This is a genomic window from Paramesorhizobium deserti (assembly GCF_001558695.1).
Classification (GTDB): domain Bacteria; phylum Pseudomonadota; class Alphaproteobacteria; order Rhizobiales; family Rhizobiaceae; genus Paramesorhizobium; species Paramesorhizobium deserti.
On sequence record NZ_LNTU01000003.1, the window covers coordinates 1 to 84291 of the forward strand.

82 protein-coding genes and 1 pseudogene are annotated in these 84291 nt (G+C 61.9%); 49 read left to right on the forward strand and 34 right to left on the reverse strand.

All coding sequences use genetic code 11. The annotated features are described in order from the left end of the window. The 3 genes from ATN84_RS07780 to ATN84_RS07790 all read left to right on the forward strand — a co-directional run. The coding region (locus tag ATN84_RS07780) for a porin (protein ID WP_068881073.1) at positions 1-787 on the forward strand (787 nt) is incomplete at its 5' end. A 319-nt stretch (positions 788-1106) separates the two neighbouring features. Next, positions 1107-1796, forward strand: a complete 690-nt coding sequence (locus ATN84_RS07785) for a BON domain-containing protein (protein WP_068881074.1) — start codon at positions 1107-1109, stop codon at positions 1794-1796. A 302-nt stretch (positions 1797-2098) separates the two neighbouring features. After that, on the forward strand, positions 2099-3385 hold the full coding sequence (locus ATN84_RS07790; protein ID WP_068881075.1) for a hypothetical protein: 1287 nt from the start codon (positions 2099-2101) through the stop codon (positions 3383-3385). Between the two features lie 370 nt (positions 3386-3755). Here the strand turns inward: ATN84_RS07790 and ATN84_RS07795 are convergent, their stop codons facing one another. Next, on the reverse strand, positions 3756-5804 hold the full coding sequence (locus ATN84_RS07795) for a lytic transglycosylase domain-containing protein (protein ID WP_068881076.1): 2049 nt from the start codon (positions 5802-5804) through the stop codon (positions 3756-3758). Between the two features lie 336 nt (positions 5805-6140). Here ATN84_RS07795 and dapA point away from each other — a divergent pair, with 336 nt between their 5' ends. Further along, entirely contained in the window at positions 6141-7022 is an 882-nt protein-coding gene (dapA, locus tag ATN84_RS07800) for a 4-hydroxy-tetrahydrodipicolinate synthase (RefSeq protein ID WP_068881077.1), read from the forward strand. Between the two features lie 110 nt (positions 7023-7132). Continuing rightward, positions 7133-7609, forward strand: a complete 477-nt coding sequence (gene smpB, locus ATN84_RS07805; protein WP_068881078.1) for an SsrA-binding protein SmpB — start codon at positions 7133-7135, stop codon at positions 7607-7609. A 93-nt stretch (positions 7610-7702) separates the two neighbouring features. Here the strand turns inward: smpB and ATN84_RS07810 are convergent, their stop codons facing one another. Both ATN84_RS07810 and ATN84_RS07815 read right to left on the reverse strand, forming a co-directional pair. After that, complete coding sequence (locus tag ATN84_RS07810) at positions 7703-8359, reverse strand: uracil-DNA glycosylase (protein ID WP_068881079.1); 657 nt, start codon at positions 8357-8359, stop codon at positions 7703-7705. A 30-nt stretch (positions 8360-8389) separates the two neighbouring features. Further along, on the reverse strand, positions 8390-8968 hold the full coding sequence (locus ATN84_RS07815) for a LabA-like NYN domain-containing protein (RefSeq protein ID WP_068881080.1): 579 nt from the start codon (positions 8966-8968) through the stop codon (positions 8390-8392). A gap of 349 nt (positions 8969-9317) precedes the next feature. On the opposite strand from ATN84_RS07815, the gene rpoZ reads away from it, so the two are divergent. The 3 genes from rpoZ to pyrE all read left to right on the forward strand — a co-directional run bounded on the left by rpoZ (position 9318) and on the right by pyrE (position 13182). After that, positions 9318-9722, forward strand: a complete 405-nt coding sequence (gene rpoZ / locus ATN84_RS07820; protein ID WP_068881081.1) for a DNA-directed RNA polymerase subunit omega — start codon at positions 9318-9320, stop codon at positions 9720-9722. A gap of 309 nt (positions 9723-10031) precedes the next feature. Further along, complete coding sequence (locus tag ATN84_RS07825) at positions 10032-12278, forward strand: RelA/SpoT family protein (RefSeq protein WP_068881174.1); 2247 nt, start codon at positions 10032-10034, stop codon at positions 12276-12278. A 325-nt stretch (positions 12279-12603) separates the two neighbouring features. After that, on the forward strand, positions 12604-13182 hold the full coding sequence (pyrE, locus tag ATN84_RS07830) for an orotate phosphoribosyltransferase (protein WP_068881082.1): 579 nt from the start codon (positions 12604-12606) through the stop codon (positions 13180-13182). 116 nt (positions 13183-13298) lie between these two features. Here the strand turns inward: pyrE and ATN84_RS07835 are convergent, their stop codons facing one another. Next, on the reverse strand, positions 13299-14507 hold the full coding sequence (locus ATN84_RS07835) for an MFS transporter (protein WP_425287382.1): 1209 nt from the start codon (positions 14505-14507) through the stop codon (positions 13299-13301). 158 nt (positions 14508-14665) lie between these two features. Here ATN84_RS07835 and ATN84_RS07840 point away from each other — a divergent pair, with 158 nt between their 5' ends. The 7 genes from ATN84_RS07840 (at position 14666) to recO (ending at position 20164) form a co-directional block, all read left to right on the forward strand. After that, positions 14666-15493 (forward strand): AraC family transcriptional regulator, encoded by an 828-nt coding sequence (locus tag ATN84_RS07840; RefSeq protein ID WP_068881083.1) that lies wholly within the window; start codon positions 14666-14668, stop codon positions 15491-15493. Between the two features lie 114 nt (positions 15494-15607). Next, a complete protein-coding gene (gene bspA / locus ATN84_RS07845; protein WP_068881084.1) occupies positions 15608-16180 on the forward strand; it encodes a type IV secretion system effector BspA in 573 nt (190 codons plus the stop codon). Continuing rightward, a complete protein-coding gene (gene acpS / locus ATN84_RS07850; protein ID WP_068881085.1) occupies positions 16177-16575 on the forward strand; it encodes a holo-ACP synthase in 399 nt (132 codons plus the stop codon). The genes bspA and acpS overlap by 4 nt, the downstream gene beginning before the upstream one ends. A 143-nt stretch (positions 16576-16718) precedes the next feature. Continuing rightward, positions 16719-17498: a signal peptidase I gene (gene lepB, locus ATN84_RS07855; RefSeq protein ID WP_068881086.1), complete on the forward strand. Its 780-nt coding sequence runs from the start codon at positions 16719-16721 to the stop codon at positions 17496-17498. A gap of 45 nt (positions 17499-17543) precedes the next feature. After that, complete coding sequence (gene rnc, locus ATN84_RS07860) at positions 17544-18257, forward strand: ribonuclease III (protein WP_068881087.1); 714 nt, start codon at positions 17544-17546, stop codon at positions 18255-18257. Continuing rightward, on the forward strand, positions 18254-19189 hold the full coding sequence (gene era, locus ATN84_RS07865; RefSeq protein ID WP_068881088.1) for a GTPase Era: 936 nt from the start codon (positions 18254-18256) through the stop codon (positions 19187-19189). Before rnc ends, era begins: the two co-directional genes overlap by 4 nt. 246 nt (positions 19190-19435) lie before the next feature. Continuing rightward, positions 19436-20164 (forward strand): DNA repair protein RecO, encoded by a 729-nt coding sequence (recO, locus tag ATN84_RS07870; RefSeq protein ID WP_068881089.1) that lies wholly within the window; start codon positions 19436-19438, stop codon positions 20162-20164. A gap of 200 nt (positions 20165-20364) precedes the next feature. On the opposite strand, the gene ATN84_RS07875 is transcribed toward recO, so the two are convergent. After that, on the reverse strand, positions 20365-21597 hold the full coding sequence (locus tag ATN84_RS07875; protein WP_068881090.1) for an MFS transporter: 1233 nt from the start codon (positions 21595-21597) through the stop codon (positions 20365-20367). Between the two features lie 360 nt (positions 21598-21957). On the opposite strand from ATN84_RS07875, the gene nadA reads away from it, so the two are divergent. The 5 genes from nadA (at position 21958) to panB (ending at position 27856) form a co-directional block, all read left to right on the forward strand. Next, entirely contained in the window at positions 21958-23034 is a 1077-nt protein-coding gene (nadA, locus tag ATN84_RS07880; RefSeq protein WP_068881091.1) for a quinolinate synthase NadA, read from the forward strand. Positions 23035-23369: 335 nt separating this feature from the next. Beyond that, positions 23370-24914 carry an L-aspartate oxidase gene (locus tag ATN84_RS07885; RefSeq protein WP_068881092.1) on the forward strand — a complete coding sequence of 515 codons (1545 nt, stop codon included), beginning with the start codon at positions 23370-23372 and terminating at the stop codon, positions 24912-24914. Continuing rightward, on the forward strand, positions 24914-25780 hold the full coding sequence (gene nadC, locus ATN84_RS07890; protein ID WP_068881093.1) for a carboxylating nicotinate-nucleotide diphosphorylase: 867 nt from the start codon (positions 24914-24916) through the stop codon (positions 25778-25780). Before ATN84_RS07885 ends, nadC begins: the two co-directional genes overlap by 1 nt. 344 nt (positions 25781-26124) lie before the next feature. Beyond that, positions 26125-26973: a pantoate--beta-alanine ligase gene (gene panC / locus ATN84_RS07895; protein ID WP_068881094.1), complete on the forward strand. Its 849-nt coding sequence runs from the start codon at positions 26125-26127 to the stop codon at positions 26971-26973. Between the two features lie 64 nt (positions 26974-27037). Continuing rightward, on the forward strand, positions 27038-27856 hold the full coding sequence (gene panB, locus ATN84_RS07900; RefSeq protein WP_068881095.1) for a 3-methyl-2-oxobutanoate hydroxymethyltransferase: 819 nt from the start codon (positions 27038-27040) through the stop codon (positions 27854-27856). A 16-nt stretch (positions 27857-27872) separates the two neighbouring features. Here panB and ATN84_RS07905 read toward each other — a convergent pair whose 3' ends face one another. The 4 genes from ATN84_RS07905 to ATN84_RS07920 form a co-directional block, all read right to left on the reverse strand. Beyond that, positions 27873-28331 (reverse strand): GNAT family N-acetyltransferase, encoded by a 459-nt coding sequence (locus ATN84_RS07905; RefSeq protein WP_068881096.1) that lies wholly within the window; start codon positions 28329-28331, stop codon positions 27873-27875. 119 nt (positions 28332-28450) lie between these two features. Then, positions 28451-31660, reverse strand: a complete 3210-nt coding sequence (locus ATN84_RS07910; RefSeq protein WP_082766165.1) for an efflux RND transporter permease subunit — start codon at positions 31658-31660, stop codon at positions 28451-28453. Positions 31661-31776: 116 nt separating this feature from the next. Then, positions 31777-32991: an efflux RND transporter periplasmic adaptor subunit gene (locus ATN84_RS07915; RefSeq protein ID WP_068881097.1), complete on the reverse strand. Its 1215-nt coding sequence runs from the start codon at positions 32989-32991 to the stop codon at positions 31777-31779. Positions 32992-33043: 52 nt separating this feature from the next. Continuing rightward, on the reverse strand, positions 33044-33853 hold the full coding sequence (locus ATN84_RS07920) for an alpha/beta hydrolase fold domain-containing protein (protein ID WP_068881098.1): 810 nt from the start codon (positions 33851-33853) through the stop codon (positions 33044-33046). A gap of 236 nt (positions 33854-34089) precedes the next feature. Here ATN84_RS07920 and ATN84_RS07925 point away from each other — a divergent pair, with 236 nt between their 5' ends. The 4 genes from ATN84_RS07925 to ATN84_RS07940 all read left to right on the forward strand — a co-directional run bounded on the left by ATN84_RS07925 (position 34090) and on the right by ATN84_RS07940 (position 37739). Beyond that, positions 34090-35013 (forward strand): LysR family transcriptional regulator, encoded by a 924-nt coding sequence (locus tag ATN84_RS07925; protein ID WP_068881099.1) that lies wholly within the window; start codon positions 34090-34092, stop codon positions 35011-35013. A 148-nt stretch (positions 35014-35161) separates the two neighbouring features. After that, positions 35162-35797: a LysE family translocator gene (locus ATN84_RS07930; RefSeq protein WP_068881100.1), complete on the forward strand. Its 636-nt coding sequence runs from the start codon at positions 35162-35164 to the stop codon at positions 35795-35797. A 101-nt stretch (positions 35798-35898) separates the two neighbouring features. Further along, positions 35899-36360 (forward strand): hypothetical protein, encoded by a 462-nt coding sequence (locus ATN84_RS07935; RefSeq protein ID WP_068881101.1) that lies wholly within the window; start codon positions 35899-35901, stop codon positions 36358-36360. After that, complete coding sequence (locus ATN84_RS07940; RefSeq protein ID WP_068881102.1) at positions 36360-37739, forward strand: FAD-containing oxidoreductase; 1380 nt, start codon at positions 36360-36362, stop codon at positions 37737-37739. The genes ATN84_RS07935 and ATN84_RS07940 overlap by 1 nt, the downstream gene beginning before the upstream one ends. A 288-nt stretch (positions 37740-38027) precedes the next feature. On the opposite strand, the gene ATN84_RS07945 is transcribed toward ATN84_RS07940, so the two are convergent. The 4 genes from ATN84_RS07945 to ygfZ form a co-directional block, all read right to left on the reverse strand. After that, positions 38028-39065, reverse strand: a complete 1038-nt coding sequence (locus ATN84_RS07945; protein ID WP_068881103.1) for an NUDIX hydrolase — start codon at positions 39063-39065, stop codon at positions 38028-38030. 335 nt (positions 39066-39400) lie between these two features. Continuing rightward, a complete protein-coding gene (locus ATN84_RS07950) occupies positions 39401-39916 on the reverse strand; it encodes a tyrosine phosphatase family protein (RefSeq protein ID WP_068881104.1) in 516 nt (171 codons plus the stop codon). Between the two features lie 8 nt (positions 39917-39924). After that, entirely contained in the window at positions 39925-40548 is a 624-nt protein-coding gene (locus tag ATN84_RS07955) for a YfbR-like 5'-deoxynucleotidase (RefSeq protein ID WP_068881105.1), read from the reverse strand. Then, positions 40548-41402, reverse strand: a complete 855-nt coding sequence (gene ygfZ, locus ATN84_RS07960; protein WP_068881106.1) for a CAF17-like 4Fe-4S cluster assembly/insertion protein YgfZ — start codon at positions 41400-41402, stop codon at positions 40548-40550. The genes ATN84_RS07955 and ygfZ overlap by 1 nt, the downstream gene beginning before the upstream one ends. A gap of 74 nt (positions 41403-41476) precedes the next feature. Between ygfZ and ATN84_RS07965 the strand changes: the two genes are divergently transcribed. The 3 genes from ATN84_RS07965 to ATN84_RS07975 all read left to right on the forward strand — a co-directional run bounded on the left by ATN84_RS07965 (position 41477) and on the right by ATN84_RS07975 (position 43947). Then, positions 41477-42811: a dihydroorotase gene (locus ATN84_RS07965; RefSeq protein ID WP_068881107.1), complete on the forward strand. Its 1335-nt coding sequence runs from the start codon at positions 41477-41479 to the stop codon at positions 42809-42811. Between the two features lie 28 nt (positions 42812-42839). Continuing rightward, the gene (locus tag ATN84_RS07970) at positions 42840-43127 is read left to right on the forward strand and encodes a YciI family protein (protein WP_068881108.1); all 288 of its coding nucleotides are present in this window, start codon (positions 42840-42842) and stop codon (positions 43125-43127) included. Positions 43128-43242: 115 nt separating this feature from the next. Further along, on the forward strand, positions 43243-43947 hold the full coding sequence (locus ATN84_RS07975) for an HAD family hydrolase (RefSeq protein ID WP_153020153.1): 705 nt from the start codon (positions 43243-43245) through the stop codon (positions 43945-43947). Between the two features lie 70 nt (positions 43948-44017). On the opposite strand, the gene ATN84_RS07980 is transcribed toward ATN84_RS07975, so the two are convergent. The 4 genes from ATN84_RS07980 to ATN84_RS07995 form a co-directional block, all read right to left on the reverse strand. Beyond that, positions 44018-44791 carry a hypothetical protein gene (locus tag ATN84_RS07980; RefSeq protein WP_082766166.1) on the reverse strand — a complete coding sequence of 258 codons (774 nt, stop codon included), beginning with the start codon at positions 44789-44791 and terminating at the stop codon, positions 44018-44020. 165 nt (positions 44792-44956) lie between these two features. Beyond that, on the reverse strand, positions 44957-45214 hold the full coding sequence (locus ATN84_RS07985; RefSeq protein WP_068881110.1) for a hypothetical protein: 258 nt from the start codon (positions 45212-45214) through the stop codon (positions 44957-44959). 168 nt (positions 45215-45382) lie between these two features. Next, positions 45383-45733, reverse strand: a complete 351-nt coding sequence (locus ATN84_RS07990; protein WP_280139605.1) for a TIGR02301 family protein — start codon at positions 45731-45733, stop codon at positions 45383-45385. A gap of 261 nt (positions 45734-45994) precedes the next feature. Next, positions 45995-46447 carry an NUDIX hydrolase gene (locus tag ATN84_RS07995; RefSeq protein WP_425287384.1) on the reverse strand — a complete coding sequence of 151 codons (453 nt, stop codon included), beginning with the start codon at positions 46445-46447 and terminating at the stop codon, positions 45995-45997. A gap of 76 nt (positions 46448-46523) precedes the next feature. On the opposite strand from ATN84_RS07995, the gene ATN84_RS08000 reads away from it, so the two are divergent. Both ATN84_RS08000 and ATN84_RS08005 read left to right on the forward strand, forming a co-directional pair. Next, positions 46524-47303 carry an SOS response-associated peptidase gene (locus tag ATN84_RS08000; RefSeq protein WP_068881112.1) on the forward strand — a complete coding sequence of 260 codons (780 nt, stop codon included), beginning with the start codon at positions 46524-46526 and terminating at the stop codon, positions 47301-47303. 257 nt (positions 47304-47560) lie between these two features. Then, positions 47561-48172 (forward strand): LysE/ArgO family amino acid transporter, encoded by a 612-nt coding sequence (locus ATN84_RS08005; protein WP_068881113.1) that lies wholly within the window; start codon positions 47561-47563, stop codon positions 48170-48172. Positions 48173-48212: 40 nt separating this feature from the next. Here ATN84_RS08005 and ATN84_RS08010 read toward each other — a convergent pair whose 3' ends face one another. After that, entirely contained in the window at positions 48213-48380 is a 168-nt protein-coding gene (locus ATN84_RS08010) for a hydrolase (protein ID WP_068881114.1), read from the reverse strand. Positions 48381-48862: 482 nt separating this feature from the next. On the opposite strand from ATN84_RS08010, the gene cysS reads away from it, so the two are divergent. The 5 genes from cysS (at position 48863) to rarD (ending at position 54099) form a co-directional block, all read left to right on the forward strand. Continuing rightward, the gene (cysS, locus tag ATN84_RS08015) at positions 48863-50554 is read left to right on the forward strand and encodes a cysteine--tRNA ligase (protein WP_068881115.1); all 1692 of its coding nucleotides are present in this window, start codon (positions 48863-48865) and stop codon (positions 50552-50554) included. 23 nt (positions 50555-50577) lie between these two features. Continuing rightward, on the forward strand, positions 50578-50889 hold the full coding sequence (locus ATN84_RS28085) for a DUF559 domain-containing protein (RefSeq protein WP_082766170.1): 312 nt from the start codon (positions 50578-50580) through the stop codon (positions 50887-50889). After that, a complete protein-coding gene (locus tag ATN84_RS08025; RefSeq protein WP_068881117.1) occupies positions 50886-51368 on the forward strand; it encodes a GFA family protein in 483 nt (160 codons plus the stop codon). The genes ATN84_RS28085 and ATN84_RS08025 overlap by 4 nt, the downstream gene beginning before the upstream one ends. A gap of 58 nt (positions 51369-51426) precedes the next feature. Further along, complete coding sequence (gene cimA / locus ATN84_RS08030; RefSeq protein WP_068881118.1) at positions 51427-53040, forward strand: citramalate synthase; 1614 nt, start codon at positions 51427-51429, stop codon at positions 53038-53040. 123 nt (positions 53041-53163) lie between these two features. Continuing rightward, on the forward strand, positions 53164-54099 hold the full coding sequence (gene rarD / locus ATN84_RS08035; protein WP_068881119.1) for an EamA family transporter RarD: 936 nt from the start codon (positions 53164-53166) through the stop codon (positions 54097-54099). A 35-nt stretch (positions 54100-54134) separates the two neighbouring features. Here the strand turns inward: rarD and ATN84_RS08040 are convergent, their stop codons facing one another. Both ATN84_RS08040 and ATN84_RS08045 read right to left on the reverse strand, forming a co-directional pair. Further along, on the reverse strand, positions 54135-55127 hold the full coding sequence (locus tag ATN84_RS08040) for a CorA family divalent cation transporter (RefSeq protein ID WP_068881120.1): 993 nt from the start codon (positions 55125-55127) through the stop codon (positions 54135-54137). 70 nt (positions 55128-55197) lie between these two features. Beyond that, positions 55198-55803, reverse strand: coding sequence for an LOG family protein (locus ATN84_RS08045; protein ID WP_068881122.1), 606 nt, complete (start codon positions 55801-55803; stop codon positions 55198-55200). Positions 55804-56013: 210 nt separating this feature from the next. Between ATN84_RS08045 and ATN84_RS08050 the strand changes: the two genes are divergently transcribed. The 3 genes from ATN84_RS08050 (at position 56014) to ATN84_RS08060 (ending at position 59715) form a co-directional block, all read left to right on the forward strand. Continuing rightward, the gene (locus ATN84_RS08050; RefSeq protein WP_068881130.1) at positions 56014-57342 is read left to right on the forward strand and encodes an Ig-like domain-containing protein; all 1329 of its coding nucleotides are present in this window, start codon (positions 56014-56016) and stop codon (positions 57340-57342) included. Between the two features lie 66 nt (positions 57343-57408). Continuing rightward, positions 57409-57771, forward strand: coding sequence for an ArsR/SmtB family transcription factor (locus ATN84_RS08055; protein ID WP_068881132.1), 363 nt, complete (start codon positions 57409-57411; stop codon positions 57769-57771). A 48-nt stretch (positions 57772-57819) separates the two neighbouring features. Beyond that, positions 57820-59715, forward strand: a complete 1896-nt coding sequence (locus tag ATN84_RS08060; RefSeq protein WP_068881134.1) for an ABCB family ABC transporter ATP-binding protein/permease — start codon at positions 57820-57822, stop codon at positions 59713-59715. 165 nt (positions 59716-59880) lie between these two features. Here ATN84_RS08060 and ATN84_RS26740 read toward each other — a convergent pair whose 3' ends face one another. Beyond that, a complete protein-coding gene (locus tag ATN84_RS26740; protein WP_280139604.1) occupies positions 59881-60048 on the reverse strand; it encodes an AbrB/MazE/SpoVT family DNA-binding domain-containing protein in 168 nt (55 codons plus the stop codon). Positions 60049-60168: 120 nt separating this feature from the next. Between ATN84_RS26740 and ATN84_RS08065 the strand changes: the two genes are divergently transcribed. Both ATN84_RS08065 and pssA read left to right on the forward strand, forming a co-directional pair. Then, positions 60169-60867, forward strand: a complete 699-nt coding sequence (locus tag ATN84_RS08065; protein ID WP_068881135.1) for a phosphatidylserine decarboxylase — start codon at positions 60169-60171, stop codon at positions 60865-60867. Positions 60868-60871: 4 nt separating this feature from the next. After that, positions 60872-61714, forward strand: coding sequence for a CDP-diacylglycerol--serine O-phosphatidyltransferase (pssA, locus tag ATN84_RS08070; protein WP_068881137.1), 843 nt, complete (start codon positions 60872-60874; stop codon positions 61712-61714). A gap of 6 nt (positions 61715-61720) precedes the next feature. On the opposite strand, the gene ATN84_RS08075 is transcribed toward pssA, so the two are convergent. From ATN84_RS08075 to ATN84_RS08105, 7 genes are all read right to left on the reverse strand, one after another. Next, positions 61721-62287: an AAA family ATPase gene (locus tag ATN84_RS08075; protein ID WP_068881139.1), complete on the reverse strand. Its 567-nt coding sequence runs from the start codon at positions 62285-62287 to the stop codon at positions 61721-61723. Positions 62288-62483: 196 nt separating this feature from the next. After that, the gene (locus tag ATN84_RS08080) at positions 62484-63224 is read right to left on the reverse strand and encodes an SDR family NAD(P)-dependent oxidoreductase (protein ID WP_068881141.1); all 741 of its coding nucleotides are present in this window, start codon (positions 63222-63224) and stop codon (positions 62484-62486) included. A 42-nt stretch (positions 63225-63266) separates the two neighbouring features. Further along, positions 63267-64760, reverse strand: a complete 1494-nt coding sequence (gene purF, locus ATN84_RS08085) for an amidophosphoribosyltransferase (protein WP_068881143.1) — start codon at positions 64758-64760, stop codon at positions 63267-63269. A 242-nt stretch (positions 64761-65002) separates the two neighbouring features. Next, a complete protein-coding gene (locus ATN84_RS08090) occupies positions 65003-65596 on the reverse strand; it encodes a CvpA family protein (RefSeq protein ID WP_068881145.1) in 594 nt (197 codons plus the stop codon). Positions 65597-65840: 244 nt separating this feature from the next. After that, on the reverse strand, positions 65841-67232 hold the full coding sequence (gene radA, locus ATN84_RS08095) for a DNA repair protein RadA (RefSeq protein ID WP_068881146.1): 1392 nt from the start codon (positions 67230-67232) through the stop codon (positions 65841-65843). Between the two features lie 220 nt (positions 67233-67452). Continuing rightward, on the reverse strand, positions 67453-68616 hold the full coding sequence (alr, locus tag ATN84_RS08100) for an alanine racemase (RefSeq protein ID WP_244491024.1): 1164 nt from the start codon (positions 68614-68616) through the stop codon (positions 67453-67455). A 14-nt stretch (positions 68617-68630) separates the two neighbouring features. Further along, on the reverse strand, positions 68631-70145 hold the full coding sequence (locus ATN84_RS08105) for a replicative DNA helicase (protein WP_068881148.1): 1515 nt from the start codon (positions 70143-70145) through the stop codon (positions 68631-68633). Positions 70146-70458: 313 nt separating this feature from the next. Here ATN84_RS08105 and ATN84_RS08110 point away from each other — a divergent pair, with 313 nt between their 5' ends. Then, positions 70459-70989 carry a GNAT family N-acetyltransferase gene (locus tag ATN84_RS08110; protein WP_068881150.1) on the forward strand — a complete coding sequence of 177 codons (531 nt, stop codon included), beginning with the start codon at positions 70459-70461 and terminating at the stop codon, positions 70987-70989. Between the two features lie 67 nt (positions 70990-71056). On the opposite strand, the gene ATN84_RS08115 is transcribed toward ATN84_RS08110, so the two are convergent. The 5 genes from ATN84_RS08115 to rpsF all read right to left on the reverse strand — a co-directional run bounded on the left by ATN84_RS08115 (position 71057) and on the right by rpsF (position 75036). Then, positions 71057-72340, reverse strand: a complete 1284-nt coding sequence (locus tag ATN84_RS08115) for a cyclopropane fatty acid synthase (protein WP_068881153.1) — start codon at positions 72338-72340, stop codon at positions 71057-71059. Between the two features lie 243 nt (positions 72341-72583). Further along, the gene (rplI, locus tag ATN84_RS08120) at positions 72584-73156 is read right to left on the reverse strand and encodes a 50S ribosomal protein L9 (protein ID WP_068881155.1); all 573 of its coding nucleotides are present in this window, start codon (positions 73154-73156) and stop codon (positions 72584-72586) included. Positions 73157-73180: 24 nt separating this feature from the next. Beyond that, the gene (locus tag ATN84_RS08125; RefSeq protein ID WP_068881157.1) at positions 73181-74137 is read right to left on the reverse strand and encodes a DUF2232 domain-containing protein; all 957 of its coding nucleotides are present in this window, start codon (positions 74135-74137) and stop codon (positions 73181-73183) included. Positions 74138-74317: 180 nt separating this feature from the next. Beyond that, the gene (rpsR, locus tag ATN84_RS08130; protein WP_002963610.1) at positions 74318-74566 is read right to left on the reverse strand and encodes a 30S ribosomal protein S18; all 249 of its coding nucleotides are present in this window, start codon (positions 74564-74566) and stop codon (positions 74318-74320) included. After that, positions 74566-75036: a 30S ribosomal protein S6 gene (rpsF, locus tag ATN84_RS08135; protein WP_068881159.1), complete on the reverse strand. Its 471-nt coding sequence runs from the start codon at positions 75034-75036 to the stop codon at positions 74566-74568. Before rpsF ends, rpsR begins: the two co-directional genes overlap by 1 nt. Positions 75037-75602: 566 nt before the next feature. On the opposite strand from rpsF, the pseudogene ATN84_RS08140 reads away from it, so the two are divergent. After that, positions 75603-75856, forward strand: a pseudogene (locus ATN84_RS08140) (DUF2442 domain-containing protein). A 93-nt stretch (positions 75857-75949) separates the two neighbouring features. Here the strand turns inward: ATN84_RS08140 and ATN84_RS08145 are convergent. Then, positions 75950-76294 carry a hypothetical protein gene (locus ATN84_RS08145; protein ID WP_068881161.1) on the reverse strand — a complete coding sequence of 115 codons (345 nt, stop codon included), beginning with the start codon at positions 76292-76294 and terminating at the stop codon, positions 75950-75952. A gap of 326 nt (positions 76295-76620) precedes the next feature. Between ATN84_RS08145 and fabD the strand changes: the two genes are divergently transcribed. The 8 genes from fabD to ATN84_RS26750 all read left to right on the forward strand — a co-directional run. Continuing rightward, entirely contained in the window at positions 76621-77565 is a 945-nt protein-coding gene (fabD, locus tag ATN84_RS08150; RefSeq protein WP_068881163.1) for an ACP S-malonyltransferase, read from the forward strand. Positions 77566-77632: 67 nt separating this feature from the next. Further along, positions 77633-78370, forward strand: coding sequence for a 3-oxoacyl-[acyl-carrier-protein] reductase (gene fabG, locus ATN84_RS08155; protein WP_068881164.1), 738 nt, complete (start codon positions 77633-77635; stop codon positions 78368-78370). Between the two features lie 320 nt (positions 78371-78690). Beyond that, positions 78691-78927, forward strand: coding sequence for an acyl carrier protein (locus tag ATN84_RS08160; protein WP_068881166.1), 237 nt, complete (start codon positions 78691-78693; stop codon positions 78925-78927). A gap of 159 nt (positions 78928-79086) precedes the next feature. Continuing rightward, the gene (fabF, locus tag ATN84_RS08165; protein WP_068881168.1) at positions 79087-80349 is read left to right on the forward strand and encodes a beta-ketoacyl-ACP synthase II; all 1263 of its coding nucleotides are present in this window, start codon (positions 79087-79089) and stop codon (positions 80347-80349) included. 95 nt (positions 80350-80444) lie between these two features. Then, positions 80445-81686: an endolytic transglycosylase MltG gene (gene mltG / locus ATN84_RS08170; protein WP_425287383.1), complete on the forward strand. Its 1242-nt coding sequence runs from the start codon at positions 80445-80447 to the stop codon at positions 81684-81686. Positions 81687-81959: 273 nt separating this feature from the next. Continuing rightward, the gene (locus tag ATN84_RS08175; RefSeq protein ID WP_068881170.1) at positions 81960-82871 is read left to right on the forward strand and encodes a YicC/YloC family endoribonuclease; all 912 of its coding nucleotides are present in this window, start codon (positions 81960-81962) and stop codon (positions 82869-82871) included. 6 nt (positions 82872-82877) lie between these two features. After that, positions 82878-83540, forward strand: coding sequence for a guanylate kinase (gmk, locus tag ATN84_RS08180; RefSeq protein ID WP_068881172.1), 663 nt, complete (start codon positions 82878-82880; stop codon positions 83538-83540). Positions 83541-83995: 455 nt separating this feature from the next. Next, positions 83996-84291: hypothetical protein (locus ATN84_RS26750; protein WP_153020152.1), on the forward strand; the 296-nt coding region annotated here is incomplete at its 3' end.

Below are 84291 nucleotides of genomic sequence, written 5' to 3' on the forward strand. Positions count from 1 at the left end.
GGAAACCGAGCTCGGCACGCTGCGCACCTACACCGAGACCCGCTTCCAGTGGGACACGAACGATGTTGACGGTGCTTACGCCGAAAACGACGACGTGACGTTGAACTTCGCCTATATCGAACTGGGCGGCCTGCGCATCGGTAAGGACGAATCTGCGTTCCGTACCTTCCTCGGCTACGCCGGCAACGTCATCAACGACGACGTGATCGAGCCTCTGAACTACGACACCACGCTCATCAGCTACACCTTCACCGGCGGCAACGGCATCTCGGCCATCCTGTCGGCCGAACAGGGCGAAGGTGACTACACGATCAACGACTACATTCCGCACATGGTCGGTGGTCTGAAGTGGGCCCAGGGCTGGGGTTCGATCGGCGCGGTCGTCGGTTACGACAGCGTTATTGAAGAGTACGCGATCAAGGGTCGCGTCGACCTCAACGTCTCCGACGCCTTCTCCGTCTTCGTGATGGGCGCCTGGCAGTCCGATGGCGAAGCCATCAACTTCCGCGAAAACTTCTACGCTTCGTGGGGTGGCGACTGGGCCGCTTGGGTCGGCGCGAGCTACAAGCTGACCGACAAGGCGACCTTCAACGCCCAGGTCTCCTATGACGACTTCGACCAGCTGGCCGTTGCCGCCAACGTTGCTTACGAAATCGTCCCCGGCTTCACCATCACGCCGGAAGTCCTCTACTACAAGGATCTGGTCGACGATGTCAGCCCTGCTGGCGTTATCACGCAGTCCGACGACGCATGGGGCGGCATGATCCGCTTCCAGCGCTCGTTCTAATCCGATCCGGATTGGTTGAATGGAACCCGGCAGCTTTGGCTGCCGGGTTTTTCTTTTTTGAAACGTCTACACATCTATAGAATAAAGAGTGTCGAGCGGCTTCCGCGTCACGGCTCATTGCCTGATCCTCTAAACTTGATCTCAAGGCTTTTTTCAGCAACAGTTCGGCTCTCCTGCTTCGGTAACCCTGTTATTCCGGAACCATGCGGCGGGAGGCGTTCCCGTACAATGCGTATAACCGCGTGCTGACACCGTGGATTCGCAAGCAGGTTGCCTGCCTGTTTATGAATCCACGATCCGAGAACAGGAGAGGGCGGCTTTGAAAAACTGGTTCTGGCCCGGCGTCACGACAACGGCCTTGCTGACGGTGCTTGCCGTCTGGTTCGGTTCGGGAGCGGTGGAGAGGGACCTCGCATCCCGAGCCTCCACGGCGCTTGCCGGCGCTTATCCTTGGGCGTCCGTCGATCTCGATGGGCGCGATCTGACATTGAAGGGCGTGGCGCCGGATGAGCGCTCGCAGGCGGAGGCGGCCAAAATCGCCACGGCGGTGCCCGGCGTGCGCAGCGTCGACAATCAGGCCGTGCTTCCGCCCGTCGCCGCCCCCTTCGTGTTCCGCGCCGTCAAGACCGATGACGGCGTCACCCTTTCCGGCAATGTTCCTCCCGGCTCCGCTCGTGGCGATATCCTCGGCGTTGCCGAACGCGCCATGCCCGGCATCCGCATCATCGACGACATGACGATTGCGCGCGGTGCGGCTCCGGGCTTTCCGGCGCTCGCCGGCTTCGCCGTTTCGCAACTGGCCGATCTCTCCCTCGGCGAGGTGTCGATCAGCGATCTCGACTATACGGTCAACGGCAGGGCGGCCGGCGCCGACGCCTATGAAGTGCTGGTCACCGCCGTTGCGGGTGTCCTGCCCGGTGAGGGAAAGCTGGTTTCCGCCCGCATCGCGCCGCCGGTTCCCGCACCCGGCGCCGAAGATGTAGAACCCGGTGAAGAAACGCCGGAATAAGTCTTGCCTCCTGTCCTTGTCCGATTGACTTGGACAGAAAAAGGCGTTCGAATTCATCCAGTATTCTTTGGCTGCCTGGAGAATCGCGAGGACCTCCGATGATGTATCTGATCAGTACATTCTGGTTCGTTTTGCTTATTGCTTTTGGCGTTGGGCTTTACGTTGGATTGACCACATTGGGAAGAAAACGCCCGTGAAGTGACTTTCGGATGTAAAGCGTGGATGAAAATCTTAGTATCCGTCCCGTGACTTGATTGCCATTTTTGCCGGATGAAGGCCTGTCGCCTGAAGGAGATGCCCGCATGCTGCTGCTCATCATTCAATTGGCCATACTGATTGCTGTTGCATTTGTTCTGGGTTGCATCATCGGTTCTTTGTATAAGCGTTTCACTGCATCTGCTGACAGCCGCACCTCGGCTGCATCCGCCCTTGCCATTCCTTATTCTCCCCGCGTGGCCGAATCCGAGACGAGTGCGAAGCCGGCGGCGGCGGTGAAGGCGGCCGCGCCGGCCGCAGCGAAACCCAAGGCGAAGGCCAAGACCCCAACTGCGAAGACCGCAGCCACGAAGACCACCGGCGCCAAGACCGGCAAGGCGGCGGGGAAGACGGCCGCCGGCAAGGCCAAGGCCCCGGCAGCGAAGGCCAAGGCACCGGCCGCATCCGCGGCAAGCACGTCCGCGGTCAGCGTCTCCGCGAAATCCGCGGCATCCGCAAAGCCGGCCGCGAAGAAAGCCAAATCACCAACCGCGAAGTCATCAGCCACGAAAGCCAAGCCGGCTGCGAAATCGGCGGCCAAGACCGTTGCGTCCGTCGCTTCATCAGTCGCCGCGTCCGAAACGCAGCCGAAAGGGCTCAAGGCCGCGCGGCGCGGAAAGCCCGACAATCTGACGCTGATCAACGGCGTGGGCACGGAACTGGAGAAGGAACTGAACGGCTTCGGCATCTTCCACTTCGACCAGATTGCCGCCTGGACCGCTGCGGAGGCCGCTTGGGTCGACAAGAAGATCGGCTTTCCCGGACGGGTCGAGCGGGAAAGCTGGGTGAGCGAGGCGGCAACGCTAGCCGGCGGCGGCAAGACCGATTTCACCAAGCGTGTGGAGGCAGGAAAAGTCGCGACCAGCCACAAGACGAAAGGCGCGTCCAAAACCGCCGGTGCAAAGACCGCCAATGCAAAGACAGCCGATGTCAAAGCCGAGGCAGTCGCGGCGCCGGCAAAACGTGCACCTGTGCGCAAGCCTGCATCGACCGCCGCCAAACCCGCCAAGGCAAAAGCCGCTTCGCCGAAACCGGCTGCTGGCGCAAAGCCGGCCTCGAAAGCCGCTTCTGCCGTAAAGACAGCGGTTGCAAAGGTCGAGGCGGCTGCGGAATCGGTTGTCGCCGCCGCAAAGACGGGCGTCGCCGAAAAAGCCTCGGCCACGAAGCCGGCCGCAAGGAGGTCCGCAACCGGCAAAAAGCCAGCCTCGAGAGCGGCTTCCGCAGTAAAGGCGGCGGCCGCCAAGGTGGAGACGGCTGCGGAATCGATCGTCACCGCGAAGCCAGCTGCGAAAAAGCGGGCCACCAGGAAAACGGCGCCCAAATCCAAGGCTTGAGCCTTTCAGCGGATAAACCGCTACAGGCGCAAAATGCGCGCGGCCCGAAGACCTGTCACCGTTTTCGGGCCGTTTTCTTGGGGGGATTTTGGGGGGGCGCTGGGGTTTATAGCGTTCTAGACCGTTATCGCAGCGGCACTGTCGAGGCCTGGATTCCAGTGACAAGCACTGGAATCCAGGCCTCGACAGTGCCGCTGCGATAACGGTCTAGAACGCTATAAACCCCAGGAGGCCTGGATTCCAGTGACAAGCACTGGAATCCAGGCCTCGACAGTGCCGCAACCGCTACATGGAAATATGGATGCGCCTCGTCACCATCTGAAGAATGAACGACTCTAAAGCAATGGAAAACGGCCGAACGCGCCCCGTTTCACCTCCGGCCGTCGACCAGATCCTTCTCGATATCCATCTTGCCGTAGAGGCGGGCCTTGTAGACCTCGTAATTCTCCATCACGCGCTGCACGTAATTGCGCGTTTCGGTGTAGGGAATGCGTTCGATCCAGTCGACCACCTCGTCGATCGGCTTGCCGCGCGGATCGCCGTATTTCTCCATCCATTCGCTGGCCCGGCGCGGGCCGGCATTATAGCCGGCGAAGGTCAGGGTGTAGGAGCCGTCGAAGCGGTCGATCTGCTCGCCGAGGAAATGCGAGCCGAGCGTCGCGTTATAGGCGGCGTCGGTGGTCAGTCGCGGTTTGGAATAACTCACGCCGGCGCGCTGCGCCACCTCCTTGGCGGTGGTTGGAAGCAGTTGCAGCAGGCCGCGCGCGCCGGCGCTGGAGACGGCCGAGACGTTGAACTCGCTTTCCTGACGGGCGATGGCATAGGCGAGAGCCTTGCCCGATCCCTTGATATTGGCGCTTTCGGGAATGGCGCCGACCGGATGCGACAGCGCGCCGACATCGAGCCCGCGCAGCGCCGCCGTCTTGCCGACCCGCAACGCCAGATAATGATTGCCGTTGCGCTCCGCCATCACCGCCAGCAGCGCCAGTTCACCGGTGCTGTCGATCTCCTGCGCCAGATCGCGGTAGAGCATCTCCGCCCGTGCGCCATAGCCGATCGCCTCGAGCCGGCGGATTGCCTGCACCGCCTCGCGCTTCTCGAAGCGCTCGCGGTCCTCCTCGCTCGGCTTGGGATAGGGCACTTCGAGCTGCTTTTCGCCCAGCCTCGCGGCTGCTATCTGTCCGTAGAACGTCGTGCCGTAATGGGCGGCGCGGCGATAATAGGCCTTGGCGTCGCCGGCAGCACCAGCCTCCGCCGCCCGTCCCATCCAGTAATAGGCGCGCGAAGCCGAGATCGGACGCGAGGAAATCTCGGCGATGCGCGCGAAATGGCGATGCGCGGTCTTGGCATCCTTCATTGCTCTCAGCGCATACCAGCCGGCATGGAACTCTGCCTCCGCTGCCATTGCGGGCGTCTCCGCCGCATGAGCTGCGGCGAGGCGATAGGCGATCTCGGGCTTGCCGATATCGAGCAGTTCGCGCGAAAGCACGCGCCGCTCGACCCACCAGGCATCGGGATCGACCAGGGCTGCTGCATCGCGCGGCGCCTTCAGCATCAGCTCGGCGGCGTCGCTATAGCGTTCCTGGCGGCGCAGATATTGGATTCGTGCAAAGGTGTAGGCCGGGTTGGAATGCCAGGAGCGATCGACGGCGGCAAGCTTCTTTGCCGCATCGGGCGCTTTCCGCGCGACGGCGGCGAGGGCTGCGTAGAGCGATTCCGCATTGGCCAGCTTGGCGACGCGCCCTGCCGATTGGATGCGGTTTGCATAGAACATCCGCAGCATGCGCTGCAGATGATCCTCGCGCGTGAGCACCTGCCCGAATTCCCGCAGGATGAGCTGTTCATCGCTGGAATCGAGCTTTTCCGTGCGCCAGGTGGAAGCCAGGACCAGCCGCGCCTTCGCGCTGTTTCCCTCCGAGAGATAGGCGCGGGCAAGAATGATCATGCCCTCGGTGGTCTGCGGTTTGGTGTTGCCGAATGCCTTGATCACCGCCTGCGCCGGCGGATTTTCCCGGTAGAGCGCCCGTTCCGTATTGCGGCGAAGCGTCGTCATGCCCGGCCAGCCAGGCAGCTCTTCCGCCGCCGCCGCGATATCCGCGCTCGACACGCCGCCCGTTCCCGAAAGCCCGATTGCCCAGGTGAGGATGTGGCGGTCGAGCGAATGGCGCGGCATGCCGTTGCGGATCGCAATGGCCTTCTGTGAGTCTTTGCCGTAGAGCGCGTCGAGTCCGGTCTTCAGGCCGCCGGCGATGGCGCCCGGCTGCTGCGGGACAATACCGGATGTGATGACCTGGTCGGGCCTGATCAGCGGGGAGGGTCTTGCCGCCGTCGGCGCGAATGGGCGCAGAAGAGGGGTCGGCACGTTCTCCGCCGGCACCGGCTGCGCCTGAGCGAGCTCCGGCAGCCCGACGGCCATCATGCAGCCGGTGAGGAGGGCGTTACGCCAGATATTTCTTCCAGAAACTGCTGAACGCATGAACAAGACCAGATCAGAATTCGGATATTGACTCAAGAACGGCCTTTGCCGGTGACCATTATTTAACCTTGTAGAGCACGACGACACAGGCACAGATCATATCGTCGGTGAGTGAAGGTAATCTTGATAAAAGGTTACCGAAAGCGCCCATTCCACACCATGTTGAACTTATATCGAATGCACTTGCTCCAGACCTGTGGCAAGACTATGGTGCAACGCCTTGCGGCAGGGCGTTTCCTGCCGCATTCGTTTTCGCACATATGATCTGGGAGTTCACCAATGTTGAAGGGGTCCATTACGGCACTTGTCACGCCATTCGATCGCAATGGAGCGTTTGACGAGAAAGCCTTCCGCGCCTTCGTGAACTGGCAGATCGAGGAAGGCACGCATGGGCTGGTTCCGGTCGGCACCACGGGTGAATCGCCGACGCTCTCTCACGCCGAGCACAAGCGTGTCGTCGAGGTCTGCGTCGAGGAGGCGAGGGGACGCGTGCCCGTCATCGCCGGCGCGGGCTCCAACAACACGCGGGAATCGATCGAACTCGCACAGCATGCCGAAAAGGCCGGTGCCGATGCCGTACTCGTCGTTACGCCCTATTACAACAAGCCCAACCAGCGCGGCCTCTATGAGCATTATTCGCAGGTCGCCAGGGCGATCTCGTTGCCGGTGATCATCTATAATATTCCGGGCCGCTCGATCATCGACATGACGCCCGAGACGATGGGCGCGCTCGCTCGCGACTATAAGAATATCAAGGGCGTCAAGGATGCGACCGGCAAGGTCGAGCGCGCGTCCGAGCAACGCCTCGCCTGCGGCACGGACTTCATCCAGCTCTCCGGCGAGGATGCGACGGCGCTCGGCTTCAACGCCCATGGCGGCGTTGGCTGCATCTCGGTGACGGCCAATGTCGCCCCGCGCCTGTGCTCGGAGTTCCAGGAGGCCTGCCTCGCCGGCGATTTCGCCAAGGCGCTTGGGCTGCAGGACCGGCTGATGCCGCTGCACAAGGCACTGTTCATCGAGCCCAATCCGAGCGGCGTGAAATATGCGCTGACGCATCTGGGCAAGATCGAGAACACGCTGCGCTCGCCGCTGGTGCCGATCGAGGCTGAAACCGCCGAGCGTATCGATCTCGCGATGAAGCATGCGGGGCTGATCAACTAACGAAATAGGGGAGTAGGGCAGTAAGGGAATAGGTAAGATTCTTTGCCCATTCCGCACTTTCTGCCTACGCCCTTATTCCCTTACTCCCCTATTCCCCTATACAAAACCTCATGAACAAGCCGAAAAACGCTCCGGCGCGCAAGGTCGTCGCGGACAACCGCAAGGCGCGCTACAATTTCGAGATACTCGATACGCTCGAGGCGGGCCTCGTACTTCAGGGTACGGAGGTGAAGTCGCTGCGCTCCAATCAGGCCAACATCGCCGAGAGCTATGCGAGCTTCGAGAATGGCGAGTTCTGGCTGATCAATTCCTATATTCCGGAATACACGCAAGGAAATCGCTTCAACCACGACCCGCGCCGTCTGCGCAAGCTGCTCGTCAATCGCCGCGAGATGGCGCGTCTCGCCAATTCGGTCGATCGCGAGGGCATGACGGTCGTGCCGCTCAAGCTTTATTTCAACGAGCGCGGCCGGGCCAAGCTGGAACTGGCGCTCGCCCGCGGCAAGAAGCTGCATGACAAGCGCGAGACCGAGAAGAAGCGCGACTGGAACCGTGAGAAGTCGCGGTTGCTAAGGGACAGGGGGTAGGGGACTAGGGGTGGCCCCCCTCGGAGGAATCAGATTCCAACTCCCTTACTCCCTTACTCCCTTACTCCCTTACTCCCTTACTCCCTTACTCCCTTACTCCCTTACTCCCTCATCCAGAAACGCTCGCGCTGCCCTGAACACGTCGCGGAACATTTCCTCCGTCAGCACGCCTGTATTGGTGTTGTAGCGCGAGCAGTGATAGCTTGAGAAAATCCGGATATCGTCAATCATGCCGACCCGCCCATGGCCGAAGGGATATTTCGATACCGGCTGGCCGAGGGCACGGATGGTGGACTGATGCGCGATGGTGCCGAGCGTGACGATGGCGCGTAAGTTTGGAAAGCGCCGGATGACGGGCGTGAGAAACTGCCGGCAATGGTTGATCTCGGCCCCGGTCGGCTTGTTCTCGGGTGGCACGCAGCGCACCGCATTGACGATCGCCGCGCCGGTGAGTTCAAGACTGTCATCCGGCCGCGCCTCGAATTTTCCGCGCGCAAAGCCGAAATCGCCCAAGGTGCGGTAGAGGAGATCCCCGGCATAATCGCCGGTGAAGGGGCGTCCCGTGCGGTTCGCCCCGCGCAGCCCCGGTGCGAGCCCGACGATCAGGAGTTCGACGCTCTCATCGCCTCCGACGGGAAGAAAAGGTGGGACGGGTGCATTATGCCAATGCGGCTCCTTCTCGCGCCATTCTGCGAGGAAGGCATGGAGGCGGGGGCAGATGGCGCAATCGGGGGAGGGTTCGGAAATCATGCCCCTTAATGGCGCGGCTTGGCTCGGCGATCAATAGTCGCCTTCATCCTCTTCTGCCTCCTGGCGCCGCACCGGGCGTTCGGAGGGATCGCGGCCGATCTCGCCCTTGAGCGAGGCCAGATCGATGAAATGATCGGCCTGGCGGCGCAGATCGTCGGAAATCATCGGCGGCTGCGTGGTGAGCGTGGAGACGATGCTGACCTTGCGGCCCTTGCGCTGCAGCGCTTCGACCAGCGAGCGGAAATCGCCATCGCCGGAGAAGATGACGAAATGGTCGATCGTGTCGGTCAGTTGCATGGCATCGACGGTCAGTTCGATATCCATATTGCCTTTGACCTTGCGGCGGCCGGCCGAGTCGGTGAATTCCTTGGCCGCCTTGGTGACCACCCTGTAGCCATTGTAGTCGAGCCAGTCGATCAGCGGGCGTATCGAGGAATATTCCTGATCTTCCACCAGCGCCGTATAATAATAGGCGCGCAACAGGTAGCCGCGCTTCTGGAAGGCCTTGAGCAGCTTGCGGTAGTCGATGTCGAATCCGAGCGTCTTGGACGCGGCGTAGAGATTGGCACCGTCAATGAAAAGCGCGATCTTCTCGCGGGAATCGAACATGCTTCAAATATCCATTCTTCCGGCGCCGCGTTTGATGTGCGGTTCCGACTGAAATATAGGCGGGTGAGGGCGGATGGAAACCATACCGTCTTATTTTTGTTGTACGATGCACTTAAATAAAATCAAGCAATCTTGGGTTGTTTAAGGGTCGACAATAAGTATTATCGCGTGTGCTTCCTGTATAACTTTGATTTGGCTAATATGTTTATGCCACCTTCATGCGGAGGCTTGGGATGTGCCGGAAATGAATATGCCGTCACGCTCATGCCGCTTTTGCTTGTTTTTTGCAGGCGAAATCGCTATGTGCAGGGAAATCCCGTTAATCGACTTGAAATGAAAGGGGCACGCCATGGCCCGCGTCACCGTAGAGGATTGCGTCGACAAGGTTGAAAACCGGTTCGAGCTGGTATTGCTTGCCAGCCACCGCGCCCGCCAGATTTCGCAGGGCGCCGGCATCACCGTCGATCGCGACAATGACAAGAACCCCGTTGTGGCTCTCCGCGAAATCGCGGACGAGACGCTGTCGCCAGGTGATCTGAAGGAAGATCTGATCCATTCGCTGCAGAAGCATGTGGAAGTGGACGAGCCGGAGGCTGTCGCCCAGCCGCAGCTGACGGGCAGCGCCGAGGAAGTCGCCGTCGAGATTGCCAATGTGGAGGAAGACGATGTCGTTTCCTTCGACCGCATGTCGGAGGAAGAGCTTCTGGCCGGTATCGAAGGCCTCGTCGCGCCGGAAAAGAGCGACGATTACTGATAACGGTAAGATCGCCTTAGCGATTGTTCGTTAGGGCGTATTTACTGTTTCAATGCCATTTTCGACATGCGCCGTGGCTCATTGCTGCGGCGCATGTTTTGTGTGATTGGAGCGGTTCAGTCGAAATGGAAATGCTGGTTCTAGGCGCCCCCCTCTGGCCTGCCGGCCATCTCCCCCGCCTCTTCCCGTCATCCTTGGGTCGAGCCCGAGGATGACGGTGAGAGTAGGGAAGATGGCCGGCGGGGCAGAGAGGCGCGCTGTCCCGGCAGCGTTTCCAATTGAAAATGAATGTTCAGGGAGAGCCGGTCGATGATGCGCCAGTACGAGCTTGTGGAACGCGTCCAGCGTTACAAGCCAGACGTCAACGAGGCGCTTCTCAACAAGGCCTATGTCTATGCCATGCAGAAGCATGGCAGCCAGAAACGGGCTTCCGGCGACCCGTATTTCTCCCATCCGCTCGAAGTCGCCGCCATCCTCACCGACATGCATCTCGACGAGGCGACGATCGCCATCGCGCTCCTGCATGACACGATCGAGGACACGACCGCGACCCGGCAGGAGATCGACCAGCTCTTCGGCCCGGATATCGGCAAGCTGGTCGAGGGGCTGACCAAGCTCAAGAAGCTCGATCTCGTTTCCAAGAAGGCGGTGCAGGCGGAAAACCTGCGCAAGCTGCTGCTCGCTATCTCCGAGGATGTGCGGGTGCTCCTGGTCAAGCTCGCCGACCGGCTCCACAACATGCGCACGCTCGGCGTCATGCGCGAGGACAAGCGACTGCGCATCGCCGAGGAGACGATGGATATCTATGCGCCGCTCGCCGGCCGCATGGGCATGCAGGACATGCGCGAGGAGCTGGAGGAACTGGCCTTCCGCTATATCAACCCGGAGGCGTGGAAGGCGGTCACCGACCGTCTCGCCGAACTTCTGGAGAAGAACCGCGGCGTCCTGCAGAAGATCGAGCGCGATCTCTCCGACCTCTTCGAGAAGAATGGCATCAAGGCGAGCGTCAAGAGCCGGCAGAAGAAACCGTGGTCGGTCTTCCGCAAGATGGAGACCAAGGCGCTCTCCTTCGAGCAATTATCGGATATTTTTGGCTTCCGCGTCATCGTCGAAACTGTGGATGATTGCTACCAGGCGCTGGGCATCATCCACACCACCTGGTCGATGGTGCCGGGGCGCTTCAAGGACTATATCTCGACGCCGAAGCAGAACGACTATCGCTCCATTCACACCACCATCATCGGCCCGTCGCGCCAGCGCGTCGAGCTGCAGATCCGCACGCGGGAGATGGATGAGATCGCCGAATATGGCGTCGCCGCCCATTCCATCTACAAGGATCGCGGCAGCGCGGAAAATCCGCATGTCATTTCCACCGAGACGAACGCCTATGCCTGGCTGCGCCAGACGATCGAGGCCTTGGCCGAGGGCGACAATCCGGAAGAGTTTCTCGAACACACCAAGCTCGAGCTCTTCCAGGATCAGGTCTTCTGCTTTACTCCGAAGGGCCGCCTGATCGCCCTGCCGCGCGGCGCCACACCCATTGATTTCGCCTATGCGGTGCACACCGATGTCGGCGACAGCTGCGTCGGCGCCAAGGTCAATGGCCGCATCATGCCGCTCATGACAGAACTGCAGAATGGCGACGAGGTGGAGATCATCCGTTCCAAGGCGCAGGTGCCGCCCGCCGCCTGGGAGTCCGTCGTCGTCACCGGAAAGGCCCGCGCCGCCATCCGCCGCGCCACCCGCTCCGCTGTGCGCAAGCAGTATTCCGGCCTCGGCATGCGCATTCTCGAACGCGCCTTCGAGCGCGCCGGCAAGACCTTCTCCAAGGAGAGCCTGAAGCAGGGGCTGCCGCGTCTGGCCCGCAAGGATGTCGAGGATGTGCTGGCCGCCGTCGGGCGGGGCGAACTGCCGTCGACCGACGTGGTCAAGGCCGTCCATCCCGATTATCAGGATACGCGCGTCACGCTGCAGAGCCCGGCCAATCGCGGCGAGAAGGGCTGGTTCAACATCCAGAACGCAGCCGGCATGATCTTCAAGGTGCCGGAAGGCGGCGAGGCGGGGGAAAAGGCCGCCGAGGCCGCCAAACCCGAAACCAGCAAGAAGCGGGCGCTGCCGATCCGCGGCACCAATGCCGATCTGCCGGTGCGTTTCTCGCCGGAAGGGGCCGTGCCGGGCGACCGCATCGTCGGCATCCTGCAGCCCGGTGCGGGGATCACCATCTATCCCATCCAGTCGCCGGCGCTCACCGCCTATGACGACCAGCCGGAACGCTGGATCGACGTGCGCTGGGATATCGATGAGCAGATGAAGGAGCGTTTTCCCGCCCGTATCAGCATCTCCGCGATCAATTCGCCCGGCTCGCTTGCCGAGATCGCGCAGGTCGCGGCCAATAACGACGCCAATATTCACAATTTGTCGATGGTGCGCACGGCCCCGGATTTCACCGAGATGATCATGGATATCGAGGTGTGGGACTTAAAGCACCTCAACCGCATCATCTCGCAATTGAAGGAAAGCGCCTGCGTCAGCGACGTGCGGCGCGTGAATGGATAGGGCGGCTCCGTGGAAGCGCAGGACACCCCCCTCTGCCCTGCCGGGCATCTCCCCCACCTTTTCTCGTCATCCTCGGGCTTGACCCGAGGATCCACGGTAAGGGGGCAGGAACGCTGCTGTCACTCGCTGCGGGATCGCAAAAACTTTGCCCGGAATATCGAGCAGCTGGTGCTTACTGGAACGCGCCGATGCGGTGGATGTTAATACCCCCTCAGCCATGGATCCTCGGGTCAAGCCCGAGGATGACGGCGAGAGTAGGGAGAGATACCCGTAAAGGGGGTACTGTCCCGCCAACGTCTCCAATCAAAAACCACAGGAACCACCCATGAACACCGAGGACGTGCTTGCCGTCTTCCGCGAGGCGGGAGCCATTCTGGAAGGCCATTTCATCCTGACATCGGGCCTGCGCAGCCCGGTCTTTCTCCAGAAGGCGCGCGTCTTCATGCATGCCGACAAGACGGAGAAGCTCTGCAAGGCGCTGGCTGAAAAGATCAGGGCGGCGGGGCTAGGGCAGATCGATTATGTCGTGGGACCGGCGATCGGCGGGTTGATCCCCGCCTATGAGACCTCGCGGCATCTCGGCGCGCCGGCGATCTGGGTCGAGCGTGAGAATGGCGTCTTCCGGCTGCGCCGCTTCGCCATTCCCGAAGGCGCCCGGGTGGTGATCGTCGAGGACATCGTCACCACGGGCCTCTCGATCCGCGAAACCATCGATTGCCTGAAGGATTTGAAGGCGGAAGTGCTCGCCGCCGCCTGCATCGTCGACCGCTCCGCCGGCAAGGCCGATGTCGGCACACGGCTGATCGCGCTCGCCGAATATGAGGTGCCGGCCTATTCCCCGGATAACCTGCCGCCCGAGCTGGCGGCCATACCCGCAGTCAAGCCGGGAAGCAGGAATATCTGAAGGCAGTAGGGGAATAGGGGAATAGGGTGGACCTCCTCGAGGAATCAGGCTCGGTTTCCCTTACTCCCTTACTCCCTTACTCCCTTACTCCCTTACTCCCTTACTCCCTTACTCCCTTACAACTTGCGCATATTGGGCAGGAACACCGTCAACAGCCCGAGCAGCGGCAGATACGAGCAGATCGTATAGACGAACGATATGCCCTTGGCGTCGGCGACGACGCCCAGCACCGCCGCCGCGATGCCCGCCATGCCGAAGGCGAAGCCGAAGAACAGCCCGGCGATCATGCCCACCCGGCCCGGCACCAGCTCCTGTGCGAAGACGACGATCGCCGGAAAGGCCGAGGCGAGGATCAGGCCGATGATGACGGTCAGCACCGCCGTCACGGGAAGGCTGGCATAGGGGAGCGCCAGCGTGAAGGGCAGCACGCCCAGGATCGAGAACCAGATGACGGCGCGCGAGCCGATCTTGTCGCCGATCGGGCCGCCCAGCACCGTGCCGAGCGCGACGGAGCCGAGGAACAGGAACAGCAGAAGCTGCGAGGTCTGCACCGAAACGCCGAACTTGTTGATCGTGTAGAAAGTGTAGTAGCTCGTCATGCTCGCCATGTAGATGTTCTTGGTGAAGACCAGCAGCGCCAGGACGACGAGCGAGATCACCACCTTCGCCCGCGGCAATGGCAATGTGCGGTCGGGCGTCGGGCGATTGGCGTTGGCCTTGCGGTAGCGGGAATACCAGTCGCCCACCTTCCACAGCACGATCATGCCGAGAAGTGCCGCGACCGAGAACCAGGCAACGCTTCCCTGGCCACGCGGCAGCACGATGAAGGCCGCGAGCAGCGGGCCGATCGCCGTGCCGAAATTGCCGCCGACCTGGAACAGCGATTGCGCCAGGCCATGCCGTCCGCCCGAGGCAAGACGCGCCACGCGCGAGGATTCCGGATGGAAGACCGATGAGCCGAGGCCGACGCAGGCCGCACCTGCCAGAAGCAGCGGATAGTGCCGTGCGAAGGCGAGCAGGATCAGCCCGACGAGCGTGCAGCCCATGCCGACCGGTAGCGAATAGGGCAGCGGCCGCTTGTCCGTATACATGCCGATGATTGGCTGGAGGATCGACGCCGTTACCTGAAAGGTGAAGGTGAGAAGCCCGATCTGCCAGAAATCGAGATGGTAATCCTCTTTCAGCATGGGATAGATCGCTGAGAGCAGCGATTGCATCATGTCGTTGAGCAGATGACAGAAGCTCACCGCGAGGATGACGGTGAACGCTGTCGTATCGGCGGCGGAAGAGGCGGGCCGATTGGCCGCTGCGGTCGTGTCGGTCACGATGGGCTCCGGGAATTTGCTGCAGCATGGCGGATGCGCCATGAACATCATTTGCGAGCGTCGGTTTTATAGAAGTTGCGAAAAACCCGCTTTCGTGGTTTGGTCCTTTTCTTTCGCGAGTGGGCCAACTCATGCCGTCGATAACACCACCTCCTTTCATGCCCGCATCCGTCAGCGGCGAAGAATTAGAACGCCTGCACGAGCAGCGTGTCCTCTGGCTGGAAAGGATCGAAGGTCCGGTGGTGGCGCTGCCGACCGAATATCCCGATGGCTACCTCGTTCCGCGTCACAGCCACAGCCGCTCGCAGCTTCTCTACGCTTCGACCGGCGTTGTGCTGGTGACGACCGATGCCGGGCGCTGGATGGTGCCGCCCGAACATGCAATCTGGCTTCCTGCGGGCGTCCACCATGCGGTTGAGATCCTCGGCGCTGTCAGCATGCGTTCGATATATATAGCGCCAGACGCCAGGGATGGCCTGCCGACGCATCTCCATGTTGTGACGCTCACCGACCTGATGCGCTGCCTCATTCTCGAGGCCGTCACGCTCGACGACAATCCGCCGCCGGGCAGCCGCGGTTCATTGGTGATCGGCTTGCTGCTGGACGAACTGGGCAACCTGCCCGAACAGCCGCTTGGCCTGCCTTTCCCGGCCGATCCGCGCCTTGCCGCGCTCTGCCGTCGCTTTATCGAGGAGCCGTCGCCGCATGCCACCATCGATGAATGGGCGGCAGCTCTTGCCATGAGCCGCCGCTCCTTCACGCGCAGCTTTCAGCGCGAGACGGGCCTGAGTTTCTCGCTCTGGCGACAGCAGGCCTGCCTGTTCGCGGCCCTGCCGCGCCTTGCCGATGGCGAGCCGGTGACGAGCGTGGCACTTGATCTCGGCTATGACAGCGTGCCGGCCTTCACCACCATGTTCAAGCGCATGCTGGGTGTCTCGCCGCGTTTTTATCGCAGCGGCGTTCTCGTTAAGGGAGTAGGGGAATAGGTGAATTTTTCCCGGAATTGCCTTCTTTTCCCGGCCAAAGTTCTTAAATAAGGGAAGATATTCCCTCTTACTATGCTATTGCCCTGTGCCCCTGTTGCCGGGTAAGAACCCGTCATGCTATTTCGCCGCCGCCAACCAGCCAGCCTAAGCCAAAGACTGCGCACCTATCTCTGGCCGCGCCGGTCCTTCTCGCGCTCGCTGCGCTATATGGGCAAGCGCATCATGCGCATCACCGCCTCGCCGCATGCCATCGCGGCGGGCCTTGCGGTGGGCGTTTTCTCGGCTTTCACGCCGTTCTTCGGCTTCCACATCATCATCGCCGTCATTCTTGCCTATATCTTCGCGGGCAATCTCGCCGCCGCCGCCCTCGGCACCACCGTCGCCAATCCGCTGACAGTTCCCGTCATCTGGGGTGGAACGTTCGAGTTCGGGCGCTTCATGCTGACCGGTGATCTCTCGGGAAGCCATGCGCCGGCCCATCTCGGGCGGATGCTTGAACATTTCAGCTTCCACGATATCTGGGGTCCGGTGTTGAAACCGATGCTCTTCGGCTCGACGGTGCTCGGCATCGTCTTCGCTCTGGTCGTCTATGTCATCGCCCGCTGGGCGATCGCCGCCTTCCACCGCAAGCGCCTGGAAAGGCTGGCCCAACGCGGTGTCCTGAAATCGGAGGCATCAGGCGCATGATCATCGGCATCGGCAGCGATTTGATCGATATCAGGCGGGTGGAAAAGACGCTCGCGCGCCATGGCGAGCGCTTCACCAATCGTGTGTTCACGCCGGTCGAGCAGGCGAAGTCGGACCGGCGGGCTGAGCGCGCCGCATCCTACGCCAAGCGCTTCGCGGCCAAGGAGGCTTGCGCCAAGGCGCTCGGCACCGGCATGTCGCGCGGCGTCTTCTGGCGCGACATGGGCGTCGTCAACCTGCCTTCCGGCAAGCCGACCATGAAACTGACAAATGGCGCAGCAGAGCAGCTCGCACGGATCACGCCTCCCGGCCACACCGCCGCCATACATCTGACAATTACCGATGATTTCCCTCTCGCACAGGCATTTGTCATCATCGAAGCCCTGCCTGCCTGAGAGATCCTGAGCGGCAGAAAATTCCGCGGCGTGACCAGTTATCCCCGAGGTGATGGACCGTTATCCCCGGAGTAACGGCCGGGCCGGATTGCCTCACGCAATCGTAACGGCTAATAGAACGCGTTATTGCAATCGGAGAACTTATGAGCGTGTCCGACAAGAGCGAAGTGAAAAAATCCGGCGGTCTGGGTGAAACTCTCAGCGTTGTCGTGCAGGCTCTGATCCTGGCATTGATCATCCGGACATTTCTGTTCCAGCCCTTCAGCATTCCGTCCGGTTCGATGCGCCCGACGCTGCTCGAAGGCGATTATCTATTCGTCTCGAAGTTTTCCTACGGTTACTCGCATTTCTCGCTGCCTTTTTCGCCTGATCTGTTCTCGGGTCGGATCTGGTCGAGCGAGCCGAAGCGCGGCGACATCGTCGTCTTCAAGCTGCCGAGCGACACGTCGGTCGACTATATCAAGCGCGTGGTCGGCCTGCCGGGCGACCGCATCCAGATGCGCCAGGGCGTCCTCTATATCAATGACGTCCCGGTCAAGCGCGAGAAGATCGGCGAGATCAACAACCCCGATATTACCGAGCAGAACCGCCCGGTCGATGTCTATCGCGAGACGCTGCCCGATGGGGTCAGCTATGATACGCTCGATCTCTCGCCCAATTCGATCGGTGACGACACGCGCGTCTTCGAGGTTCCGGCCGGCCATTATTTCATGATGGGCGACAATCGCGACAATTCGCTCGATAGCCGTTTCACGGTTGGTTACGTGCCCTTCGAAAACCTTGTCGGGCGCGCCAACATCATCTTCTTCTCCATCGCCGGCGGCGCAAGCCCGCTCGAATTGTGGCGCTGGCCGGCGGATATCCGCCTGAACCGTCTGCTCATGTCGGTCAATGCGGAACCGCCGCTTCTAAGCGGAAACTGATGGTGACGCCTGAATTCTGTGAATATTTGTTTCCTGGAGCTGCGCATGGCTGGTAAAGTCGATATTGCGCAGTTCCTCGAGGAAAAGACCGGGCACAAGTTCAAGGATCCGGCACGGCTCGAACGGGCACTGACCCATTCGAGCGCCCGACAGCAGGCCGGCACCAATTACGAGCGGCTCGAGTTCCTGGGCGACCGCGTGCTTGGTCTGGTGGTGGCCGAAATGCTGTTCGCTGCCTTTCCGAATGCCGCTGAAGGCGAGTTGTCGGTCCGCTTGAACGCGCTCGTCAATGCCGAGACCTGTGCGTCGGTCGCCGATGAGATCGGTCTCCATGTCGTCATCCGCACCGGCGCGGACATCAAGGTGTTGATGACCGACACACGCCTCATGAATGTCAGGGCCGATGTCATCGAGGCGCTGATCGCCACCATTTATCTCGAAGGCGGGCTCGATGCGGTGCGCCCCTTCATCCGGCGCTATTGGGAACCGCGCTCGCGCGTGACCGGCGCCGGCCGCCGCGACGCCAAGACCGAATTGCAGGAATGGGCGCATCAGCAGGGCGGCGTGCAGCCCGCCTATGCGGTCAAGGAGCGCACCGGGCCGGATCATGACCCGCAATTCACCGTGGAGGTCAAGGTTCCGGGCTTTGCCGCCGCCTTGGGCATGGGGCGCTCCAAGCGCATCGCGGAGCAGAATGCAGCGTTGGAAATATTATACCGTGAAGGCGTATGGAAGCGCCCGGAAGAGGGAACCCAATGAGCAATCAGCCAGAACAGACCGGCGGGGAAGGGGCCGGCGAACCGACGCGCTCCGGTTTCGTCGCGCTCATCGGCGCGCCGAATGCGGGCAAGTCCACGCTGGTCAACCAGCTTGTCGGCACCAAGGTTTCCATCGTCACCCACAAGGTGCAGACGACCCGCGCCCTGGTGCGTGGCATCCTGATCCATGAGCGCACCCAGATCGTACTGGTCGATACCCCCGGCATTTTCAGGCCTAGGCGGCGTCTCGACCGCGCCATGGTGACGACGGCATGGGGCGGCGCGCGCGATGCCGATCTGGTGCTGGTCATCATCGATGCGCAGGGCGGGCTCAATGAGGAGGCCGAGGCAATTTTCAATCATCTGAAGGATGTTCGCCAGCCGAAGATCCTCGTCCTCAACAAGGTGGATCGTGTCGACCGGCCCTCGCTCCTGGGGCTCGCGGCTCAAGCCAACGAGAAGATCGCCTTCGACCGCACCTTCATGATCTCCGCACTCACCGGCTCCGGCTGCAACGATCTGCGCGATTACCTCGCCAGGGCATTGCCGGAAGGTCCGTGGTATTACCCGGAAGACCAGATCTCCGACATGCCGATGCGCCAGCTGGCGGCCGAAGTAACACGCGAGAAGCTCTATCTGCGCCTGCATGAGGAATTGCCCTACGCCTCGACGGTGGAGACGGAGCGCTGGGAGGAGCGGAAGGACGGCTCGGTGCGCATCGAGCAGGTCATCTATGTCGAGCGCGAGAGCCAGAAGAAGATCGTGCTCGGCCACAAGGGCGAGGCAATCAAGGCCATCGGCCAGGCGGCGCGCAAGGAACTCGCCGAAATCCTCGAGCAGCCGGTGCATCTCTTCCTTTTCGTCAAAGTGCGCGACAATTGGGGCAACGACCCCGAGCGGTATCGCGAGATGGGGCTGGAGTTTCCGAGTTAGAGAGCGGTTCATGTTTTGATGGAATCGGTTGGGGTTCCTTTTGGGCCGTTGCTGTGATGGACGGGTAGAGGCATGGATCCCAGTGCTTGTCACTGGGATCCATGCCTCTACGGTTCAGCATCCATACCGTTTCCATCTAAAAGTGAAATGCTCTAGAGAATAGCGAGGTAGTGAAGTAGTGAGATAGTGAAATGCGAATAGTATCTTACTATTCCCTATCTCACTACTCACTATTCCCTGAATTCCATGGAATGGCGCGACGAAGGCATTATCCTGGGCACCAGGCGGCATGGCGAGACGAGCGTCATCGTCGAGCTGATGACCCGCGCCCATGGCCGCCATCTGGGCATCGTGCGCGGCGGGCGATCGCGCAGGATGCAGCCGCTCCTGCAGCCGGGAAACCGTGTCGATGCGCTATGGCGTGCGCGGCTCGATGAACATCTCGGCATGTTCCAGATCGAGCCCTTGAGCTTCGCCGCTGCGCGGCTGATCGAGATGCCCGTGGCGCTTTACGGCATCCAGCTTGTGGCGGCGCATCTCAGGCTTCTGCCCGAGCGCGATCCCCATCCCGGCCTCTTCGAGACCCTTGCCGTGGTGATCGAGCATTTCGACGATCCGCTGGCGGCGGGTGAGCTTCTCCTGCGTTTCGAGATCATGATGCTGGAGGAACTGGGCTTCGGTCTTGATCTCCAGTCCTGCGCGGCGACGGGCAGCCGCGAGCATCTCGCCTATGTCTCGCCGAAATCGGGCAGGGCGGTCTCGCGTGATGCCGGCAAGCCCTGGGCCGACAAGCTCCTGCCGATGCCGGATTTCGTTTCGAGCACCCGCGTCCATGCCGCCTCGGTCGCCGAAATCGACCTGGCCTTCCGCATGACGGGCTATTTCCTGACGCGCCATGTCTGGGAGCCACGCGCCCTGACCCCGCCTGAGGCGCGTGCGGGGTTTTTGGTGGCGCTGGGGAAGGCTGCTTTTTAGTACATCGGAAACGCCGGCGCGGCAGTATTCGCTTTGCTCTCCTGCCGTCATTCTCGGGCTTGTCCCGAGAATGACGGCAGCTTAATCTGTCAGGACGGTAATCGCTTATCTTTTTCCTTATGGCAGATTCTCGGGACAAGCCAGAGAATGACGACCGTGAGGGTGGGGGCGATCCCACCAAAACCGGTCCCTAATAACGCTCACTCCGCCGGTTGCAACGCCGGCCTCTCCACCGCATGTTCGCGGATCGGCCAGTGCACCACGGCCGCGAAGAGGCCAAGCATCACGCCGAACCACCAGACCGGATCATAGGAGCCGAAACGGTCGTAGAGATAGCCGCCGAGCCAGACGCCGAGGAACGAGCCGATCTGGTGCGAGAAGAAGACGATGCCGCCCAGCATGCCGAGATAGCGCGTGCCGAACATGATGGCGACCAGCGCGTTGGTAGGCGGCACGGTGGAAAGCCAGAGCAGGCCCATCAGACCGGAGAAGATCAGCACCGATGTGCCGGATTGCGGCAGGAGCAGGAAGGCCGTGACCAGCACGGAGCGCGCCAGATAGAGGAGCGCCAGGAAGATCGGCTTGGAGGTGCGCTGGCTGATGACCCCTGAGGCAAGTGAGCCGATGATGTTGAAGAAGCCGATCAGCGCCAGCCCCCAGACGGCATATTGCGGCTCAATGCCAATATCGGCGATATAGGCCGGAAAATGCGCGGTGATGAACGCCACCTGGAAGCCGCAGACGAAGAAGCCGGAGGTGAGCAGCAGATAGCTCTTGTGGCCTAGCGCCTCGCGCAGCGCCGCGCCGATCGATTGCTTGTAGGTATCTTGGGCGACACGTCCGCTCGATGAATTGCCGCGCAGTGGGATCGCCAGAAGCGGGATCACCAGCATAGCGATGCCCATATAGACCAGCGCATCCGACCAGCCGAAGCGTTCGATCAGGCTCAGGCTGATCGGCGCGAAGACGAACATGCCCGCCGAACCCGCTGCCGTGCCGAGGCCGAAGACGAAGGTGCGCCTTTCCGCCGAAACATTGCGCGCGAAGGCCGACAGCACGATGCCGAACGAACCCGCGGCAATACCAAGACCGACGAGGATGCCGCCGCCGATATGAAGCCAGATGGGCGCATCCGCGTGAGCCATCAGGAGAAGCCCGCTCGCATAGAGGAGTGCCGAGAGCAGCAGCACCCGCCAGGTGCCGTATTTGTCGGCGATCGCGCCGAAGAAGGGCTGGCCGGCGCCCCAGAACAAATTCTGCAAGGCCATCGCCAGGCCGAAAGTCGTGCGGTCCCAGCCCTTTTCAGTCAGCATCGGCAGCTGGAATATGCCCATGGCCGATCGCGGCCCGAAGGTCAGAAGCGCGATCAGGCAGCCGGAGATGATGATGAGCCAGGGCAAGGCATTCTGCTTCGTGGCGGGCGAATGGGCCATGTCGGGAATCCTAGATTATCGTGGAAACGTCAATTTAGCTGATCCGACACATCATACAAACGAATTGGTTTGAACAATCATTCACGGGATTTGATTTGTTCTATTTTAAGAAAGCGTCGTGAACTCATTTCCGAACTGTAGTTGAGGTGGAAAGGTTGAGGCATCCCAGTGACAAGCACTGGGATCCATGCCTCAGCAGTGCCGCTGGAAAACAAATGCGGCCGGGCCACACGAAACTTTTATGACAGTGCGGCTTGCAGCGGGCGGAAGATAGCCTTATGTCTTTGCCGGACGGCATCGCCGTTTTTCTTTTGGTTCGATATATGCTCAATATGAGTATAAATGCCGGGAGGGCAGGACATGACGACCAACGCAGCAGCAGTCCGCGCGGTATCGGCAGCGGGAAAGAGCGCCGCCGAGCGGTTCGGCGTCATGGAAATGCCCTCGCTCGATTTCACGGCTGATGTGGCGCGCGAGACCGAGCATCTCTACGAGCGTGTATCGCATCACATCCCGCGCATCGAATGGCCTGTTTATGCGCCCTATATCGCCGCGATCAACCGGCTGAAGAAGGAGCGGGGCGCTGTCATCCTGGCGCATAACTACCAGACGCCGGATATTTTCCACTGCGTGGCCGATATCGTCGGGGATTCGCTGCAGCTCGCCCGCGAGGCGACCAAGGTCGATGCCGAAATCATCGTCCAGTGCGGCGTGCATTTCATGGCCGAGACCTCGAAGCTGCTCAACCTGGATAAGACGGTGCTGATCCCCGACATGAAGGCGGGCTGTTCGCTGGCCGAGTCGATAACAGGCGCGGATGTGCGCCTGCTGCGCGAGACCTATCCGGGCGTACCCATCGTTACTTATGTGAATACATCTGCCGAGGTGAAGGCGGAGAGCGACATCTGCTGCACTTCCGCCAATGCGGTTGAGGTGGTCGAAAGCTTCGGCGTCGACCGCGTGCTGTGCATTCCCGACGAGTTCCTGGCGCAGAACGTCGCCGCGCAGACCAAGGTGAAGGTGCTGACCTGGAAGGGCCATTGCGAGGTGCATGAGCGCTTCACGGCGGAGGAACTGACGGCCTACAGGGAAGCCGACCCGTCGATCCAGATCATCGCCCATCCCGAATGCCCGCCGGAGGTGGTCGCCGTCTCCGATTTCGCCGGCTCGACCAGCGGTATGATCGATTATGTCAGGAAGAACCGTCCGCCCAAGGTGCTGCTCGTCACCGAATGCTCTATGGCGTCGAACATCGAAACGGAAGCGCCGGGCGTTGAGTTCATCAAGCCCTGCAATCTCTGTCCACACATGAAGCGCATTACGCTGCCGAAGATTTTGGAAAGCCTCGTCTTCATGCGCGAGGAGATCCATGTCGACCCCGCCGTCGCCGAGCGCGCGCGGCTGGCGGTGGAGCGGATGGTGAATTTGCGAAATTGAGGGGATAATGATGAACGTCAGTGCGCGTCTCGCCCCCCTCTGGCCTGCCGGCCATCTCCCTCTCCTTTCTTCGTCATCCTCGGGCTTGACCCGAGGATCCACGGCAAGGGGGCGGAAACGATTTTCTCATCCGCGACAGGATCGTAAAATATCAAGACGACTATCCTGTTCGCGCTTGCTGGAATGCATCGATCCTGCCGGAACGTCAGTGCTCCTCTGGTCGTGGATGCTCGGGTCAAGCCCGAGGATGACGAGCGGGAGGGAGGGGGAGATGCCCGGCAGGGCAGAGGGGGGTATTCATCGAGCGCAACATATCCAAATAGCGCGACCCGCCCATGGCCATTAACGACATCATCATCGTCGGCGGCGGGCTCGCCGGCCTGTTCTGCGCGCTGAAGCTGGCGCCGCGTCCCGTCACCGTCATCGCCGCCGCGCCGATCGGCCGCGGCGCGTCGTCGGCCTGGGCGCAGGCGGGCATCGCCGCCGCCGTCTCCGAGGGCGATACGGTCGAGCAGCATGTGGCGGACACGATTGCTGCGGGCGACGGGATCGTCGACGAGAAGATCGCCCGGCTGATGGCATCGGAAGCCGCCGACTGCGTTCATGATCTTCTGGCTTATGGCGTGCCCTTCGACCGTGATCTCGACGGCCGGCTGCAGGTCTCGCGCGAGGCGGCGCATTCGCAAAGCCGCATCGTGCGGGTGCGCGGCGATATGGCCGGCCGGGCCATCATGCAGGCTTTGGTGGATGCGGTGCGGCGCACGCCGTCGATCCGCGTGCTGGAGGGCCTCGTCGCCGAGGAAATCGCGATGGAAGACGGCCGGGTTTCCGGCATTGTCGCGCGTGATCGTGATAGTGACAAACGCATCCATCTGCCGGCCCGCGCCGTGGTGCTCGCCTCCGGCGGCATCGGCCATCTCTACGAGGTGACGACCAATCCGCCCGAGGCGCGGGGTGGGGGCGTCGGCATGGCCGCGCGGGCGGGAGCCATGATGGCCGATATGGAGTTCGTGCAGTTCCACCCGACGGCCCTCAATGTCGGCAAGGATCCGGCGCCGCTCGCCACCGAAGCACTGCGCGGCCACGGTGCCACGCTGATCAACAACAAGGGCGAACGCTTCATGCTTGCCATTGATCCGGCAGGCGAGATGGCGCCGCGCGATGTGGTGGCGCGCGGCATCTTCGCCGAGGTGATGGCGGGTCGCGGCGCCTGGCTTGATGCTACCCAGGCAATAGGCAGGAGCTTTCCGGAGGAGTTCCCTACCGTCTATGGCTATTGCCGCGAAGCCGGCATAGACCCGGTGACGGAGCCGATCCCGGTCATCCCGGCAGCGCATTATTTCATGGGCGGGGTGCTCACCGACGCCGATGGCCGCACTTCGCTCGAAGGGCTCTGGGCCTGCGGCGAGGCCGCCTCCACCGGTGCGCATGGCGCCAACCGCCTTGCCTCCAACTCGCTGCTTGAAGCGGTGGTCTTCTCCGCGCGGGTGGCGGTGGATATTGAGTCTCGGAAAGATAACCCCCCTCTGCCCTGCCGGGCAGAAGGGAGTGTTCATTTTAATCAGGCGATCAATCCGGACGCCATGACCCGCCTTCGCGAAACCATGAGCGCGCGGTTCGGCGTTATCCGCGACCGCGCCGGCATGGAGGAGGGGCTGCGCGTGATCCTCGGCCTTGAACAGGCAAACCGCAACGCCGCCTTCGCCAATACGCTGACCGCGGCAAAGCTCGTCGCCATCAGTGCGCTCAGGCGCGAGGAGAGCCGGGGCGGGCATTTCCGCACCGATTTTCCGGATGCCAGGCCCGAATGGCAGCGCCGTTCCACGCTCACCCTTGCCGAAGCCGACCGGCTGGCGCATCAATATCTGGAATTCGCCTGATGACAGCCAAAGCCAATCCGCCCGTCCTGCCGCGCCTGATGGTGGAGGAGGCGGTGCGCGCCGCGCTCGCCGAGGATCTGGGCCGCGCCGGCGATATCACCACTTATGCGACCATTGACGAAAATGCGCGAGCCGAGGCGGTGCTGGCCAGCCGCGAAGCCGGCGTGGTGGCGGGGCTTCCCCTGGCCGAAGCCGCGTTCACGCTGATCCATCCGACGACTGTATTCATTCCGCTCATCCGCGAGGGCGGGAGAGTGGAGCCCGGTCAGCCGATCGCCCGTATCATGGGCAATGCCCGCGCCATCCTTTCCGCCGAGCGCGTGGCGCTGAATTTCCTGATGTATTTGAGCGGCATAGCCACCTATACCGCGAAATTCGCCGATCTGATCGCCCATACCCATGCGAAGGTCTGCGATACGCGCAAGACCGTGCCAGGGATGCGCGCCTTCGCCAAATATGCGGTGCGCTGCGGCGGCGGCGCCAATCACCGCTTCGGGCTCGATGATGCGATTCTGATCAAGGACAACCACATCGCGGTTGCAGGCGGCGTTGTCCGGGCCATTGAGGCGGCGCGCGCCTATGCGGGGCATCTGGTCAAGATCGAGGTCGAGGTGGACAGCATCGCCCAGATGGAGGAAGCGCTGTCGGTCGGCGCCGATGTGATTCTCCTTGACAACATGGCCCCGGAACTTCTTGAAAAAGCCGTGAAAATCAATGCCGGGCGGGCGAAGCTCGAAGCCTCCGGCAACATCTCGTTCGACACTATCAAAGCCGTGGCGGAAACCGGCGTCGATTATATCTCGACCTCGAAAATCACCATGGCGGCGCCGACGCTTGATGTCGGGTTGGATATCAAAATCGAGTAAACGGTTCAGGTAGAAATGAAAACGCTGCTACCAGGCACTCCCCTCCGAATTGCTGGGAATTTCCCTTTTCTGTCGTCATCCTCGGGCTTGACCCGAGGATCCACGGCAACAGGGCGTAAGCAGTGCTACCATTCGCAACGGGATTATAGATCATCAAGGCGGGATATTGATCGCTTCCCGTTCACTGGAATGCGCCGTTGCAGTGGGAATGTCTATGCTCCTCAGTCATGGATACTCGGGTCAAGCCCGAGGATGACAACGGGAGGGCAGGAGAGATGCTGTCCTTCGATAAGTTCAGGAGGAGAGAGGGCGCGCTGTCCCACCAGCGTTCTGAGGATCAGCCCATGAAAGTCATTTCCACCATTGCGGACTTGCGCGCCGCGCTGAAAGACGAGCGGCGGAAGGGGCGAACCATCGGCCTGGTGCCGACCATGGGCTATCTCCATATCGGCCACATGACGCTGGTGCGCCAGTCCCGAAAAACCTGCGACGTGACGGTCACGTCGATCTTCGTCAACCCGACGCAGTTCGGCCCGAACGAGGATCTGGCCACCTATCCGCGTGATCTCGACCGCGATCTGAAGCTGCTCGAGGCCGAGGGCGTCGATTATGTCTTCACCCCGACGGCGGCGGAGATCTACCGCCCCGGCGCCGAAACCATCGTCGAGACGACGCTTCTCTCGCGCATCCTGATCGGCCGCATCCGCCCCGGCCATTTCCGGGGCGTGACGACGGTTGTCACCAAGCTTTTCAATATCGTCCAGCCCGATCGCGCCTTTTTCGGCGAGAAGGATTACCAGCAGCTCGCCATCATCCGCCGCATGGTGGCCGATCTTGACATTCCGGTTGAAATCGTCGGCGTACCGACCGTGCGGGAAGAAGATGGCCTTGCCTGCTCCTCGCGCAATGCCCTTTTGAGGCCGGAAGACCGCAAGGCGGCGCCGGTGCTGTCGAGGGCATTGGACAAGGCCGAAGCCCTGGCCGTGCAAGGCGAGCGCTCCGCGTCGGCTCTCCGCAAGGCGATCCTGAAGGTGCTGGAGTCCGAGCCGCGCGGGCTGGTCGAGGCAGTGGATATCCGCGACGCGGCGGATCTGGCAAAAATCACCGGAAAATTCCAGAATCCTGTGGTCGTGCTGTTAACCGTGCGCTTCGGCAAGGTACGATTGATCGATCAAAGGGTAATAGGTTGGTGAGATATCGAAGCGTTCAGATTACTATCTCACTATTCCCTACCTCACTATCTCACTGGAAAAGAACATGAGCCAGGAAATCGTCACCCGCAGGATCACCGCGCCGGATATCCGCGCGATGAAGGGCGGCAGGCCTATCGTGTCGCTGACCGCCTATCACGCCCACACGGCGGCGATCGTCGACGCCTACGCGGATTTCATGCTGGTCGGCGACAGCCTGGGCATGGTCATGCACGGCATGGATTCCACCATCGGCGTCACGCTGGAGATGATGATGGTGCATGGCCGCGCTGTCGTCCGCGGCTCGAAACGCGCGCTGATCGTGGTCGATATGCCGTTCGGCACCTATGAGGAAAGCCCGTCGGAAGCCTTCCGCAATGCCGCCCGCATCATGAAGGAAACGGCCTGCGGCGCGGTGAAGCTCGAAGGCGGTGCGCGCATGGCCGAGACGATCCGCTTCCTGACCGAGCGCGGCATCCCTGTCATGGCGCATATCGGGCTGACGCCGCAGTCGGTCAATATTCTGGGCGGCTTCAAGACGCAAGGCCGCGATCCCGCGCACTGGCCGGTGATCAAAGGGGATGCTGAGGCCGTGGCGGAGGCGGGGGCCTTCGCGGTGGTGCTTGAGGGCATCGTCGAGCCGCTCGCCGCCGAGATCAGCCGCGAGGTCGCCATTCCGACCATCGGCATCGGCGCGTCGAAGGAATGCGACGGCCAGATCCTGGTGCTGGAGGACATGCTGGGCCTGAACCCGCGCACGCCGAAATTCGTCAAGCAGTATGGCGCCGTCGCCGCCGCGATAGAGGATGCGGTGAAGGCTTATGCGGAAGATGTCCGCACCCGTGCCTTCCCGACCGACGAGCAGGTCTACAAGCTGAAGAAATAAAGCGGCTGTCTGACGCTCACAGCGGTTTGCGGTAGACGATGAACGACGAGCGCGGCGTGATCGTGTCGTAGAGCGAGCGGGCAGGGGCGTTATATTCCTGCGTGTGCCAATAGATCCGGAAGGCATTTCGCGCCCGCGCCGCGTCCTCGACGCCTTCGATGAGCTTGCGGGCGGCCCCGCCGCCGCGCGCCGCCGGATCGACGAACAGATCTTCCAGATAGCAGTTCGGACGGTCGCTCCAGGTCGAAGCGTGAAAGAGATAATTGGCGAAACCGATGACCTCGCCGCCGCGTTCGGCGACGAGCGCCTTCACATCGGATTGGGGATCGAGAATGCGCTTCCAGGTGCTGGCGACCACCGGTTCAGCGACGCTCGCCCGGTAGAACGCGTTATAGGCGGCAAACAGGAAGCGCCAGGAATTCTCGTCATCCACATCAGCCGGACGGATGATAGTCTCGATTGTGTTTTCGCTCATGGCTCGCCGTCCCCCGGTTTGGATGAATGGAGCCGATCTATATCCTGATTTGAAGCCAACAAGAAAGAACCCCGCGGATGGTGCCATCCGCGGGGTTCTGTTGCTCAATGCGCCTTTGTTCAGTGCGCTTGCGTGGCCGGCGTGTGGGCCGTACCTTCCGGCGGCACCGGGATCGTCCCTTCGCCGGTATGCTTCAGCGGCTTATTTCCAGTCAGTCTGCGCAGGACCACGTAGAAGACCGGCGTCAGGAAGATGCCGAAGGCGGTGACCCCGATCATGCCGGCGAAGACCGCGATGCCCATGGCCTGGCGCATTTCGGCGCCCGCGCCAGTGGAGAGTACCAGCGGCACCACGCCCATGATGAACGCCATCGAGGTCATCAGGATCGGGCGCAGGCGCAGACGGCTCGCCTCCACAGCCGCATCCTTCGGCGACAATCCGGCGAATTCGAGCTCGCGCGCGAATTCCACGATCAGGATGGCGTTCTTCGCCGAGAGGCCGACCAGCACGATCAACCCGATCTGGGTGAAGATGTTGTTGTCGCCATGGCTGAGCCACACGCCGGTCAGCGCCGCCAGAATGCCCATCGGCACGATCATGATGATGGCGATCGGCAGGGCCAGGCTTTCATATTGCGCTGCCAGCACCAGGAACACCAGGAGCAGTGCCAGCGGGAAGATGATGATGCCAGAATTGCCGGCTATGATCTGCTGATAGGTAAGGTCCGTCCATTCATAGCTGATGCCGGGCGGCAGGGTTTCGGCCGCGATCTGCTCTACGACTGCCTGCGCCTGGCCGGAAGAATAGCCCGGCGCCGGCCCGCCATTGACATCGGCCGAGAGGAAGCCGTTATAACGGATCGCCCGTTCCGGTCCTGCACTCGGCTGGACGTTGAGCAGCACCGAAAGCGGGATCATTTCGCCCGATTGCGAGCGGACCTTCAGCTTGCCGATGTCTTCAGGACGTGCGCGATAGGGCGCATCGGCCTGCATCCTGACCGAATAGGTCCGGCCGAACTGGTTGAAGTCGTTCACATAGAGCGAGCCCAGATAGATCTGCAGCGTGTCGAACACATCCGTGACCGCGACACCCAGCTGATGCGCCTTGGCCCTGTCTATATCGGCATAGAGTTGCGGCACGTTGATCTGATAGCTGGAGAACAGCCCGGCTAGTTCCGGCGCGGCGTAAGCCTTGGCCAGGAACGCCTTGGTCGCCTGGTCCAGCGCCTCGTAGCCGAGACCGTTGCGATCCTCGATCTGCAGCTTGAAGCCGCCGATCTGGCCCAAGCCCATCACCGGCGGGGGTGGGAACATGGCGATGAACGCATCCTGGATGCCGGCGAATTTCTGGTTGAGCTGCATGGCGATGGCGTTGCCGGAAAGCTCCGGCGTCTTGCGCTCCTCGAACGGCTTCAGCATGACGAATACGATGCCCGCATTCGATGAGTTGGTGAAGCCGTTGATCGACAGGCCCGGGAAGCCGAGGGTTGTCTCCACGCCGGGCTGCTGGCGGGCAATGTCACTCATTTTCCGGATGACTGCGTCCGTGCGGTCGAGCGTCGCCCCGTCGGGCAATTGCGCAAAGCCGACGAGATACTGCTTGTCCTGTCCCGGCACGAAGCCGCCGGGGACCTTGTTGAACATGACGAAGGTGAGGCCAACAAGAACCAGATAAAGCCCCATGATGATCGTCTTGCGCGAGAGAATGCGCCGGATGCTGCCGCTATAGGCGTTGGAGCTGGCGCCGAACGCACGGTTGAAGCCACGGAAGAACCAGCCGAACAGGCCGTCCATGATGCGGGTGAGCCAGTCCTTGGGTGTATCGTGGCCCCGCAGCAGCATTGCCGCCAGCGCCGGGGAAAGCGTAAGCGAGTTGAAGGCCGAGATGACCGTGGAGATTGCAATCGTCAGTGCGAACTGGCGATAGAACTGCCCAGTTAGCCCCGAGATGAAGGCGAGCGGCACGAACACCGCGACAAGCACCAGCGCAATCGCGATGATCGGGCCGGAAACCTCGCGCATCGCGCGATAGGTCGCGTCGCGTGGGCTGAGGCCTTCCTCAATGTTTCGCTCCACGTTCTCCACCACCACGATGGCGTCATCGACGACGATACCGATGGCGAGCACCAGACCGAAGAGGCTGAGTGCGTTGATGGAGAAGCCGAAGACATACATCACCGCGAAGGTGCCGATGATGGAGACGGGAACGGCGACCAGCGGGATGATCGAGGCGCGCCATGTCTGCAGAAACAGGATGACGACGAGCACCACCAGCGCAACGGCTTCGAGCAGCGTGTGAACGACAGCGTCGATGGAGGCGCGGACGAACTGCGTCGTGTCATAGGCGATTTCGTACTTCACGCCTTCCGGCATGGTCTGCTGCACTTCGTCCATCACCTTGCGGATATCGTCCGATATCTGGATGGCATTGGAATTCGGCGCCTGGAAGATGCCTATCCCCACCGCCTGCTTGTTGTCGAGCAGCGAGCGTAGCGAATATTCGGAAGAGCCAAGCTCGAGGCGGGCAACATCGCGCAGCCGCGTGATCTCGCCATTGGCGCCTGTTTTGATGATGATATTGCCGAAATCCTCGACGGATCTCAGCCGCCCCTGCGCATTGACCGAAAGCTGGAAGTCGAGGCCTGGTACGCTCGGCGAGGCGCCGATGATCCCGGCCGCCGCCTGGATGTTCTGCTCACGCACCGCCTGCACCGCGTCACTGGCTGAAAGACCCCGCTCCGCCACCTTCTGCGGGTCGAGCCATATCCGCATGGAATAGTCGCCACCGCCGAAAATCTGCACCTGACCGACGCCGTTGATCCGTGCCAGCCTGTCCTTTACGTTCAGCACCGCGTAATTGCGCAGGTAAGTAATATCATAGCGGTCGTTCGGCGAAAGCAGATGCACCACCATGGTCAGGTTTGGCGAGCTCTTCACCGTGGTGACGCCGAGACGCCGCACCTCTTCCGGCAGGCGAGGCTCGGCCTGGCTGACGCGGTTCTGCACGAGCTGCTGCGCCTTGTCGGGATCGGTGCCGAGCTTGAAGGTCACCGTCAGCGTCATCACGCCGTCCGTGGTGCCTTGGCTCGACATGTAAAGCATGTCCTCAACGCCGTTGATGGCTTCCTCGATCGGTGTCGCCACTGTTTCGGCGATGACGCGCGGATTGGCGCCGGGATATTGCGCCCGCACCACGACGGATGGCGGCACGACTTCGGGATATTCCGAGATCGGCAGGGCGCGGAGGCCGAGAAGACCGGCCACCAGGATCAGGACCGACAGCACGCCGGCAAAGACGGGACGGTCAACAAAAAATCGCGATATGTTCATGTCACGTCCCTCTGGGAGTGTGATTTTGAAGTTAGAAAGGGCTTGCGACGGGAGAACGTCTCCCGTCGCGAACCAAGGTCATTCGAAATCAGAACCCGGGCGCTGCCCGGTTATCTTTAGCGTTGCGCGGTGGCCAGCGCCTGTTCTTCCGGCGCCATGGCGACCGCCTGCGGGTCGACCACCGCGCCGGCGCGCACCCGCTGCAATCCGTTGACGACGATGCGTTCGCCGGGCTCCAGCCCGCTTTCGACGATGCGCAGGCCCCCGGTCGCTGCGCCAAGCGTCACCTCTCGATAGGCGAGCTTGTTCTCGGGATCGACGACGAGGACGAATTTCTTGTCCTGGTCGGTGCCGATCGCCCGCTCGCTGATCATCAGATGGCGTTCGGGGCGGGGCTCGCCCATCTCGATGCGGGCGAACTGGCCGGGGATCAGCCGTCCGCCTGCATTGTCGAGCACCGCGCGGACGCGCACCGTCCCGCTTGCTGTATCGACCTCGTTGTTGATGAGCTGCAGATGCCCCTCGATAGGTGCGGCTGCATTGCCCGACGTGCCGATGCGCACCGGGATCCGCTCAACGGCCGGCGCGCCGTTCTTGGTCGCCGGGAGCTCGGCAAGTGCTTTGGCGACCAGTTCCTCGTTCACGTCGAAGCTCGCATAGATCGGATCGACCGAGACGAGCGTCGTCAGAACAGGCGAACCCGATCCTGCCGCCACCAGATTGCCTGATGTGATCTCGATCCTGCCGGCGCGGCCGTCGATCGGCGCTCGCACCTCGGTGTAGCCGAGGTCGAGGCGTGCCGACTGGAGCGCGGCTTCCGCTGATCTGAGGCTCGCTTCCGCCTCGTGCGATGCGCTGAGGCGCTGGTCGAGGTCGCTTTGCGAAACGGTGCGGGACGCGACGAGCCTGCGCCCGCGCTCCAGTTCGAGTTTCGTCAGTTCCACCCGTGCCTGGGCGGCTTCGACCTGGGCTTCCGCGCGCGCCACCGCCGCCTCGAAAGGTGCCGGATCTATGGTGACGAGCAGGTCGCCCTTCTTGACCAGGGCGCCTTCGCGGAAATGAACCGACTGGATGGCTCCGGCGACGCGGGAACGCACCTCGACGCGGTCGACCGCTTCGAGACGGCCGGAAAATTCCTGCCAGATGGTGACGTCGCGCGATTCGACCGTCGCGACCGATACCGGTACCGCCGGGGGGGCGGCAGGCGCGGCAGCGCTTGTCTCCGCCTGGGCGCCGCCGGGCATATTGGTGTAGAGCGCTGTACCGGCAACCGATGCAGCAAGGATGAGACCGGCACCCCAAAGGAGCCGGCGAGGGGCAAACGACTTCATAGCAGTCTCTCCGTATGGCGCTCTTAACGCCGGTGCAGTGCGAAAATCTGGTTCAGTGGAGCAGGGCTCCGGTTTCCTGGAAGAACTCAGTGAAAAAGCCGCGGACGGCTCCCCCCCAATCCGGCCGGGGGGCCGCACATCTGCTGTAGGCACCCGGCCACCCGGTTTTCCCGGCCAATATATGTTCATGAACCATGACACCTGCCTCTCTGAGGCGCCGTGCATAGTTTACGCTCTCGTCGCGCATCGGGTCGTCTTCCGCCGTCACCACCAGCGCCGGGGCGACGCCTGAAAGGCGCATGCAGTAGCTCGGGGCCGCGTAGGGGTGGCAGGCCGTGCTGGCGAAGCCGAGATAATGGTTCCAGCCATCGGCCCACTGGCAGTTGCCCATTCCCGCTTCCGCCTTGCGGAACGAACCGGTCGCCGTGCTCGGATCCAGCATCGGGGAAAGCAGGATTTGTCCCTGCAGTCCGCCCAGATGCACATCGCGCGCCTTCAGCGCCAGCCCGGCGGCGAGATTGCCTCCTGCCTCTTCGCCGGCGACGAAGAGCGGGGATTTCTTGCTCGCCAGTTCGCCACGTCCCTTGCACAAGGCTCCCAGCAGTTCGTAAGTGAACTTGAGCGCCGCGGGGAAAGGCTCCTTGGCCGCGTTGGAATAGTCCGCCGCCACCACGACCGCGCCGGCCTCGGCAAGCAGCGTCGCAATCAATTGCCCGCAGGCGGGCGAGCCGCCGAGAAACGCGCCGCCATGCAGATGCAGCACCAGGGGCGGCGCCTTCACAAGGGTGTCGCCGCGATAGATGCGCACAGGCACGGGACCGGCATTGCTATCCAGCATCTCCTCTGTCCAGACCGTTCCCATAATATTCGATCTCCGTCTCTGGAGCCGTCATCCATGGCGGCCGCAGAGACATATTGTTGGGTTCTCTATCGCACAGGCCTCCTGACAGCATTTTGTCAGGAGCAATGCTGCAGAGCACAATGTGGCCCTAAGATGGTATTGTTTTTCGCCGTAAAAAGTCCCAATTGAGTCACAACACTGTTTCTGTGTGTGAACAATCACGATATTTTCTGAATGCCGGAAGGAAGGATGGATGGATGGATCAGCTCGCCGCGATGCGCGCATTTATCCGGGTCGTGGAAGCCGGTAATTTCTCGCGCGCCTCGGAATCGCTCGGCATGCCGAAGGCGACCGTCACCAAGCTGATCCAGGGCCTGGAGGCGCATTTGCGCACCAAGCTCCTGAACCGGACGACGCGCCGTGTGCTGGTGACCCATGAAGGCGCGCTTTATTATGATCGCGCACTTCGGCTACTCGCCGATCTCGAAGAGCTGGACAGCAGCCTGACCACGTCGCAGGCGCTGCCGCAGGGGCGGGTGCGGGTGGAGATGTCGGGCGCGCTGGCAAATCTCATCGTTATTCCCGCGTTGTGGGATTTCCACGCGCGCTTTCCGGATATCCGCATTGATCTCGGCGTATCCGACCGACCTATCGATATTCTGGCGGAGAATGTCGATTGCGCGATCCGCGGAGGGACGATCTCCGATCAGTCGCTGATCGCCAGGCGCATCGCGGAAATGAGTTTCGTCACCTGTGCGGCTCCCTCCTATGTCGAGAAATTCGGAGAGCCGAGCCATCCGCGCGATCTTGAGCAGGATCACTATACCGTCGCCTATTTCCGCGCGCAGACCGGCCAGCAACTGCCCTTCTTCTTCGAGCGGGATGGCGAGCGGCTGGAGGTGAACGGGCGCTATATCATCGCCGCCAACGAGGCGATCAGCTATGTCGCCGCCGGCGAGGCGGGAATGGGCGTCATCCAGGCGCCGCACCTCATGACCCGCAAGCCCTTTCTCGACGGCACGCTGCGGCCGGTCCTTGCCGACTGGAACCGGGATCCCATGCCGCTCTTCGTCGTCTTTCCGCCGAATCGGCATTTGAGCAGTAAGGTCCGGGCCTTCGTCGACTGGATCGCCGATCTCTTCGCGAAATCGGGAATCGACGGACGGCAGGCCGCGGTGTGAGTGGCGGATATCAGCTGCAAAGCGTTGGCGCCATGATACCCCCCTCTGGCCGGCAGGCCAGAGGGGGGTGAAGAAGCAGAGCGATTCCATCAAAATGAGAACTGCCTTATAGTCCGCGCTCGACCACCGGAAATTGCGGATCAAGCGAATGCCGTCCCACGAATTGTTCATCGCCTTTCTCGCCACGACGGCGCTCTTCGCCTTCGTTCCCGGTCCTGCCATGCTCTATGCCGCGGCGCAGACCATGGCGCGGGGGCGATGGTCCGGCCTGATGGCGGCGCTCGGCATCCATCTCGGCGGCTATGTTCATGTGATCGCCGCGGCCGCCGGGCTGTCGGTGCTCTTCCACGCCGTACCCATGCTCTACATGGCGGTGAAATTCGCCGGCGCGGCCTATCTGGTCTGGCTGGGCATTTCGCTGTTCCGCGCCAGGACGCAGGGAGAGGAAGCCGCGCTTCCCGGCATTGCCCCCAAATCCGCACGCCGCGCCTTCATCGAGAGCGTGACCGTCGAAATTCTCAATCCCAAGACGGCGATCTTCTTCATGGCGTTCCTGCCGCAGTTCATCGATCCGGCGGCCGCATGGCCCGTCTGGATGCAGTTCGTCCTGCTCGGCACCATCGTCAATCTTATGTTCTCCCTAACCGATGTCGCTTCGGTGCTGCTGGCGGGAGCGGTGGTCGGCCGGCTGCGCCGCTCGAGCGGCGCACAGCGCCTCATGCGGCGCGCGGGCGGGGCGCTGATTGTCGGCCTCGGCGTCCATCTCGCCTTCCATAGGGGCTGATTCCCGCCAAAGGGTGTATGGTCGCCCTGTATGCACGCCGTTCGATTTTGAGCTATGGTGGCGCATGCTGGAACGGTTCGGCTGCTCACCGGGGATAGGCAATGGCGATTTATCTTCTTGCGCTGATGATCGGCATCGTTGCGGGTTTGCGGTCGATGACCGCGCCGGCGGCGATAAGCTGGGCCGCTCATCTCGGCTATCTCAATCTTGAGGGCACGTGGCTTGCCTTCCTGGGCTATGCCTGGACACCATATGTCCTGAGCCTGGCGGCGATCGGCGAAATGATTGCCGATCAGTTGCCCACCACGCCGAGCCGGAAAATGCCGTTTCCATTCGGCGGCCGCATCGCCAGCGGTGCGCTATGCGGCGCTGCGATCGGCATTCCCGCAGGCGCCTGGATCGGCGGTCTCGTCGCCGGCGCCATCGGCGCCGTGCTGGGAACGCTCGGCGGATATGCATTCCGGGCTAGGCTGGCCAAGGCATTCCGCAGGGACATGCCCGCGGCCCTTCTTGAAGATGCCATAGCCGTCATCGCCGCGATCCTGATCGTGAGGGCGATCTGATGGCGAGACGGTTCGATGCGATCATCATCGGCGCGGGGCAGGCGGGTCCGTCATTGGCCGGCCGTCTGACTGAGGCGGGCATGAACGTCGCGCTGATCGAGCGCAAGCTGATCGGCGGCACCTGCGTCAACACCGGCTGCACGCCGACCAAGACGCTGGTCGCCAGCGCCTATGCCGCCCATATGGCGCGCCGGGCGGCGAGCTATGGCGTGACCCTGGCGGGCGATGTTGGGGTGGATATGAAGGCGGTCAAGGCCCGCAAGGACGCCGTCTCGGGCAAGTCGCGCGGCAATCTGGAATCCTGGCTTGAGAACATGGAGCGCTGCACTGTCATCCGCGGCCATGCGCGCTTTGAATCCGCTCACGAGGTCAGGGTGGGCGAGGAGGTGCTTTCTGCCGACCGCATCTTCATCAATGTCGGCGGCAGGGCGCTCGTGCCCGATATGCCCGGTGTCGACAGGATCGACTATCTCACCAACACCTCCGTCCTCGATCTCGATATCCTGCCGCGCCATCTCGTCATCATCGGCGGCAGCTATGTCGCGCTGGAATTCGCGCAGATGTACCGCCGCTTCGGGGCCGCCGTGACGGTGGTGGAGAAGAAGCCGCATCTGGTCGCCCGCGAGGATGAGGACGTCTCGATTTCGGTCAGGGAGATATTGGAGGGGGAGGGCGTTCACGTCCGCGTCAATGCTGAATGCATCAGCTTTTCGCCGCGCGGCTCCGATATTGCCGTCGGCGTCGATTGCCGGTCGGGCGACAGGGAGGTGCTGGCCTCGCATGTCCTTCTGGCGGTCGGACGGCAACCGAACACGGACGACCTCGGCCTCGACAAGGCGGGGATTGAAACCGACGAGCGCGGCTATATCAAAGTGGACGACCAGCTGCGGACAAATGTCGAGGGTGTCTGGGCGCTCGGCGATTGCAATGGCAAGGGCGCTTTCACCCATACGTCCTACAATGATTTCGAGATCGTCGCGGCCAATCTGCTCGATGATGATCCCCGTCGCGTCAGCGACCGGTTGCCCGCCTATGCGCTCTATATCGACCCGCCGCTCGGCCGCGTCGGCATGACCGAGACGGAAGCCCGCAAATCAGGAAAACGGCTCCTGGTCGGCATGCGCCCGATGACCCGGGTGGCGCGCGCGGTGGAGCGTGGCGAATCGCAGGGTTTCATGAAGATCATCGTCGATGCCGACACGCGCCAGATCCTCGGCGCCTCCATTCTCGGCGTCAGCGGCGACGAGGCCATCCACTCCATCCTCGACATCATGTACGCCAAGGCGCCCTATACGACGCTGCAGCGCGCCGTGCACATCCATCCGACCGTGTCGGAGCTGATTCCGACGGTGCTGGGTGAGTTGAAGCCAGTGAAATAAAGCTGAAGCACTCCACGTTGAAATCAGAACGACGGCGGGACAGCGCCCCCTCTTGGCTGCCGCCCATCTCCCCCGCAAGGGGGGGAGATCAGCTATCAGTTCCGTTTTCGCCAATCATCAACCCTGCAGGATAAAACGGCGTCGCCAATGACAGCCAATCTCCCCCTTGCGGGGGAGATGCCCGGCAGGGCAGAGGGGGGCGCTGTCCCGCCGTCGTTTTCCATCAAAATATTACCCCCTCCAAGCAGGCCAGAGGGGGGGTGAACGACACTTGTACCCGGAAAAATATTACCTCACCCCCACCCGCAGCCCCGGAGCAGGCCGCTCCTCCAGCACCTCGTGGCGGAAGCGGTAGAGTGCGGCGGGGCGACCGCGGCTCTGTGTCAGCGTTGCGCCGGTTGGCTCCACCAGTTCGGCGCTTTCGACCAGGCGGCGGAAATTCTGCTTGTGCAGATGGCGACCGGAGATCGCCTCGACCGTTTCCTGGAGCGCCGTCAGCGTGAAATCAGGCGGCATCAGCTCGAAGATAACCGGGCGATATTTGAGCTTGCCGCGCAGCCGTGCGATGGCGGTTGCCAGGATGCGCCGGTGGTCGAAGGCCATGGCGCGCCCGAGCGGCGCCGGCGGATGGGGCGCATTGCCGTCATTATAGGCTTCCTCGACCAGCCCCGCCTCATAGAGCAGCTCATAACGTTCGAGCACGCGCTCCTCGTCCCAGGGAACGCCGTCGAGGCCGAATGCCAGGCGAAGGCGCGTCAGCCGCGGCAGGAGACGCTGCGCCCGAGGCTCGGCCTGCGCCGGCCTCTCCTTCTCTCCCGCCCAGCGCTTGAGAGCGGGCAGGATGCTCTCATCAATCAACGCCGGCTTGCCGCCGCGCCAGTCCTCCCATGGCAGGAAGGCGTACCATTCCCGCCAGCGCCCGGATTGCGCGGCCGGGCTCCTATCTTCGGCAAGCGTGGCGCGGGTCAGCGCGAGATAGCCGATGGAGACGACATGGGCGCCGTCCTCTATCGGGGTCTTGTAGCGGCCCCGGTCGCCGAAAGTGTAAAGCTGCTCGACATAGCCGAGCTTCAATTGTGTCTGTTCGCTCACCCAGGCGCGCAGGCCCGTTTCGAGCGTGCGGTGGGCGAGGGGGTCGAACGGGCCGAAGGGCAGGCCGTCCAAAGAATGATGCCGAAAAGTTGCAGACTTTTCGGGTAAGATCATGCGGCTGAAAAACTCCGATGTGCTGCTCTCGGGCGTGCAGAGGATGAGTGGATCGTTCTCAGCCACCGCGACGATCGCCGCGGAGAGGCCGATCTCGACGGCGGTGGCGCGCGGCGGCATTAGACCCCGATGTCCTTGGGTGGAAGTGTTGCCGTGGCGATACCCCCCTCTGCCCTGCCGGGCATCTCCCAGCCCCTCCAGTCGTCATCCTCGGGCTTGACCCGAGGATCCACGGCTAGGGAGCACTGACGGTCGTACCGGACCGACGCATTCCAACCAGAAGATATGACCAATATCTGGGCGGAGGATTCATGTTCCCATTGCGGATGATAATACCGTTTCCGCCCCCTTGCCGTGGATCCTCGGGGCAAGCCCGAGGATGACGACTGGAGAGAACGGAGATGGCCGGCAGGGCAGAGGGGGGTGTGACGGCGATCCTGTTTGAACATATCGCTCTAAACCCCCAACGGCAGCACGAACGGCACGCCCTCGAACGCCTCCGCCCCCCGGCCGATCGCGCTGACCGCATCGACCATCCGTCCGCCGCGTCCAAGGAGATCGTCCGCAAGCGTTACGAGCCGGATGTTCGGTGTGGCCGAAGGCGCGCGCTCGCGCAGGAGGCTGGCAAGCCTGACCGCGTCCATATCGGGATCGAGCGCGCTCGCTACGATATAGGCGGCCGCGGTGGAGCGTGAGATGCCCGCAAAGCAATGGATGAGCAGCGGCGCCTGCCGGTCCCAGCGATTGCCAAAGCCGATCAGCTTTTCCACATGCTCCGCGGCGGGCAGGGTCATTCCCGGCATCTCCTCAACGATATCGTTGAAGCCGAGAAACAGGTGCCGGTCGGCCTCGATGCATTCCGGTCGTTCGACCAGCGTGCCCATATTGATCAGCGTTACCATGTCACGCGGCCGGTGGAACTGCGCGGTCTCGCCAAGGCGCGAGAGCGGTGAGACGACGATATGCGGCATCGTTAAACCTATTTTTCGCTGCGCGCCGCTTCGAGCGCGAAGAAACGGTCGAGAAAATCCTTCTGAACGTTTTGCGTCGGTCTTGGAGAAATATCCAGCCCCTGCGGGTCGATTCCGCGCGGCCGGCCGAAAAAACGCACCGCTTCGCTGTCCGTGAAGCCGGCAAGCCGCGTCGCCTCGAAAAAGGCGGCGATCTGGTCGGCCCGCTTGATCTGCGCCTTCAAAGGCGCCGGCATCGTGGCGGGCAGCGAAAAACGCAAATGGATGGCCGCCTGCAGCCGCGTTTCGATCGCCTTGTAGCCACCGCCGACAACCGCCTTGAAGGGCGAGATCATGTCGCCGATCACATATTCCGGCGCGTCGTGCAGCAGCGCCGTCATCCGCCGCTCGGGCGAGGCGTCGGGCTCGATCCGCGTGAAGATCTGTTCTACCAGCAGCGAGTGCTGCGCCACGGAAAAGGCATGGTCCCCCTCGGTCTGGCCGTTCCAGCGCGCCACCCGCGACAGCCCATGCGCGATGTCGGATATCTCGACGTCCAGCGGCGAGGGGTCGAGCAGGTCGAGCCTGCGCCCCGACAGCATGCGCTGCCATGCCCGTATCTTGCCGCTTGCCGCCAACTTGTCCGCGGCCATCAGGCGTTCTCGGAGGCCTGTTCGGGAAAGCCGAACCGCGCTTGCGGCGGGATGGCGAGCGTCACCGCCACATCGCCGGCAAGGATCGGCGTGCCCTGATCCATCGCCTCCTTCACCCGGTCGATGCGCGCGAGCGCCAATCCGCTATTGCCGACGACGCTGCCGAGCGTGCCGATCTCGCGCCCGCCTGCAGTGAGCGGCGTGCCGGCGGCGGGAAGATCACCATCGCCCGTCGCGATCAGCACGCGGCGCCGCGCGGTGCCGCGATGCTGCATCCGCGACACGACCTCCTGCCCGATGAAGCATCCCTTGCGGAACGAGACGCCGCCCGTCTGGTCGAGATTGACGTCATGCGGGAAAGCATCGCCGAGCGCATAATCGTGGCCGGCCTCCGCCACGCCATGGGCGATGCGTAAACCAGTCCATGCCGCCTCGTCAGCCGTACCGCCGGGTACGCCATAATGGCGCATGACCTTCAATTCTGCAGGGAAACGGCAATCGCGTACCACCGAATTTTGTGAAAAACCGGAATCATTTTGCCAGGAAACACTGACAGGCGATTCATTTTCCAATGTAATTTCCGCTTTCGAACGCAGCCGGTAGAGCGTCAGCCGCTTGGCGAAATCGGCCGCTTGGGGCATTGGGAGATCGAAGCGCAAGCCCCCGTCGATGCGCGTGACGAGAAAGTCGAACAGGATCTTGCCCTGCGGCGTCAGCAGCGCGCCGGGTTTCAACTCGCCTGGTTTCAAATCATCGAGATCGGTAGTGATGATGGCCTGCAGGAATTTCTCCGCATCCTCGCCGGTGACCTGGACGAGCGCCCGGCCGCTCACGTTTACGGACTGTGCTGTCATGCCTTCACCCTTGCCTTTCCAACCCATGTTACGTAAGCCGCAAGAGAAGAGGCCGCAAGACCGGAGTGAGCGCAATGGCAGAGACTTTCGACACGATCCTGAAGGGCGGAACGCTGGTCAATCAGGACGGGAAGGGCCTGCGCGACATCGGCATCCGTGACGGCCGAATCGCCGCCATCGGCAGCCTCGATGAAAGATCGGCGGGCCAGATCATCGATTGCACGGGCCTGCATATCCTGCCGGGCGTAGTCGACAGCCAGGTGCATTTCCGCGAGCCGGGGCTGGAGCATAAGGAGGATCTGGAGACGGGTTCCCGCGCCGCCGTGCTGGGCGGCGTCACCGCCGTCTTCGAGATGCCCAACACCAAGCCGCTGACCACGTCCGCCGAGATGCTTGAAGACAAGGTCCAGCGCGGCCGCTACCGCATGCATTGCGATTTCGCCTTCTGGGTCGGCGGCACGCGCGACAACGCCAGGGACGTGGCCGAGCTAGAGCGCCTGCCGGGTGCGGCGGGCATCAAGGTGTTCATGGGCTCCTCAACCGGCGATCTGCTGGTCGAGGACGATGAAGGCGTGCGCTCGATCCTGAAGAACACGCGCCGCCGCGCCGCCTTCCATTCGGAGGACGAGTTCCGCCTGCGCGAGCGCGAAGGCCTGCGTCTGCAGGGCGATCCGTCCAGCCACCCGGTCTGGCGCGACGAGATCGCCGCCCTTTCCTGCACCGAGCGGCTGGTGCGCATCGCCCGCGAGACCGGCGCGCGCATCCATGTGCTGCATATCTCGACCGCCGAGGAGATCGAATTCCTGAAAGGTCACAAGGATGTGGCGACCTGCGAGGCGACGCCGCATCATCTCACCCTCGACGCCGAGGATTACAAGACGCTCGGCAATCTCATCCAGATGAACCCGCCGGTGCGCGAAGCACGCCACCGCGACGGCATCTGGCATGGCGTCGGGCAGGGCATCGTCGATGTGCTCGGCTCCGACCACGCGCCGCACACGCTGGAAGAAAAGCAGAAGCCCTATCCGGCCTCGCCTTCGGGCATGACCGGGGTGCAGACGCTGGTGCCGATCATGCTCGACCACGTCAATGCCGGCCGGCTTTCGATCGAGCGCTTCGTCGATCTGACCTCCCATGGCCCTAACCGCATTTTCGGCATGGCGCGCAAGGGCCGCATTGCCGTCGGCTATGATGCGGACCTGACGATCGTGGATCTCAAGCGCCGCGAAACCATTACCCATGCCCAGGCCGGCTCGCGCGCCGGCTGGACGCCCTATGACGGCAAGACCGTCACCGGCTGGCCGGTCGGCACCTTCGTTCGCGGGCTGAAAGTGATGTGGGAAGGCGAGATCGTCACGCCGTCACAGGGCGAGCCGGTGGAATTCGTCGAGGCGCTGCCGAGGCGGTAGGTTTTCATCCCAAGCGGGAGACAAGTGCATGTACATCATCAGCATGACCTACGTGAAGCCCCTGACCGAGATCGAGGAGTATCTCAGGCTCCACCGTGAGTTTCTCGATATTTATTACGCCAGGGAGATCTTCCTGGCCTCCGGGCCGAAGAACCCGCGCGATGGCGGCGTCATCCTGGCCAGCGGCAAGGTGAGCCGCGCGAAGCTCGATGAAATCCTTGCTGAGGACCCGTTCCGGCAGCACGGCCTCGCGCGCTATGATATTGTCGAGTTCGAACCCAGCAAGCATCATGGAGCCCTGAGCGGCATTCTTTAGTTAGAGAGAGTGGGTTTTGTTTTGATGTCATCGCTAGGCGCCCCCCTCTGGCCGGCAGGCCAGAGGGGGGCGCTGTCCCGCCAACGCTTCCATCTGAAGGTGCGCTGTTCTCATGATGGCCAAACGATCCCTCTCCACCATCGGCTTCGATGCCGATGACACGCTCTGGCAGAACGAACAGTTCTTCCGGCTGACGGAGGAGCGCTTCGCATCCTTTCTGGCCGATTATGCCGAAAAGGAGCATCTGACCCAGCGGCTCCTCGAGGCAGAGCGCCGCAATCTCCAGCTCTACGGCTTCGGCATCAAGGGCTTTACGCTCTCGATGATCGAGACGGCGATCGAGGTGACCGAGGGCAGGGCGCCTGCCCATGTCATCCGGAAAATCCTGGATGCGGGACGCGAGATGTTGAGCCATCCCGTCGAAACCCTTCCCTCCGTGCGCGAGACGCTGGAACGTCTCGCCGGCTCCTATCGCATGATCATGATCACCAAGGGCGATTTGTTCGACCAGGAGCGCAAGCTGGCGCAATCGGGTCTCGGCGAGTTCTTCGACGCGGTGGAGATCGTCAGCAGCAAGGAAGCGTCGACCTATGAGCGGGTCTTCGCCCGCCATGGCGACGGCCCGGCCCATGCCATGATGGTCGGCAATTCGCTGAAATCGGATATCGTCCCGGCGATCGAGGCAGGCAGCTGGGGCATCTATATCCCGCACGACCTGACCTGGACGCTGGAGCATGCCGAGGAGCCGGTCGAAGCGCCGCGTTTCCGGCGGCTCGGCCGGATTTCCGAGCTGGTCGATCTGGTGGAGGAACTGAAATAGGCGCTATCGCGGTTCCTGTTTTGACGGAACATCGCCGCGCCACCAGCGGTCGGACATCAATCCGATTCCACTAATCCCCCGCCACGAAGAACTGCCACTTCCCGTCCGGGCTGATGCCGATGCGGTAGAAGATATAGGCGCCGAAGGACTTCATGTCGTCATAATCGCCGGCGGTGATGATCTGGTAGAGCTCCACCATCTGCGGCGGGGTGAGCTTGTCGATCGGATAGGCGAAGAAATAGGGCCAGACATAGAGATCGTTCGTGCCGCCGGCATCGAGATGCACATAGCCCGTCTCCAGGAGGTCAACGAGGATGGCCAGCACCTCCTGCCCCTTGTCATCGCCGGAAATGCCCTTGAGATAGTCGATCGGGTCGCCCTCATACCCGCTGAGCGAGAGCGCGGTCATCTCGTCGCCGGTGCCGATCAGCGGGCGCAGGGCTTCGATATCGCCCGATTTGGCCGCTTCGAGAATGCGCTGGCGCGTTTCTTTCACCGGCGCCGGCAGCTTGTCGAAATCATATTCGACCGTCGGCGGCGTGCCGTTCTCCTTTATTTGCGGGCGGGCCGGGTCGGTGAGATTTTCAGGGTTTTCCGTAGATTGCGAGGGTTCCTGATTGAGCGGACCGGGCAGGGGGATCTGCGTTGCCGGGTTTGTGTCGTCCGTGGTGCTTTTCCTCGGAGCCTGCACCGTCTGCTGAATTTCGCTCAGCGCCAGCAGCCGCTGCGGATCCTCGGGAGCGCGCGCCTGCGCTGTCGCGCCGGCCGCAAAGAGGAAAAGGCCAAGCGTCGCAAGACGCGGAACGGACTGCAGGGCATGCGGGAAAAGGCGGCTCGTCATCATTTCTGTCACAGAAGTCAGGAGGCGGAAATGCCCATATTTAACCACATAAACGTTTGCCGGATACGGCAAAAATGCGGGGGCGAAGCTTTGCGGCGCGACCCGGAACGCCGGAGTGGAACGCGATGTGCCGGGCGTGATAATGGTCTCCGCCCGGTTGTCCCCGTTCTATTGCAGGGTGCGGTCGGCGAGGAACTCGCCCGAGATGATCTGCTCGCGCATCTTTTCGATGAGCGCCAGCGCGGCCTCGTCGCCCGCCTCGCGGATCAGTTCAGTCAATGCCGTCGCAAAAGCCGCTTCTGCCAGGATCTCGGGTTCGATGCCTTCCGAAATGCCGTCAGCCCAGACTTCGTTCTGATATTCGATCGCGGCAAGCTTTTTCTCGCGTGCGATAAGTTCGTCGAGATCGGTTGGAGCTTGTGCCATCCATTCCACCTTGGCGTATGCCGGTTCTTTCCTCGAGGCCCAGAGAGGCCGTCGATCATTCCTATAGGTCGCAGAGCCGAAGCCTTGCCTTACTTAATGTCGCATTAACAGATTACCATCAATTTTAATCGCCTGGCGGCGCCAATGGTTTCAACAGTTAACGCCATCTTAATTGCCATAGCGCGTGGCGATCTCGTTCGACAAGCCTTCCCCCTCCTTCATGTAGCGGTCAATCGCCGCAACCGCCGAATCGGTACAGCTCGAGTATACCTCGCTGAAAGCCCGATACCCACGGTTGAAACTGGCGATAATCCTTGTCCGCCTGGGTTCTTCAGGCTTTTCTGCCGCAATAATGGCATTCATGCGGTCTCGCCATTCGCTGCCCTGTTCGCCGCACAAATTGCGCAGATAGTGAAGCGAACCGAGAACCTCCGCCAGCCGGATCAGCTTCGTCTCATAAAGCGGTTCGTTCGCCGTCGCCGCTGCCACCGGCGACGCCATCAACCCCGCCGCCAATATCGCTACCCACGCTCGCTTCAAAGAGGCTCGTCCTTTCCCCGCCCTTTTGCCGCGAAACAAGGGCCGCTTCAAGATGCCAATCGGGAACAGGCTTAACGCGAAAGCATGATACCCGCGCTCGGTGTCGGCGGGGCGGTTCTTCTTTTGATGGAAACAAGGCCGCCCTTGTCTAACCGTTGGTGGTGATGCGAATGTTCCGGAACAATCCCAACAGAAAGCCGCTTCGCAGTTTCGGCGTTACGCGCCTGAAAGTAAGCTGATCTAAGCAAACGCCTTTCCATCTTCGAGGCGGACGATCTCGCGTGCGACGGTGAGGGTGCTTGCCGTGATGCGGCTTTTCGCCATTTCCTCGATATCGAGCCACAGGATCGCCGCCGCGTCGTCGGCGGCCGCGGCCTCCCCGGTCACGCCATGGGCGCGGAAGACGGCGAGATAATAGCTTGTTTCATAGGCGCTGCCGTGGTCCTGGCTGAGGTCGACGGTGGAAAAATGGCTGAGCTTCTCCGCCCCAAGCCCGGTTTCTTCCATGAGTTCGCGCCGCGCCGCTTCCTCCGGCGTCTCATCGGCCTCGCGCCGCCCGCCGGGGAAGGCGAGCCAGCCCTTCCAGGGTTCGCGCCCGCGCTCGACCAGCAGGAAGCGCCCTTTGCTGCGGCAGATGACCGAAACGCCGTGAATGATAGCCATGGCGGTAGGGGTAGGACGGACAGGAGGGATTGGCAAGCCGGATTTCATGAGGATGAGAGCGCGGTGCGGCTTGACCCGGGCGTCAAAAGGCTGAACATCGCCCGTCATGTGCGGACGATTTTCATTGACGGCGAGCAGGCAGGAGGTGGAGGCGCTTCTCGCCGCCATCATCGGCGAGGACTTCCCGCCGCGCTATAACATCGCGCCGACGCAGCCGATCCTGATGGTGGTGGCGGGCGAGTTGCCGCCGCCGGGCTCGAACCGCCCGGATCGGGTGGGCCGTCTGGCGCGCTGGGGCTTCATCCCGGGCTGGGTCAAGGATCCCAACGATTTTCCGCTGATGTTCAACATCCGCAGCGAGACGGCGGCGGTGAAGAATTCCTTCCGCGCCGCGCTGCATCACCGGCGCGCCCTGGTGCCGGCCTCCGGCTTCTACGAGTGGCGGCGGGAGGGAAAGAACAGGGCGCAGGCCTATTGGGTGCGCCCGCGCCGCGGCGGGCTGATCGCCTTCGCCGCGCTGATGGAGACCTGGTCGAGCGCTGACGGGTCCGAGATCGACACCGGCGGTATTCTGACGACCGGCGCCAACGAAACCCTGCGCCCGATCCACGAGCGCATGCCGGTGGTCATCAACCCTGAGGATTTCGGCCTCTGGCTCGACTGCAAGAACAACCTGCCGCGCGATGTCGCCCATCTGATGCGACCCGCCGCGCCGGATTTCTTCGAGGCCGTTCCCGTTTCCGACAAGGTCAACAAAGTGAGCAATACCAGCCCCGACATCCAGGAGCGGGTGGAAGAGGACTTGACGGCGCCGGCCGGAAAGCCAAGAAACGGCAAGAAGCCGGAGCCGGAAGACGATTCCGGCGGCCAGCTCTCGATGTTTTGATCGTTCGACCCGTTTTAGAGTGATTGTGTTTTGATGGAATCGCTAGACGCTCCCCTCTGTCCTGCCGGACATCTCCCCCACAAGGGGGGAGATCGCACCTTCATCGATGCTCCGCATCAATCGCAGGCATTAAAGGATGAGCGGCAAAAGCTATATCTGCCAATCTTCCCCCTTGCGGGGGAGATGGCCGGCAGGCCAGAAGGGGGCGCTGTCCCGCCAGCATCTCCGCCTCAAAGTGGAAAGCGCTAGGATCCGGAATGTTCTCAGCCGCTCTTTCCGGCTTCCTTCTGGGGGCCTCGCTCATCATCGCCATCGGGGCGCAGAACGCTTATATCCTGCGCCAGGGGCTTCTTCGCCAGCATGTCTTCGTTCTGTGCCTGATCTGCGCCCTGTCCGATGCACTCTTGATCGCCGCAGGCGTGGCGGGTCTTGGAACGCTGCTCGCGCAATCGCCGGGGCTGATCGCGGCGGTGACGCTTGGCGGCGCGGCCTTCCTGTTCTACTACGCTTTCGTGGCGTTTCGCCGCTCGGTCAAGCCGGAGGCGATGGAGGCGAAAGGCAAAGGCGAAACCAGCCTGAAGGCGGCGGTTGCCACCTGCCTGGCGCTCACCTTCCTTAATCCGCATGTCTATCTCGATACGGTGCTGCTGCTCGGCAGCCTTTCGGCCCGTTTTGAAGGGGTGAGCCGCATCGCCTATGGCGCGGGCGCGGCCGTCGCGTCCTTCGTCTGGTTCTTCGGGCTCGGCTATGGGGCGCGTCTGCTCCAGCCTGTATTCGCCAGGCCCGCGGCGTGGCGCATTCTCGATGGACTGATCGGCCTTGTCATGGCCGGGATCGGCATCAGCCTGCTAAAGGTTTATGCCGCTTGATCCTCATCCAAAAAGCCTGAAACTTTTTGAGATCAGGCTTTTAAGCCGATTTCTTGTTGGCCAAGATCGACGGGCGGCGGTTGTCGTTGCGCGCGTCCGAATGGCTGCGCGGGGCGGCAAGCAGGGCCGCGACGAGCGCCGCCGGTCCGATCTCGCGATATTGGTCCGTCAGCCTGTCTTGTCGTGGTGTTAAGGCTTTTTTGGTCATTTCGGGCTCCTTCCTCACATTAACAAATCCCTATTCTTCGTCGGAATCAGACTGAAAAAAGGCTGTTTCTCGCCGGTTTTGGGGAATTCGGGTTAATTCGGGTTAACCATGCGCCCTGTTGCAAAAATGCAGCATTATCGGGCTTGTCATCAGGACAACGGGCCAATCCCTGAAAAGTTCGAAAAAGAGCGTTTGGAAACCATCGCTCCGCCTTTTGGGAATTGCTCTTGACGGCGAGAGCGGAGGCGGGGATAAGTGCGTCCCATGAAAACGCCATCCGCAACGACGATTTGCATTTGTGTGATCATTATAGGCTAGCAGCCTGCTGGCCCGGCCGTTTTCGTCTCCTTAACTCCCTGAAAAGATGACAAACGCCCCGGCCAGCCGGCCAGAGCCGTTATGTTGGTCCGGGCTTGAGCAGGTCCAGGAAAAATGGAAACCGGTTTTCCGTCCGGACTTGCGTGAATGTTATGGGGATTTGAATGAGCGATAACGCGCCGCATCTGCGCCTTTATAATACGCTGACGCACGAGAAGGAGGAATTCTTGCCCGTCGACCGGGAGAATGTGCGCATGTATGTCTGCGGCCCCACGGTCTATGACTACGCCCATATAGGCAATGCGCGCCCCGTCATCGTCTTCGACGTGCTGTTCCGCCTGCTGCGCCATCTCTATGGCGAGGATCACGTCAACTATGCGCGCAACATCACCGACGTCGATGACAAGATCAACGCCCGAGCCGCGCGTGATTATCCCGATCTGCCGCTGAACGAGGCGATCCGCAAGGTGACCGAAACCACCAACGCCCAGTTCCAGGCGGATGTGGCGGCTCTCGGCTGCCTTGCCCCGACGAGCCAGCCGCGCGCCACCGAAACGCTCGATGAGATGCGCGCCATGATCGACCGGCTGGTCAAGCGCGGCTTCGCCTATGTCGCCGACGATCACGTGCTCTTCTCCGTCTCCTCGATGAACGGGGCAAAGGGTCTGCCGCGCTACGGTGCGCTGGCCCGCCGCTCGCTCGACGAGATGATCGCCGGCGCGCGCGTCGATGTCGCCTCCTACAAGCGCGACGAGATGGATTTCGTCCTGTGGAAGCCGGCGAAGGCGGGCGAACCCGGCTGGCCTTCGCCCGCCGGTATTGAGGTTCCCGGCCGCCCCGGCTGGCATATCGAGTGCTCGGCCATGTCGATGGCCAAGCTGCTTCAGCCGTTTGGCGGCGGGCTCCAATGCGATGATCCTGAAAAGAACGTCTTCGACATCCATGCCGGCGGCATCGACCTCGTCTTCCCGCATCATGAAAACGAGATCGCCCAATCCTGCTGCGCGCTCGGCTCCGATCGCATGGCCAATATCTGGATGCACAACGGTTTTCTTCAGGTCGAGGGCCAGAAGATGTCGAAGAGCCTGGGGAACTTCGTGACGATTCGAGAACTGTTGAACGACTGGTCAGGTGCATCCATGCGTTTGGCTATGCTCCTGACGCATTACCGACAGCCAATTAACTGGACCTTGGAAAAACTAACCGCCGCAAGATCGGAATTGGCTGATTGGGCTGCATGTGTCTTTGATGGTGTATTGTTGGGAGAGTTTGAATCAAGATTGTTGACGAATAGTCGGCCACCGATTGATCCAAGGGTGATTTCACCCCTTCTTGATGACTTGAACACAGTTGGAGCCATAACCGGGATAAGAGCACTTTATCATGAAGCATCGTCCAACGATGACACCAAAATTCATCTATTGAATGCGGCTCATTTTTTGGGTTTGTTCTCACTTAGAAATATCGGAGCTTTGCTCACGAATTCAGCTTCTGGAACTGCTCCAATTGCGCGGTTTTCTGAACACCGGCAGTTGATCTCGAAAGTGCAAGCTGCATCAGCGAATTTTGATTCAGCAGCTATCCAGCAGGCAAACACCACCATTTCGTCACAAGGACTGGTGTTCAACATTGATGAGGCAGATGGGTTTGTTTCATTTGATAAAATAGACAGCTCATCCAACGAACCTGATGATATTCAGGCTAAAATTGACGAGCGCCTGTTCTACCTGCGTGAGAAGAACTTCGCCGAGGCAGACCGCATCCGCAGCGAACTGCTGGAAAAGGGCATACAGCTCAAGGACGGCAAGGATCCAGCGACGGGCGAGCGCGTGACGACTTGGGAGGTGAAGAGGTGACGGGTCTCTGCCATTCAGCACAAATGCTGGTGGGACAGCGCCCCCCTCTGGCCTGCCGGCCATCTCCACCGCAAGGGGGGAGATTACGCTTTCATCAATGTGCAGCGCCAATTGCCGACTTTGTTTGCCCAACACACCATTTGATCGTTGAAATCGATGGAAGTCATCATGGATCGCCAGAACAGATGGCTGATGATGAAAGGCGGACGGCCCATCTCCAGAGCCGTGGCTACACCATCCTGCGCTTCTGGAACGATGATGTCATCCGCGACATCGACGGCGTCTGCCAACATATCGTGACGGCGGCCGCTGAAACGGAGGAGATTTTGCAATGACCCTCGACAACAGGCCCGTTTACACGGGCGGCTGCCAGTGCGGCGCCGTTCGCTTCCGCGTCGAAGGAAAGCTGGGCGACGGTTCGATCTGCCATTGCCGCATGTGCCAGAAGGCGTTCGGCAGCTTCTATGCGCCGCTCGTCTCCGTCCGCGAGGCGGATTTGGCCTGGACGCGCGGCGAGCCCAAGCACTTCCAGTCCTCCAACCACGTCAAGCGCGGCTTCTGCGCCGAGTGCGGCACGCCGCTCACCTATGAGGCGCCGGACGGTGTTGCGCTCGCCATCGGCGCCTTCGATGCGCCCGAGGAGATCGAGCCGGTCGTGCAATGGGGAACGGAGGGCAAATTGCCCTATGTCGACAATCTCTGGCGGCTCCCCGGGCATGAGACGATGGAAGACACCCAATCGGCCGAGTTCCTGAATACGCTCGTCTCCTACCAGCATCCCGACCATGACACGGATCAGTGGCCGCTTTCGTGATAAGAGGCGGGCGATTTGCAGAACTGGAAATGAACCAGGCTCTTGAGGAGCGGAAATAGTGAAAAAAGAACGTATCTACCTCTACGACACGACCCTGCGGGACGGCCAGCAGACGCCGGGCATCGATTTTTCCATCGAGGCCAAGAAGGCGGTTGCCGCCATGCTCGATGAGTTCGGTGTCGATTATGTCGAGGGCGGCTATCCCGGGGCGAACCCCACCGATACGGCTTTTTTCAAGCGCCGGCAGACCGCGCGCGCCAAATTCGTCGCCTTCGGCATGACCAAGCGGGCAGGCGTCTCCGCCTCGAATGATCCCGGCCTGTCGGCGCTCCTGCAATCGGCCTGCGATGCCGTCTGCTTCGTCGCCAAGAGCTGGGATTACCATGTGAAGGTGGCGCTCGGCTGCACCAATGAGGAAAACCTGGAGGCGATCACCGCCTCCGTCACCGCCGCCCGCATGGCCGGCAAGGAGGCGATGGTCGATTGCGAGCATTTCTTCGATGGCTACAAGGCCAATCCGGAATACGCCCTTGCCTGCGCGGCGACGGCCTATGAGGCGGGTGCGCGCTGGGTGGTGCTCTGCGATACCAATGGCGGCACGCAGCCGGGAGAGGTGGCGGAGATCGTCAATGCGGTCAGGAAGGTGGTGCCGGGCGAAAGGCTGGGTATCCACGCCCATGACGACACCGAGCAGGCGGTCGCCGTCTCGCTTGCGGCAATCGACGCCGGGGTGCGCCAGGTGCAGGGCACGCTTAACGGCATCGGCGAGCGCTGCGGCAACGCCAATCTCGTGACGCTGATCCCGACGCTGATGCTGAAGCCCTATTGGGCCGACCGGTTCGAGACGGGCATCAGCGCCGAGGCGCTTGCCGGGATCACGCGTCTGTCGCACACTTTCGATGATATCCTGAACCGCGCGCCGGACGAGCAGGCGGCCTATGCCGGCACCTCGGCTTTCGCCACCAAGGCCGGCATTCATGCCTCGGCGCTGATCAAGGAGCCGGCCACCTATGAGCATGTGCCGCCGGAAGCGGTCGGCAACCGCCGCCGCGTCATGGTTTCCGACCAGGGCGGAAAGTCCAATTTCATCGCCGAGCTCGAGCGCCGCGGCGTCAAGGTCGCCAAGGACGATCCGCGTCTCGATACGCTCATCGCGCTCGTCAAGGAGCGCGAGGCAGCGGGCTATGCCTATGAAAGCGCGGATGCGAGCTTCGAGCTTCTGGCGCGTGGGCTTCTCGGCGCCATCCCGCTGTTCTTCAATGTCCATTCCTTCCGCTGCATGGTGGAGCGGCGGTATGACGCCAACGGCCTGATCAAGACCGTCTCCGAGGCGGTGGTCAAGGTCGAGATCGACGGGGAGATGCGCATGTCCGTTGCCGAGGGGCACGGGCCGGTCAATGCGCTCGACATCGCGCTGCGCAAGGATCTCGGCCGCTACCAGAGCGAGATAGAGGATATGGAGCTGGCGGATTTCAAGGTGCGCATCCTGAATGGCGGCACCGAGGCCACCACCCGCGTCCTGATCGAATCCCATGATGCCACCGGCGCGCGCTGGCGCACGGTCGGCGTCTCGGACAACATCATCGACGCCTCCTTCCAGGCGCTGATGGATTCCGTCGTCTACAAGCTGATGAAGAACCGCGAGATGGCCGGGCAGGTCGCGGCGGAGTAGGGGCTGATCAACAGAATTGATGCCTTTATCAGCATAATTGAATGGATTTCATGCCGAGTTGGGCGCAAGAGCGCGGTCTACCCTCCGCGCGATGCGCGCGGGAGAACGGGATGAGGCACTTCCATGACCGATAATACGCTTGCCCGTGGCCAGATGTCGGACGGCGCTCGCGGCTTTTCCTTTGCGCTTGCCGCTTACCTTATGTGGGGTTTCCTGCCGCTTTACATGAAGCTGGTGACGCATATTCCCGCCACCGAAGTGGTGGCGCATCGCATCGTCTGGTCGGTTCCCGTCGCCGCGCTCCTGCTTTTCCTCATGGGGCGTACGGCCGATATCGCCGCCGCACTGCGCAATCCTCGCACGTTGCTGATGGCCTGCCTCACCGCTGGCCTGATCACGGTCAACTGGGGTATCTATGTCTGGGCGATCTCGGTGGACCGGACGCTCGAGACGGCGCTCGGCTATTACATCAACCCGATGATCAATGTCGTCCTGGGCGCGCTGTTCCTCAACGAGCGGCTCAACCGGGCGCAGATGGTGGCGGTCGGCCTGGCGGCAGCCGCTGTCGTCCTGTTGACCGTCAAGGCTGGCGGCCTGCCATGGGTTTCGCTCGCCCTGGCGCTAAGCTTCGGCTTCTACGGCTTCCTGCGCAAGACGCTGCCGATCGGCCCGTCGCAGGGCTTCATGCTGGAGGTGCTGATCCTCTCCATCCCAGCGCTCGGCTATATCCTGTGGCTGATCGGCCATGGCCAGGACCATTTCGCCGCCGGTTCGTCCTGGGACGTCTTTATCCTGTCGATGGCCGGGCCCGTAACGGCGGTGCCGCTCATCTGCTATGCCTTCGGCGCCAAGCTCCTGCGCTACACCACCATCGGCATCATGCAATATATCGGCCCGACGCTGATCTTCCTGATCGCCGTCTTCTGGTTCAAGGAGCCGTTCTCGACGGTCCAGTTCGTGGCCTTCGCCCTGATCTGGGCCGGCCTCGCGATCTACACCTGGTCGAGCCTGGCGGAAGCGCGGAAGAAGGGAGTAGGGAATAGTGAGGCAGTGAGATAATTTTCCCTATCTCCCTATTCCCTACCTCACTGTTTTCACCGCCCCGATCGCCCGATCCGCCGGACGATCAGCAGCACGATGGTCGAGATGGCGAGACCGAGGATCACCACGGTCCAGAAACCGTGCGCCTCATCGGTAAAGGGAATACCCGACAAATTCATCCCGAAGAAGCCGGAGATCACGGTCGAGGGAAGAAGCACCGCGGTCATCACAGAAAGCACATAGAGGAGCTCGTTCGACCGCTGGGCGAGCTTGGCCATCAGCTCTTCCTGCAAAAGCCGCGCCCGCACCTGCAGCTGTTCGCCCTCCTGATGCAGGGCGGCTGCCCGCTGAGAGAGGTTCTCCACGATATCGGCGAGCTCCTCCGGAAATTCCTTGCGATGGGCATATTCCAGATGCCGGAGCAGGTTTGCGGTGATCGAGAGGTAGCGGTGCGAGGCGACGATCTGCCGCCGGACGGGCGCCAGCCGCTCGCTCTGGTCTTCCCAAGCATCGCCGACGATGTGGTCCTCAATGGAATCGAGCTTTTCCGAAAGATCGGAGAGCTGCAGCTTCAGTCTTTCGAGGAAGCGGCGCACGATGCGCTCGAAAAGTTTTGCCGGAGAGGCCGGCTTGAAAAGGTTCTGGTCGAGCGACTGGCGAATGTCGTCCACCGATTGCAACGGATGCCGACGGCCGCTGACAAAACGGTCGGCATTGAACGAAAAGCGGAAATAGCCCGGCGCGCGCCCATCGCCATAATGCTCGTGCTGCATGTCGGGCATTTCGCCGAACAGCCAGCCCTCCTCATATTCGATGTAATAGCGGTCGGAGCCTGAAAGCAGGCTTTCCTTCACGACGGGCGGCAAATAGCCGGCCGTCTCGATCGTTTTGCGTCCGCGCGTATCGGCCAGGGAATAGCTGGTCCAGGACCAGCGCGCTTCGGCGGCCGCCGTCCGGTTTCCCAAGTCGTCGAAGGCATAGAAGGAAGCGATTCCGGCATCGCGGAAGAAAGTGGTGGGTTCTTGGATTGGGGTCTGATCCGCCATGCCCGCCTCTATCAGTGAATAGTGAATGGTAAAATGGTGAATGGTGGTTTTGCCATTCACTATTCACCATTTACATCCGTTCAATGACCGCTTCGTCGCCCTCCGACGGTCTGGTGGCCGCGGCCTCGAGAATGGCTGGAACGATGTCCTCGGCGCGATCGACGATCAGCGGCTTCACCAGATGCGACGTATGGATGAAGCCTTCGGCTTTCATATGGTCGATGAGCGTGATCATCGGATCCCAGAACCCGTTGATATTGGCGAAAACCATCGGCTTCTCGTGATGGCCGAGCTGCGCCCAGGTCATCATCTCGACGATTTCCTCCACCGTGCCGATGCCGCCGGGCAGCGTGACGAACGCATCGGAGCGCTGGAACATCAGGTGCTTGCGCTGGTGCATGTCGTCGGTGACGATCAGCTCGTTGAGCTGGCCGAGCGCGTGCTCGGTCGCTTCCTTGTTCATCAGGAATTTCGGGATGATGCCCGTCACCTTGCCGCCGGCCGACATTACGCCGTCTGCGACGGCGCCCATGATGCCTTTCGTGCCGCCGCCATAGACGAGTTCCAGCCCATGTTCGGCGATCGAGTGCCCGAGCAGCTTGCCCGATTGCTTGTAGAGGGGATTAAGGCCCGGAGACGAGCCGCAATAAACGCAAATGGATCGAATCTTGCTCATGGCGGGAGTAGGGCAGTTCGCCCCGAAACCGTCAAGCCGTTACATGGCCGCAACCTGCGTCAGGACGCACTTTTGCACCCGGTCCGAGATAGTTCTATAATGCGATGGTTCCGCATAGAGGCGAATACGAATACCCAGCTGCAAGGCATCCCACATTCTTGTAGGTCCGATCAAAAAGCTGTAAATCGAAGTGAAAAGGGACCGGGGAAAATGCAGAAAAATCACTATGCCCTGCTTGGCTTCGCTGCGGTTATAGCCGCGGCCGGGATCGCTTCCTATTTCGGGGTTCTCCCAGGCCCCACGCCGGAAGCGCCGCGCGAGCCGCCCGCCGCGGCGGCAGTTGCCCCTGCAAAGCCGCCGGTCGACGCGCCGCAAGCGGAGGCGCCGGCGCCGGAGGCTGCACCTCCCGCCGATCAGCGGGCGGGCGTCACCGTCCCGTCCTTCGATATATTGCGGGTCGAGCCGGACGGCTCCGTCGTCATCGCCGGCAAGGCCGCGCCTTCCTCGAATGTGGATGTGGTTGCGGGATCGACCGTCCTTGGCTCGGCCAGGGCGGCCGAAAACGGCGATTTCGCCGTCGCCCTCGACCGGGCGCTGAAGCCTGGCGACCATCAGCTGGTGCTGCGCGCCACCGGCACCGACAACAAGGCGGCGACTTCGGAGCAAACCGCGGTCGTCTCCGTGCCTGACAAGGAGAGCGGGCAGGTGTTGGCGCTGGTCGAGCAGCCGGGCCAGGCCAGCCGGATGATCACCACGCCGCAGGCGCAGAAGCCCGTTTCCGCCGAACCTGCCGATGCAAAGCAGGACAAGCCGCTTCCGCCATCCGCATCGTCGGATGCGCAGCCGGAGACGACGCAGAAGCCCGCCGATCAGGCGCTCGCGACGCCTGGACAAAATCCGGCGGCCGCCACGCCTGAGCCCGCCGCCGAACCGCAGCAAGAGGCGCCGATCGCGGTGGAGGCGGTCGAGATCGAGGGCAATACGATCTTCGTCGCCGGCAGGGCCACCAAGGGCAAGCGCGTCGCCGTTTATGCCAATGATACGATGCTCGGCAGCGACGGCGTTTCGCCGGCGGGCCGTTTCCTGGTGCAGAGCCAGCATCCGCTCGCCGTCGGCGATTACATCATCCGGGCCGACTTGACGGAAAAGGATGGCACGGTGATCGCCAGCGCGCGGGTTCCGTTCCGCCGCGAAGCGGGCGAGAACATCTCGGCCGTCGCACCGAAAGCCGGAGGGGATGCCGCCGGCACGCAGGCGGATCAGCCTGCTTCGTCCGGATCCGCCATGGGCGCTGCGAGCGATGCGACCGCCAAGCCGCTGAAAAACGTCGCCGGCTCGGTCATCATCCGCAAGGGTGACAATCTCTGGACGATTTCCAAGCGCACCTATGGCCGGGGCACGCGCTATACGACGATCTATCTCGCCAATGCGGATCAGATCAAAAACCCTGATTTGATCTGGCCCGGTCAGGTGTTCTCCATGCCGAACGAGCCGCTTTCGGATGAGGAAGTGCAGCATCGGCTGAAGACATCGCAATAAAACTTTACCGCTTCGGTCCCGCAAAGCCTTGCGGGAGTACGTCTTATCGTATATCGCCGATTTACGATGAAAGATTGCTCCCGCTACGATCTGGAAACGCTGCCCGCCGGTGATTGCGAGGAGGCTCGCGCCGCGCGCATCTATGCCGCGCTGGGGCATGGCGTCCGGCTGCGCATCCTGCGTCACCTCATGCAGCAGGATGCCTGCTGCTGCAAGGAGATCGTCTCGACCGTCGATCTCGCGCAATCGACCGTCTCGCAACATCTGAAGGTCCTGGTGCAGGCGGGGCTGGTCGACTACCGCCCCGAGCGCCAGTCATCCCGCTATAGCGTCAACGCGCACGCGCTGGCCACGATCCGAACCCATCTGAGCGGCCTGGAGCATTTTGCAGCCGAGCGGAATCGCTCGGCGTCGCATAAATGCGGCTGAACCAAATGGACCACTGCTGCGCCAACCAGCGGATAAAGCTCGAAAATCATGTCGACTAGAAAAAGCACCAAAACCGTTTCCGCCGAATCCGGCCAGACCCTGCAGACGATCCGCAATCTCTGGCCCTATATGTGGCCGGACGATCGGCCGGATCTGAAGATGCGCGTCGTCTGGGCGACGTTCTATCTCATCATCTCGAAGGTCGTGCTGATCCTCGTTCCCTATTTCTTCAAATGGGCGACGAATGCGCTGAACGGCAAAATGCAGGCGCCGGATTATATCCCGGTCCTGTTCCTGGGCGCGGTCATGCTGGTTGTTGCCTATAATGTCGCGCGTATCGTGCAGGCGGGCCTGAACCAACTGCGCGACGCGCTTTTCGCCAGCGTCGGCCAATATGCCGTGCGCCAGCTGGCTTTCAGGACCTTCGTGCATATGCATGAATTGTCGCTGCGCTTCCATCTGGAGCGGCGCACCGGCGGCCTGTCGCGCGTCATCGAGCGCGGCACCAAGGGCATCGAGACGATCGTCCGCTTCACGATCCTCAACACGGCGCCGACGATTCTCGAATTCGCGCTGACAGCGGTGATCTTCGCCTTCGCCTACGGCTTCTGGTATCTCGCGGTCGTCGCCGTCACGGTCTGGCTCTATACCTGGTTCACCATCAAGGCGAGCGACTGGCGCATCAACATCCGCCGCGAGATGAACGATTCCGACACCGACGCCAACACCAAGGCGATCGACTCGCTCCTGAATTTCGAGACTGTCAAATATTTCGGCAACGAAGCCATGGAGGCGCGGCGTTTCGATGGCGCCATGGCGCGTTACGAGGAGGCCGCGACCAAGACCTGGACGTCGCTCGGCTGGCTGAACTTCGGCCAGGCGGTGATCTTCGGCGCGGGCATGGCGATCCTGATGGTGATGTCGGCGCGCGAGGTGATGGCCGGCACGCAGTCGCTGGGCGATTTCGTCTTCATCAACGCGCTCTTGATGCAATTGTCGGTGCCGCTCAACTTCATCGGCTTCATCTACCGCGAGGTGCGGCAGGGCCTGACTGACATCGAGCAGATGTTCGATCTTCTCGATGTCGAGCAGGAGGTGAAGGATAAGCCGGATGCGAAGCCGCTGGCCGTAACCGACGGTTCGATCCGCTTCGACGATGTGCGTTTCGCCTATGATCCGGCCCGTCCGATCCTCAAGGGCATCAGCTTCGAGGTGCCGGCCGGCAAGACCATCGCCATTGTCGGCCCTTCAGGCGCGGGCAAATCCACCATTTCGCGGCTGCTTTTCCGCTTCTACGACATTCAGGGCGGCGCGATCACCGTCGATGGGCAGGATGTCCGCGACGTGACGCAGGAATCCTTGCGCAGGGTCATCGGCATGGTGCCGCAGGATACGGTGCTCTTCAACGATACCATCGCCTACAATATCCGCTATGGCCGCATGTCGGCGAGCGAGGAGGAGGTCGAGCGCGCGGCCGAGCTGGCGCAGATCTCCCATTTCATCAAGCTCCTGCCGGATGGCTACCAGTCGATGGTCGGCGAGCGCGGCCTGAAGCTCTCGGGCGGCGAAAAACAGCGCGTCGCCATCGCCCGCACCATTCTGAAAGCACCGCCGATCCTCATTCTCGACGAGGCGACCTCGGCCCTCGACACGGCGACCGAGCAGGAAATCCAGTCGGCGCTTGATATCGTCAGCCGTGGCCGCACCACGCTCGTCATCGCCCACCGCCTGTCCACCGTCATTACGGCCGACGAGATCATCGTGTTGAAGGATGGTGTGATCGCCGAACGCGGCACCCACCGCTCGCTGCTACAGAGGAAGGGCCTCTACGCCTCCATGTGGGATCGCCAGCGCGAGGCGACCGAAGCCGAGGAGCGCCTGCGGCAGGTGCGCGAGAAGGACGAGTTGGGCATATTGGATCGTGGAGTTCCGGCGGCTGAGTGAGGCGGGCTACGATGCGGTCATATTTAATGGACCGCTGTCCAACTTTTATTTCAAAGGCTGGCCCCGCCAGTGGAAAATCAATCTGATCGAGCGAACAAATCCCCACTGGCACGATATCGCCTGGCACCTTGTTTAGCTCCGTCTTCTTCCGTCATCCGATGCTTGTCAGGACACCTCGCGTTCCTCCTGCATCGGCTGCTCTCGCATAACCATGAAATCCTCACTCACACGCGGGCCATTGAGGAAGAAATCATCCCACCGCTTGCCTTTCGGCACGATCACACGGCTATCGCCGATCTCGATTATTTCGACCTGAGGCACATCAGAAGTCATGACTTACCTCCGGTTCATCCCGATGGAAAATAGATAGGCCTCTATACACCAAGTGCGCACAATGGCGTTTGCCCAACGCCGTGTTCTCCACTAAGTAGTGGGGAAATCGAGGAATAATTGATGAGCCTTTTCGATACCGTCCGCAACACATTCGTGCCCATTCACCGCGAGGGCTATCCCTTCATCGCGGCCTTCTTCCTGGCCTCGCTGGTTCTCGGCTGGTTCTGGGATCCGCTGTTCTGGATCGGCATGGTCCTCACCATATGGTGCATCTATTTCTACCGCGATCCCGAGCGGGTGACGCCGCAGGATGAGCGGCTGGTGATCAGCCCGGCGGACGGCAAGGTTTCCTCCGTCGGCCCGGCCATTCCGCCGCGTGAGCTCGAGCTCGGCGACGAGCCGATGACGCGCGTCTCCGTCTTCATGAATGTCTTTTCCTGCCATGTGAACCGCGCGCCGGTAGCGGGCCGCATCACCCGGATCGCCTACCGCCCGGGCAAGTTTTTGAATGCGGATCTCGACAAGGCGAGCGCTGAAAACGAGCGCAACGGCCTCGTCATCGACAGCCCCAACGGCGCGGTGGCGGTGGTGCAGATCGCCGGCCTCGTGGCGCGGCGCATCGTCTGCTGGGCGAAGGACGACAATCTGCTGGCGACGGGCGAGCGCTTCGGCCTGATCCGCTTCGGCTCCCGCGTCGATGTCTATCTGCCGAAGGGCGCGGAACCGCGCGTCGCCGTCGGCCAGACGGCGGTCGCCGGCGAAACCGTGCTGGCTGAATTCGGCAGCGACAGGCCCGCGCCCGCGGTACGGACCGCCTGATCCCATGGAAACGCCGTTTCCGCCATTCGAGCCGAACGGGCCCGCCGAGGGCAGGGGGCCGCGCCTGTCGCAGATACCGATGCGCATGGTCGTGCCCAATGTCATCACGGTGCTGGCCATCTGCGCCGGTCTGACCGGCATCAGGCTCGCCTTCGAGAATCGTTTCGAGATGGCGGTGTCGATGGTGCTCATCGCCGCCTTCCTCGACGGCATAGACGGCCGCGTCGCGCGGATGATGAAGGGCTCGTCCAAATTCGGCGCGCAGATGGATTCGCTCGCCGATATCGTCAATTTCGGCGTGGCGCCGGCGCTGGTGCTCTATTCCTTCATGCTCGACCAGGCGCGCGCCTTCGGCTGGATCGCGGCGCTGCTCTATTGCATCGCCTGCTGCCTGCGACTCGCCCGTTTCAACGTGATGACGGAAGATCCGCGCACACCTGCCTGGCAGGGCAATTATTTCATCGGCGTGCCCGCGCCGGCCGGCGCCATGCTGGTGCTACTGCCGGTCTATCTCGGTTTTCTCGGCCTCGCGCCGACGCGGGTGCTCGCCTTCGCCGCCGCGATCTATACGGTGGCCATCGCCTTCCTGCTGGTCAGCCGCCTGCCGGTCTATAATGGCAAGACGGCGGGTAGCCTGGTGCGCCGCGACATCGTCATGCCGCTCATTCTCGGCGTGGTCCTCTATGTCGCCTTCCTGATGAGCTTCACCTGGGAAACGCTGACACTGACGGCGCTCGCCTATCTCGCCTTCCTGCCGTTCAGCGTCGCCGCCTGGCACAGGCGCATGGCCGCCGAGATGCAGGAGACGCCGGAAAGCGCGGCCGAGGGGCGCGGCAAGGACGCCTGAGGCCGACTACGATGCGTTGATTTCCTTCAGCACGAAGGAAACCCGCTCCCCTACATTGGCGAGCGGCAGCATCACCGGCTCGTAGCCGAGCGCCGCATAGATCTCCACCATCACGTGGAATGTCCGCTCGGCCTCCTCGAGCGATTGTTTTCTCTCGGTGTCCTGCGCGAAGATTTCCCGCCAGGGCGGGGCGAAGAAGACGCGGGTGTTATAGCGAAATGCGCGGGCGGCGTTGTGCGCGTGCTGCGGCACGGGCAGGCCGCAGAGCCTGAGATAGCCGATGACATCAGGCACGCCCCGGTCGAAGAGGACCGGCCCGTCATGCTGCGATGCCGCCGCATAGGACCGAATTTCCCAGGAAAGCATCATCTCGGCGAAGAGCGCCCGGTCCTTCCAGGGGAGGGCATTGCCGTCGATCTTCACCTGATCCTGGATGATGCCGCGTCCCGCCTCGACGGAGCGGGCAAATCCCGACTGCTCCAGCGCGTCGAGCAGCGTGGTCTTTCCGGAACCCGGACCGCCGGTGAAGACGAAAAACCGGTCTGAATTATGTGAGGCGATGTCGTGAGTCATGGCCTGTTTCCTGCTTCTGGACGATGAAAGACATACCGGCGACTTGCGTCGGCGGCTGAATGCGATGGGGGAGGAAAATTGGTGGAGGTGGGAAACGTTGGCGCGATAATACCCCCTCTGGCCTGCCGGCCAGAGGGGGGTGAGAAGCGCCTGCGGTGCGAGCAAACAGAGCGTCGCCCGAACACGGCCTGATTGATCAATCCGGCATATGATAAGCGAGGAACCGGTTCTGGCGCACGTCGAAAAGCTGACCGGTGACATCGAGCTTGGGATCGGCCAGCGCCACGATCTTTTCCGCCACGTCGCGCGGGTGGGGCAGGGTCTCCGGATCCTCGCCCGGCATGGCCTGCGCCCGCATGGCGGTGCGCGTGGCGCCGGGGTTGACCGAGTTGACGCGCAGTTTCATGTTCCGGGTCTCTTCCGCCCAGCTCCTCGCCATCACTTCGACCGCCGCCTTGGAGGCCGCATAGGGACCCCAGAAGGCGCGCGCAGAATGGGCGACACCCGATGAAAGCACGATCGCGCGGCCGGCGTCGGAGAGCCGCAGCAGCGGATCGACTGAGCGGATCAGCCGCCATGTGCTGGTGACGTTGACATTCATAACCTTTTCGAAGGTCTTGGCCTCGACATGGCCGAGCGGCGCGATGACCCCAAGCACGCCGGCATTGGCGACCAGGATATCCAGTTTCCCCCAGCGCTCATGGATCGAACCGCCGAGCCGGTCGATCCCCGGCATGTCGGTCAGGTCGAGCGGCACGAGCGTCGCGGTCCCGCCGAGCGCCCTGATCTCGTCGTCGAGTTCTTCCAGCCCGCCGACCGTGCGGGCGACGGCGATCACATGGGCGCCGCGCTTGGCGAGTTCGAGGCTCAGGAAATAGCCGATGCCGCGCGAGGCCCCGGTCACCAGCGCCAGCCGGCCATTCAGATCGATGCTCATGCTTGTCCTATCGGAGGGAAATGCTGTTCAGGTCCTGGGCGTCTAGCCGTTGCTCGCCAGAAGCGAGAGATTGTGCACATTGCTCTTCTGGTCTTCCTGGTCGAGAAGACGGGTCGGATAGTCGCCGGTGAAATAATGGTCGGTGAACTCTGGTGCCTTGGGGTCGCGCGGCTTGCCGCCGACGGCCCGGTAAAGCCCGTCGATCGATAGGAACGCCAGCGAATCCGCGCCGATATAGCGGCACATGGATTCGAGATCCGCATGCTGATTGGCGAGCAGCTTGTCCGCCTCCGGCGTGTCGATGCCGTAGAAATCCGGATGATAGATCATCGGGCTCGCGACCCGCATATGCACCTCGCGCGCACCGGCGTCGCGGATCATCTGCACGATCTTGAGCGAGGTGGTGCCGCGCACGATGGAATCATCTACCAGCACCACGCGCTTGCCCTGGATCACGGCCCGGTTGGCCGAGTGCTTCAGCTTCACGCCGAAGGCGCGGATCGACTGCGTCGGCTCGATGAAGGTGCGTCCGACATAATGGTTGCGGATGATGCCGAGCTCGAAGGGAATGCCGCTCTCCTGCGCGAAGCCGATCGCCGCCGGCGTGCCGCCATCGGGGACGGGCACCACCACATCGGCCTCGACCGGCGCCTCCCTGGCGAGGTTTATGCCCATGTTCTTGCGCGCGGCATAGACGTTGCGCCCGCCGACGACCGAATCGGGCCGAGCGAAATAGACATATTCGAAGAGGCAGAGCCGCTCCGGCTTGGGGTTCTGCGGCTTGATCACCTCGGTGCTGATCGAGCCGTCGGGCTGGATCTCGCAGATCACCACCTCACCGTTCTCGATGTCGCGGATGAATTTCGCGCCGATGATATCGAGGGCGCAGGTCTCCGAGCAGAAGATCGGCTTGCCGTCGAGTTCGCCCATCACCAGCGGACGGATGCCGATAGGATCGCGCGCCGCTATCAGCTTGGTGCGCGTCATGGCGAGCATCGAATAGCCGCCCTCGACCTGCCTGATCGCATCGACGAAGCGGTCGCTCGACGAGGTGAAGCGCGAGCGCGCGATGAGGTGAAGCACCACTTCCGTGTCGGAGGTGGACTGGCAGATGGCGCCGTCGGCGATCAGCTGCCGGCGCAGCGTCAGCCCGTTGGTGAAATTACCGTTATGCGCGATGGCGATGCCGCCGACTTCCAGCTCCGCGAAAAGCGGCTGCACATTGCGCAGCGCCACTTCGCCGGTGGTGGAATAGCGCGTATGTCCGATGGCGATCGAGCCCGGCAGCTTCGCGAGCGTCGCCGGATCGGTATAATGGTCGCCGACGAGCCCCATGCGTTTCTCGGTATAGAACTGCTTGCCGTCGAAGGAGACGATGCCCGCCGCTTCCTGTCCGCGGTGCTGCAGCGCGTGCAGCCCCAGCGCCGTCAGCGTCGCCGCGTCCGGATGGCCGAGAATGCCGAAAACCCCGCATTCTTCATGCAGACTGTCATCGTCCAGCGTGAAGGGCGCCTCATCACCAAAAGAATCGATCATTGCCGCAAGACCTTTCGATTGCGGTTGGTGCAGGTCCGGGGAAAATGCGAAGCGGTTCTCCCGGGAAAAGCAGGAATTGCTCCTCCTTCGGACATGCGAAAGAACAAATAGTTAGAGCGGTTCTTCTTTTCCAGAAAAAAGAACCGCTCCATTGAGCTCTATCGGGTGCTCTCTAGCACATTACAGACAGTTTTTGAAAGCGATCCCTTTGTCGCGGCCGATCAAAAAGCCTGAACTCAGACCTATTCGGCCGGGGTGCCGTCAGCCGGAGCCTCTTCCTTGGTGTCTGGCGCGTCCTGCTCGGTGGTGCCGGCCGGTGCATCGGTCTTCGGCTTGATCCGGTTCAGAATGGACGATTCCGGATCTTCCGGCAGCAGATTGACCAGCTTCTGCCCCAGAGAATCGAGAAGCGGCTTGGATTTCGCGTTGGCGACCCAGCCGGGCTGGTCCGCCGCGACGAGCCAGTTGAAGAACAGCATCGCAACCACGACCAGGAGCACGCCCCGCGCCGCCCCGAAGACGAAGCCGAGCGTGCGGTCGAGCGCGCCGATCCGGCTGTCGATGATGAAATCGGCGATCTTCATCGTGATGATCGACACGATGATCAGCGTGATGACGAAGACTGCGGCGATAGCCGCGATCTTGGCGATCGTTTCATTGCTTATGTAAGGCTGAACCAGCGGAACGACAGGGGTATAGAAGAGATAGGCGGCGATTGCCGCTGCCGCCCATGAGGCGACCGAGAGCACCTCGCGGGAGAAGCCGCGCACCATGGCGAGCACGGCCGAAACCAGCGTGATCCCCAGAAGAACTCCGTCAAGTAGCGTAATTGGCATCTTGGCCCCTCGATTCATTCTCCGTCAGACATGATCGTTTCTGGAAAATCTGTCAACTTTCCGCGATCATGTTTCCACCCCACAGTCGTCATCCTCGGGCTTGTCCCGAGGATCTGCGACGAGGAAGCAGCGGGAGTCCTCAATTATTCAGCCCGTCGCGGACGATGGTACCCCTCCGCTCCTTTACGGTAGATCCTCGGGACAAGCCCGAGGATGACGGAGAGCACGAAAGTGCCAAACCTGCCTAATCCCTTCCCCGCTTTCCCGGCCCCGACGCCGCTATGCGGGCGACGAGGTCCGGCAGCGATGCGGTCTCGGTCAGGCGGAAGGCCGATTTCGGCAGTTCTCCGCTTCCCCCCGGCAACACGGCCTGCCGGAAACCGAGCTTTTCCGCTTCCTTCAGCCGCTGCACGGCATGTGCCACCGGGCGGACGGCGCCGGAAAGGCTGATTTCGCCGAAATAGACGCAATCGGCGGGGAGCGCTACGCCGGCGATCGACGAGACGAGCGCCGCCGCAACGGCGATATCGGCCGCCGGCTCGCTGATGCGGTAGCCGCCGGCGACGTTGAGATAGACATCGTGCTGGCCGAAGCGCACCCCGCAATGGGCTTCCAGCACGGCGAGGATCATCGAAAGGCGGTTGCCATCCCAGCCGACGACGGCGCGGCGCGGTGTGCCGAGCGTGGAAGGGGCGACAAGCGCCTGGATTTCCACGAGAACCGGCCGCGTGCCTTCCATCCCGGCGAAAACGGCCGCGCCGGGAGCCTTTTCATTGCGCTCGCCGAGGAAGAGCTCGGACGGGTTCGACACTTCCCGAAGGCCGCCATCGGACATTTCGAACACGCCGATCTCGTCGGTCGGGCCGAAACGGTTCTTCACCGTGCGCAAGATGCGGTAATGATGGCCGCCTTCGCCTTCGAAATAGAGAACGGCGTCGACCATGTGCTCGACGACGCGCGGGCCGGCGATCTGGCCTTCCTTGGTGACATGGCCGACAAGCACGACCGCCGCCCCCGTCTGCTTGGCGAAGCGGATCATCGCCTGCGCACCGGCGCGCACCTGCGTCACCGTTCCGGGCGCTGAGTCGGCCATGTCGGTCCATAGCGTCTGGATCGAATCGATGATGACGAGATCGGGCCGGCGCGTATCGGAAATGGTCGCCAGAATGTCCTCGACATTGGTCTCGGCGGCGAGTTCCACCGACGTATCGGCGGCCTTGAGCCGCTGCGCGCGCAGGCGGATCTGCGCCACCGCTTCCTCGCCCGAGACATAGACGATGCGGTGGCCGCGACGCGCCAATGCGGCGGCGGCCTGCGTCAGCAGCGTCGATTTGCCGATGCCGGGATCGCCGCCGACGAGCAGCGCCGAGCCGCGCACGAAGCCGCCGCCGGTCACCCGGTCGAGCTCGGCGATGCCGGACTGGATGCGCGGCGCATCCTCGATGTCGCCCGAAAGCGTGGTCAGCGCCACCGCGCGGCCCTTGCGCGGCGTCTTGCCCGGACCACCGCCGATGCCGCCCGACGTGCCTTCCTCGACAAGCGTGTTCCACTCGCCGCAGGCATCGCATTTGCCGGCCCAGCGGGTGTGCACCGTGCCGCAATTCTGGCAGACGAACTGGACGCGGGGTTTAGCCATGGGGGGAGGCTACATTTAAATGAAACGTTGGTGGGACAGCGCCCCCCTCTGTCCTGCCGGACATCTCCCCCGCAAGGGGGGAGATTGGCTGGCGCCACTCTTGGCCCCCACTTTGCAGTGTTGGCGATTGGTGCCGAACGTCGATGAAGGCGTAATCTCCCCCCTTGCGGGGGAGATGGCCGGCAGGCCAGAGGGGGGCGCCTAGAATCAGTGTTTTCATTTAGAGAGCCGTCCCGCCACCCACATACCGCCGGTGATAGCGCGGGCCCAGCCCCGTCAGCAGCTCATAGCCGATGGTGCCGGCCGCGCGAGCCACCTCGTCGAGCGCGATATTGGGGCCGAAAAGCTCGATATGATCACCGGCCTTGATTTCCCCTTCCGGCACGTCGGTCACGTCGAAGGAAGTCAGATCCATGGTGATGCGGCCGATCACCGGGACGCGCCGTCCGGCGATGAAGCCATGCGCGCCTTCCGCAACCGCGTTACGCAGCGGCACGCCGGACCCGGAAGTCGAGCGCAGGTAGCCATCCGCGTAACCGGTTGCGCAAACGGCAATCCGCGTGTCGCGGTCAAGCGTCATGCTCGCGCCATAGCCGACCTTCTCGCCCCTCGCGGCATGGCGGATCTGCACGATCCGGGTTTCGGCCGTCACCACCGGCTTCATCGGATTGGCCGCGCCGCCGAGCGCCTCCCCACCATAAAGCGCGATGCCCGGCCGCGTCAGGTCGAAGAGATAATCGCCACCGAGGAAAGTGCCGGCCGAATTGGCGAGGCTTGATTCGATTTCTCCGAAAGCCGCCCGAACTTTTTGAAATGATTCGAGTTGCTGCCGGCTCATGCCGCTTTCCGGCGTGTCGCCACAGGCGAGATGGCTCATCAAGAGCACCGGGCGCACAGATTTCGCCTTTTCCGCAAAAGCGATGGCCTCGTCGGGCGTCAGGCCCAGCCGGTTCATGCCCGTATCGACATGGATCGCGCAGGGCTTGCGCCGCCCATGCTTGGCCCATGTCGCGATCTCATGGTCGGAACCGAGCACCGGAATGAGGTCGGCGTCGGTGAAGGCCGGGGCCGCGTCGTCGAAGAGCCCGTTCAAAACGAAGATGCGCGCCCTCGGCGCCGCATGGCGCACACGCAGCCCTTCCTCGGGCAATGCCACGAAAAACGTCTCGCAACCCGCGGCAAAGAGGGCAGGGACCACCTGCGCGATGCCGCAGCCATAGGCATCCGCCTTGACGACGGCGGCTGCGCGCGCCGGCCTTGAGCGCGCGTCAAGCGCTTTCCAGTTGTCGACGAGGGCGTCGAGATCGATGGTCAGCCGGCCGCCGGCGAGAAGCCGGTCGGCGCCGGTGGTCAGAACCGGCTGTTCCAGGGGAAGAGATGTCAATCTGGATCTCGCCTTCATTCATACCGTTCGGGCAAATGCGATTCTTCGGCCAGATCGGTAAAGCGCGTGTATTCCGCCTGGAAGGCGAGCTTGACGGTGCCGGTCGGGCCGTGGCGCTGCTTGGCGATGATCACCTCCGCCTTGCCGCGGGTTTCCTCCATGTCCGCCTGCCACTTGAAATATTCTTCCGTTCCGGGCTTCGGCTCGCGGTTCTTGGTGTAGTACTCCTCGCGGAACACGAACAGCACCACGTCGGCATCCTGCTCGATCGAGCCGGATTCGCGGAGGTCGGAGAGCTGTGGGCGCTTGTCGTCGCGGCTTTCCACCTGGCGCGAGAGCTGTGACAGCGCGATGATCGGAACATTGAGTTCCTTGCCGAGCGCCTTCAAGCCCGTGGTGATCTCGGTGATTTCTTGCACGCGGTTCTGTGACGACGCCTTGGACGAGCCGGTCATCAGCTGCACATAGTCGATGACCAGCACGTCGAGGCCGCGCTGGCGCTTCAGCCGCCGGGCGCGGGCGGAGAGCTGCGCGATGGAGATGCCGCCGGTCTGGTCGATATAGAGCGGAATCTTCTGCATCATGTGCGAGCAGGCGACCAGCTTTTCGAAGTCGGTCTCGGTGATCTCGCCGCGCCTGATCTTCGAGGACGAGATTTCAGTCTGCTCGGAAATGATACGGGTGGCAAGCTGTTCGGACGACATTTCGAGCGAGAAGAAGCCTACCACGCCGCCATTCACCGCCTTGACCGAGCCGTCCGCCTGCTGCTCGCCCTGATAGGCGGCTGCGATGTTGAAGGCGATGTTGGTGGCAAGCGAGGTCTTGCCCATGCCGGGGCGTCCGGCGAGGATGATCAAGTCCGATGGCTGCAGGCCGCCCATGCGGGCATCCAGCGAATGGATGCCGGTCGAGACGCCGGAGAGGTGGCCATCGCGCATGAAGGCGGCGTTGGCCATGTCGACGGCGGACTTGACCGCATCGTTGAAGGACTGGAAGCCCCCATCATAGCGGCCGGTTTCGGCCAACTCGAAGAGACGCCGCTCGGCATCCTCGATCTGCGCCTGCGGCGCCGTGTCCACCGGCGCGTCATAGGCGATGTTGACCATGTCCTCGCCGATGCCGATGAGCGCGCGGCGTGTCGCGAGATCATAGATCGCGCGGCCGTAATCCTCGGCATTGATGATCGTCACCGCCTCGGAGGCGAGGCGCGCCACATACTGGAACACCGTGAGGTCGCCGACCTTCTCCTCCGCCGGAAGGAAGTTCTTCATGGTGACCGGATTGGCCATCTTGCCCATGCGGATCAGATCGGACGAGACCTCGAAGACCTTGCGGTGCAGCGGCTCGTAGAAATGGCCGGGCTTCAGGAAGTCCGAAACCCGGTAGAAGGCGTCATTGTTGATGAGGATCGCGCCAAGCAGCGCCTGCTCCGCCTCGATATTGTTCGGCGCCTCGCGATAGAGCGTGTTGCGCCCGTCGCGTGCTCCGTCCCGCGCTTCATCGAGTTTGCGTATTGCCGCTTCTGCCATGATTCCGTTCAGCCCCTTGATCCGTATCGAGGTAGCGCCGGAATGCTGGAGAAAGCAATGCGCAACCCGGTCGATTCGGTGGAGAATGAAAAGCTATACCATGATTCACAGCGATCCACAGGTTGCCATTTTTCCTGAACGGAAAGGTTGACGCTTGATTCGGGAGGGATGCTTTGCCCGAGTCGTGGAACGCCTGAATGGCTGTGGCGGCTGGTGGGAAGTTGACATTCGCACTCGCATCACGTCGAAATCGCGGGGCAATATAGTTCCACTTGATATAACCTGTGATACCAACCCGGCGTGGCTGCTTCGCATGACCCTGGATTTGGAAACCTCCCGCTTGCAACTATTGAGGGTTCGGCCCGAGGACTGGGAGGCTTACTATCCCATTTTCTCTGCTCCGGAGACGTCGCAGTTCTCCGATTTACCACGCAGGCCCACCGAGAAGCGGACAAGAGGATTTGTGAACTGGATGGTCCGCATCTCCCAGCAGTCCAAGGGATTCGGCTGGATGGTGCGTGATCGCGGCACAGGGGTACTGTTGGGCTGTATCCGCCTGAACTCAATCGACAAGCAAATGTCGGCTGCGGTCATTGGTTACGAGTTTGGCACGTCCTTTTGGGGGAGGGGATACGCCACTGAAGCATTGGTCGCTGTCACGAAGCACTGCCATGAGGCCATGAAGCTTTACCGGCTGGAGGCATGGACAGTAGAGGGCAACCCGGCCTCAGAACGCGTGCTGGAAAAAGCAGGGTATCGGCACGAGGGCACACAGCGAAAGAAAATGGTCATAGGCAAGCAGCGGTTTGATACGCGGCTGTTCGGGCGGTTGGCGGATGATTGACGATTGAAGATCTCAATTGGGTCTGAACCCGAAATTCAAAACGAACATACCTCCGCCTCAACCTTCCCTACTTCCCCGTAGCCCCGCGTGACCGCACCGGCATTTCCGTATTCGCTCCCCTCGGCGCGCTGTCCAGGCGTTTCAGGCGCTTTTCCTCCGCCTCGATATAGTTGCGGGTGAGCGGCACCGCGTCTTGCCGGTGCGCGATCTGGATCTGGAACACCATCATGTTCTGCCAGCGGAAGGCGCTTTCCGATGCGGCGAGATAGAATTCCCACATGCGGCAGAACCGCTCGTCATAGATCGACTTGGCGATATCGCGATTGGCCATGAAGGCTTCGCGCCATGCCTTCAGCGTTTCTGCATAGTGCAGCCTGAGGATCTCGATATCGGTGACGACAAGGCCGGCCCGCTCGATATGCGGCAGCACCTCCGAGAGCGCCGGTATATAGCCGCCGGGGAAGATGTATTTGCGGATGAACGGATTGGTCGCGCCCGGCCCGTCGCTGCGGCCGATGGCGTGGAGCAGGAACACGCCGTCGCGTTTGAGGAGCCGCGCGGTGTGCTGGAAATATTCGGCGAAATGGTTGACGCCCACATGCTCGAACATCCCCACCGAGACGATGCGGTCGAACGGCTCCTGCAGGGAGCGGTAGTCCTGCAGGTTGAACCGCGCGGTGCTTGAGAGCCCTTCCTCGGTGGCGCGCTCATTGGCGACTGCGTGCTGCTCTTCGGAGAGCGTGACGCCGGTGACGTCGGCTTTCAGATATTTGGCCATGTAGAGGCCAAGGCCGCCCCAGCCGCAGCCGATGTCGAGAAGCCTATGGCCCGGCTTGACCAGCAGCTTGGCCGCGATATGCCGCTTCTTGGCGAGTTGCGCCTCGGCAAGCGTGGCTTTCGGCGTCTCGAAATAGGCGCAGGAATATTGCATGTCCGGATCGAGGAACAGCCGGTAGAGATCGCCCGAAAGATCGTAGTGATGGCGCACATGCCAGGAGGCGCGGGCGATAGTGTTGATCTGCTGCAGCCGCCTTCCGGCGCGCCTGGCGCCGTCGATCGCCCGCATCCAGGGCTCCTTGGCGGCGATCGGCCCGGCATTTTCGAAGACGAGTTGCAGGAGCCCGTACATGTCGCCTTCGAGAAAGTCGAGATCGCCCGCCATATAGGCTTCCGCCAGCTTGAGCTCGGGGTTGATCGCAATGGCGCGTTCGGCCCTGCGGGTCTTGATATGGATATGCCTGGGATCGCCGGTCTTGTCGCCGAACCGGTGCTTGACGCCTTCAGCGTCGGTAACGGTCAGATCCCCCGTCTTGATCAGATGATTCAATACAGTGCGTAGAAGAGCATTCATCGGCCAACCTCCACAGATCGGCCCTGGCTTCGGGTCCCCGGATGCTGCCAGGCGGGTCCCCACCGCACGCAACGGCACCATCCGCGCATCCCTCAGTCGGGCCCGCGAAAAATGGTAAGATAGGCGCTTTTTTGAGTCTGAAAAGTGAAAATGCCCGGCATTTCGGCCGGGCATTATCATTTAAAGTTTACCGATCCGGCGCAATCGCCCGGAAGAAGGATGGAGAAGAAGAGCGCGCCTTGATCAGGCGTTCTCTTCGCCTTCCAGGCCTTCCTCCTCATCGATTTCCTCGGAAAGGGGCTCTTCCTCGATGCCGTAAATGGCTTCGGCGGAGGTCAGGTCCTCACCCTTTGCCTGGCGCTCGGCTTCTTCCGCCGAACGGGCGATGTTGATGGTGACGGAGACTTCCACTTCCGGGTGAAGCGCGACGGCGACCGTGTGCAGGCCGATCGTCTTGATCGGCGTGTTGAGCTCGACCTGGTTGCGGTTGACGGTGAAACCGTCGGCGGTCAGCAGCTCGGCGATGTCGCGGGTCGAGACGGAGCCGTAGAGCTGGCCGGTCTCGCCGGCCGAACGCACGGCGATGAAGCTCTTGCCGTCCAACTTCTCGGCAACCGCCTGGGCCTCGTTCTTGCGCTCGAGGTTGCGGGCCTCGAGCTGGGCGCGCTGGCCTTCGAACTTCTTCTTGTTGGCCTCGTTGGCGCGCAGCGCCTTGCCCTGCGGCAGGAGGAAATTGCGGGCATAGCCGTCCTTGACCTTGACGGTGTCGCCCATCTGGCCGAGGCGGGAAATGCGTTCAAGCAGAATGACTTCCATTGGTGTGTCCTTTCAGTGTGTCTGTCAGTTAGATTTGGGTGAGGTTTTCGACACCGGGGCATTGCGCGACGTGTCGAACAGTCCGGCGATGAGAAAGAGGAAAAGCACGAAGGCGAAGAGCACCACGGCGAGATAGGCGAGCCACAGTGCGAAAGGTCGCCACGGTGCGCCGCGTGTGCGGTAGTGCATCATGGCGAAGCCCGCCAGGAGAAAACCGGCGCTGAGCGCCCCGGCGACCGCCGCTGCGGCATGGCCGATCCCGCCGCCGATGAAGGCGACGACCAGGCAGACTGCGAGCACCGCGAGCGCCGCGCGCGGCATGCGGAGCGTCGCCGGCCAGTCGTCGCGCGGGCGGCGCAGCCGGCCGGAAAGCGCGGTGAGGCGCAGCGCCAGATAAAGATTGGCGATCAGCACGATAAGGCATGTCGCCGGCTGGATGGCGGGAAGGGCGGCAACCATGAAGGATGCGAGATTGTCGCGCATCTCGCTGCTTGCCGTGAAATCCGGATTGGCCTGCGAAACGCTGGTCACGATCGCATTCGCGACCTCGCGCGCCAGATCCTCGCCGAAACCGATGATGATGCCGATGATGATGAAACTTGCCGCCACCATCAGCGCCAGGCGGAAGATGATATCGGAAAGCGGATACCAGACGAGCGTATCGGACGGGCCGCCCATTTCCTCCGCCGGCCGGGCAAGGCCCGCGAGATAGGCGCCGGTCGCCGCCGGCAGGATGCTGGTCAGCGCCACGAGAAGTGCCGCCATCGGCGCTGCGACAAGCGCCACCGCGATCGTTGCGACGACTGCCGAAACCAGGCCGGCGGCCGTGCCCCAGCCGAGCGCAGCGATGAAGATCGGCAACGGCGTGAGAAAATAGAGGAACATCGCCACACCAGACTGGGCGATGACGCCAGCCGACATCAGCGCGGCCGCGAGCCCCGCCAATATGCCGACACCGATCGATGTTCCGTCGAATTTCATGTTACTCGCTGTCCTGCTTCTTCAAGCAGTTAGAGGCGGATATTGAATCTGCGCCCCAACTTGGGTTTTTGGTTTCACCTTCACCCGCGCCCATCGCGGGGAGGATAGGAGGAGAGTAGGGGAATAAGTGAGTAGGGGAGTATGTTACATATTCCCCTGTTCCCTTACTCCCCTATTCCCTTATTTCACCACGTAAGGCAGCAGGCCGAGGAAACGGGCGCGCTTGATCGCCTTGGCGAGTTCGCGCTGCTTCTTCTGGCTGACGGCCGTGATGCGGGACGGAACGATCTTGCCGCGCTCGGAGATGTAGCGCTGCAGGAGCTTCACGTCCTTATAGTCGATCTTCGGTGCGTTGGCGCCGGAGAACGGGCAGGTCTTGCGGCGGCGATGGAACGGACGCCGGGTCGGGATCTGGTTGATGTCGACCATTATGCGTCTCCTGCGGCTGCTTCATTGTCACGCGGACGGCGCGGACGGTCACGGTCGCCATCACGCGGACGATCACGGTCACCATCGCGCGGGCGGCGCGGACGGTCGTCGTCACGGCCGAAACGGTCGTCGCGGTCGCGGCGGTCGTCACGGCGGGCGAGCATGGCCGACTGGCCTTCCTCATGCTTTTCGACGCGCACCGTCAGGAAACGCAGCACATCTTCATTGATGCGCATCTGGCGTTCCATCTCGCTGACGGCGGCCGCCGGAGCGTCGATGTCCATCAGCGCGTAATACGCCTTGCGGTTCTTGTTGATGCGATAGGTGAGGGGACGCAGTCCCCAGCTTTCGATGCGCCCGACCTTGCCGCCATTGGCCTCGATGACGCCCTTGTACTGTTCTACAAGAGCATCGACCTGCTGCGGCGTAATATCCTGTCGGGCAAGGAGCACATGTTCATAAAGAGCCATTGTCTCTGCCTTTCTTCTATTTACCATCGCAAGACGTCAGCGGCTAAGCCTCTGCGACTTCTCTTGATCCCGGCAAACCGGAGAAGAAAGGACGCTTTATCGAGACGATCGAGAGCGGAGACACGGGAGGCTGAAGCACTTTAGGCTTCGACGGGTATCACCCGGCCCTCCGTTCAGCCCCCAGCTGACGCCGAGCAATGAACGGGCGGGCTAATACGGGATTTTCAGCCGTTTGGCAACAAAAGGATTCGGAATTCCGCGAGGTTCAAGCTAATTGTAACCGTAGGCTTGGAATAATGGGGGCAACAGGGAAAATAATAAGGGTCATATCCGCTATATTGTGGAGGTGAAGGCATGACGATCATGTCCGGAAACCTCTATCGGGCCAAGGCGGTAAACGTCCCCGACGATCTGGCTCAGAAAGCGGCGGAAGAGATGGCGAGCAGCGATGCCGCGTTTTAACAATCTGGAAAGAGATATGGCTATTCTTAAATGGATGGTCGGCGTCGTTATCGCGGGCGTGCTAGGTCTGATTTTGAAAGCTTTCTTCTGAGGCTGGGCCATGAATGAACGTTTCGGCTAGAGCAACCACCGTCCGTTTCGACGATGCACAAATGTGGGTTGACCTGGAGGATGGCCGAACCATCGGTGTTTCTCTCGTATGGTTCCCCCTTTGCTGCGCGCTGCACCGGAACAGCGGGTGAATTATTTCATCAGCCCCAGCGGCATTCATTGGGATGATCTGGACGAAGATATCTCGATTGAAGGTCTCTTGGCCGGACGAGGCGATCAGACGCGGCCTAAACCCGTCGCCGCTTAATCTCTGAAATTCGGTTTCCACAGCCAAATTGAAACACGAAACGCCGGCTCGACGCCGGCGTTGTCATGCGGGCCCATAACACCGTTATCGCCATTATGGGGCCGAGATGCTCTTGCAGAGGCTATGGACCTTGTCGCTGAACAGGGCTTTTTCCTGTTCCATCTGGCCGCAGTTGGTGCGGATCTTGTCCTGTTCTTCGGGCGACATGGCCCGCCAGCGTTCTGCGAAGTCTGCATCCTCGCGGACGGAGCCCGTGGCTTCGTCGCTGACGAAAGCGTCATAAGTGCTCTGGTCCATTTGCATCTCGCCGACGGTCGTTCCCGGTCTCGGGAAGGTCCTTCCGCCTTCGTCCTGGCTGGCGGCGGTCTGTGCGAATGCAACGCCTGCGCTCATCGAGAGAGCGAGGACCGCGGCAGCGGTTGTTTTCAGGTCGAGCATGATCTTCTCCTGAAGTTTTGTCTCGTTTCAAAGCGAGTTTTCATTTCCCAGCCAACACGGTTTGCGTTGACTTTCCGTACGGCCGTTTAGTTGACTTTCCGTACGGCAGTTTAACGGTGCCGAGGGGGATTGGTTCCGGTCTGATCGGATCGGATAGAGCCGCTATTTCGAAGCCCTTGTTCTCATTATAATACATGGTTTCTGCCGATATTTGGCCAATTTCCTGCCGATAGAGGGGCTTTTAGGACTGTCACACTTGACTTTCTGCCCGCCGGTGATCACACCGCGCGCCATATCGAAGTTGATTGAAGAGGCTGAGACCAATAATGGCCATAGCATTCACATTTCCCGGACAGGGCAGCCAGGCGGTCGGCATGGGCAAAGCGCTGGCCGAAACCTATCCCGAGGCGCGCGCCGTTTTCGACGAGGTCGACGATGCGCTGGGCGAGAAGCTCTCCGACATCATCTTCGAGGGACCGGAAGAAACCCTGACATTGACCGCCAATGCGCAACCCGCGCTGATGGCGGTATCGTTGGCCGTCATCCGCGTGCTGGAAGCCAAGGGTTTCTCGTTGAAGGACAAGGTGGCTTATGTCGCCGGCCATTCGCTCGGCGAATATTCGGCCCTTTGCGCCGCCGGCACCTTTTCCATCGCCGATACGGCGCGGCTCCTGCGCATCCGCGGTAACGCCATGCAGCGCGCCGTTCCCGTGGGCGAGGGGGCGATGGCGGCGATCATCGGCCTGGAGCACGGTGATGTCGACGCCGTCTGCACGCAGGCCTCCGCCAGCGGCATCTGCCAGATCGCTAATGACAATGGCGGCGGCCAGATCGTCATATCGGGATCGAAGCCGGCGGTCGAAATGGCCGCCAGACTTGCAACGGATCTTGGCGCAAAGCGGGCGATCATGCTGCCGGTTTCCGCTCCCTTCCATTCCGCGTTGATGGCGCCCGCGGCAGACGCCATGCGCGAGGCGCTCGCCGGTGTGAAGAAGAGCGATCCAATCGTGCCGCTCGTCGCCAACGTCCGTGCCGCGCCGGTGACGGACGCCAATGAAATCGCCAGGCTCCTGGTTGAGCAGGTGACGGGACAGGTCCGCTGGCGCGAAACCATCGAGTGGTTTGCGGCAAACGGCGTCACCACGCTTTATGAGATCGGCGCCGGCAAGGTGCTGACCGGTCTGGCGCGGCGCATATCGAAAGACGTAGCCGGAACCGCCGTCGGAACGGCGGAAGAAATAGAAGCGGCGCTTGCTGCGCTCAATTCATAAAGCATGATCCTGAAAAACGCAGGTTTTGGGGACGAGATCATGCGGCTAAAAACCGGAAGGAAACGCGATGTTTGATCTTACTGGCCGCAAGGCTCTCGTTACAGGCGCCACCGGCGGTATCGGCGAAGCCATCACCCGCGCCCTCCATGCTCAAGGAGCGCTTGTCGGCCTGCACGGAACCCGTGTCGAGAAGCTGGAGGCGCTGGCCTCCGAGCTTAGCGAGCGGGTGAAGGTCTTCCCGGCCAATCTTTCCGACCGCGCCGAGGTCAAGACGCTGGGTGAAAAGGCGGAGAAGGAACTCGAAGGCATCGACATTCTCGTCAATAATGCCGGCATCACCCGCGATGGCCTGTTCGTCCGCATGAGCGATGCCGATTGGGACGAGGTGCTGAACGTCAATCTGACATCGGTCTTCAATCTCACGCGTGAGGTGATGCACCCGATGATGCGCCGCCGCCATGGCCGAGTCATCAATATCAGCTCGATCGTCGGCACCACGGGCAATCCCGGCCAGGCGAATTATTGCGCCTCGAAAGCCGGCCTGATCGGCTTCTCCAAATCGCTGGCGCAGGAGATCGCCACCCGCAACGTGACCGTGAACTGCGTTTCGCCGGGCTTCATCGAATCGGCCATGACCGACAAGCTCAACGAAAAGCAGAAGGATGCCATCATGGGGGCTATCCCCATGAAGCGGATGGGCACGGGCGCGGAGATTGCCGCCGCCGTCGTCTATCTCGCCAGCGACGAGGCTGCTTACGTCACTGGGCAGACGCTGCACGTCAACGGCGGCATGGCGATGATTTAGAAAGCAGGCCCAGGAAAAGTGTGAAGCGGTTTTCCGTCCGGGCTTGCGTAGCTGAAAAACTGATTTTGGCCGTAAATCGCCCCCAAATGGGCTGACGAGCGGGCAAAATGCGCTTTGCGCGGGCAAGGAACCGTGTTAAGGCGCGCGCAGAATTGGCATGTCGCACGGTTTTGCGGGGCCAATCCTGTTCCGAAAGGAATATCCACAGGGGTATCGGTTGTACCGTGAAAGCGGCGCGCAGCAGGTATCTTATAGCTTGATTACATTCACCCATGCCGCTAACCAAGGCAGGGAAACAACACACAGGTCGAGGTTCGGACATGAGCGACACCGCAGAACGCGTCAAGAAAATCGTTGTTGAACATCTGGGCGTAGATGCCGACAAGGTCACGGAAGGCGCAAGCTTCATTGATGACCTCGGCGCAGACAGCCTTGATACCGTCGAACTCGTCATGGCTTTCGAGGAAGAATTCGGCGTCGAAATCCCTGATGATGCCGCTGAAACGATCTTGACCGTCGGCGACGCCGTCAAGTTCATCGACAAGGCAAAGGCCTGATCTCAGGCGATTATGCGGGCTGGACGACGTTTTAGTCTCCGGCCCGGATTCTCTCTGCTGAATGTGCTTTACGCCTGATGCCCTGATTCATGGGTTTCGGCACACTGCCAATATAAAACAAAGCACGAAAATGGCATTGTCGGCATTGAAGGGTGGAATATGAGGCGTGTCGTAATCACTGGTTTGGGGCTGGTGTCGCCGTTGGCAAACGGTGTGGAGGAAACCTGGTCGAGGCTTCTTGCCGGCAAGAGCGGCGCGCGCCGCGTCACCGAATTCGAAGTCGATGATCTGCCCTGTCAGATCGCCTGCCGCATTCCCGTGGGTGACGGCACGGACGGCACCTTCAATGCCGATCTCTATATGGAGCCGAAGGAGCAGCGCAAGGTCGATCCCTTCATCGTCTATGCGATGGGCGCGGCCGATCAGGCGCTCGACGATGCCGGCTGGCATCCCGAGAGCGACGAGGACCAGATCCGCACCGGCGTCATGATCGGCTCGGGCATCGGCGGCATCGAGGGCATTGTCGAGGCCGGCTATACGCTGCGCGACAAGGGGCCCCGCCGCATTTCTCCCTTCTTCATTCCCGGGCGCCTGATCAATCTCGCTTCCGGCTATGTTTCCATCAAGCACGGCCTGCGCGGGCCCAACCATGCGGTCGTCACGGCCTGCTCGACGGGCGCGCATGCCATCGGCGATGCGGCGCGGCTGATCGCCTTCGGCGACGCCGACGTGATGGTGGCCGGCGGCACGGAATCGCCGGTGAGCCGCATTTCGCTCGCTGGCTTCGCCGCCTGCAAGGCGCTTTCGACCGATCGCAATGACGATCCGACCCGCGCATCGCGTCCCTGGGACATCGATCGCGACGGCTTCGTCATGGGCGAGGGCGCCGGTGTCGTCGTCCTGGAAGAGCTCGAGCACGCGCTGGCGCGCGGCGCGAAGATCTATGCCGAGGTGATCGGCTACGGCCTTTCCGGCGATGCCTATCACATCACCGCGCCGACCGAGACCGGTGAGGGCGCCGAGCGTTGCATGAATGCGGCGCTGAAGCGGGCGGGCGTTGCCCCGTCTGAGATCGATTACATCAATGCGCACGGCACCTCGACCATGGCCGACACGATCGAGCTCGGCGCCGTCGAGCGCGTCGTCGGGGACGCTGCATCGAAGATCTCCATGTCCTCGACCAAATCGTCGATAGGGCATCTCCTGGGAGCGGCCGGTGCGGCCGAGGCCATCTTCTGCACGCTGGCAATCCGGGATAACGTCGCGCCCGCGACACTCAATCTTGACAATCCGGCGGTTGACACCAAAATCGACCTTGTTCCGCACAAGCCGCGTGAACGCCAGATTGATACCGTGTTGTCGAATTCTTTCGGTTTTGGGGGCACAAACGCGTCGCTGGTTCTGCGTCGCTACCAGGCTTAGCCGACGGTCGCGCCGTCCGTGCTTTTGCCGCAATCGCCTACGACCTTGAGACAGGGATGACCGTGCCCAAAGAGGATGGGAACTGAGGTGATCGAGTGAATTCAGACGCGAAATCCGAAAACGAGGCCATGCAGAATCAAGCTTCGGCCGAACCGACGGAAGCCGCGCCGGTGCAAAAGCCCATCGTGCCCAAATCCGCAAGCGAGGCGCTGCGACCCGAACCCGGGACGCCGCCACCGCCGCCGCGCCGGCGTTCGCGCCACGCGCGCAGCCAGATCGTCGTCTTCGCCAATTTCCTGTTGTCGCTGCTGGTGCTCGCCGTCGTGGGCGCATCGGTGCTCTTCTATTTCGGCAAGCTGCAGTTCGATGCGGCGGGGCCGTCTCCGGCTGCCTCCACCTTTCTCGTCAAGCGCGGCAGCGGCATTGTCGAGATCGCGGACGGTCTGGAGCGGCGCGGCCTCATCTCCGATGCCCGCATATTCCGCTACGGTGTGCGCGCCTATGGCCATGAGAAGGATATGAAGGCGGGTGAATACGAGGTCGCTGCCCATGCCTCCATGCGCGATATCATGGAAACCCTGCGCAGCGGCAAATCGATCATGCATTCGCTGACGATTCCCGAAGGGCTGACGGTTCAGCAGATATTCGACAGGATCGCCGCCAACGAGGTTCTGGCCGGTGACATGCCCGATACTCTGCCTCCCGAAGGCAGCATGTTCGCCGATACGCTGCGTTTCACCCGCGGCACGATGCGCCAGGAGATCGTCACCAAGCTGCAGGCCGAGCAGAAAAAGCTCGTCGATGAGGTCTGGGCCAAGCGCAATCCCGATCTGCCGTTGAAGAACGTCAATGAATTCGTGACGCTTGCTTCCATCGTCGAGAAGGAGACCGGCGTTGCATCGGAGCGCCCGCACGTGGCCTCCGTTTTTGTCAACCGGTTGAGGAAGGGCATGCGTCTCCAGTCCGATCCGACGATCATCTACGGGCTGTTCGGCGGCAAGGGAAAACCGGCCGACCGCCCGATCTACAGATCCGACATCGACAAGCCGACGCCCTATAACACCTATATCATCAATGGCCTGCCGCCGACGCCGGTCGCCAATCCGGGCCGCGCGGCGCTCGAGGCGGTGGCCAATCCTCTGCAGACGGACGATCTCTATTTTGTCGCCGACGGCACGGGTGGCCATGTCTTTGCCGCCACGCTGAAAGAGCATAACGACAATGTCCGCCGCTGGAGATCGATCGAGCAGCAGAAGAAAGAAGAGGCCGCCAAAGCTGCCGTGCAAGGCGGGACCGATGGTGAGGCCGAACCGGGGCAGGGACAGCCGGGGCAGTAGGGAGAGTCCATATCGGCAGTCGTCATCCCCGGGGCTTGACCCGAGGATCCACGGCTAAGGAGCACGGACCTTTCCGTTGCATCGGCGTGTTCCAGGAAATTGAAAATGATCAATATTTGCCCCCGATAATTTATGATCCCGTTGCGGATGATATTATCGTTTTCGCCTCCTGGCCATGGATCCTCGGGTCAAGCCCGAGGATGACGTTAGGAGGGGGTGGGAGGGCAGAGGGAATGCCTCATGCAACACCTAATCCATGGGCGGGGGGAAACAATGGCACTACAAAGCATGACCGGGTTCGCGCGCCATGCCGCCACGTATAGCGGCAGCAAGGGCGGCGCTGAGGGCGATACCCGCATCGTCTGGGAGGTGCGCTCGGTCAATGGCAAGGGGCTCGACGTAAGGTTTCGGCTGCCGCAGGGCTTCGAGGGCATCGAGCCACCGGCCCGCACCGCGCTTTCCCGGCATTTTTCCCGCGGCAATTTCCAGGCCGCGCTGACGGTCGAGCGGCCGGACGCCAAGGCGGATGTCGCGCTCAACGAAGCTTATCTGGCCAATGTCATGGCGGTCGGCGAGCGGCTGCGCGCGCAATACGGGCTTGCGCCGGCGAGCGTCGACGGCATTCTGGCCTTGCGCGGCGTTCTCGTCGAGCCGCAGGAGGCGGAGGACGAACAGGCGCGGGCCGGGCTCGAGGCGGCGATCGTTTCCACGCTGGATGGCGCGCTCGCGGCGCTGAGCGAGGCCAGGCGGACGGAAGGGCATTCCATAGGCGCCATCCTGGCCGGTCAGGTCGACATGATTGCCGAACTGGCACAGCGTGCCCGTAACGACCCCTCCCGCAGTGTCGAGGCCGTCCGGGAGCGCCTTGCGGCCCAGGTGGCGCTTCTCCTCGATACGCCGAACGGGCTCGACGAAACGCGGCTCTATATGGAGGCGGCCTTTCTTGCCACCAAGGCTGACATCCAGGAAGAGCTCGACCGGCTCGACACCCATGTCACCTCGGCCAGGCAGTTGATCGGTACGGGCGGTCCCATCGGGCGCAAGCTCGATTTTCTCAGCCAGGAATTCAATCGCGAGGCCAATACGCTCTGTTCGAAGTCGAATGCCGGTTCGATCACGGCGATCGGGCTTGAACTGAAGGCGGTGGTCGATCAGTTTCGCGAGCAGGTACAGAATCTGGAGTAATTATTCATGGCCATCCCTTCCGTCGAAAGCGGGGTCAAGCGCCGCGGTCTCATGGTCGTCTTGTCCTCGCCGTCTGGTGCGGGCAAATCGACCATCGCCAGGCTTCTTCTGGAAGATCCGGAGATGAAGCTCTCATTGTCGATCAGCGTCACGACGCGCCAGCGCCGGCCGAGCGAAATCCAGGACGTCCACTATCATTTCATCATGATGCGCGAGTTCGAGCGGCTGCGCGACAGCGATGCGCTGATCGAGTGGGCCGAGGTGCACGGCAATTTCTACGGCACCTTACGTGAAACGGCCGAGAGCGCCCTGGCCGATGGCCGCGACATGCTGTTCGACATCGATTGGCAGGGATCGGAGCAGCTTCAGGAGAAGATGCGTTCCGACGTCGTCTCGATCTTCATCCTGCCGCCGACGATGCGCGAATTGCAGTCGCGCCTCAACCGCCGGGCAGAGGATTCGCCGGAGGTCATCGAGACGCGCCTGCAGAATGCGCGCTTCGAGATCCAGAAATGGCGTGAGTATGATTATGTCGTCATCAATGAGGACCTGAACCGCTCCTATGCGGCGGTGAAATCGATCATCTGTGCCGAACGCCTGCGCCGCGACCGCCGCCCCGGCCTCTTCGATTTCGTCGACGGGCTGCTGGAGGAACGACCGGGAGTGTAGGGCGTGCTTGTTTTGACGGAATCACGGGTCGCGTGAACTAAAGCGCGTTGCATGGGTATGATTAAACGCGACGCGCTTTAGGCTGTAAGCTCATAAAAGCCGAGCCTGGAGTGAGCTTGTGGGACAACAGGATCATCACAGCCGGCGCCGTGGAGATCAGGATGTGTCGATGAAGACGCAGAGCGCCTGGCGCGCAAACGCTCCTACCGGCATTGGAGCGTAATTCCGGGCCGTGCAAGGGGGGCTTTATGTCGAGGGTATCGAGCCTGCACCGATCGGCAAGCACGGACTGAATATCCGCGAGCCGATCGTTAGCAATCTGTCTTGGAGCGCGATCTGTGTTGCCGCTGTCATGAAACGCCGGTACATTGCTCAGACCCTTCCGGCTGGTGCGTCGGGTCGAGGAAGAACCCGCGCCACGCCGATGGGGCGACGCTTCAACAGTGGAGGGAATCATGCGTGAACATCTCAAACGTACGTTATTTGCCTCGCGGCAGTGGACGTTGGCGGCTGCCACGATCGTTCTGTTTGCTGGCACTCCGGCGGCATGGGCTTGCACCGAGCAATGCTTTCAGATGGATGGCTGCTGCATTGACAGTAAGTGCGTTATTCCTTGCACATACGAATACATTGACTTCGACGTTACGCGCGAACCCGAGACTCCCATGACGAAGGTGGACATGCCTTTTCTGCGTATTCCGCTGAAGCCGGCCATTGATTCCGAAACGAAGCCGGCCACCCATTCCGATTT

Excerpts from the sequence above, each read along its gene's own strand:
- ATN84_RS07790 (WP_068881075.1), top strand. The coding sequence starts at position 2,099 with ATGCTGCTGCTCATCATTCAATTGGCCATACTGATTGCTGTTGCATTT.
- ATN84_RS07795 (WP_068881076.1), bottom strand. The coding sequence starts at position 5,804 with ATGATGGCCGTCGGGCTGCCGGAGCTCGCTCAGGCGCAGCCGGTGCCG.
- dapA (WP_068881077.1), top strand. The coding sequence starts at position 6,141 with ATGTTGAAGGGGTCCATTACGGCACTTGTCACGCCATTCGATCGCAAT.
- smpB (WP_068881078.1), top strand. The coding sequence starts at position 7,133 with ATGAACAAGCCGAAAAACGCTCCGGCGCGCAAGGTCGTCGCGGACAAC.
- ATN84_RS07810 (WP_068881079.1), bottom strand. The coding sequence starts at position 8,359 with ATGATTTCCGAACCCTCCCCCGATTGCGCCATCTGCCCCCGCCTCCAT.
- ATN84_RS07815 (WP_068881080.1), bottom strand. The coding sequence starts at position 8,968 with ATGTTCGATTCCCGCGAGAAGATCGCGCTTTTCATTGACGGTGCCAAT.
- rpoZ (WP_068881081.1), top strand. The coding sequence starts at position 9,318 with ATGGCCCGCGTCACCGTAGAGGATTGCGTCGACAAGGTTGAAAACCGG.
- ATN84_RS07825 (WP_068881174.1), top strand. The coding sequence starts at position 10,032 with ATGATGCGCCAGTACGAGCTTGTGGAACGCGTCCAGCGTTACAAGCCA.
- pyrE (WP_068881082.1), top strand. The coding sequence starts at position 12,604 with ATGAACACCGAGGACGTGCTTGCCGTCTTCCGCGAGGCGGGAGCCATT.
- ATN84_RS07840 (WP_068881083.1), top strand. The coding sequence starts at position 14,666 with ATGCCCGCATCCGTCAGCGGCGAAGAATTAGAACGCCTGCACGAGCAG.
- bspA (WP_068881084.1), top strand. The coding sequence starts at position 15,608 with ATGCTATTTCGCCGCCGCCAACCAGCCAGCCTAAGCCAAAGACTGCGC.
- acpS (WP_068881085.1), top strand. The coding sequence starts at position 16,177 with ATGATCATCGGCATCGGCAGCGATTTGATCGATATCAGGCGGGTGGAA.
- lepB (WP_068881086.1), top strand. The coding sequence starts at position 16,719 with ATGAGCGTGTCCGACAAGAGCGAAGTGAAAAAATCCGGCGGTCTGGGT.
- rnc (WP_068881087.1), top strand. The coding sequence starts at position 17,544 with ATGGCTGGTAAAGTCGATATTGCGCAGTTCCTCGAGGAAAAGACCGGG.
- era (WP_068881088.1), top strand. The coding sequence starts at position 18,254 with ATGAGCAATCAGCCAGAACAGACCGGCGGGGAAGGGGCCGGCGAACCG.
- recO (WP_068881089.1), top strand. The coding sequence starts at position 19,436 with ATGGAATGGCGCGACGAAGGCATTATCCTGGGCACCAGGCGGCATGGC.
- ATN84_RS07875 (WP_068881090.1), bottom strand. The coding sequence starts at position 21,597 with ATGGCCCATTCGCCCGCCACGAAGCAGAATGCCTTGCCCTGGCTCATC.
- nadA (WP_068881091.1), top strand. The coding sequence starts at position 21,958 with ATGACGACCAACGCAGCAGCAGTCCGCGCGGTATCGGCAGCGGGAAAG.
- ATN84_RS07885 (WP_068881092.1), top strand. The coding sequence starts at position 23,370 with ATGGCCATTAACGACATCATCATCGTCGGCGGCGGGCTCGCCGGCCTG.
- nadC (WP_068881093.1), top strand. The coding sequence starts at position 24,914 with ATGACAGCCAAAGCCAATCCGCCCGTCCTGCCGCGCCTGATGGTGGAG.
- panC (WP_068881094.1), top strand. The coding sequence starts at position 26,125 with ATGAAAGTCATTTCCACCATTGCGGACTTGCGCGCCGCGCTGAAAGAC.
- panB (WP_068881095.1), top strand. The coding sequence starts at position 27,038 with ATGAGCCAGGAAATCGTCACCCGCAGGATCACCGCGCCGGATATCCGC.
- ATN84_RS07905 (WP_068881096.1), bottom strand. The coding sequence starts at position 28,331 with ATGAGCGAAAACACAATCGAGACTATCATCCGTCCGGCTGATGTGGAT.
- ATN84_RS07910 (WP_082766165.1), bottom strand. The coding sequence starts at position 31,660 with ATGAACATATCGCGATTTTTTGTTGACCGTCCCGTCTTTGCCGGCGTG.
- ATN84_RS07915 (WP_068881097.1), bottom strand. The coding sequence starts at position 32,991 with ATGAAGTCGTTTGCCCCTCGCCGGCTCCTTTGGGGTGCCGGTCTCATC.
- ATN84_RS07920 (WP_068881098.1), bottom strand. The coding sequence starts at position 33,853 with ATGGGAACGGTCTGGACAGAGGAGATGCTGGATAGCAATGCCGGTCCC.
- ATN84_RS07925 (WP_068881099.1), top strand. The coding sequence starts at position 34,090 with ATGGATCAGCTCGCCGCGATGCGCGCATTTATCCGGGTCGTGGAAGCC.
- ATN84_RS07930 (WP_068881100.1), top strand. The coding sequence starts at position 35,162 with ATGCCGTCCCACGAATTGTTCATCGCCTTTCTCGCCACGACGGCGCTC.
- ATN84_RS07935 (WP_068881101.1), top strand. The coding sequence starts at position 35,899 with ATGGCGATTTATCTTCTTGCGCTGATGATCGGCATCGTTGCGGGTTTG.
- ATN84_RS07940 (WP_068881102.1), top strand. The coding sequence starts at position 36,360 with ATGGCGAGACGGTTCGATGCGATCATCATCGGCGCGGGGCAGGCGGGT.
- ATN84_RS07945 (WP_068881103.1), bottom strand. The coding sequence starts at position 39,065 with ATGCCGCCGCGCGCCACCGCCGTCGAGATCGGCCTCTCCGCGGCGATC.
- ATN84_RS07950 (WP_068881104.1), bottom strand. The coding sequence starts at position 39,916 with ATGCCGCATATCGTCGTCTCACCGCTCTCGCGCCTTGGCGAGACCGCG.
- ATN84_RS07955 (WP_068881105.1), bottom strand. The coding sequence starts at position 40,548 with ATGGCCGCGGACAAGTTGGCGGCAAGCGGCAAGATACGGGCATGGCAG.
- ygfZ (WP_068881106.1), bottom strand. The coding sequence starts at position 41,402 with ATGACAGCACAGTCCGTAAACGTGAGCGGCCGGGCGCTCGTCCAGGTC.
- ATN84_RS07965 (WP_068881107.1), top strand. The coding sequence starts at position 41,477 with ATGGCAGAGACTTTCGACACGATCCTGAAGGGCGGAACGCTGGTCAAT.
- ATN84_RS07970 (WP_068881108.1), top strand. The coding sequence starts at position 42,840 with ATGTACATCATCAGCATGACCTACGTGAAGCCCCTGACCGAGATCGAG.
- ATN84_RS07975 (WP_153020153.1), top strand. The coding sequence starts at position 43,243 with ATGGCCAAACGATCCCTCTCCACCATCGGCTTCGATGCCGATGACACG.
- ATN84_RS07980 (WP_082766166.1), bottom strand. The coding sequence starts at position 44,791 with ATGATGACGAGCCGCCTTTTCCCGCATGCCCTGCAGTCCGTTCCGCGT.
- ATN84_RS07985 (WP_068881110.1), bottom strand. The coding sequence starts at position 45,214 with ATGGCACAAGCTCCAACCGATCTCGACGAACTTATCGCACGCGAGAAA.
- ATN84_RS08000 (WP_068881112.1), top strand. The coding sequence starts at position 46,524 with ATGTGCGGACGATTTTCATTGACGGCGAGCAGGCAGGAGGTGGAGGCG.
- ATN84_RS08005 (WP_068881113.1), top strand. The coding sequence starts at position 47,561 with ATGTTCTCAGCCGCTCTTTCCGGCTTCCTTCTGGGGGCCTCGCTCATC.
- ATN84_RS08010 (WP_068881114.1), bottom strand. The coding sequence starts at position 48,380 with ATGACCAAAAAAGCCTTAACACCACGACAAGACAGGCTGACGGACCAA.
- cysS (WP_068881115.1), top strand. The coding sequence starts at position 48,863 with ATGAGCGATAACGCGCCGCATCTGCGCCTTTATAATACGCTGACGCAC.
- ATN84_RS28085 (WP_082766170.1), top strand. The coding sequence starts at position 50,578 with ATGCTGGTGGGACAGCGCCCCCCTCTGGCCTGCCGGCCATCTCCACCG.
- ATN84_RS08025 (WP_068881117.1), top strand. The coding sequence starts at position 50,886 with ATGACCCTCGACAACAGGCCCGTTTACACGGGCGGCTGCCAGTGCGGC.
- rarD (WP_068881119.1), top strand. The coding sequence starts at position 53,164 with ATGACCGATAATACGCTTGCCCGTGGCCAGATGTCGGACGGCGCTCGC.
- ATN84_RS08040 (WP_068881120.1), bottom strand. The coding sequence starts at position 55,127 with ATGGCGGATCAGACCCCAATCCAAGAACCCACCACTTTCTTCCGCGAT.
- ATN84_RS08045 (WP_068881122.1), bottom strand. The coding sequence starts at position 55,803 with ATGAGCAAGATTCGATCCATTTGCGTTTATTGCGGCTCGTCTCCGGGC.
- ATN84_RS08050 (WP_068881130.1), top strand. The coding sequence starts at position 56,014 with ATGCAGAAAAATCACTATGCCCTGCTTGGCTTCGCTGCGGTTATAGCC.
- ATN84_RS08055 (WP_068881132.1), top strand. The coding sequence starts at position 57,409 with ATGAAAGATTGCTCCCGCTACGATCTGGAAACGCTGCCCGCCGGTGAT.
- ATN84_RS08060 (WP_068881134.1), top strand. The coding sequence starts at position 57,820 with ATGTCGACTAGAAAAAGCACCAAAACCGTTTCCGCCGAATCCGGCCAG.
- ATN84_RS26740 (WP_280139604.1), bottom strand. The coding sequence starts at position 60,048 with ATGACTTCTGATGTGCCTCAGGTCGAAATAATCGAGATCGGCGATAGC.
- ATN84_RS08065 (WP_068881135.1), top strand. The coding sequence starts at position 60,169 with ATGAGCCTTTTCGATACCGTCCGCAACACATTCGTGCCCATTCACCGC.
- pssA (WP_068881137.1), top strand. The coding sequence starts at position 60,872 with ATGGAAACGCCGTTTCCGCCATTCGAGCCGAACGGGCCCGCCGAGGGC.
- ATN84_RS08075 (WP_068881139.1), bottom strand. The coding sequence starts at position 62,287 with ATGACTCACGACATCGCCTCACATAATTCAGACCGGTTTTTCGTCTTC.
- ATN84_RS08080 (WP_068881141.1), bottom strand. The coding sequence starts at position 63,224 with ATGAGCATCGATCTGAATGGCCGGCTGGCGCTGGTGACCGGGGCCTCG.
- purF (WP_068881143.1), bottom strand. The coding sequence starts at position 64,760 with ATGATCGATTCTTTTGGTGATGAGGCGCCCTTCACGCTGGACGATGAC.
- ATN84_RS08090 (WP_068881145.1), bottom strand. The coding sequence starts at position 65,596 with ATGCCAATTACGCTACTTGACGGAGTTCTTCTGGGGATCACGCTGGTT.
- radA (WP_068881146.1), bottom strand. The coding sequence starts at position 67,232 with ATGGCTAAACCCCGCGTCCAGTTCGTCTGCCAGAATTGCGGCACGGTG.
- ATN84_RS08105 (WP_068881148.1), bottom strand. The coding sequence starts at position 70,145 with ATGGCAGAAGCGGCAATACGCAAACTCGATGAAGCGCGGGACGGAGCA.
- ATN84_RS08110 (WP_068881150.1), top strand. The coding sequence starts at position 70,459 with ATGACCCTGGATTTGGAAACCTCCCGCTTGCAACTATTGAGGGTTCGG.
- ATN84_RS08115 (WP_068881153.1), bottom strand. The coding sequence starts at position 72,340 with ATGAATGCTCTTCTACGCACTGTATTGAATCATCTGATCAAGACGGGG.
- rplI (WP_068881155.1), bottom strand. The coding sequence starts at position 73,156 with ATGGAAGTCATTCTGCTTGAACGCATTTCCCGCCTCGGCCAGATGGGC.
- ATN84_RS08125 (WP_068881157.1), bottom strand. The coding sequence starts at position 74,137 with ATGAAATTCGACGGAACATCGATCGGTGTCGGCATATTGGCGGGGCTC.
- rpsR (WP_002963610.1), bottom strand. The coding sequence starts at position 74,566 with ATGGTCGACATCAACCAGATCCCGACCCGGCGTCCGTTCCATCGCCGC.
- rpsF (WP_068881159.1), bottom strand. The coding sequence starts at position 75,036 with ATGGCTCTTTATGAACATGTGCTCCTTGCCCGACAGGATATTACGCCG.
- ATN84_RS08145 (WP_068881161.1), bottom strand. The coding sequence starts at position 76,294 with ATGCTCGACCTGAAAACAACCGCTGCCGCGGTCCTCGCTCTCTCGATG.
- fabD (WP_068881163.1), top strand. The coding sequence starts at position 76,621 with ATGGCCATAGCATTCACATTTCCCGGACAGGGCAGCCAGGCGGTCGGC.
- fabG (WP_068881164.1), top strand. The coding sequence starts at position 77,633 with ATGTTTGATCTTACTGGCCGCAAGGCTCTCGTTACAGGCGCCACCGGC.
- ATN84_RS08160 (WP_068881166.1), top strand. The coding sequence starts at position 78,691 with ATGAGCGACACCGCAGAACGCGTCAAGAAAATCGTTGTTGAACATCTG.
- fabF (WP_068881168.1), top strand. The coding sequence starts at position 79,087 with ATGAGGCGTGTCGTAATCACTGGTTTGGGGCTGGTGTCGCCGTTGGCA.
- ATN84_RS08175 (WP_068881170.1), top strand. The coding sequence starts at position 81,960 with ATGGCACTACAAAGCATGACCGGGTTCGCGCGCCATGCCGCCACGTAT.
- gmk (WP_068881172.1), top strand. The coding sequence starts at position 82,878 with ATGGCCATCCCTTCCGTCGAAAGCGGGGTCAAGCGCCGCGGTCTCATG.